The organism is Polynucleobacter sp. AP-Sanab-80-C2, assembly GCF_035012965.1.
Taxonomy (GTDB): Bacteria; Pseudomonadota; Gammaproteobacteria; order Burkholderiales; family Burkholderiaceae; genus Polynucleobacter.
On sequence record NZ_JAYGQS010000003.1, the window covers coordinates 228505 to 313495 of the forward strand.

Annotated in this window: 105 protein-coding genes and 1 tRNA gene (1 of these 106 cut by a window edge); 29 read left to right on the forward strand and 77 right to left on the reverse strand. The window is 43.3% G+C overall.

Annotated elements, in window-relative coordinates; translation table 11 throughout:
• On the reverse strand, positions 1–668 hold the 5' portion of the coding sequence (locus tag VC178_RS06580) for a mandelate racemase/muconate lactonizing enzyme family protein (RefSeq protein ID WP_215295536.1). Its footprint begins 466 nt before the window's first position; the window shows 668 of its 1134 coding nt (coding positions 1–668); its start codon is at positions 666–668; its stop codon lies beyond the left edge, outside the window.
• 353 nt (positions 669–1021) lie between these two features.
• On the opposite strand from VC178_RS06580, the gene VC178_RS06585 reads away from it, so the two are divergent.
• A complete protein-coding gene (locus tag VC178_RS06585; protein WP_251369969.1) occupies positions 1022–2251 on the forward strand; it encodes a M23 family metallopeptidase in 1230 nt (409 codons plus the stop codon).
• Positions 2252–2315: 64 nt separating this feature from the next.
• On the opposite strand, the gene VC178_RS06590 is transcribed toward VC178_RS06585, so the two are convergent.
• A complete protein-coding gene (locus VC178_RS06590; RefSeq protein WP_215295537.1) occupies positions 2316–2756 on the reverse strand; it encodes a universal stress protein in 441 nt (146 codons plus the stop codon).
• 86 nt (positions 2757–2842) lie between these two features.
• Between VC178_RS06590 and VC178_RS06595 the strand changes: the two genes are divergently transcribed.
• Complete coding sequence (locus VC178_RS06595) at positions 2843–3244, forward strand: DUF2177 family protein (protein WP_215295539.1); 402 nt, start codon at positions 2843–2845, stop codon at positions 3242–3244.
• A gap of 58 nt (positions 3245–3302) precedes the next feature.
• Here the strand turns inward: VC178_RS06595 and VC178_RS06600 are convergent, their stop codons facing one another.
• Positions 3303–4505: an MFS transporter gene (locus VC178_RS06600; RefSeq protein ID WP_323481974.1), complete on the reverse strand. Its 1203-nt coding sequence runs from the start codon at positions 4503–4505 to the stop codon at positions 3303–3305.
• A gap of 118 nt (positions 4506–4623) precedes the next feature.
• Here VC178_RS06600 and VC178_RS06605 point away from each other — a divergent pair, with 118 nt between their 5' ends.
• Entirely contained in the window at positions 4624–5595 is a 972-nt protein-coding gene (locus VC178_RS06605) for a tripartite tricarboxylate transporter substrate binding protein (protein ID WP_323481975.1), read from the forward strand.
• 1 nt (position 5596) lies between these two features.
• Here VC178_RS06605 and VC178_RS06610 read toward each other — a convergent pair whose 3' ends face one another.
• The 17 genes from VC178_RS06610 to VC178_RS06690 all read right to left on the reverse strand — a co-directional run bounded on the left by VC178_RS06610 (position 5597) and on the right by VC178_RS06690 (position 19938).
• Positions 5597–6352: a 2OG-Fe dioxygenase family protein gene (locus tag VC178_RS06610; protein WP_323481976.1), complete on the reverse strand. Its 756-nt coding sequence runs from the start codon at positions 6350–6352 to the stop codon at positions 5597–5599.
• A gap of 32 nt (positions 6353–6384) precedes the next feature.
• Entirely contained in the window at positions 6385–7353 is a 969-nt protein-coding gene (locus VC178_RS06615) for a tripartite tricarboxylate transporter substrate binding protein (RefSeq protein WP_323481977.1), read from the reverse strand.
• Between the two features lie 10 nt (positions 7354–7363).
• On the reverse strand, positions 7364–8668 hold the full coding sequence (locus VC178_RS06620; RefSeq protein ID WP_323481978.1) for a TAXI family TRAP transporter solute-binding subunit: 1305 nt from the start codon (positions 8666–8668) through the stop codon (positions 7364–7366).
• 47 nt (positions 8669–8715) lie between these two features.
• A complete protein-coding gene (ccmI, locus tag VC178_RS06625) occupies positions 8716–9906 on the reverse strand; it encodes a c-type cytochrome biogenesis protein CcmI (protein WP_323481979.1) in 1191 nt (396 codons plus the stop codon).
• Complete coding sequence (locus tag VC178_RS06630) at positions 9899–10384, reverse strand: cytochrome c-type biogenesis protein (protein WP_323481980.1); 486 nt, start codon at positions 10382–10384, stop codon at positions 9899–9901. Before VC178_RS06630 ends, ccmI begins: the two co-directional genes overlap by 8 nt.
• A complete protein-coding gene (locus VC178_RS06635) occupies positions 10381–10911 on the reverse strand; it encodes a DsbE family thiol:disulfide interchange protein (protein WP_323481981.1) in 531 nt (176 codons plus the stop codon). Before VC178_RS06635 ends, VC178_RS06630 begins: the two co-directional genes overlap by 4 nt.
• Positions 10908–12827 (reverse strand): heme lyase CcmF/NrfE family subunit, encoded by a 1920-nt coding sequence (locus tag VC178_RS06640; protein ID WP_323481982.1) that lies wholly within the window; start codon positions 12825–12827, stop codon positions 10908–10910. Before VC178_RS06640 ends, VC178_RS06635 begins: the two co-directional genes overlap by 4 nt.
• Complete coding sequence (gene ccmE / locus VC178_RS06645) at positions 12824–13258, reverse strand: cytochrome c maturation protein CcmE (protein ID WP_323481983.1); 435 nt, start codon at positions 13256–13258, stop codon at positions 12824–12826. The genes VC178_RS06640 and ccmE overlap by 4 nt, the downstream gene beginning before the upstream one ends.
• Positions 13255–13443 (reverse strand): heme exporter protein CcmD, encoded by a 189-nt coding sequence (gene ccmD / locus VC178_RS06650; RefSeq protein WP_215295554.1) that lies wholly within the window; start codon positions 13441–13443, stop codon positions 13255–13257. Before ccmD ends, ccmE begins: the two co-directional genes overlap by 4 nt.
• A complete protein-coding gene (gene ccmC / locus VC178_RS06655; protein WP_215295555.1) occupies positions 13443–14213 on the reverse strand; it encodes a heme ABC transporter permease CcmC in 771 nt (256 codons plus the stop codon). The genes ccmD and ccmC overlap by 1 nt, the downstream gene beginning before the upstream one ends.
• Complete coding sequence (gene ccmB / locus VC178_RS06660) at positions 14210–14875, reverse strand: heme exporter protein CcmB (protein ID WP_215318641.1); 666 nt, start codon at positions 14873–14875, stop codon at positions 14210–14212. The genes ccmC and ccmB overlap by 4 nt, the downstream gene beginning before the upstream one ends.
• Complete coding sequence (gene ccmA, locus VC178_RS06665; protein ID WP_323481984.1) at positions 14872–15561, reverse strand: cytochrome c biogenesis heme-transporting ATPase CcmA; 690 nt, start codon at positions 15559–15561, stop codon at positions 14872–14874. The genes ccmB and ccmA overlap by 4 nt, the downstream gene beginning before the upstream one ends.
• A gap of 118 nt (positions 15562–15679) precedes the next feature.
• Positions 15680–16651, reverse strand: a complete 972-nt coding sequence (locus VC178_RS06670; RefSeq protein WP_323481985.1) for a tripartite tricarboxylate transporter substrate binding protein — start codon at positions 16649–16651, stop codon at positions 15680–15682.
• A gap of 10 nt (positions 16652–16661) precedes the next feature.
• Complete coding sequence (locus VC178_RS06675) at positions 16662–17405, reverse strand: transporter substrate-binding domain-containing protein (protein WP_323481986.1); 744 nt, start codon at positions 17403–17405, stop codon at positions 16662–16664.
• 27 nt (positions 17406–17432) lie between these two features.
• Entirely contained in the window at positions 17433–18290 is an 858-nt protein-coding gene (locus VC178_RS06680; protein ID WP_323481987.1) for a metal-dependent hydrolase, read from the reverse strand.
• Positions 18291–18487: 197 nt separating this feature from the next.
• Positions 18488–19468 (reverse strand): quinone oxidoreductase family protein, encoded by a 981-nt coding sequence (locus VC178_RS06685; RefSeq protein WP_215318646.1) that lies wholly within the window; start codon positions 19466–19468, stop codon positions 18488–18490.
• 35 nt (positions 19469–19503) lie between these two features.
• A complete protein-coding gene (locus VC178_RS06690; protein WP_323481988.1) occupies positions 19504–19938 on the reverse strand; it encodes a DUF2452 domain-containing protein in 435 nt (144 codons plus the stop codon).
• 149 nt (positions 19939–20087) lie between these two features.
• On the opposite strand from VC178_RS06690, the gene VC178_RS06695 reads away from it, so the two are divergent.
• Together VC178_RS06695 and VC178_RS06700 are read left to right on the forward strand one after the other, a co-directional pair.
• A complete protein-coding gene (locus VC178_RS06695) occupies positions 20088–20462 on the forward strand; it encodes a DUF2237 domain-containing protein (protein WP_323481989.1) in 375 nt (124 codons plus the stop codon).
• Between the two features lie 20 nt (positions 20463–20482).
• Complete coding sequence (locus VC178_RS06700; protein WP_323481990.1) at positions 20483–21382, forward strand: histone deacetylase; 900 nt, start codon at positions 20483–20485, stop codon at positions 21380–21382.
• Positions 21383–21408: 26 nt separating this feature from the next.
• On the opposite strand, the gene VC178_RS06705 is transcribed toward VC178_RS06700, so the two are convergent.
• Entirely contained in the window at positions 21409–21933 is a 525-nt protein-coding gene (locus VC178_RS06705) for a phasin family protein (RefSeq protein WP_323481991.1), read from the reverse strand.
• Between the two features lie 110 nt (positions 21934–22043).
• A complete protein-coding gene (locus VC178_RS06710; RefSeq protein ID WP_323481992.1) occupies positions 22044–22694 on the reverse strand; it encodes a hypothetical protein in 651 nt (216 codons plus the stop codon).
• A gap of 219 nt (positions 22695–22913) precedes the next feature.
• Here VC178_RS06710 and ahpC point away from each other — a divergent pair, with 219 nt between their 5' ends.
• Both ahpC and ahpF read left to right on the forward strand, forming a co-directional pair.
• Positions 22914–23477 (forward strand): alkyl hydroperoxide reductase subunit C, encoded by a 564-nt coding sequence (gene ahpC, locus VC178_RS06715; protein WP_215295565.1) that lies wholly within the window; start codon positions 22914–22916, stop codon positions 23475–23477.
• Positions 23478–23580: 103 nt separating this feature from the next.
• Positions 23581–25161, forward strand: a complete 1581-nt coding sequence (ahpF, locus tag VC178_RS06720; protein ID WP_323481993.1) for an alkyl hydroperoxide reductase subunit F — start codon at positions 23581–23583, stop codon at positions 25159–25161.
• A gap of 90 nt (positions 25162–25251) precedes the next feature.
• On the opposite strand, the gene VC178_RS06725 is transcribed toward ahpF, so the two are convergent.
• The 4 genes from VC178_RS06725 to VC178_RS06740 form a co-directional block, all read right to left on the reverse strand.
• On the reverse strand, positions 25252–25740 hold the full coding sequence (locus VC178_RS06725; RefSeq protein ID WP_215318659.1) for a cupin domain-containing protein: 489 nt from the start codon (positions 25738–25740) through the stop codon (positions 25252–25254).
• Positions 25741–25827: 87 nt separating this feature from the next.
• The gene (locus VC178_RS06730; RefSeq protein ID WP_323481994.1) at positions 25828–26376 is read right to left on the reverse strand and encodes a DUF3833 domain-containing protein; all 549 of its coding nucleotides are present in this window, start codon (positions 26374–26376) and stop codon (positions 25828–25830) included.
• Positions 26376–26930, reverse strand: coding sequence for a chalcone isomerase family protein (locus tag VC178_RS06735; RefSeq protein ID WP_323481995.1), 555 nt, complete (start codon positions 26928–26930; stop codon positions 26376–26378). Before VC178_RS06735 ends, VC178_RS06730 begins: the two co-directional genes overlap by 1 nt.
• A complete protein-coding gene (locus VC178_RS06740; RefSeq protein WP_323481996.1) occupies positions 26927–27352 on the reverse strand; it encodes a DUF393 domain-containing protein in 426 nt (141 codons plus the stop codon). Before VC178_RS06740 ends, VC178_RS06735 begins: the two co-directional genes overlap by 4 nt.
• A gap of 19 nt (positions 27353–27371) precedes the next feature.
• On the opposite strand from VC178_RS06740, the gene VC178_RS06745 reads away from it, so the two are divergent.
• Positions 27372–28109, forward strand: coding sequence for an SDR family NAD(P)-dependent oxidoreductase (locus VC178_RS06745; RefSeq protein WP_416350542.1), 738 nt, complete (start codon positions 27372–27374; stop codon positions 28107–28109).
• A gap of 62 nt (positions 28110–28171) precedes the next feature.
• Here the strand turns inward: VC178_RS06745 and VC178_RS06750 are convergent, their stop codons facing one another.
• From VC178_RS06750 to VC178_RS06760, 3 genes are read right to left on the reverse strand one after another with little or no spacing between them, the layout of a single operon-like run.
• Complete coding sequence (locus VC178_RS06750) at positions 28172–28333, reverse strand: DUF2256 domain-containing protein (protein WP_323481997.1); 162 nt, start codon at positions 28331–28333, stop codon at positions 28172–28174.
• 8 nt (positions 28334–28341) lie between these two features.
• Complete coding sequence (locus VC178_RS06755) at positions 28342–29877, reverse strand: cryptochrome/photolyase family protein (RefSeq protein WP_323481998.1); 1536 nt, start codon at positions 29875–29877, stop codon at positions 28342–28344.
• The gene (locus tag VC178_RS06760) at positions 29874–30143 is read right to left on the reverse strand and encodes a TIGR03643 family protein (protein WP_216177067.1); all 270 of its coding nucleotides are present in this window, start codon (positions 30141–30143) and stop codon (positions 29874–29876) included. The genes VC178_RS06755 and VC178_RS06760 overlap by 4 nt, the downstream gene beginning before the upstream one ends.
• Before the next feature lie 58 nt (positions 30144–30201).
• Between VC178_RS06760 and VC178_RS06765 the strand changes: the two genes are divergently transcribed.
• The gene (locus tag VC178_RS06765) at positions 30202–30549 is read left to right on the forward strand and encodes an HNH endonuclease signature motif containing protein (RefSeq protein ID WP_323481999.1); all 348 of its coding nucleotides are present in this window, start codon (positions 30202–30204) and stop codon (positions 30547–30549) included.
• 17 nt (positions 30550–30566) lie between these two features.
• On the opposite strand, the gene VC178_RS06770 is transcribed toward VC178_RS06765, so the two are convergent.
• Genes VC178_RS06770 through VC178_RS06780 form a run of 3 tightly spaced genes read right to left on the reverse strand, consistent with a single transcriptional unit; the run spans position 30567 to position 33936 of the window.
• Complete coding sequence (locus tag VC178_RS06770; protein WP_323482000.1) at positions 30567–31844, reverse strand: alpha-hydroxy acid oxidase; 1278 nt, start codon at positions 31842–31844, stop codon at positions 30567–30569.
• 52 nt (positions 31845–31896) lie between these two features.
• Complete coding sequence (locus tag VC178_RS06775; protein ID WP_216124794.1) at positions 31897–32967, reverse strand: isocitrate/isopropylmalate dehydrogenase family protein; 1071 nt, start codon at positions 32965–32967, stop codon at positions 31897–31899.
• Between the two features lie 3 nt (positions 32968–32970).
• Positions 32971–33936, reverse strand: coding sequence for a Bug family tripartite tricarboxylate transporter substrate binding protein (locus VC178_RS06780; RefSeq protein WP_216177075.1), 966 nt, complete (start codon positions 33934–33936; stop codon positions 32971–32973).
• 85 nt (positions 33937–34021) lie between these two features.
• Here VC178_RS06780 and VC178_RS06785 point away from each other — a divergent pair, with 85 nt between their 5' ends.
• Complete coding sequence (locus VC178_RS06785; protein ID WP_323482001.1) at positions 34022–35026, forward strand: 2-hydroxyacid dehydrogenase; 1005 nt, start codon at positions 34022–34024, stop codon at positions 35024–35026.
• Between the two features lie 27 nt (positions 35027–35053).
• On the opposite strand, the gene VC178_RS06790 is transcribed toward VC178_RS06785, so the two are convergent.
• The 11 genes from VC178_RS06790 to VC178_RS06840 form a co-directional block, all read right to left on the reverse strand.
• The gene (locus tag VC178_RS06790; protein ID WP_323482002.1) at positions 35054–35812 is read right to left on the reverse strand and encodes a class II aldolase/adducin family protein; all 759 of its coding nucleotides are present in this window, start codon (positions 35810–35812) and stop codon (positions 35054–35056) included.
• Between the two features lie 4 nt (positions 35813–35816).
• On the reverse strand, positions 35817–36797 hold the full coding sequence (locus VC178_RS06795; protein ID WP_323482003.1) for a tripartite tricarboxylate transporter substrate binding protein: 981 nt from the start codon (positions 36795–36797) through the stop codon (positions 35817–35819).
• 30 nt (positions 36798–36827) lie between these two features.
• Complete coding sequence (locus VC178_RS06800; protein WP_216124780.1) at positions 36828–37871, reverse strand: alpha/beta hydrolase; 1044 nt, start codon at positions 37869–37871, stop codon at positions 36828–36830.
• Positions 37872–38141: 270 nt separating this feature from the next.
• Positions 38142–39101: a tripartite tricarboxylate transporter substrate binding protein gene (locus tag VC178_RS06805; protein WP_323482004.1), complete on the reverse strand. Its 960-nt coding sequence runs from the start codon at positions 39099–39101 to the stop codon at positions 38142–38144.
• 14 nt (positions 39102–39115) lie between these two features.
• Positions 39116–40006 (reverse strand): TauD/TfdA dioxygenase family protein, encoded by an 891-nt coding sequence (locus VC178_RS06810; protein ID WP_215295588.1) that lies wholly within the window; start codon positions 40004–40006, stop codon positions 39116–39118.
• A 59-nt stretch (positions 40007–40065) separates the two neighbouring features.
• A complete protein-coding gene (locus VC178_RS06815) occupies positions 40066–41223 on the reverse strand; it encodes a mandelate racemase/muconate lactonizing enzyme family protein (protein ID WP_255535712.1) in 1158 nt (385 codons plus the stop codon).
• Positions 41220–42191: an NAD(P)-dependent oxidoreductase gene (locus VC178_RS06820; RefSeq protein WP_323482005.1), complete on the reverse strand. Its 972-nt coding sequence runs from the start codon at positions 42189–42191 to the stop codon at positions 41220–41222. The genes VC178_RS06815 and VC178_RS06820 overlap by 4 nt, the downstream gene beginning before the upstream one ends.
• On the reverse strand, positions 42184–43095 hold the full coding sequence (locus VC178_RS06825; RefSeq protein ID WP_255534207.1) for a fumarylacetoacetate hydrolase family protein: 912 nt from the start codon (positions 43093–43095) through the stop codon (positions 42184–42186). The genes VC178_RS06820 and VC178_RS06825 overlap by 8 nt, the downstream gene beginning before the upstream one ends.
• A gap of 9 nt (positions 43096–43104) precedes the next feature.
• On the reverse strand, positions 43105–44247 hold the full coding sequence (locus VC178_RS06830; protein ID WP_216177083.1) for a mandelate racemase/muconate lactonizing enzyme family protein: 1143 nt from the start codon (positions 44245–44247) through the stop codon (positions 43105–43107).
• Between the two features lie 24 nt (positions 44248–44271).
• Positions 44272–45252 (reverse strand): tripartite tricarboxylate transporter substrate binding protein, encoded by a 981-nt coding sequence (locus VC178_RS06835; RefSeq protein ID WP_323482006.1) that lies wholly within the window; start codon positions 45250–45252, stop codon positions 44272–44274.
• Positions 45253–45343: 91 nt separating this feature from the next.
• The gene (locus VC178_RS06840) at positions 45344–46024 is read right to left on the reverse strand and encodes a GntR family transcriptional regulator (RefSeq protein ID WP_323482007.1); all 681 of its coding nucleotides are present in this window, start codon (positions 46022–46024) and stop codon (positions 45344–45346) included.
• Between the two features lie 188 nt (positions 46025–46212).
• Between VC178_RS06840 and VC178_RS06845 the strand changes: the two genes are divergently transcribed.
• Positions 46213–47367, forward strand: a complete 1155-nt coding sequence (locus tag VC178_RS06845; RefSeq protein WP_323482008.1) for a lactonase family protein — start codon at positions 46213–46215, stop codon at positions 47365–47367.
• Positions 47368–47511: 144 nt separating this feature from the next.
• Complete coding sequence (locus VC178_RS06850) at positions 47512–48477, forward strand: TRAP transporter substrate-binding protein (protein WP_323482009.1); 966 nt, start codon at positions 47512–47514, stop codon at positions 48475–48477.
• A gap of 51 nt (positions 48478–48528) precedes the next feature.
• On the opposite strand, the gene VC178_RS06855 is transcribed toward VC178_RS06850, so the two are convergent.
• From VC178_RS06855 to VC178_RS06885, 7 genes are all read right to left on the reverse strand, one after another.
• Entirely contained in the window at positions 48529–50769 is a 2241-nt protein-coding gene (locus VC178_RS06855; protein ID WP_323482010.1) for a xanthine dehydrogenase family protein molybdopterin-binding subunit, read from the reverse strand.
• 31 nt (positions 50770–50800) lie between these two features.
• Complete coding sequence (locus VC178_RS06860) at positions 50801–51259, reverse strand: (2Fe-2S)-binding protein (protein WP_323482011.1); 459 nt, start codon at positions 51257–51259, stop codon at positions 50801–50803.
• Positions 51260–51533: 274 nt separating this feature from the next.
• A complete protein-coding gene (locus VC178_RS06865; protein ID WP_323482012.1) occupies positions 51534–51959 on the reverse strand; it encodes a PAS domain S-box protein in 426 nt (141 codons plus the stop codon).
• Positions 51960–52047: 88 nt separating this feature from the next.
• On the reverse strand, positions 52048–52491 hold the full coding sequence (gene cynS / locus VC178_RS06870) for a cyanase (protein ID WP_215295609.1): 444 nt from the start codon (positions 52489–52491) through the stop codon (positions 52048–52050).
• A gap of 28 nt (positions 52492–52519) precedes the next feature.
• Positions 52520–53386, reverse strand: a complete 867-nt coding sequence (locus VC178_RS06875; protein WP_323482013.1) for an ABC transporter ATP-binding protein — start codon at positions 53384–53386, stop codon at positions 52520–52522.
• A complete protein-coding gene (gene ntrB, locus VC178_RS06880) occupies positions 53376–54236 on the reverse strand; it encodes a nitrate ABC transporter permease (RefSeq protein ID WP_215295613.1) in 861 nt (286 codons plus the stop codon). The genes VC178_RS06875 and ntrB overlap by 11 nt, the downstream gene beginning before the upstream one ends.
• Before the next feature lie 13 nt (positions 54237–54249).
• Positions 54250–55611, reverse strand: a complete 1362-nt coding sequence (locus tag VC178_RS06885; RefSeq protein WP_323482014.1) for a CmpA/NrtA family ABC transporter substrate-binding protein — start codon at positions 55609–55611, stop codon at positions 54250–54252.
• 463 nt (positions 55612–56074) lie between these two features.
• On the opposite strand from VC178_RS06885, the gene VC178_RS06890 reads away from it, so the two are divergent.
• Complete coding sequence (locus tag VC178_RS06890; RefSeq protein ID WP_323482043.1) at positions 56075–56731, forward strand: DsbA family oxidoreductase; 657 nt, start codon at positions 56075–56077, stop codon at positions 56729–56731.
• A 46-nt stretch (positions 56732–56777) separates the two neighbouring features.
• Here VC178_RS06890 and VC178_RS06895 read toward each other — a convergent pair whose 3' ends face one another.
• The 3 genes from VC178_RS06895 to VC178_RS06905 form a co-directional block, all read right to left on the reverse strand.
• Positions 56778–57176: a BLUF domain-containing protein gene (locus VC178_RS06895; protein WP_215295617.1), complete on the reverse strand. Its 399-nt coding sequence runs from the start codon at positions 57174–57176 to the stop codon at positions 56778–56780.
• Between the two features lie 83 nt (positions 57177–57259).
• Positions 57260–58636: a 3'-5' exonuclease family protein gene (locus VC178_RS06900; protein WP_323482015.1), complete on the reverse strand. Its 1377-nt coding sequence runs from the start codon at positions 58634–58636 to the stop codon at positions 57260–57262.
• Positions 58637–58670: 34 nt separating this feature from the next.
• Positions 58671–59258, reverse strand: a complete 588-nt coding sequence (locus VC178_RS06905; protein ID WP_216176205.1) for an RrF2 family transcriptional regulator — start codon at positions 59256–59258, stop codon at positions 58671–58673.
• A gap of 35 nt (positions 59259–59293) precedes the next feature.
• Here VC178_RS06905 and VC178_RS06910 point away from each other — a divergent pair, with 35 nt between their 5' ends.
• Positions 59294–59845: a hypothetical protein gene (locus tag VC178_RS06910; protein WP_323482016.1), complete on the forward strand. Its 552-nt coding sequence runs from the start codon at positions 59294–59296 to the stop codon at positions 59843–59845.
• A gap of 12 nt (positions 59846–59857) precedes the next feature.
• Here the strand turns inward: VC178_RS06910 and VC178_RS06915 are convergent, their stop codons facing one another.
• A complete protein-coding gene (locus VC178_RS06915) occupies positions 59858–60007 on the reverse strand; it encodes a hypothetical protein (protein WP_216127614.1) in 150 nt (49 codons plus the stop codon).
• Between the two features lie 133 nt (positions 60008–60140).
• Here VC178_RS06915 and VC178_RS06920 point away from each other — a divergent pair, with 133 nt between their 5' ends.
• Genes VC178_RS06920 through VC178_RS06930 form a run of 3 tightly spaced genes read left to right on the forward strand, consistent with a single transcriptional unit; the run spans position 60141 to position 62049 of the window.
• Positions 60141–60785, forward strand: coding sequence for an LON peptidase substrate-binding domain-containing protein (locus VC178_RS06920; protein ID WP_323482017.1), 645 nt, complete (start codon positions 60141–60143; stop codon positions 60783–60785).
• Between the two features lie 4 nt (positions 60786–60789).
• A complete protein-coding gene (locus VC178_RS06925; RefSeq protein ID WP_323482018.1) occupies positions 60790–61653 on the forward strand; it encodes an oxygenase MpaB family protein in 864 nt (287 codons plus the stop codon).
• A gap of 18 nt (positions 61654–61671) precedes the next feature.
• Positions 61672–62049, forward strand: coding sequence for a DUF4149 domain-containing protein (locus VC178_RS06930; protein WP_216176213.1), 378 nt, complete (start codon positions 61672–61674; stop codon positions 62047–62049).
• Between the two features lie 27 nt (positions 62050–62076).
• On the opposite strand, the gene VC178_RS06935 is transcribed toward VC178_RS06930, so the two are convergent.
• Both VC178_RS06935 and VC178_RS06940 read right to left on the reverse strand, forming a co-directional pair.
• Positions 62077–62253, reverse strand: a complete 177-nt coding sequence (locus VC178_RS06935; protein WP_216127623.1) for a hypothetical protein — start codon at positions 62251–62253, stop codon at positions 62077–62079.
• A gap of 2 nt (positions 62254–62255) precedes the next feature.
• Positions 62256–62654: an MAPEG family protein gene (locus VC178_RS06940; protein ID WP_216127626.1), complete on the reverse strand. Its 399-nt coding sequence runs from the start codon at positions 62652–62654 to the stop codon at positions 62256–62258.
• A gap of 80 nt (positions 62655–62734) precedes the next feature.
• Between VC178_RS06940 and VC178_RS06945 the strand changes: the two genes are divergently transcribed.
• The 3 genes from VC178_RS06945 to VC178_RS06955 are packed head-to-tail and all read left to right on the forward strand — an operon-like array spanning position 62735 to position 64777.
• A complete protein-coding gene (locus VC178_RS06945; protein WP_216127627.1) occupies positions 62735–63364 on the forward strand; it encodes an alpha-ketoglutarate-dependent dioxygenase AlkB family protein in 630 nt (209 codons plus the stop codon).
• A complete protein-coding gene (locus VC178_RS06950; protein WP_323482019.1) occupies positions 63357–64376 on the forward strand; it encodes an NAD(P)/FAD-dependent oxidoreductase in 1020 nt (339 codons plus the stop codon). Before VC178_RS06945 ends, VC178_RS06950 begins: the two co-directional genes overlap by 8 nt.
• Before the next feature lie 2 nt (positions 64377–64378).
• Positions 64379–64777 (forward strand): dihydroneopterin aldolase, encoded by a 399-nt coding sequence (locus VC178_RS06955; protein ID WP_323482020.1) that lies wholly within the window; start codon positions 64379–64381, stop codon positions 64775–64777.
• Between the two features lie 364 nt (positions 64778–65141).
• Here VC178_RS06955 and VC178_RS06960 read toward each other — a convergent pair whose 3' ends face one another.
• The 3 genes from VC178_RS06960 to VC178_RS06970 form a co-directional block, all read right to left on the reverse strand.
• Positions 65142–65741 carry a DsbA family oxidoreductase gene (locus tag VC178_RS06960; protein ID WP_323482021.1) on the reverse strand — a complete coding sequence of 200 codons (600 nt, stop codon included), beginning with the start codon at positions 65739–65741 and terminating at the stop codon, positions 65142–65144.
• 43 nt (positions 65742–65784) lie between these two features.
• Positions 65785–66339: a demethoxyubiquinone hydroxylase family protein gene (locus tag VC178_RS06965; protein WP_216176223.1), complete on the reverse strand. Its 555-nt coding sequence runs from the start codon at positions 66337–66339 to the stop codon at positions 65785–65787.
• 72 nt (positions 66340–66411) lie between these two features.
• Positions 66412–66972, reverse strand: a complete 561-nt coding sequence (locus VC178_RS06970; protein WP_323482022.1) for an RrF2 family transcriptional regulator — start codon at positions 66970–66972, stop codon at positions 66412–66414.
• Between the two features lie 229 nt (positions 66973–67201).
• On the opposite strand from VC178_RS06970, the gene VC178_RS06975 reads away from it, so the two are divergent.
• Together VC178_RS06975 and VC178_RS06980 are read left to right on the forward strand one after the other, a co-directional pair.
• Positions 67202–67363, forward strand: a complete 162-nt coding sequence (locus VC178_RS06975) for a hypothetical protein (protein ID WP_216176227.1) — start codon at positions 67202–67204, stop codon at positions 67361–67363.
• 203 nt (positions 67364–67566) lie between these two features.
• On the forward strand, positions 67567–67893 hold the full coding sequence (locus VC178_RS06980) for a hypothetical protein (protein ID WP_323482023.1): 327 nt from the start codon (positions 67567–67569) through the stop codon (positions 67891–67893).
• An 18-nt stretch (positions 67894–67911) separates the two neighbouring features.
• On the opposite strand, the gene VC178_RS06985 is transcribed toward VC178_RS06980, so the two are convergent.
• Positions 67912–68580: a glycosyltransferase family A protein gene (locus VC178_RS06985; protein ID WP_323482024.1), complete on the reverse strand. Its 669-nt coding sequence runs from the start codon at positions 68578–68580 to the stop codon at positions 67912–67914.
• Positions 68581–68738: 158 nt separating this feature from the next.
• On the opposite strand from VC178_RS06985, the gene VC178_RS06990 reads away from it, so the two are divergent.
• On the forward strand, positions 68739–69104 hold the full coding sequence (locus VC178_RS06990; protein WP_216127655.1) for a c-type cytochrome: 366 nt from the start codon (positions 68739–68741) through the stop codon (positions 69102–69104).
• A 148-nt stretch (positions 69105–69252) separates the two neighbouring features.
• Here the strand turns inward: VC178_RS06990 and VC178_RS06995 are convergent, their stop codons facing one another.
• The 13 genes from VC178_RS06995 to VC178_RS07055 all read right to left on the reverse strand — a co-directional run bounded on the left by VC178_RS06995 (position 69253) and on the right by VC178_RS07055 (position 79985).
• The gene (locus tag VC178_RS06995; RefSeq protein ID WP_323482025.1) at positions 69253–69438 is read right to left on the reverse strand and encodes a hypothetical protein; all 186 of its coding nucleotides are present in this window, start codon (positions 69436–69438) and stop codon (positions 69253–69255) included.
• A 342-nt stretch (positions 69439–69780) separates the two neighbouring features.
• Entirely contained in the window at positions 69781–70722 is a 942-nt protein-coding gene (locus VC178_RS07000) for a nucleotidyl transferase AbiEii/AbiGii toxin family protein (RefSeq protein ID WP_323482026.1), read from the reverse strand.
• Positions 70722–71366: a DUF6088 family protein gene (locus VC178_RS07005; RefSeq protein WP_323482027.1), complete on the reverse strand. Its 645-nt coding sequence runs from the start codon at positions 71364–71366 to the stop codon at positions 70722–70724. Before VC178_RS07005 ends, VC178_RS07000 begins: the two co-directional genes overlap by 1 nt.
• A 145-nt stretch (positions 71367–71511) precedes the next feature.
• Entirely contained in the window at positions 71512–72342 is an 831-nt protein-coding gene (gene phnX / locus VC178_RS07010; protein WP_323482028.1) for a phosphonoacetaldehyde hydrolase, read from the reverse strand.
• On the reverse strand, positions 72330–73478 hold the full coding sequence (locus tag VC178_RS07015; protein WP_323482029.1) for a TIGR03364 family FAD-dependent oxidoreductase: 1149 nt from the start codon (positions 73476–73478) through the stop codon (positions 72330–72332). Before VC178_RS07015 ends, phnX begins: the two co-directional genes overlap by 13 nt.
• Complete coding sequence (locus VC178_RS07020; RefSeq protein ID WP_323482030.1) at positions 73468–74541, reverse strand: iron-containing alcohol dehydrogenase; 1074 nt, start codon at positions 74539–74541, stop codon at positions 73468–73470. Before VC178_RS07020 ends, VC178_RS07015 begins: the two co-directional genes overlap by 11 nt.
• Positions 74542–74544: 3 nt before the next feature.
• Positions 74545–75357, reverse strand: a complete 813-nt coding sequence (gene phnE / locus VC178_RS07025) for a phosphonate ABC transporter, permease protein PhnE (protein WP_323482031.1) — start codon at positions 75355–75357, stop codon at positions 74545–74547.
• Positions 75354–76268, reverse strand: a complete 915-nt coding sequence (gene phnD, locus VC178_RS07030) for a phosphonate ABC transporter substrate-binding protein (protein WP_323482032.1) — start codon at positions 76266–76268, stop codon at positions 75354–75356. The genes phnE and phnD overlap by 4 nt, the downstream gene beginning before the upstream one ends.
• Positions 76269–76325: 57 nt before the next feature.
• The gene (locus VC178_RS07035) at positions 76326–77174 is read right to left on the reverse strand and encodes a phosphonate ABC transporter ATP-binding protein (protein WP_323482033.1); all 849 of its coding nucleotides are present in this window, start codon (positions 77172–77174) and stop codon (positions 76326–76328) included.
• Positions 77171–77725: a phosphohydrolase gene (locus VC178_RS07040; protein ID WP_323482034.1), complete on the reverse strand. Its 555-nt coding sequence runs from the start codon at positions 77723–77725 to the stop codon at positions 77171–77173. The genes VC178_RS07035 and VC178_RS07040 overlap by 4 nt, the downstream gene beginning before the upstream one ends.
• Positions 77726–77873: 148 nt before the next feature.
• Positions 77874–78320: a CBS domain-containing protein gene (locus VC178_RS07045; protein ID WP_216176237.1), complete on the reverse strand. Its 447-nt coding sequence runs from the start codon at positions 78318–78320 to the stop codon at positions 77874–77876.
• Between the two features lie 168 nt (positions 78321–78488).
• Positions 78489–79595 (reverse strand): glycerophosphodiester phosphodiesterase family protein, encoded by a 1107-nt coding sequence (locus VC178_RS07050; protein WP_323482035.1) that lies wholly within the window; start codon positions 79593–79595, stop codon positions 78489–78491.
• A 174-nt stretch (positions 79596–79769) separates the two neighbouring features.
• Positions 79770–79985 carry a hypothetical protein gene (locus tag VC178_RS07055; protein ID WP_323482036.1) on the reverse strand — a complete coding sequence of 72 codons (216 nt, stop codon included), beginning with the start codon at positions 79983–79985 and terminating at the stop codon, positions 79770–79772.
• A gap of 246 nt (positions 79986–80231) precedes the next feature.
• Here VC178_RS07055 and VC178_RS07060 point away from each other — a divergent pair, with 246 nt between their 5' ends.
• Complete coding sequence (locus VC178_RS07060) at positions 80232–80417, forward strand: hypothetical protein (RefSeq protein ID WP_215294227.1); 186 nt, start codon at positions 80232–80234, stop codon at positions 80415–80417.
• A 147-nt stretch (positions 80418–80564) separates the two neighbouring features.
• Positions 80565–80639, forward strand: a tRNA-Cys gene (locus VC178_RS07065).
• 8 nt (positions 80640–80647) lie between these two features.
• On the opposite strand, the gene VC178_RS07070 is transcribed toward VC178_RS07065, so the two are convergent.
• Positions 80648–80824: a hypothetical protein gene (locus VC178_RS07070; RefSeq protein WP_215320584.1), complete on the reverse strand. Its 177-nt coding sequence runs from the start codon at positions 80822–80824 to the stop codon at positions 80648–80650.
• 253 nt (positions 80825–81077) lie between these two features.
• Between VC178_RS07070 and VC178_RS07075 the strand changes: the two genes are divergently transcribed.
• Together VC178_RS07075 and VC178_RS07080 are read left to right on the forward strand one after the other, a co-directional pair.
• Positions 81078–81275, forward strand: a complete 198-nt coding sequence (locus VC178_RS07075) for a hypothetical protein (RefSeq protein WP_216178290.1) — start codon at positions 81078–81080, stop codon at positions 81273–81275.
• 4 nt (positions 81276–81279) lie between these two features.
• Complete coding sequence (locus tag VC178_RS07080) at positions 81280–81819, forward strand: GNAT family N-acetyltransferase (RefSeq protein WP_323482037.1); 540 nt, start codon at positions 81280–81282, stop codon at positions 81817–81819.
• A gap of 151 nt (positions 81820–81970) precedes the next feature.
• Here VC178_RS07080 and VC178_RS07085 read toward each other — a convergent pair whose 3' ends face one another.
• Positions 81971–82207 (reverse strand): hypothetical protein, encoded by a 237-nt coding sequence (locus VC178_RS07085; protein WP_096674812.1) that lies wholly within the window; start codon positions 82205–82207, stop codon positions 81971–81973.
• A 304-nt stretch (positions 82208–82511) separates the two neighbouring features.
• Here VC178_RS07085 and VC178_RS07090 point away from each other — a divergent pair, with 304 nt between their 5' ends.
• Both VC178_RS07090 and VC178_RS07095 read left to right on the forward strand, forming a co-directional pair.
• The gene (locus VC178_RS07090; RefSeq protein WP_215320586.1) at positions 82512–82691 is read left to right on the forward strand and encodes a hypothetical protein; all 180 of its coding nucleotides are present in this window, start codon (positions 82512–82514) and stop codon (positions 82689–82691) included.
• Positions 82692–82751: 60 nt separating this feature from the next.
• Positions 82752–82946, forward strand: a complete 195-nt coding sequence (locus VC178_RS07095) for a hypothetical protein (RefSeq protein ID WP_216178292.1) — start codon at positions 82752–82754, stop codon at positions 82944–82946.
• Positions 82947–82989: 43 nt separating this feature from the next.
• Here VC178_RS07095 and VC178_RS07100 read toward each other — a convergent pair whose 3' ends face one another.
• Together VC178_RS07100 and phaZ are read right to left on the reverse strand one after the other, a co-directional pair.
• Positions 82990–83376, reverse strand: coding sequence for a hypothetical protein (locus tag VC178_RS07100; RefSeq protein ID WP_323482038.1), 387 nt, complete (start codon positions 83374–83376; stop codon positions 82990–82992).
• Positions 83373–84650, reverse strand: a complete 1278-nt coding sequence (gene phaZ / locus VC178_RS07105; protein ID WP_323482039.1) for a polyhydroxyalkanoate depolymerase — start codon at positions 84648–84650, stop codon at positions 83373–83375. The genes VC178_RS07100 and phaZ overlap by 4 nt, the downstream gene beginning before the upstream one ends.
• Positions 84651–84991 lie beyond the last annotated feature (341 nt).

Genomic DNA, 84991 nt, shown 5'->3' on the forward strand with positions numbered 1-84991 from the left:
TAAGGGTTGTAAGCCTCAAAGCGTCTGACATACTCCAACGCAGTAGGCAGATCACGCCAAGCATTATTCGCATCCAAAGTCAGCAGAATGTCGTCTCCAATTGCTTTGCGTGCAGCCTTGACGCGCGCCTCTTCTTCAGCAGGAGAGAGGCGCCCTACTTTCATTTTGACTGCTTTAAAGCCCTGCTTAACGTAGGATTCCATTTCCTTACCAAGCTTGGCAGGGGTCTTACCTTCTAAGTAATAACCGCCGCTGGCATAAGCGGGTACGCGATCATCTACTACTGAGCCAAGATAATGATGCAAAGGCAAACCGGCAGCTCGAGCATTGAGATCCCAAAGTGCCGTATCTAAAATAGAGATCCCGCGCATCACAGCACCAGTGCGTCCCTGCAAAATGGATTCGTTATACATATCCATCCACAGGCCTTCGCTCCGATGACTATTTTGACCAATCAACTTGGGCGCAAGTAATTGCTCAACAGCAATCTTCGCAATATCACCGCCAGCGCTACCAACATAGCAAAAACCAATTCCCTCATTACCATCCTTACCGCGAACTTTAACTAAGCAATAGTGACGCTCAGAGACGGTCCGGGTTGAAAATGAGGTGACTTTATCCAAAGGTACAGCCACTGAGGTGACTTGCACAGACTCGATGATCGGCATCCGAACTCCTTCATAAAAAAAAATATTGTAGCCAGTATTGAAATACTGGGTTTACGTCATTTGTGGGGTTAATTTATTGCAGCACAACAAAATTATCAGGGTGGCGGTCCACATTATTAGATAATTGCATAGTGAATAGAAAAGTAACCGCTCATTACCGCCTCGTCAAAGGGATAGCGCTCCTACTGGGAAATAGCTTACTCAGCCTCTCTATTGGATTGAGCCCCATAGTACATGCGCAGACTAGTCAGACCCAAAAATCAAATCAAAGCCGTACCAAAGTGTATGTTCAAAACACGAAGCAAGTAGGATTTAAAGATAAATCCGCAGGGTCTAGCTCAAAGATCAATAGCATGAGCTTGAATCCATCGGTCATCCAAAGAAAAGATCCTAGTGAACTCATGCTCGATAGCGATGCCAACTTGGATTATCGAGTCATGCAGGGATGTCTACGGCGCAGCTTTAATGATGCTAATTTGCCATCAAGCATCGGTATTGATAATCGCCAATTTTCTGAGTTCTTTAAAAATCAGACTAAAGGATTTTTTGACAAGATGCGGGGCGATTGCATTCCGTATGCAGTGGCATTTACAACGCGCAATCGTTTTGATTCATTAAGTATTATGAATGGTCCTGTACAAGATGATAAAACGGAAGTTTGGACATTTACACCATCTGCTTTTGGTGGATTCTTAGTACAACAAGATCTTCTCAGAAATGAATCTAAAAACCTGACAGAAATTCGGGTGCCTTTAAGAGAAGTTTTATATGACCCACGCAAACTAGGCGATAAGTTACCAGTGGAATTAGTCTGGGAACTGAACTCCATCATCAAGCAGATTTACCCAGAGGACAATAATTCGCTTGAAAATACTAATAGCGTTGTACGACTCATTATCGACTTTGGTGACCGCGAAAGATGGGCACAGATTTGGGCTGTTGAGATTATCGATCCGAATAATAAAGAAGTATTTGCTAGCGCCTTTTGGGTCGAACGGAGTGATATACCTGGCGGCTTCTTTACCAGTGGCGGTGAATCCCTTGAGCGCTCCTTCTGGACTAACCCACTAAGCTATCGACGCATCTCCCGCGGGGTGGGTATGGTCCGCGCCGGCAAAGCGAAACGCCCCAAGAGTAATACTGCCGTTGTCCAACCAGCACCAGCTAAGCAGCGCTATCGCACCCATATGGGAATTGATTACGCAGCGCCGATTGGCACACCAATCTTCAGTGTAGCCAACGGTAAAGTAGCGCATCTTGGCTATAACGGCGCATTTGGCAATCTGATTGTTTTAGAGCATCCGGGTGGCTATCGCACTTTCTATGCGCACTTAAGTAATTACAATCCAGAACTTGAGTTGGGAAATGAAGTGCGTCGTGGCCTTGAAATTGGCTACGTTGGATCTACCGGGCGATCAACTGGACCCCATCTCCATTTTGAACTGAGAAAAGATGGTGTTTACATCGACCCCTATTCAAGCAAAACACAACTCGATCTATGGTCAATGCGGGATAGCGAAAGTGGACAACTCACAAGAGAGGTTTTACTACTAGGCAGCCCACTTGCTTATCAAGCCAAGTAATCCTTAGCTCCGCAAACAAATAGGGTCCAATGGGACCCTATTCTTTTAACAACATTCTGAGTTCTTAACCAAGCACGAGCACAGGCAACTTAGAGTGCACAATGACTTCATGGGTTTCGCTACCCAATAAAACACCTTTGATACCGGTGCGTTTATGAGAAGCCATCACAATCACATCTGCTTTTGCTTTTTTGGCGCCATCTAAAATACCTTCAGCAAGATTTGTATTGGAGATATGCAAGGACTTAGCCTTGATACTTGCGCCAAGGCTGGTAGCTGCCTTTTTGAAAACATCTTTTGCATAGGCTTCACAAACTTTTTGATGCTCTTTTGCAGAGACTCCGTAGCCCATCGAGCTGTCGGAATACACCAAAGGAGGTAATGGATCAGATACGTATACCAAGGTTACGGCAGCGCCATCTGCCTTAGCAAGTTCTGCAACCTTTTTTAAAGACTTTTTGCTGACCTCTGAACCGTCAACCGGTACTAATAAATGCTTAAACATATCTACCCCCTTAAATTGAACTAATAACGTTCTCTTTCTATGATAATACTTATTATTAATCTATAAAAGATCAAAGGGGAACTTAATTGCTCAAGTATCTAGGAATCTACTTCACTTTTTTAATCACCCTCCTTGCGGTGGATTTAACGTGGCTTTTAGGAATCGCAAAGAACCTCTATCGCGAGGAAATGGGCGATCTCATGGCTAGCGAACCCAAGCTCATTGCCGGCTTAGCGTTTTACCTTCTCTATGCTTTAGGCGTCTGTATTTTTGTTATTGCGCCTGCACTCTCAAAACAGTCTCTGATCTATGCACTGCAATATGGTGCCCTCTTTGGATTTTTTTGCTACATGACCTACGACCTGACCAATCTAGCGGTCATTCGAGACTTCCCTACCAAATTAGCATTCGTTGATATTGCCTGGGGATCTGTAGTAACAGGTCTCTCTGCAGGATTGGCGTATTGGGTAGGCGATCGACTGTCTTAAAACGAAGATGTTTTTCAACCTAGAGTCCTAAACTTTTCTTAAGCCTATTCGTCATTACTCATGAACTTGGTTTATCTATCCAGCCATTGCGACGCTCATAAATTACAAAAAGAACTCCCCACATCACAACGGCAACATAAGCCCATACCCAAGCAATTTGAGAAGAACGCGAACCAGAAATATCCAACACAAAACCAAAAATGGCGGGGCCCATTAAGCCACCACCAAATCCCATGAGCGAATGCAATCCCATGGCAGCACCCTTAATATTTTCTTGAGCGCTAATGACTAAGCCGGCGGTTAAGGTAGCAGAGTCCGCCATGATAAAAATGGCATGCCCAATTGCTAAAGCCACAATTAACCACCAGGAGTGGCCTGTGGAGGAAGCAAGCGCAATACCCAGCACTGCACTTGTCAGCATCACAATACAAACCCACTTTTGACGCCCCACTCGCAGAGCAATCTCATTACCCAAAATCGAGGAAGGTACCCCAAAGAAATTGATGACTCCAGCTAGGGTGGTGGCAGCTAGAAAAAAGGATTCCCCAGATGCCGCTGTACAAAATGCAAAGAAAGCCACAAGCCAACTTCGAGAGGCAAATAATTCAAGGGAGTGAGCGGTGTAACCAAAGATAAATCCAGAGGCCTTTTTGTTTTGCAGCACTAACTTCCACTTATCCACTGGAAAGATGTCGCGCAAACGGATTTGGATAGGTCCTTTCCATTGCTCATGCGCAAGTGGCGGTATGAATATCAAGACAATCAGAAATGCAGTAAACGGTCCTAGAGCAATGATGCCAAATACATAGTGCCACCCTAGTGCACTCAATATCCAGCCAGAACATAAATAAGAAAAGCCAGTACCAATTCCAAAGAAGGCCGTATAGAAAGCAATGTGACGTGTCAACTCACCAGACTGAATTCGGTCAGACAAAATTTTAAGGCCTGGCATATAGGTCCCCGCAAGACCTGCACCATTGATTGCCATAAAGAACATCGCTGTCCAAAAATTACTGGCAAAGAGACTCATTCCCAATAAACCAGAGGTCGCAGAAAGACCGCCAACCAGATATACCTTACGAGCATCTATGCGATCGGTTAATGCTGTAGCCAGAGGTACGGCAAGCATATAACCAAAGAAGAAAGCACTAGCAATCAAGCCTGATTGAAGATTACTTAAATGCCATTCCTCTTGCAAAGGGGTGAGGACAACGGCATAACAGGCGAAACCCAGTAAAGCACAGGTTTGCGCCATAAGCATAAGAGGGGTATAGCCAGCCGATCGAAAGCGCATAAAATATCAGTAAAAACGTGAACCTATTCTACTCGCCCAAGCCCTCCAAGACCCGCTACACTAATGAAAAGAAGATGGAGACAAGATGAAAAAAATACGGATTCTGAGCTGCTACATTGGTCTTATCCTTGGCTTTACCAGCACTTTAGTATTGGCTGATAACTACCCCTCAAAACCCATTAAGGCTATTGTTCCATTTGCACCCGGTAGTGCTACCGATCAAATTGGACGAGCATTCGCAGCCAAAATGGCCGAGTCTCTCGGTCAAGCTGTTGTCATCGAAAATCGCCCTGGCGCAAACGGCATGATTGGGGCAGACGTAGTGGCCAAATCTCCTGCCGATGGATATACCCTTTTATTTGGCACGAATAGTACTAATGCAGCGCTCAAAAGTTTGGTCAAAAATTTACCGTATAACCAAGACACTGCATTTACGCCAATTGGTTACTTTGGTTCAGTGCCACTCATCGTCGCAGTCAATAATGATCTTCCGGTGAAATCTCTGAATGGTTTTGTCTCCCTAGCAAAAGCGGATCCTGGAAAAATGACCTTTGCTTATGCCAGTACATCACAACGGGTTTCATCAGAAATGTTAGCCAATGCTACTGGCATCAAAATGACTGGCGTATCTTATAAGGGTGGCCCCAATGCCATGACCGATTTAATTGGTGGTCAAGTCAATATGTTTACTGCTGACTTTGCAGTAACCTTGCCTCAAGTGCAAGCAGGAAAAATTCGTGGTCTAGCAGTGACCTCACTCAAGCGCTCGCCTGCTATTCCAGAGTTACCTACCGTGAACGAAGCATTAGGAATCAAGAACTATGAATTGATTGCTTTCTTTGCAGCCTTTGGTCCTGCCGGCATGCCCAAAGATGCGGTGATGAAGCTCAATAAGGCTATCAATGATGCTGCTAAATCTAAAGATTTAACTGAGCGATTTGCTTCGATAGGTTTTGAATCTCAACCTGGAACGCCTGAGGCACTTGGTCAAAAAATCAAGTTTGAAACTACCAAATGGGCGCAAGCTATTAAAGCAGCTGGCATGGAAGCAGAGTAATTTACTGCTGACTACGATGCGGTGAGTCTTGAAAACCGTTTGACCTATAAGTGAGGACTAAGGTATCGCGATAGCCATAGTCTGCCAGTGGCTGAATTGGCGTGGATTCATGGATCATGCGCTCATCATTCATGAGGAGCAATGACCAGGGTTGCGTCAAAGTAAAGCGTAAACCAGCAGAGCCTTTAGCATCGAATATCCTGGTCTCACCACCTTTGATACCAACCCGATCTAGTAAAAATACAGCGACAAAATCTACGCCATCACGGTGCGCCCCCTCTGGCGTTGGGCGCCCAATTCCATCGGTGGTATCAATCCGAAATTGATGGGCTTCCACAAACCAAGTAGTGACGGGCTTTATGCTACTGAATACATTTGCCAAGCCAAGTAGTACAGCCTGCCATGCTGAATCATCAAGGACATTTGCCTGAATAGGTTCAAACCAACGCTCAAGGCCGCCATGTAATGCGTTGTAGTCAAGCGACTGCCAATGCGCACGATGAGGCACTAAAGTCAGTGCATTATTTTTAATCTCGTAACTGGCGTGACGACGAAAACGATAACGACCGCCATCCTTGAGATAAGGGTCACGTGGTAAGCCTTCCCAATACTGAGTGAGATTCTGTAAATTAACTAAAGAGGCTTTACTAAGCTCTGCAACTGTATCAGCAGATACTACTGCAAAGCCATCATTCTGCAGAGCCTGCGGGATGTCTTTAGCTGGAGTTAATGCAGGAGATAAATGGGCTGAAGTCATCGTTTCATTTTAGGGCAATCAGCTACCAGAGATTAATCCAGCTGCGCACCTGATGCCTTCACGATTTTTGCCCATTTAGCCAACTCCTCCTTGAGCAGGCTACTGAGCTTTGCTGGTGGTACGGGACTTAAATCCAAACCTTGCGCAATCAATTTCTCGCGCACATCTGGCTTAGCCATCATCTTATCCATTGCCACCTGAATCTTCTTCACCGCGTCTGCTGGCGCACCAATCGGTGCAAATAAAGCGACCCACACTTCGCCTACGCAATCAGGATAGGTTTCTGCAATGGTTGGAATTTCTGGGGCAGCACTAGAACGTTTGGCTGAACTAATTGCAATAGCTTGCAGCTTGCCCGCCTTAATGTAATTTAAGGCAGATGGCAGACTAGCAAATGCCAGTGGCACCTGACCTCCCAAGACGTCATTAATTGCCGGTGCTACACCTTTATAAGGAATGTGCTGCATATCTACACCTGCACTGGTATTGAGCATCGCGCCCAAGAGATGGCTGATAGTTCCATTGCCAGCAGATGCATATGAAAGTTCACCGGGTTTCTTCTTAGCAGCAGAAATCACATCAGCGAGTGTTTTGTAAGGAGAGCCAGGTGGTGATACTAAAACGTAAGGCGTAGCCCCAATATAGTAGAGAGGAACAAAATCATTGATCGGATCAAAGCCAGGGTTTTTGTAGAGGGCAGGATTAATCGCTTGTGCACTATTAATCGTGAGCAACAAGGTATAACCGTCTTTTGCTCCACGCGCCACACTTTGCGTACCAATATTACCGCCAGCACCAGGTCTATTTTCAACGACTACTGAAGAGCCAATAGCGTCTCCAAAGGCCGGTGCAATTAAGCGAGCAACAATATCATTCGTGCCGCCAGCCGCCTGTGGCACAACCAATGAGATTGGCTTATTAGGGTAAGGCTGAGCAATCGCCAATGAAGATAGTAAGAGCCCGATGAGTAGGCCTGCTAAAGCAGTGTATTTTTTATACATATTGTCTCCGTTAAGCATATAGCTGTTTTAAGCGAGCTCTGACATCTCCAACATGTCCCTTGAGGTCATACAGCTCTTTTGAATCCATCATAGATACTTTGATGTTACCCACCCGCCTTTCAATTGCCTCAAGATCTTTCATATTTTTATCTTTGAGATCTGGGTTAAAGGCGTTTTTCTCAAGCTCTCGTAGCTCTGCGTAGACTTGCGCGAGCTTCAGTCGTAGTAAAAAGTTTTTAGCTGACGGAATATAAGTAAATAAGGGAATAAAAATCACCAGTAGCGGGATCACAATCTTGACGAAGCGCCCGACCCATACTGCTGTCCAAAATGGAAGATGGCGATGCAAGAAAGATGGTCCATCTTTTAAGTAAATTTCGGCATCTACATGCAGTGGAAAGTCCATGCCAATACTAGAAGGAAACTCTCCTGGCTTTTGTAAACGTGAATAAGACTTCAAAATATCGTAAGAGGCACTGAGCAATAGGGAGATCATTGCGGGACTCACATTGTCATGCGCCACTAAAGTGGCTGTCGGCGTAATCACCTGAATCTCCTGGCGAGGGAGATCGTATTCAATACTAAGCAGACCGCGTGGAACACTGACTTTAGACAAATAAGTTAAGTTACGAGTGTATGCATCTGCCTGATCAAAGCTCATTAAACGAATACCTGGGATTTTGTAAAACTTTTCCAAAATCGGAGCTTCAGCAGCAGCCACAATAAATGCTGCGTCTAGTTCCCCACTATTGAGTTTTGCTAAGGCCTCATCCGGCTTTAATTTTTGCGCAGAAAATTCATTTTCAGAAATGCCGCTAATTTTTAAGAGGGCTGTACTAAGCGCCAGTGTTCCACTACCCTCATTACCGATGGCAACACGCTTACCCTTTAACTGCCCCAAAACCTGCAGTCTTCCGCCATCATTTTTAAATCCTGGCTCCCGGTACCAAACCCAAACAGGTTCATAGAACATTCCTGCGACAGAAACTAAATTGGGATATTTACTAACATCTGCAACACCACCTTGAACCATCGCAAAGTTTACGCCAGACTTGGGGTCACTGAGTAAGGCTAAATTATCGATCGTTCCACCAGTAGTTTTGACTTCCAAATTGACACCGTCGGCTGCAAGCTCCTTCTTTAAGCGCTCACCAAACTGGTAATACAAACCCGTTGGAAAACCGGTAGCCATTTCAATTGCTTTGGGTGGCGGCGGCACCAGAATCCACAAGACAGCAAAAATAGAAATCAGCAATACGCAAAAGCCAATGGCAATTGCTACAGGATTGTAAATTTTTTGTTTTAGAGAATTCATAAGGCCTCTATGGTGTATTGCTTGCGGCTAACTGCCACCCTATCAATTTATTGGCGAACTTGATCGACTAATAGCTTAACTTGATTTGATCCGACTTTAACGGTTTGAACTGCAGAGATCAAATCTCCTGCCTCAGCCCTAGCCATACCCGTTTTAGAAATTCTCACTTCAATAGAAACTTCGGATAGCTTTGAGATAGGCGTGCTTGGATTCATGGCCAAGGCATCGGTTAAAGCAAAACTCATTGGAAATTCAGTCACAGGCGCTTTGAGAACGGCAACTGGCATCCGTTCGCCTAATGGGCGTGCGATTACCAGCACTATATCGCCAGGATTCACTTTAGATTTAAGGCCAGCAACGATCTCAATCTTTCCACTAACGCCCTTACTACTAACAACCGCAGTATTGGTGCCCACTAAACCACCTTTAGAGCGTGCCTCGCTAATAGAACTCTCAATCGCCCGCGCCTCTTCAGAGCCTGGCGGCAATTGTTGAGCCAGCTTTTCCCAAGTTTGCACTGCCACCTTGTAATTGCCACTAGCAAAGGAGGCTGTTCCCGAAAGCCAAAGTGCTAATAAATTCTTGGGGTCGAGTTTTAAGGCCTGATTGATCAGTTGCAATGGCTTTCCTGAGAAGTTGCCGTTTGCATTGGCTACTAAGGTATCTGCATACTCTGCCAGAAGCTCTGGATCATTATTGATAAAGCTGCCTGCGCGACCATATGCCTTTGCAGCATCCTCATTGCGCCCCAAGATTCGATAGGAACGCCCTAACATTGCCCAACCCTGCAGGTTATCTGGATCTTTTTCCATCTTGAGGGCAAAATCAGCAACCATTTTTTCAACGCCAACCTGGCTCATGGGTTTTTGATCGCCCTGTTGAGCAATACGAACAACATCGCCCAAGGAAAAATACAAGCCAGAAGATAGCAGCACAATAAAGGCGCAAACACCGATGACTACTTTTTTAGTAGAGCCCATGACTGCCTTGTCATCTTCTTCATTGGTATCTTGAAAAAGACGCTGACGCATTTCTGCATGGCTCATCTCGTACTCTTGCGCATTAATCGTTCCAGCTGCTTGCTCAGCCGCTAATTTATCAAGCTCTTCACGATAAATCGCAGCATTCATCTGGCGGCGAGAGGTGCCCTCATTTTTTCCTGAGAAGATAAATGGTCGCAGCAATAAAAACAATACCAGTGCAAGCAATAAAAAGGCAGGGATGAAGAAACTAGCCATGGATTCCATCCCGATCATTTTTGCCAAGTGTATTTAGTAAGGCATCGATTTTTTGATTGTCTGCTTCAGATAGCACCTTAGTCGAAGCCATCGCATTTCGACGGCGCAAGTAAGACATTAAGAAAGCGATGCTAATAGCCAAGATCACAAATGGTCCAATCCACAGCAGCCAAGTAATGGGCTTTACCGGTGGGCGATACAAAACAAAATCGCCATAGCGCTCAACCATAAAAGCACGAATTTGCTCATCGCTCTTACCCTCTTTAATGAGGGTGCGGATTTCTCTACGAAGATCATTTGCCAAATCCGAACGAGAGCCAGCTAAAGATTCATTTTGACAAACCAGACAACGCATTTCTTCAGAGATACTGATAAGACGTTGTTCTGTTACCGGATCATCAGCCAATGGTGCGGCATCATTTGCATAAGCGGCATGCAAATACAACACTGACGCGAGCACTAAAAAAATAGATTTCATGTTTTTTTCAGCTCGGCCAATAAAGGGTAAATCTTTTGGTTCAAAATAAGCGGGGTTAGCGGACCAATATGCTTAAAGCGAATTACGCCCGCTTGATCAATCACGTAAGTTTCAGGAACACCATACACACCATAATCAATGCCCACTCGGCCGTTGGCATCGAATGCAGAAAGCATATACGGATTGCCCTGTCTTTCTAACATCACTAGAGCGTCTTCACGTTTATCTTTGTAATTAAGACCAATCAAGGGTGCCTGTCCAGACTTTGCTAGTTCCACCAAGACAGGATGTTCTTCTCTACAGGCTACACACCAAGAAGCCCAAACATTCAAGATCCAAACTTGACCCTTCATGCTTGCTGGTGAAAATGTTTTATTCGCTTGTGCTAACTGAGCAATTTCAAAAGCGGGCGCAGGCTTATTAATCAAAGGGGAAGGAACTTCATGCGGATCACGATTAAGACCAATAGCCAAAAAGATCACGAGCACCACAAACAGCAATAAAGGTATTAAAAATTTAGCCTTCATGGTGTCGCTCTTCTTAAGCTCATTCGATAGCGCTTATCGGAGATGGCGAGAATGCCGCCTAAGGCCATGAACAAGCAACCACCCCAGATCCAATCTACGAACGGCTTGTAATAGACCCGCACAGCCCAAGCTTGATCGTCTATAGCCTCACCCAAGGAAACATAAATATCTCTGGTTAAACCCACATCAATAGCAGCCTCGGTCATCGGCATCGTAGAGGAAAAATAGCTCCGCTTTTCTGGATAGAGGGTTGCTTCAGTGCTACCGTTCTTAGTTAATAAGAATGTGCCACGCATGGCTTGATAATTCGGGCCGGGCGCCTTATTAACACCAACGAGCTGAATCTGATAACCGCCCACACTGACAGTATCGCCAGCCAACATGCGCACATCTTTTTCTTCCTGATAGGCACCAACCATCGTGACCCCAATAACAAAGATCGCGATACCCAAGTGAGCAACTTGCATTCCAATAAATGAACGGGTTGGTTTACCCAGCTTTGCTTGTCGAGCGATTTGCATGCACCCAGAAGCAATCACCCAAAAAGCCAACAAGAAACCAAGTCCAGCGAGCCAAGTAAATTCACCCATCATCAAAGGAATACCTACACCAGCTAGAACTGCAACCAAGCCAGCGAGCCATAAACGCTTGATCACTGTCAGAAGATCAGTATTTTTCCAATGGGTCCACGGGCCAATACCCATGAGTACTAATAGTGGAATCATGATCGGCACAAATACGCTATTGAAATAAGGAGGGCCTACTGAAATCTTTCCCAAGTGGAGAGCATCAATTAATAAAGGATAGAGAGTACCCAACAATACTGATCCTGCTGAAACCACCAAGAACACATTGCCTAATAAAATAAAGGTTTCTCGAGAACTCAAACTAAATTTGCCGCCCAAGGTATTTTTAGGAGCGCGCCATGCATACAAAGCCAACGAAGAGCCGACGACAAGTGATAAGAAAATCAAAATAAAGATACCGCGCCTTGGATCAGTCGCAAATGCATGAACTGAAGTCAACACGCCTGAGCGCACCAAGAATGTTCCCAACAAGGAGAGTGAGAAAGCAGTAATAGCGAGCAGCACTGTCCAACTCTTAAAGCCACCGCGCTTTTCGGTTACCGCCAAAGAATGCAATAAAGCAGTGCCAACCAGCCATGGAATAAATGAAGCATTTTCCACAGGATCCCAGAACCACCAACCGCCCCAACCTAATTCGTAATAAGCCCACCAGGAACCCAATGCAATACCAAGCGTCAGAAATACCCATGCAGCAGTTGTCCAAGGGCGTGACCACCGTGCCCATGCGGCATCTAATCTACCGGACAGCAAAGAGGCTATGGCAAAGGCAAAGGCTACCGAGAAACCAACATAACCCATATACAACATCGGTGGATGAAACACCAAGCCCGGATCTTGTAATAAAGGATTGAGCGAGCGACCGTCTTGAGCTGCAGGCAATAAGCGCTCAAATGGATTAGAGGTAGTTAATACGAACAATAACAATCCACTGGTTACTAAACCCAATACGCCAATCACTCTAGCAACCATGAACTCGTCTAAGGCTTTAGAGAGTTGAGCTACTAAAATAGTCCAGGTACTCAATAAGAAGATCCAGAGCAATAAAGAGCCTTCATGACCACCCCATACCGCACCCAAGCGATAGATGACCGGCATTTGCGAATTGGAATGCTCAGCAACATACAGTACTGAAAAGTCATTCGCATAAAAGCTCCATGCCAAAATGACGAAGGCAGTTGCCAAGAGCATGAAGACTGTTTGGGCAGCAGGTCTAGCGAGAACTAAGAATTCTCGGCGACCATAATGAGCGCCTACAAGCGGCAAGACCCCTTGAATGAGGGCGATACATAAAGCCAAAATGAGCGCGTAATGCCCAAACTCAGGAATCATTTATTGCTTCCATTTTTTTGCGCTTGCTCTAGGGCATGCTTTGCTTCGGGAGGCATATAGTTTTCATCATGCTTTGCTAGCACTTCACTAGCAACAAATTCACCATTGGAATTAAGACGACCTTGGATAACTGCGCCCTTACCCTCTTTAAATAAATCTGGCAGGATTCCGGTATATGACACGGGAATATCTTTCACAAGATCAGTAATCACAAAGTGAACTGTCAAGCCATCGCGCTTTACAGAGCCATCCTTAACCATGCCACCAATGCGAAAGGCTTGGCCTTGTGGCGCCTTACCAGCAGCCACTTCGCTTGGGGTGACATAAAGTGCAATATTGCTATTGAGCGCATTCAAAATCAACATTGCAGCGATGCCAATAACCACTAAGGCAGCAACAATCATGAGTGCACGTTTATATCTAGGCTTCACTGACTACTTTCTTGATCAAACTGTTCTGCTAAACGCTCTTGCTGAAGTCTGCGAATAATTGCTTTTTTGCAGACCCGAATACTCATAGGCTCCCACAATAAAACCGCTGCACAAACACCAAAACTACTCCATACATAGAGTGCGTAGCCACCCATTGCAAAAAACTCTGCTGGACTATTCCACATTAGCTTTTCACCTCTTCTAATTGTCTCACCCAATCCGTATGGGCTTCACGCTCCAGGATAATGGTGCGGACGCGCATTAAGCCTACTGCAATGGAGTACATCCAGAAGCACAGAGTCATTAATAACATTCCTAGCAACATGGTCTGTGCCATGGCTGGAGCCTTAGTCAAAGACACTGAGGCGCCTTGATGGAGGGTATTCCACCATTTCACTGAAAAATAAATAATGGGCACATTGACCACACCGACCAAAGCCAAAATCGCGCCCGCTTTATCTGCTCTGCGCGGATTATCGATTGAAGCCTGTAAGGCAATGAAACCTAAATAGAGGAATAACAAAATCAGCTCTGAAGTGAGGCGTGCATCCCATACCCACCAAGCACCCCACATGGGCTTACCCCAGAATGCACCTGTCCACAAGGATAGAAAAGCCATCCAAGCACCAATGGGTGCTAGCGCTTGTGCCATCATGGCTGATAGGCGAGTATTAAAAATCAGTCCCAAACCTGCCCATGCTGCCATCACTACGTAGATGAACATCGACATCCAAGAAACTGGCACATGAACAAAGATAATGCGATAGCCCTGGCCTTGAACAGCATCCACTGGTGCCACAAAGAAACTGACCCAAAGACCGGCTACCCCAAAGATAGCAGTCAATACCCAAAAGAGTGGAATCAGCTTTCCCGCTAACGGATAAAAGGTACTGGGGCTTGATAACTTAAACCAGTTCATAAGGCGGTTATTAGAAAAATTATTTGTATCAGTCATTCAATCGCAATCTTTACAGCGGTAGCACTAACCCAAGGGACAAATGCTAAAGCCAAAATCAATAAAGCGCCCAACAAGGAAAAATGTCCAGAAGTCTCTAGTCCCACACTACTGGCATATACTGCCCCAGCGCCAAAAATCAGCACGGGAATATAGAGGGGCAGGATCAACAAGCTCATCAATACGCTCCCACCCCGGACACCCAGAGTTAAGGCTGCGCCAATAGAGCCCAATAGCGAGAGTACCGGGGTGCCCAGTAACAAAGTTCCCATTAATACATAAAGGGAGCTTGGATCAAGATCAAACTGAATCCCAATCACTGGCGCCAAAATGACCAATGGCAAGCCACAAACAAGCCAGTGCGCAATGATTTTCCCAGCAATCAATAAAACCATCGGCTGCGGTGAGAGAACGATTTGCTCTAAAGCCCCATCAGCGTAATCGGCCGCAAACATCCGATGCAAGCCCAGTAAGGTGGCCAACAAAGCAGCAACCCAGATTACGCCTGGAGCGATTTTGCGAAGGAGCGCGGCATCCGCACCAATGCCCAAAGGAAACAAACTTGTCACCACGACAAAGAAAAATAATGCCGTCAGCACCTCACTCTTGCGACGCATTACCAAGAGCAAATCTCGTTGAATCATGGCAAATAAGGCGCTCATAAGTCCAGCACCTTCACATGAGGGAGGTTTATAGCCTGGTGGCTCGTCAGCACTAGCAAACCACCAGTAGCAAGATGCTCAGCAATCAAGTTTTCTAGTTCAGCAACGGCATTGCTATCTAAGGCATTAAATGGCTCATCCAAAATCCATAGACGCGCTTGACGCGTCAACATCCGCGCCATGACGACTCTGCGCTTTTGTCCTGCTGATAAATAATGCACTGGTAAATTTTCACGGCCACGCAAACCAAAACGCCACAAAGCAGCCAATGCCTGATCAAGAGAAAGCTTGACATCATCGAGTGCTGCATACATTTGCAAATTTTCGAGAGCGCTTAACTCTTCTTTGAGCGCATCACGATGACCTAAAAATAATAATTCGCGATGATAGTGAGCTGACTCAGAAAAGATGGATTGTGTATTCCACAACACTTCACCAGACTCAGGCTTAGATAAGCCAGTCAAGAGACGCAATAGACTCGTTTTACCAACCCCGTTTTCACCACGAACATGCAGGCAGTCACCAGCAACAAGCCGAAAACTCAGACCAGAAAATAAGCTTCTGTCGCCACGCACACAGGCCAAAGCGCGTGCTTCAAGCGCTTGACTAGATTGACTGGAAGTTGGGGAAAGATGGGCTGTCATGAGTGTTTTGGCATGAATCAAACCGCCAAACGCATTGTCCAAGAGCCCCTACAGGCTGTCAAACGTACAGAAAGGGATTTTTGAGAATAATCTCTTTTAATTCAATTGCTTACGAGATTATAAGCGGAGTTTAACGGCAAGTCTCTAAATGCCTAAAACGCTATTCTGGCTTGATACCCGCGCTTTTAATAATTTTCCCCCAGCGGGCTGACTCTTTCTTTTGGAAGACCCCAAATGCCTCAGGTGTCATAGCGTAATACTTGGCACCCTCAGACTCCAATTTTTTTTGCACAGCTGGCTGCTGCATAATTTTGCTCACATCATCGTGCAGTTTTTTGACGATAGCGGGTGGCGTTCCTACTGGCGCAAATAGACCAATCCAATTTTTAACATCAAAACCGGGTAGGGTTTCACTAATGCTCGGTAAATCGGGCATCGATGGATCTCTAGTGGCACCAGTCACTGCCAAGCCCCGCAACTTATCACTCTTCACATATGGAAGAATGGTGGGCATAGTTGCAAACATGACTTGAGTTTGCCCACCGATTAAATCGGTAATCGCCAAGGCATTTCCTTTATACGGAATATGCGTCATGTCTACCTTAGCAGTCATTACAAAAAGCTCTCCTGCTAAATGACTAGCAGTTCCAATACCCCCTGAACCATAAGATACTTTTCCTGGGTTCGCTTTTAAATAGGCAATCAGCTCACTCACATTTTTCACCGGAAGACTTGGGTTAACAGCCAACAAACCTTCAGCATCGAGAACAAAAACTACTGGAACAAAATCTTTCAGCGGGTCGTACGGCATATTTTTTACGAGGTAAGGATTGACTGCATGCGTACCGATACTGCCCATAATTAAGGTGTAGCCGTCAGCTGGAGACTTGGCAACAAAGTCAGCGCCAATATTGCCACCGCCACCCGTCTTGTTCTCAACAATTACTGGTTGACCATAAGACTCGCTTAATGCTTGCGCAATGATGCGTGAGAAACCATCAGCGATTCCGCCAGTAGCAAACGGTGAAATAATTTTAATTTGACGATTGGGGTAATTTGCTCCTTGCGCACAAGCAAGTTGAGCACTCAAAAACGTTAATCCCAGAACACAGACTAGTGCAATTTTTTTCACGTTCAATTTCTTAAGAAGATTTATTCAGGGGTGCGGGTGCCAAGCCCTGTACTTGATATTTCTGAATCAAATTAGCGACCAAACCCGTACTAATAAATTCCTCTACACAGGCAGTTAAAAATTGAACTGCCTCATGATTGGCATTCTGGGTTGCAATCGCTTGTTGGATTCCAGTAAATTGGCCATCGAGAACCCGTGATCCAGGAATTTTCTGAGCGGCAGTTATGAGGCCTGTTTTCAAGCCTGCTAATGCATCGAGCTTTTCATTCACAAATAAATCATTGCTTGCTTGAATGCTGTCAGCATGAACCAAGGTGGCATGTTGCAGATTGCGCTGCAGCCAAAGATCGTAGGCACTCTTAAAAAAAGAGGCGATGCGGATCCCTGGCCGGTCTACTTGTGACACATCGTGAAGGGGCGAATTATCCAAGACCAGGTACGTTGCCTCTAACTCAACGTAGGCAGGCGTGAAGGTCACTTTTTCAGCGCGCGCAGGATCTGAGCCCAACAATACCATTCCGCACTTTCCATTGGCGGCAGATTCAACCACCTCATCCTGAGTTTCATAGCCAACGAGTTTGAGCTCAACATCTAAGCGTTTGGCGATCTCACGACAGATATCAGGGGCGATGCCAGTGGGCTCACCCGACGGTGAGCGCCCAGTCACTAGCAAAAAGTTTCCAAGATAGACTGCAGCCGAGAGAACGCCGTGAGGAGCAAGCTGGCTCCTCACTTCAGGTGAGATGAAATTCAAGAAAATCCTATCTGCTATGAATGCGATTTAAAACTGGACTGTTTCACCTTCTGTCATCGGAACAATCTTGATATTGCTTCCCTTCATCGCCGCCTGGAATTCAGCAAGCGTGCCTTTTGTCATCGGATTGGAGTTGTAGTGCATTGGAATCACCATCTTAGGTTTGATCCAAGTTTTTAATGCATAAGCCGCATCGTCTGGCGCCATAGTGAAGTTGCCACCAATCGGAATCAACACTAAATCTGGTTTGTAGTGTTCGCTGATGAACTTCATATCGCTAAATAAACCGGTATCGCCCATATGCCAAATCTTGAAACCATTTTCAAGTTCAATGATGTAGCCCATTGCTTCGCCTGCGGGATGTGATTCCATCTTTTCAGTAGCCGGATTTTTCCAAACCAGTAAAGAAGAGTGCTCAGCCTGAACTGCAGTTACCTTTACACCTGGCAATGGAGTTACACGACCAGTTTTATTAAAACGCCAGCCGAGATCAGCGGGCAAGATCCCCAATGTAATTAATGGTGTCACCATATCAGCAGGGCCGTACAACTTTGTGTTATTTGCTTTAGCTACTGCGGGTGCATCACCAATATGGTCTACGTGCGCATGAGTTACCAATACCAAATCAATTGGGCCAATTGTAGCTAAATCATTTTTGTACTGTGGGGGAGTTTTTGGTCCGCCGGTGATCCACGGATCAATCAAAATCATCTTGCCTTGAGGAGACTTAATCCGAAATCCGGCCTGACCGAACCATAAAAGCTCTGTCTTACCTTGTGCGCCTGCGCTTGTAGCAGTTTGAGCCAAAGCAAAGCTGCTGCCAGCCAAAAATATTGGCAGCAATAAAGTATTTGCAATCGTTTTCTTAAATGAAGCGCTTCCCATGGTTTTGTCTCCTAAGATCTTTTATGTGAATAAGAAAACTATATCCGAAATTGGGTATCAGGGCTGAGCAAGCCTCTTATACGGCACTGCACCAATTCTTAGGGCCAAATACTTTGTATTTTTGTGACAAGCGTGCTTTGATACAAATGAAAAGCCCCGTAAGAACGGGGCTTGTGCTAATCAACTTCTACTTCCACTTAAGGAATCATCACAATGGCGCCAGATACTTTTCTGCCTTCAGCGGCACGATGTGCATCAGCCGCCTGCTCTAGTGGAAACTTCGCACCGATCTGCACTTTGACATAACCCTTAGCAATGGCATCGAATACCGCTTTAGCGTTCTCTTGCAACAACGCATGAGTCGCGTTATGAGGAAACACTGATGGTCTTGTTAAGAATAGGCAACCTTTTTTATTAAGAATCTCTGGCTGAATTTCAGGGGCAGGACCGGAAGCGGCACCAAAGAGTGCAAGCGTACCAAAAGGGGCTACGCAATCTAAAGAACCTAAGAAGGTATCTTTAGCCACAGAGTCATAAACCACATTGGCTTTTTTGCCACCCGTCGCCTTCAATACTTCCTCCACCCAATTGGCATTGGAGTAATCGACAACAGCATCACATCCCGCTGCCTTAGCTGCAGCAACTTTTGCTTGAGAACCAACTGTGCCGACCACAAAAGCACCCAAACCTTTTGCCCAGCCAGCCAAAATTTGGCCAACACCACCAGCAGCAGCATGTACCAATACGATGTCACCGGCTTTCACTTTGTAAGTCTTTTGCACAAGGTATTGAGCAGTCATGGCTTTAAAGAAGACTGCAGCAGCAACTTCATCTGAAACATTGTCGGGCACTGGGACTAATTTATCAGCAGCGACATTGCGTGCACTAGCGTATGCACCAATACCTGCATTCATATACATGACACGGTCGCCTACTTTTAAACCAGTGACACCCTCACCCAAAGACTCAACCACACCAACAGCCTCATGACCAAGACCCGTAGGTAATTCAAGCGGGTAAAAACCAGAGCGCTGATAAATGTCGATGAAATTAAATCCAATCGCTGTCTGACGAATCTGCACTTCGCCCTTTGCTGGTGGAGGTAATTCTTTATCAATCACTTGAATGACGTCTGCGCCACCCAGTTTATCCAGACTCACTACTCTTGCTTTTGTCACATGTCACCTATTTGTATTTGTTATGAGAAAAAATATCATACAACAAGGGCGCTTTCTTCTATCACCGCCCAAGTACTGTCTCCCAGCTTCTTTACTGCCATGGCATATGTCCAACCATCCGGAATGCCGCAGCTCCACTCTTTAGGTCCATTCTGTATCAAAACGTTCGTTGAATTTCTGTTGTCGTAATACAGGTGGTAAATTTTTCCATGAATGGGATTGAAGCTAAATTTTGCACTGTGCACCATCTCTGTTGCATCGAGCCTTGCCTGCAAGGCCCTCGCCTGCTTCATCAACACCTCAGCCTGCTCCATGATGCGCTCGTACTCTTGCTTGGCATTTTGACGTGCCACATTTACCGCTTTATCTTTTTCTTCGACTACTTTGATAGGGGCGAAAACAGGGGCGCCAACCTCCATTGGGTATTCGATACCCGCGTGTCTTGCTGGGTCGGTGTCTTCGATTCTCATTGCTTGCCCGTGAAATCTGGTTTTACTGCAAAATTGGTTTTAGTCAGCGATATTGACCGAGAAAGTGTGACACAAAAAGGGAAATTTTGCCGAGAGGTAAAGCAAGTTATTGAATACAGCAGCTACAAACACTAATAAGGAAAGAATTAATGAGTAATGATGTCGCCCTTAACGTTTTAGGGCAGCCCTTGGTTCCCTGTTCTTTTGATCCTCTAACCGGATTCTTTAGGGATGGATGTTGCAAAACCAATGCAGAGGATGTGGGTAGTCATCTAGTCTGCGCAATTGTGAATGATGACTTTTTGCAATTTAGCCTCAGCCGTGGCAACGATCTCATTACACCCATGCCTGCATATCGCTTTCCTGGTCTTGTTGCAGGAGACCAATGGTGTCTATGCATCAACCGCTGGCTCGAAGCAGTAGAGGCTCATTGCGCACCGTTAATTAAATTAGAGAGCACCAACATCAAAGCCTTAGAAAAAGTATCCCTAGATTTTCTAGAGCAATATTCCAGCGATATTTAGAGACTTCTCAGAAAGCGTCTTTGAAAGCTTATTACTCAGACCATTTTGTATTACCACTGCCATCGGGACATCGCTTTCCAATGGAGAAGTATTCCCGCTTGCGGGATTTAGTCGGCTCGCTTGCTAAGCTGGAGTTACTTGAAGCACCTGCCGCAAGCGATACACAACTTCTCTATGCACATGACCCGAGCTATCTTCTGAAAGTCATCGAGGGCAAACTGAGTCCTGAAGAGCAAAGAGAGATTGGCTTTCCTTGGAGCGAAAAAATGGTGGAACGCTCACGACGTTCCGCTGGGGCCACTATCGCCGCAGCTAAGACTGCTATAGGTGAAGGCATATCTGGGAATCTTGCTGGAGGCACACACCACGCCTACCGAAATCTTGGCAGCGGATTTTGCGTATTTAATGATTCCGCAGTTGCCGCTCGCACACTCCAAAAAGAAATCAGCCCGCACCTCAAGATCGCCATTATTGATTTAGATGTTCATCAGGGTAATGGCACAGCATCCATTCTTCAGCACGATGCCTCTATTTTTACTCTCTCGATGCATGGTGAAAATAATTTTCCCTTTAAAAAGGAAAGTAGCGATCTTGATCTGGGTCTTGCCGATGGATGCGATGATCAAACCTATCTTGAATCCCTCAATCAATGCCTTGACAAATTAGACTCTCGCTTTAAAGCAGACTTTGTCATTTACCTTGCAGGAGCTGATCCTCATGAAGGAGATCGCTTGGGCAGACTCAAGCTCAGCAAAATAGGTATGCGTCTCAGAGATGAAACGATCTTTCAATACGCCCTAGATAAACAAATACCCCTGGCATTCTCGATGGCTGGTGGTTATGGCAAGGAAATCGAATCTACCGTCGAGATTCATTTTCAAACCATCCAAACCGCCCTTCACTTCCAACAGCAATACTAGCGTCAGGGCTGTTTTAAACACCGCTTCTAAGACTTCTTCTTGGAAGCACCTTGAGCAGTCGTCAAACTAGTCATACTCTCGACGCTTTTTTCAAAATGACTAAATGAATCTGCCATAGCAGCACGGACTAATTCGAAGTTTTGCAGAGCGTTATTAAACGAGGTTTTAAATACCGAAACATACGCTTCACTACCAGCGGGTGCATTGTTAGTAGCATCATTCACAAAATGAATGAGGTCCGTCTTGGAATCCTGAATCATCACTTCCGCGATATCTGCCATTTCTTTATTACCACTTCTCAATACATCAAGTAGCTGTTGGTGATAATGAGCCACCTCTTTAGCAGCATCTTGCAACACTTCAGCATGAATAAAGTCAAAAGCTGTTTTAGGATCCTGAGCTTTCATTAACTCAGCAACCCGTTTCTGAATAAGCTCTGCAAACTCTTCAGTAGCCTTTTGATTGATTTGTGCAATCGCTTGCGCACTCTCCATGGCTACGCGACCGACAACCCTAGTTGCATCAATAGCCTTTTGTGGACTTTTGCTCATAACAACCCCTTTCAGTGAGAGAGACGCGATGGATATTGACACCAATCTACTCTCGTTTTGGGGTCTTACTATAGAGAAATACCAGTAGATCCCAGCATAGGCTTTCGTGCTTATTTTGCTGCGGGGACCTTACTCGTCAGGCTCTTGAGCGTAGCGGCGTCATTCAACTGCTGATCCACTAGATATAAGGTGCCGCCATAGTTAGCCTGCAAGTCATAGCCGGAGAGACCGACTGTATAAAAGGTGATATCTGGGTTGAAAGAGCGAATCGTTCCACCAGAGCCTGCTGAAAAATTAGCATCCACATCGATACCGCCTTTTTGCCCGTCAATCGATGTTAATAAAAATTGGTCAATTGCTGCAGTCGTTTTAAAAACCACAATTTGATATTGATCTTGATAGCCTGCACCCAATCCTTCACCTGTTTTTAAAGCCTGCATAAATACTGGCTCTTTGCGACGTTTGTCATACAAGACGCCCTCACCCCGCGCCACTACGATCAAGACAACATTCACATTGGTAGTGCTAAAGACGGCATAGCCCGGTGCCTTTTCAATATCTTCTTTTACTTTAGGGTTTTGCTTGATCAAAGCATCCAGACCCGTTTTAGCCATCTGGAGCGTTGCCTGTCGTTTCTGAAGAATTTCAGCTTGAGTCAGCGGCTTGCCATCCTTACCGGTCGATTGGCAGCCTGTTAGCAACAATAAGCCACAGGCAATTGCTGAAATAAACCGGATGAAAGCTGTAAGTTGAATTGACATATCGAGAAAGATCTTTCAAAAGGCGTTGAAATAGGCATTTAGGCGCTTAGGATGCCATTATCTGCGGATTGCATTATGGCGATGTTTTATTATCAATAAAATCGATTATTTCTATCTAAATTATTCATTATACAAATATACAGATAGCCCCTAGAATGGACTCCGTTGTCAAAACATTAGCAGTTTGATTAACCCAATTTATTCAACAAGAGGAGCACTATGTCTATTATCAACACCACCGTAGCACCATTTAAAACCGAAGCTTTCCACAACGGTAAGTTTGTCACTATTACTGATGAATCTCTCAAAGGTAAGTGGTCAGTTTTGATTTTCATGCCAGCAGCATTCACATTCAACTGCCCAACAGAAATTGAAGATGCGGCTAATAACTATGCTGAATTCCAAAAATTAGGCGCTGAAGTGTATATCGTTACAACAGATACTCATTTCTCACACAAAGTTTGGCACGAAACTTCTCCCGCAGTTGGTAAAGCCAAGTTCCCCTTGGTTGGTGACCCAACTCACACATTGACCAATGCATTTGGCGTACACATTCCTGAAGCAGGCTTGGCATTGCGCGGCACATTCGTTATCAACCCAGAAGGCGTGATCAAGACTGCTGAAATTCATTCCAATGAAATCGCACGTGATGTCTCTGAAACATTGCGCAAGCTAAAAGCTGCTCAATACACAGCAGCTCACCCAGGCGAAGTTTGCCCAGCGAAATGGAAAGAAGGTGCAGCGACTTTGACTCCATCTTTGGACCTCGTAGGCAAGATCTAAATAGATCTCACTCTATAACCAATCAGACTCTCTCCGGAGAGTCTATTGGAGAGGATCAGATCCTGCCCAATAGACTCACTGAAATTGAAATAAAGGATGCACCATGTTAGATGACAATATCAAAACCCAATTAAAAGCATACTTCGAAAAAATCGTTGCTCCAATTACGCTCACAGCCAGCTTAGATGAAAGCCCTGCGGCCGTCCAGATGCTAGAACTTTTAAATGAAGTGGCTGAGCAATCAGACAAAATTACTGTCAAGACGGATGGTGAAGCGGCAAACGTGCCTAGCTTTACTGTCAGTAAGACTGGTGAAGATGCACGCATTACTTTTGCGGGCATCCCAATGGGTCATGAAATGACCTCGTTTATCTTGGCAATTTTGCAAGCCAGTGGCTACCCACCTAAAGTCGAAGAGGACATCATTGCGCGTGTACGCAAGCTAGATGGAAAGTTCCGCTTCCAGACTTTTATTTCTTTGTCATGCCATAACTGCCCTGACGTGGTTCAGGCCTTGAACTTAATGTCAGCCCTCAATCCTCATGTTGAGCATGAAATGATTGATGGCGCCATCTATCAGAATTTGGTAGATCAATACCAAATCATGGCTGTCCCCACTGTTATCCTCAATGGCGAAGTATTTGGTCAAGGACGTATGGGTGTAGAAGAGATTATTGCCAAACTCGATACTGGTAGTGCCGAAGAGGATGCAGCCAAACTCAATGCTAAGGATAATTTTGATGTACTAGTCATCGGTGGCGGCCCAGCTGGTGCTGCTGCTGCAATCTATGCGGCGCGTAAGGGCATCCGCACTGGCATTCTTGCCGAACGATTTGGCGGTCAAGTCATGGATACCTTGGGTATTGAGAACTTTATCTCTGTATCTCATACCGAGGGACCAAAGCTCGTGCAAGCATTAGAGCAGCACGTGAAAGACTATGAAGTGGACATCATGAACTTACAACGTGCTAGCGCTTTGCGTAAGACAGGCGATGGCATTGAAGTAGAGATCGCTAATGGCGCGGTATTGAAAAGTAAATCTGTCATCATCAGCACCGGTGCACGTTGGAGAGAAATGAATGTTCCAGGCGAACAAGAATATCGCAACAAAGGTGTCGCCTACTGCCCACATTGTGATGGCCCTCTATTTAAAGGCAAGCGTGTAGCAGTGATTGGCGGTGGTAACTCGGGTGTTGAAGCCGCGATTGACTTAGCTGGTGTTGTGAGTCACGTTACCCTGATTGAGTTTGATAACCAATTGCGGGCTGATGCCGTGTTGCAAAAGAAATTATTTAGCCTGCCTAACGTCTCCGTCATTAAAAGTGCTTTGACAAAAGAAGTGTTGGGTGATGGCAGCAAGGTGAATGGCCTGCGTTATCAGGATCGCATTAGCAATGCTGAGCAAACTCTTGCGCTGGAAGGCATCTTTGTTCAAATCGGCTTGTTGCCAAATAGTGAATGGCTCAAAGGTACAGTCGATCTTTCGCCTCGTGGTGAGATCATCGTGGATGCAAAAGGAGAAACATCAGTGCCTGGCGTATTTGCTGCGGGAGATTGCACTACCGTTCCTTATAAGCAAATCATTATCGCCATGGGTGAAGGTGCCAAAGCGTCACTGGGAGCCTTTGACTATCTGATTCGGCACTCCGTTAGTGAAGAAGTACCCAGCAAAATTGCTGCCTAGGTAAATGTAAGGTTCTGAGTCGACACGAGCTCAGCAAATAAAAACCCCAGAGCAATTTCTGGGGTTTTGTCTTTCCGTGTGATGAAAAACTTAATTCAACTTACGAGGCATTCCAAAACGGGGTGCATCTTTATATACAGGGGTTGTGCTCACTGGGCCCATACCCATGATTTGGATCTCTGTAGCCCCCTTCATAGCACCATCAAAATGCACTACACCTGCAGGATGAAACATCATACTGCCTGCTGGCAAGCCAACCGTAGTCGCTGGATCCCAACTAGCATCAGTACCTGCATACCAAGTTCCCTTGATGACTGTAACAAAACGATCTTCAGAATGAGAATGCGGTGAACTCATAATGCCTTCGGGAAAGATATTACGAACAACATACATTCCAGGCTTACTAGGATCACCGAATAACACTGCAGTCTTTACGCCTGCAGGCAGATCGCCCCACATCACTTGATCGGGTTTGACAATCACAAAATTCTTAGCAGCGGCTTGTGCGGAGACATGCAGAGATGCAAAGCTCAGAACCGCCATAGCGAAGATTTGTATTGCTAAAGAAAGTCTTTTCATCTATATCTCCAAAATAATTTTTATGTGATGTGAATTACGAGGATTAATCTAGCATGGGCTTATATAGAACGCTCTAAGGGATTACGCCTAACGCTTATAAAAACTCAGCGTGACTTCGCCTAGATTGATACCAAACTTGCTCATTTGGGCTTTATTGATCATGACTTTTGGTGTTACGAGATACATCCAGTCATCAAACTGAACATGGTAAATGGTGCCATCAACTGGCAAAGCTAAGGTGTATGCCCAGTTGAGAGCATTCCCAGCAGATGAGCCATTGGCCTCACCTACTACGTCATCTGCCTTACCAGTATATTTTCCAGGAGCAACTTCGGTTAGCTTCCAAATGCGTTTCTGCTTTGTGCCATCAGAGTATTCAAAGCTTTCATCTAGAGTACCTACTTTCTTACCATCAATGACCTGCCAGTTGGCTTGAATCAAGACCGTAAAACGTTTGACCACTACTCCACTGCGATCGGTGAAGATGCCATACGCATCAATCGTGCCTGAGAAATACTCACTCAAATCCAATACGGGCTTTTCACTACCATATTGAGATACTTTTGGGCCAGCACAACCCAGCAAGAAGCTGGCACAAAGGATAGATACACTGAATTTGCTAAAGAATGATTTCATTATGGACAAGCCTCTTGGAAAAGGGGTGGTGGGCAATTCTGCCCAAGTAGTTGCTCACGTAGTTTAGGAGCACTCGTTTTAGGATCTAACCAAATACCAAAAAAAGCTTTAGAAAAATCTGCTCCCGGAATCTGCGCAAGGGGTTTTCCTTCGAAATAAAAAGTAGTTCCCTGGTTGGGTGCATAAATTGCAGTGAGATTTTGACCTGACTCCACGTTTGGCATAAAGGTGGCCAATTGTTTTTCCCAAGCCTGTGCCTGTGTATCTGATACACCAAGCTTTTTCATCTCATCTGCTGAGCTCTTAGCGATTGCCACACCAGTGAAAGATTTTTGATACCGCAAGTCCAGTGCAAATGCTGAAGCATTAGTACTTGCACCTCGATAAAAATTGGCATCATAAATATGAAAGCCCCACCAAGTTAATTTGCCGCTGCCCTGAAGTTTGGCAGGATTCAAGGCTTCATTAATATAGGTCAACTCTCGGGCATTACTATTGGCACTGAATAAACAGGCAAGAGCACAAAGTTGGATGAATAGGGTTTGGACTTTCATAAGGTGCCTGATACATTCTTACTTTTAGATGTGGCATTGACTAGTCGCAATGCACCTGGACCTAATATTCGTGAAATCGCATGGCGATGCTTAGCAAAAAATTGATAACCTAGGCGCAAGGGTGGCTGCACGATCTTTCTGGAAAACAACCAGGCCAGAAAAGGAAGATTAGCTCTGCGATATGCCTCTGGAAAAACAACTGCGCCACTAATTAATGAGCCATCAGCATATTGACCATACATAGCAGCTAGTGCTTGTTCACATGACACGCCAAGGGCTGATGAGTCATAGCGATCTGAATTGATGTCGACAAAGTCAAGTAAACCAGCTTGGTTACGCCCATTAAGAAACAATATCTCCGCCTGGCATAAAGGGCACGCGCCATCATAAAACAGAGTGAGTTTTTGTAAATCATGAGCCATGAAGCAAGTGTAAGACTTATTGACTAAACTAGCTTACAGCACAGTCGTCATTAAAACCCCTTTGAAAATACTCCCTAATCCCTTTCGCGCTCTGGTCATTGGCTCATCTGGCACGATTGGGTCAGCCTTTGTAGAGCTCCTCAAAAATAACCCCTCATGTTCAGGGGTTGTGGGTATTCACCGTCATTCAGAGCATCCGCTTGATTATCAAAATCCGGCATCTATCGAAGCTTCCGCTAATGCGCTAGCAGCAGCAGGACCCTTTCAACTGATCATTAATACCATTGGTGTATTGCACAGCAAAGACTGGATGCCGGAGAAAAAAATAGATGACCTCAATGCCGAACAATTCATTGAGCTCTTCAAAATCAATACGATTGGTCCCGCCTTAAGCATTCGGTATTTCTCCAAACTATTGGATCCAAAAAATTCTATTCTGATTACCTTATCTGCCAAGGTTGGTAGCATTGAAGATAACCGTCTCGGTGGCTGGTATAGCTATCGAGCCTCTAAAGCAGCCTTGAATATGCTGATTAAAACGGCGTCCATTGAGCTTGCTCGCACCAAACCCAATGCTGCACTCATTGCTATGCATCCAGGCACTGTCAATTCCAGCCTTTCAAAGCCTTTTCGGGGCGAGCAAATTGGGAGACCCGCAGCAGATGCGGTGTCCGATATGTTTACAGTGATGCAAAATCTTAAAAAAGAGGATTCTGGCAGTTTTATTTCTTATTCAGGTGAAAAGCTGCCTTGGTAAAAGTCAAAGGTGATCAGGCTCGACTACATCTGACTACTACGCCTGAGTACTGCACCTGACTACTACACCTGACTTTTAGCTCCCTTTTTTCTACAGGTATCAGAGCAGTATTTCACTGACTCCCAATTTTTTGCCCATGACTTTCTCCAGGTCATTTCCTTTTTGCAAACAACACAGATCTTGCTCGGCAAATAGCTCTTATTTCCTTTAAAGGAAGTGCTCATATCAAACCCTAGAGATCGTTCAAGTGATTTAATAACTGCTTTGCGTGCTTTGTAATCGAGCTTTGATCTTCATCGCTGATTCTTTTCAGATTTGCCGTCATCAAACGCGTTCGTGGGCTTGCCTCAAACTGAGCGCGATGCTTGATTAAGAAATTCCAGTACAGGGTCGTGACTGGGCAAGCATTGTCTCCAAAGCGAACATCTGGCTTGTATTGACAGGAGCCACAGTAATTACTCATACGCTTGATGTAGGCTCCACTAGCAATATAAGGCTTACTCGTAAAGCGTCCACCGTTAGCAAACAAGGCCATACCAGCAGTGTTCGGTAACTCTACCCATTCTATAGCATCAACATAAATTGCCAAATACCAGTCACAGACTTCTGAGGGCAGGATCTCAGCCAACAGAGCAAAGTTGCCGGTCACCATCAGGCGCTGAATATGATGAGCATATCCATACCTCAAGGTCTGACCAATGGCATCTTTCATACAAGCCATATTGGTTTGGCCGGACCAATACCACTTAGGCAAAGACCTCTGATGCTGGTAATAATTATCCTGAGCCATCTTTGGCATATCCAAGTAATACATCCCTCGAACAAATTCTCGCCACCCCAAAATTTGGCGAATAAAGCCTTCGACTGTAGATAAATCTAGGGAGTACTTTTTCCAAGCATTAATAACAGCAGAAATGACCTCGCGGGGATTAAGGAGCTTGAGATTCAGGGAGCTCGAGAGCATAGAATGCCAACCATATGGCGTATCAGTCCACATAGCATCCTGGTAGACACCAAAGTTTCGCAAACGGTAATCTGCAAAATAATTCAGCGCTTCTAAAGCTTGCTCTCGAGTTACCGGCCAACGAAATGCCTCAAGTGAGCCAGGATGCTTCGGATAGGTTTTCTTGACGAATGCAATCACCTCTTGAGTGATGGCGTCTGGCTCAAACAGAATGGGTTCCTCAATGATGCCGGGCCCTTTTTTGGGATAGGGCTTACGATTGTCTTGATCAAAGTTCCATTGACCGCCTTCTGGATTACCATCAGCATCCACCAGAATTTGATGGGTCTTACGCATCAAGCGATAAAAGTACTCGAGCCTCAATTCTTTTTTACCAGCTGCCCAATCATTAAACTCTTGATGGGAGCAGAAGAAATGCTCATCCTCACGCATCTCCAATTGCAATCCAAGCTCATTGGCTAATGCTTCAATCTCCTGCTTTAAGCGCCATTCGCCTGGCTCGACGCAAATGAGATGGGTAATTTTCTCTTGCTGTATTTTCTCTTTTAAGGCATCAACAATAGATAAAGGGGTGCTTTTGATGTAGCTGATTGGGTAATGCAAGCTTTTCAAAGTCTGGGCAAAGTGCCGCATAGCCGATAGAAATAAAGCAATTTTGGCCTGATGCGACCAAACATATTGAGCCTCATGCATAGACTCCACCATGAATACCTCATCGGTTTCATGATGAAAGTTTTGAAGTGCTGCACTCTTTAAATCCAACTGATCTCCCAGAATCAAGACCAGCCTTTTAGGGGGTGTCATTTATTTTTATATTGGGTTGGGCAATAGGCACGGTCCACTAGCTTGCTTCGCAGAGCGACATGTTTCGTAGATCGACCTGTCACGCGCTTACGCCATAGCTCAAATGAAGCTCTCTTGAGCTCGTGTCGCATTAATTGAATCACTTGAGATTCAGAGAGGCCAAATGACTGCTCAATCGCATCAAACGGAGTACGGTCCTCCCAAGCCATCTCAATGAGACGGGAGATATCAGGAGCAGAGAGTGTTTTTGGAGAGAATCTTGCCACCGTGCAAGTTTAAGACTTATTTAATAAACTGGCATAACCTCACTAAACCCGAATACTCATGCTTGGAAAAATTCGTCAGAAACTCATTTCTTTAGAGCCCAAGCCACTCCAAAAGGTACTGGAAACTGTCTGCCCTATTTGTGACCGCCCTATCCCGGAATCACAAAAAGATGCTCATCATCTAGTACCCAAATCGAAGGGCGGCAAGACTACGGAATATCTGCATCGCATTTGTCATCGGCAGATTCATGCTTTATTTACTGAAACTGAGCTAGCCATGCAATTCAATACTGCTAGTAATCTACAAGAGCATCCTGAAATGCAGCGATTTATTCGTTGGGTCAAATCCAAGCCCAACCACTTTTATGAGAAAACTCGCAAAAGTACGCGTATTAAAAACTCATAAGAAAGGCTTCAACTAAATTAGCTTTCTTTCATCACCATAGATGATTGAATAGCGGCAATATTAGCGGCACCCATCTGCTGCATGGTTGATTTAAATTCAGTTTGCAAAATTTCCATGACGCGCTCTACGCCGGGTTGTCCAAAAGCACCCAAACCCCAGAGATAAGGACGACCCACACAAACTGCATTCGCTCCTAATGCCATTGCTTTAAATACATCGCTACCTCGACGTACACCACTATCAAATAGAATGGGTACCTTACCTTTTGCCACTTTGACAACTTCAGGCAAACACTCAATCGAACCGCGCCCACCATCTTCACTTCTGCCGCCATGGTTTGATACATGAATTCCATCAACGCCATATTTGAGGCAAAGTTGCGCATCCTCTTCAGTCAAAATTCCCTTGATGATGATTTTCATTTTGGTGGTGTCGCGCACCTGCTTAATAAATTCCCAAGTCATATTAGAAGAGGTCATCCTGACGCCAGTCATATCAATGCCATCATAGTTTGGTCTTTCTTGCGCACTGCCAAAGCCATGCACATGGCAGCCTGCACAATTTCGCGGATCCAATTTCTTAAGACGGGCAAAAGTTTCTTGATTTCTTCCGCCATTACGATCAACAGTAATTTCTAAAACAGGTGCCCCAGCTTTTTCAACCCGTCGAATAACTTGCTTAGCGACTGCAGGGCTAGAAGTTGCATATAACTGAAACCAAACTTCACCTTGACGAGCAGCGATGACGTCTTCAATTGTGGAGGCTCCAGCATTTGACAGGATATTTAAGAAACCACCCGCTCTCGCTGCTCTCGCAACGGCTATCTCTCCCTCTGGGTCATATGCCTTATTGCCACCAGTTGGGGCAATAATGATGGGAGAGTTCCACTTAGTTCCAAAAAGCGTAATAGAGGTGTCAATTTGACTCACATCGCGTAAACGACGAGGACGTAATTGGTACTTTAGAAATGAAGTGCGATTTGCTCTTAATGTCACCTCATCATCAATGCCTGATGCCATGTAAGCAAAGTGTGCTGGAGGTACTTTCGTAAATGCTACTGGCTCAAAATCAAAAACATTGATTGCTTCCTTTGGATTGGATATCAGATCCAAGGGAGTATTTGGCGCCCAAATCATGGGGTCTGGTCGCTTCGTGAAATTTCTGATTAACTCTCTCAGATCTTTTGCTTCTTGAGCAAACAAATCTTGATTAGCGCTAAGGGCAAACAAGGGGCTGGCTGCAAGCCATGTTAAGAGCTGTCTACGTTGTTCATTTCGGTCCTTGCGATTGCTCATGTCTCCTCCATCCTATTTTTTGAGCTACAGGTATTTCAACCACTGTATTACATTACCTCAAAGCCTCTAATACTGCTTTTGCCATAGATGCAGTATTTCCTTTGCCATTGATATCCCCGGTTCTAGCATTTGGATTAGCAAGCGCTACTGAAGTTGCCTCTGACATCGATCTTGCCATCGCCACAGCCTCTGGGATATTCCGGCTATAGCCAAGCCAATCAAACATCATACGAGTTGATTCAATCATGGAGTATGGATTGGCAATGCCTTTGCCTGCGATATCCGGAGCTGATCCATGAGTGGCCTGTGCCATCACCACATCACCATCACCGATACATAAACCTGGCGCCATTCCCAAACCGCCAACCAGACCTGCAGCTTCGTCTGACAAAATATCGCCAAACATATTCGTAGTCACAATCACATCAAAGTTTTGGGGGTCACGCACTAAGCGCATTGCCATAGTGTCAACGATCACATCATCAACGAGGACATCTGGATATTCTGGTGCTAGTTTTTTACACTCCTCAACAAACATACCGCAACCTAGTTTAAAGACTGTATCTTTATGGACGTAGGTCAAATGCTTCTTGCGTTGACGCGCTAATTCATAAGCTGCTTGGGCAACGCGACGGCTACCAGTTCTGGTAATCACGCGCATAGACAGAGTCATTTCATCGCTTGGACGAAACTCTGCATTACCTACCAACATATTCCGATCTGGCTGAAAGCCCTCGTTGTTTTCACGAACAATAATTAAATCAATATCATCACGAAGACACCCAATATCTGGGTAAGAACGTGTTGGTCTCACGTTTGCAAACAAATTAAATTGCTTACGCAAAATTGGGTGGGGATTGATGGCGTTAGCCTGCTTTGGATAAGCACGATGACCAATCGGACCCAAGATCCATCCATCCAGAGTATGGAGAGTTTCTAAAGTTTCAGGTGGCAGAGTATGGCCATGAGTATCGAGCGCGCGACGCCCAATGGGTAAAGGTACCCACTCGATATTCACTTGATGCAGTTTTGCAGCTGCTTTGGCAACCTCTACTGCAATCGGCACAATCTCATGACCAATGTCATCGCCTTCTAAAATTCCAACTCTTAATTTCTTCGACATGACCTACTCTTCCAATTGAATATTGCGAGCTTTTGCCAAGGCAGTCCATCGCTTAGTTTCATTTTTAATAAATTGACCGAATTGTTCAGGAGACATCGGCATAGGCTCAACTGCTTCAATCAATAACTTCTCCCGCATCTCCGGTAACTTCAGTGTAGCAATTTGCGTTTCATTTAAACGCTTCACAATATCCGATGGAATTCCAGCAGGGCCTACCGTGCCATACCATTGCATTGCGTCAAAACCCTTAAAACTGAGCTCTTCCATAGTGGGGACGTCTTTTAAGACTGAGCTGCGTTTTGATCCCGTAACCGCTAATGCACGGACCCTGCCTGTTTGTATATATTGCAAAGCCGCAGCTAGGCCTGGGAACATAGTCTGCGTTTGACCGCCTAATAGATCGTTAATCGCTGGGGCAATGCCACGATATGGGATATGCAGAATGTAAAGACCAGTTTCCTGCTTAAATAATTCCATGGTCATATGTGTCAAAGATCCCTGACCAGCAGTACCGTAACTTAACTTCCCTGGGTTCTTGCGCGCATAGTCGATAAATTCTTTCATGTTCTTGACTGGAACCTGACTATTCACAATCAAGACGTTTGGGGTCGCACCAATCATCCCAATCGGCGTGAAATCCTTAATAGGGTCATAAGGAACTTTTCTTGTCGCAGGATTTGTACCATGAGTGGCCACATAACCCTGCATCAAGGTATATCCATCAGGCGGCGCTCTCATGGTGGCCTGAGAGGCAATGACTCCACCCCCACCACTTTGATTCTCCACTACAAAAGTTTGTCCCAAAACTCGCCCCCAGCGCTCAGTAACGACCCGTGCAATCATATCGTTACCACCACCTGCCGCAACAGGAACGATATAACGAATGGGTTTTGAGGGGTATGCCTGTGCCCTCACAGAAAATGGCAGAGACAGAGCTAGCGAAAAACCTAAAAAATTGCGGCGCTTCATATGTGCACTCGTATCTTGATAGAAAATTAGGATAACTGAATTTAGGGCTTGCTGTATATTTAAGTCATCCATTAAGTAAAAAAATATGAGCAAAAATATTCTGGTTGTTGGAGAGTACGGCAAGATCTTCCTTGATCCACTTAGTGCAGTACTTGAAGATCAGTGGGCAATACAACATTGGACTATTGAACAGCCCAAAGCTGAGCTATTTGACTTAGCATCTAAAGCCAGCATTCTGGTAGTAACAGCAGAGCTGACCTATTCAAAAGATAAACAACTGATTGAAGATCTCATTAGGGCTGGCAAGCAATTACAGTTAATTCAGGTACCATTTTCTGGAATGGAATGGCTTCATCCAGATTGGCTACCAGCGGGCTGCAAGGTCTGCAACACCAACCAACACTCTGAGCCAATCGCTGAATATGTCATGCTCGGCATCTTAGAGTTTGCTGTCAATATGCGCTTAATGGATCGCGAGCTACGTCAAGGTCGCTGGACTTACGGCGGATCAATTGTGCGAGGTAAGAAGCATAGTGAAATTCAGCATAAAACCATTGGTTTTATAGGCTACGGCCACATCGCAAAGCGTGTTACTGAATTAGCCACTCCTTTTGGCATGAAGTTTCTGGCCATTAGTCGTAACCCTAAGCAAGACTCAAGACTGGCATGGTGGAAAGACAGTTCGCATCTTGATGAATTACTTTCTGAGAGCGACTATATCCTCATCACCTCTCCTCTCAGTGACAGTACGAGAGACCTGATTAATGAACGTACGCTAAAAAAGATGAAGCCAACAGGTGTCATCATTAATGTGGCTAGAGGTCCTATTATTAATGAAGAGGCTATTTATCAAGCCCTGAAGCATCGTCAGATTGGTGGTGCTCTTCTTGATGTTTGGTATCAATATGCCAGCACTGAAAACTTAGAGATGCAGCCATCGGTCTTTCCGTTTCATGAACTCGACAATGTCATCATGACGCCACACACTGCCAGCTGGACGGATGATCTCGATGCGAGACGTATCGAATCGGTCACGCAGAATATCCAAAACTTCATCAATCAAAAACCACTAGTAGAAGTTGTGTACTAGCGGTTTTAAGCTTACTGAGGTGCTGGATTAATTTTTGTAGCCAGGATCTAGTTTTTCAATAATACGCAACATGGCAGGCCATTCCATTTCACCAAAAGGCCTTCTGACGTTGGGCTGATAGAGATGATGCGTCTTCTCTATCACCTCTTTTGAGGGCATGGTGAGCTTCACTCCTGAAGAGAGTGCATCCACCTGAGCTTTGCAGGCCATCTCCAACCAATATAAGGTATTAAATGCTTGCGCTACGCTAGGCCCTACTGCTAGCAAACCATGATTCCGCAAGATCATGGCGGTTTGATCGCCCAAGTCCGCCACCAAACGGGTTTGCTCACCAAGATCTATCGCAACACTACCGTAGTCGTGATAACTAATGCCATGAAAGCGCATGGATGTTTGCGTAATTGGTAAAAGGCCACACTCCATAGCAGAGACTGCCATACCAGCACGTGTATGCGTGTGAATGACACAGCTGACATTTTCTCTTGCACGGTGCACCGCACTATGAATTACATATCCTGCTTGATTAATACCAAAATCAGGATTGGGGTTATAAATTACTTCGCCATCTAAGTTAATCGTGACTAAATTAGAGGCGGTGACTTCGTTGTACATTAATCCATAAGGATTAATCAAAATATGATCGTCTTTACTGTCTGGAATTCTGGCAGTGATGTGGTTATAAATCAGATCACTCATTCCAAAATGGGCAACCAGTCTGTAACAAGCGGCTAAATCAACGCGTGCCTGGCGTTCTGCAGCTGAGACAACATAATTACTCTTAGTCATTACTTCATTGCTCCATTGGTTTGATATTGAAATCACGGATCAGCTTACCGGTATTTTCATTATCATTTTTTATGAATAGAGCAAACTCACCCGAGTTAGCTGACATCCGCACCTCAGCGCCACTTTTAGCTAACTTGGCACGGGTTTCAGGTTCCTGCAAGATTGCGTTGATTTCATTGAGCAAGGTTTTTTGAATCGCAGGCGGTAAGCCTAGTGGACCAAAGAGGCCGAGCCAAGCACCAATTTCAAAACCCGGAAAGCCCTGCTCTACTACTGTCGGTATTTCCGGGGCAAGCTCTGTCCTCTTCAGAGTCGCTACAGCGAGAGGCTTTAACTTGCCAGCCCTCACCATTGCAATGCTAGAAGAAAGCGTATCAAAGGTCACAGGTAATTGGCCACCAATCACATCTGCTTGCGCTTGGCTACTTCCTTTATAAGGAATCTGAGTCATTTCAACGCCAGCTCGTTTAGCTAAAACTGACATTACCAAGTTACTGGTTGCACCATTACCAGTAGAGCCATAGCTCACTGGAGTTGAACTCTTTTGTGCATTCGCCAAAAATTGCTGCAAGGTATTAGCAGGATCATTCGGGTTGACCACCATGAGATACGGCAACCATACCAACATGCCAATCGGTGTGAAATCAGTCAGCGGGTTATAAGTCAGATTCTTATAGATATGCGGATTAATTGACATGGGTGCAGATGCACTCACCAACAGGGTGTAGCCGTCTGGTTTCGCTTTCGCTGCAATGCCCGCACCAATACTGCCAGCAACACCTACTTTGTTATCTACTAAAAACTGCTGACCCATACGCTGAGAGAGTCGATCAGCCATGATGCGAGTCACAGTGTCTGTCCCTGTGCCCGGCGGAAAGCCAATGATGATCGTGACGGGTCTATCAGGATAGGCAGCTAAGGCTACTATGGCATTGCTAGCTAAAAAGACAAGTCCAAAAAACTTTATTAAGCAATTCAATTTCACGATGCCCCCAAATAGTTTCTATATTGATATTTATTTTTCTGGCTTAAATGTACTATCCAAAAACTCCTGGACACCAGTAAACATCAACATGCGATTCTTTTCCATAATGATGGTGTGAGTACCTTCGCTGATTTGCAACATGATTTTGTATGGTGCATTTTCTAGCTTAGTAAAGTACTCATACATCATGTAGCTTGGTAGGTCTGCATCCCACTCTGCGTGAACCAGCATGACTGGCACACGAATATCTTTAGGCTCATAAACCGGTATACCTGCTGTCCAGAACTCACGTGCATCCTGAACGGTACCATTGGGTGCACGCAGTTTTTTAGGACTCTGTGTTTTTCCCCAAGGATCGGTTTCAAAGGTGGCTGCAGCCCACTTCTCAAACCAGCCATCTGGAATCAATGTGGCTTTGGCACTCTCTGGCACACCAGTCAACCAACGATTCTTGGCATCGGCAACCGAAGCGACACGATATGCGCCTAAAGGACCGCCTTTGTCTGTTAATGGCGCACCGCCTTGACGTAACCATTGCGGTGCATACAGCACTAACTTGTTAACCTTTTGATTATTTTCAGCTGTGTACTTACCCATGATGGTGGTACCCCATGACCATCCAAGTAAATTCAACTTATTAATGTTGCGCTTCTTCAAGATGTAATCTACGGCACTGGATACATCACTTACGGCAACATTGGTACGGACTATCGGTGGATTTTGCTCAGCAGGTTGATCCATCTCTGGTGGACGGGTCGATTTGCCATAGCCACGCAAATCAACTAGCCAAACGTCATACCCCCTAGCAGCGATGTATTCCATCCATGATATGCCACCTAAAGATAAGTCAAACGCTGTCTCTGCGGGATAAGTTGAGCCATGTACATAAAGCAATGTTTTTTCAGGGGAAAACTTTTTCATTCCCGCTAAATGCTTATTGCGGACATACAGAGAAATACCGGGAGTATCACTCTGAATCATGTATTCATTCATCTCGATTTTGCCAGCAGCAAAAGCCTGAGAAAAACCCAAAAAAGCGAGCAGACCAAGGAATAACTGTTTACTTGATTTCATTACGTCTCCTGATACTTTTTATTGATATGTTTTATACGATGCCATGACCCTCGGCTTCTGACAAGCAGGGCTTTCACCATATTTTGACTATACCTTAGCTCAGGATAGTGGACTCAGAGTCCATGAGCACCACCTATACCGACAAGTGAGTGCAACGTAGTAGATATTTGGTGGAGTAGATTGGCAATAAAAAACCCGCTGAAGCGGGTTCTTGCTTAGGGAAACATCGTAATTAGTTAACTTACCTGTTACTCAGCAAGGATGATTTGATTATTCAGCGCTTATTTTCGCCGAACGTACAACTACACCCCATTTTTTAATTTCTGATTTTAGAAACCGGTCGGCATCGTCTGGTGAATTGCCAATCACCTCCGATCCGCCATCGATCAAGCGCTGACGAACCTCCGGCGTATTTAAGATTTTTACAATCTCAACATTTAATTTATTAATAATATCTTTGGGCGTCCCTGGTGGAGCAACAATCCCAAACCACGCAACAGCCTCAAACCCTTTTACCCCAGCCTCAGACAGGGTTGGAACATCTGGTAACTGTGGGTGGCGCTTGGATGTAGTAACGGCAATAGGAATCAATTTTCCACTTTTAAAATGGGGCATCAGTGCTACTAAATTATCAAACATAGCCTGAATTTGTCCACCCATAAGATCTAGATGCGCTGGTCCAGAGCCCTTGTAGGGCACGTGAACCATATTAATGCCGGCATCTAACTTCAACTTCTCAGCAGTGACGTGATGAGAGGTGCCCATACCTAGTGACCCAAAGTTTATTTTTCCTGGATTAGCTTTTGCATACTCAATAAACTCTCGGGCATTTTTTGCAGGAAAGTCTGGGTTTACTGCCAGGGCTAGAGCGGAGTTTGTAAAAACGGTAATTGAAGTAAAAGCTGCCGTGTCATATTTCAAATTAGGATATGCACTAGCGCCAATTGGTAATGCTGCTGTAGAGATCAGGAGGGTATAACCATCGGGAGCGGCCTTAGCTACATAATCATTAGCGATAGTACTTCCAGCCCCAGCACGATTTTCAACTAGGAATGGCTGCCCCATAGCAAGCGTTAATTTATCAGCAACACTTCGAGCTACCGTATCCGAAGCGGATCCAGGAGCAAATGGAACAATCATCTTTACGGGTCTGGATGGATATACATCCGCAAAAGATGAATGTGAATAAATGAAAGTAATTACAAGAAGTGTCTTCAATATAGTTGACATAGAGATCGGACTTTTCATGATTCAGCAGTCGCAGTCATTAATTCTCGCTCCAGAGTTGTCGTTCTTCTTAAATCTCTTCGAATGGATAAATCATAGCGAGTACCGCGGTGAAGAGTAGCCCTGTTATCCCAAATTACATAATCTCCAGGACGCCAGTCATGCGCATAGACATACTTCGCTTGAGTTGCATGCTCAATCAATTCCGCTACCAATAATCTACCTTCAGGAACAGACATACCACTCACCTCGGATATATGAACACTAGGAAAGAGAACTTTTCTACCAGAACCAGGATGAGTACAAACCAAGGGGCGCTCAACTGGTGGAAATTTAGAAAGTTGCTCTGGTGTGTAATCCTTATCACCCAAGAGAATTCGTGAATGAAAAGCAGAATGCCATCCCGTTCTTTTTTCTACATGTCGTTTGGTTGATTCGGGCAAATCATCCCAAGCAGCCCTGAGGTCTGCCCACTGCGTTTGCCCTCCCTCATCAGGAACGACTACGGCTGATAGCATTGAATATTTCACTGGCAGGTCTTGAAATGAACTATCGCTATGCCATAGCTGGTTTGCAAGAACGCCAATGAGTTTTTTATTATCTTTATCAGCAACAGAACCATCCATTGCAACATTGCCGATATCAATGAGCTGATCATACTTAAAGCGCGTTGGCGCTCCAGTAGCCTTGCGCAGTCCTGAGTCAAGAGGCCCAAACTGGATCGAGAAATCAATCTGCTCATCTTGTGTTAGCGGTTGATCTCTAAAAACCAATACTGCATATTGATTCATACCATCATCAATAGCTTTGATAGTTTGCTCATCCAAAGGGCGTCTCAAATCTATTCCACTGACCACACCAACAAAATTTGGATTTGTAGGATTTTGGGGATTTATCACCAGGCTCATTTTGTCTCCATTTTTACCGCTTCACGAGTAAAGAATAGTTAATTATTAACTTCTCAAGATCAAATGTAGCAAGGCCCATCAATTAATGGGTGATCTTTTACAAAATCTAGGTTTATCTTCATCCCGATTCCTATGCCCTCATATGGTTTCACATATCCCTCTGAATCAAGCTCATAGGCAGCTTTATCCATCATCTCATCTCTAAAGGGGTTTAGTGAAGTGACGTCTCCCTCAAAATATCCAGGATTATCAATAGCGGATAGAAAATGAATGGTCGTCCCCATATTGATTGCGGTAGCAGAAGTATGGGGATTAATGGTTAATTTGTTAGCACTCGCCATAGCGGCAATTCTCATGGACTCAGTCACACCGCCCGTTTTTGATAAATCCGGTTGAATAAACTGCACGTCGCCATCGTCCAATAGCGTTGAGAAATCGTAGCGGGTGTAGTGATTTTCTCCAGCCGCAAATGGGACTCGACCTAAACTACGCGCCATGCGATAGGCTTTTCTGTCCTGCGGCGGAAATGGCTCCTCCAACCAACTCACTCCAGCCTCATCAAATGCAGGCATCACTCTGCGTACATCTGCCAATGTGTAATTAGTATTAGCATCAACCAGTAAATCAATATCACTGCCTACCGCTTTACGAACAGCCATGACTCTTGCAATATCTTTCTCTGCGGTATCTCCCACTCGCAACTTCAATGCGCGGTATCCTGTCGCCACATGCTCTTGCGCCTCCTTAGCCAAGGATGCTGGCTCTTGCCAACCCAATGCAATGCCACCTGCATAGGCTTTAATCTTTTTAGAGGCGCCGCCTAACATCCGATACAAAGGTTGTTGCATGATTTGAGCGCGTATATCCCAGAGTGCAATATCAATACCACTCAAAGCCAATACCGCAGCTGCGCCCATCCCATGGCTAGAGATTTGCATTTTATAAACTCGGGCCCAGATGCCATTAATATCCATCGCATCACTATTGAGAACCAACTCCCGCATCGTTGTATCAATCAGCTTTGCAATTGCACCTGGAGCACGTCCATGATGCGCCTCACCCCAGCCAATATGACCATCTTCAGTTTCGATGCGAACAATTACTGAGTCACGTTTTACACATTTACCAATACCGAGTCGTACAGACTTATTTTCGGGGACAGGAAAAGAAATAGGTACAGCCTCTAACTTAACAATACGCATTGGATTACTTGTCATAATTTTCTCAATGAAGGAAATACTTCTGGGTTAACAACATTATCGGGACGATGTCCATTCAGAATAGCAAGAATTGTCTTAACAGAGCCCTCGCTCATGCCGCGCATGCTACTAGCAGTAATTGAAGCTATATGGGGAGTGAGCAATAAATTTGGACAATCAAAGACAGCCTCCTCTCCAGACAGGGGCTGCTGATCATGTACATCCATCGCCGCACCCGCAATTGCATTCGTTCTGAGTGCATTGATGATCGCCTGCGTATCCACCACTGGACCTCGGGCAATGTTAATGAGGATAGCATTAGACTTCATCATAGAAATTGAAGTTTGATCCACCAGTCCACGCGTTTCTTCATTTAAGGGGCAGCAGACTACTATCACGTCCGATTGAGAAAATAGCTCCGCTTTTGTAGCTGAGCGAACTTCACTTGGTAGCGCCTCTGGTCGTCTAGTAAGTGCAATGGTTTTCATTTGTAAACTAGTTGCTGCATTTGCTAATTTGCTACCTATAGCCCCAAAGCCAATAATTCCTAAGGTTGTATTAGCTATCTCGGTTGAAGGATCTGCTAGCGGACGCGCTTTTGCCCATCCCTGACTACGTAACTGGGAATCAATGAAATCTAGGCGACGACGGAAATGAAAAATGACGGCCAGGCAATACTCAACAACCGCATTTGTATTGGAACCTGGCAAGTTGGCAACCAGTATCCCTTTCTTAGTGGCGGCATCAACTGGAATGAAATCTAATCCTACGCCATGGCGCACTACCACTTTTAGTTGCTGCGCATGATCAAAAATATCTTGAGACAACTGACAACGAACAATTAAGCCATCACAATCCGATATCAGTCTTTTTAATGTCTCGGGCTTTGCGTCTGGAGCCACGACCACATCACATTCTTGGATGAGCGACTGATGGCACTCAGGATGTATTGGGTTGGTTAAAAGAACCTTAAATCTTTTACTCAAGAAATGGCACTCCCTTTTTAATTGGATTATTTAGTGCTCCTAAGCCCTCAAGCTCTATATGGACAGTTTGCCCAGGTTCAAGCCATGCAGTTGGCTGATGCACCATCGCCAGTCCTGCTGGAGTTCCTGTTGCGATGATATCTCCAGGCTCAAGTGGCATTTGCTTAGAAATATAAGAAATTAATTCTGCGATTTTGAAAAGCATCGTGCCGGTTGTTCCATTCTGTAACAACCTACCATCCACATCCAATTTAATTTGAATACCATAAGGATTTGTTACCTCATCAGCCGTAACTAGAAAGGGTCCAAAAGGAGCAGAAGCGGGCATATTCTTACCCCTAACAAAGTTACCGTTATCTTGCTTGATCATGCCACTACCGCTGATATCGTTATGTACTGTATAACCCACCACACAAGCCATCGCATCTTTTGGCTCTATGAACAAAGCCCGTTTACCAATAATGACGGCCAACTCCGCTTCGTAACCTACGTTACCAACATCCGGCGGAATCAAGATGGGATCATTGGGTCCTATAACGGTATTTCCAGAGCGAATGAAAATAACAGGCTCAGTTGGATAAGGCATTGAACGCTCATCTAATGCATCGGTAAAGTTATATGCGGCACCAACAATCTTTCCTGGGTTAGGAATTGGAGAGCATATCGAAATGGAATCCATATTCACCACGGCATCCTGGTCATACCGACCACTCTCAATTTTGTTGGTGATTTTCTTGGTGATCGATGGCAAGCCTGCCTTGACCATCTCGAGCAAACTAAGGCTGACTCCCCCCACAATGTCACTGCAACTTGCATGTGAAAGATCAAGAACACGCAAAGAGTCCTTCAGCAGAACACCTACTTTGGGTGCTTGACCATTTGCTATAAATGTTAAGTAACGCATAACAGGGGCCTAGGCTACTCGATATTGATCAAGAATATGACGATTGATTTCAATACCAAGACCCGGGCCCTTAGGTACGCTTACCTTGCCATTGTGCTGAACAATAGGATCAACTGATAATAGATCACGGAATGGATTTTCACATTGCTCAAACTCGAATAATGGCGGGTTGCCTTTAAAGCTAGGGGGCTGATCTGGAAGCGCTGCCAAGAAATGTAAAGTGGCAGCCACCCCAATCACCGATCCCCAGGCATGCGGAACGCACTCCACTCCATGCGCACTCGCAAGGGTTGCAATCTTGCGACACTCACTGATACCGCCGGCAGCACAAACATCTGGCTGCACAATATCCATCGCCTTGCGTACAACAATATCTCTAAATCCCCAACGGGTAAATTCATTTTCACCCCCCGCTACAGCCATATCAAGGGCACGAGTAACTTCGACATAACCATCTAAATCCTCAGGAGAGATGGGCTCCTCAAACCATTCAATATCTAACTTCTCAAGCTCTCGACCAATCTTGATGGCTTGGGGTACGGTAAAACAGTGATTAGCGTCAACCATGAGTCGCATATCATCTCCTACTGCTTTTCGAACCGCCTCTACTCGTCTGATATCTAGCTTTAAGTCACCTAAACCAATTTTCATCTTGATAGCAGTAAAGCCATTGTGCTTAAATTCAATCGCCTCTTCCACTGCCTCTTCGATCAAGCGATCCATATCAATAAAATATAGACCTGTAGCATAAGGTGTTACCTCATCACGATAAGAGCCGCCAATTAACTTATGAATTGGCTTTCCGCAAGACTTGCCAATAATGTCCCATAGGGCAATATCAATTCCGCTAATAGCCGAAATTGCCATACCGGTAGTGCCGTAATCTTTAATGCGGTTATAGAGATCTTCCCAGATCACTTCGACGTCAAAAGGATCTCTGCCGATAATGCGAGGACCAAACTGAGTATCAATAAATGCTTTTGATACAGCAGACGGCCCATAACACTCTCCCCAGCCCACTATGCCATCGCTTGTTTCAATCTCAACAATGCACGATCCCCTGGTTTTATAAATCCAACCTCTAGAGGAGGTAAAAGGCTTTTCTACTGGAGCGGAAACAACATGACAGCTTACTTTTTTAATTTGACTCATCAAGCTTCTTTCAATTTCAGATCATTATTTTTTTTCAGAAAATACTTTTTTTCCAACTTCAGCCAAAGTATTTGTCACGGCAGTAATTTCAGCGCCCAAAGCTTTCCCAGTAAGGCTGTCGACTCGCGCACCACCATCTTCAGATGCCGCCTTAAAACGGGGATCCTGAATCGCCTTATTAAAAATAGCAATTAATTTTTCTTGAATTTCTGGTGGAGTCTTTGCGGGAGCTACAAGATATGCCATTTGCACTAATGGTCCATATGGAAAAACGTTATAACCCTTCTCCTTAAAGGTAGGAACATTGGGCATTGATTTAATTCGCTCATTTGCAAATACACCTAAAGGCATCACCATATTGGAGTCAATCTGCGCTTTACTTTCAGACGGTTTTAATACTGCTGCATCCAGTTGTTTACCAGCTAAATCAATAATGACTTTAGCGCCACCGGTATAGGGAACGGTAATAATTTCTGAGTTGACAACATTTCCCGTCATCACTGCAAATATATGATTTAAATTATTACTACCAGGTGTGCCAATCGATATCTTCCCCGGTTTCTTTTTAACCATTGCCTCAAAACTATTCAAGTCTTTAGTTGGGCTATCTTTAGGAACAAGCAGTAGCAATTGATCTGTGGTCACTCGCGCTATTGGTGAAAATTGCTCGTTTTTCAGCGGCGTTAAGCCCTGCGCAATCATTGCCATCGTAGAGCTAGTGCCCATGCCGATGGTGTAGCCATCAGGTTCTGCATTGGCAACTTTAGTCATGCCGATAGTGCCAGTTGCACCGGCAACGTTGTCCACGACTACTGTGATTCCCTCATCAGCCATAATTTTTGAAATCAGTCGGGCAGAAATATCGTTTGACCCCCCAACATTCCAGGGCACTACTAACTTTATCTCCCTAGCCGGGAAATCAGCAGCCATGGCAGATCCAAAAGCTGCAAAAACACCCAAAGTAGATGCCACCATTGCACTGAAAACGGTTTTAAATGCCTTCATATTCACTCCTTTCGCTTCGCAATATGTCAATGTTATAACAAATAACATTCATGAGGGGAAAACACTATTAACCCTTATTTAAACAACGGAACTAATCTAGCAAATTACAGATATCCAGTCGAGCACTATCAATATCAGCACGAATAGCTTGGGCAACCCCAACACCATCACCCTTTTTTAGCGCATTTAGAGCAGCCAAATGATGTTTGTGTCTTTTTTGACCGGGCTTATACTCCGGTAGCGCAAGATTTAAGGTAGGCCCACAGCGCAGCCAAGCGCCTTCGATTGCCTGCAAAAGGATAGATTGCTTGGCTAACTTATAAATCCCAAAATGAAACTTGTAGTGAGCATCCAAATAAGAGGCTAGATTTCCGGTTTCAGCCAAATCTCTCATCTGAGTCAACAGTTTTGCAATTTCAGCGATTTCAGCTTTGCTTGCATTTTTTGCAGCCGCTTCAGCTGCCAAGGGCTCCAAGCTACTGCGTATCGACATCAGTTGATCAAACTCATTAGCATTCAAGAGGGGTACTGATGCACCCCCACCTTGGCCAACCCCACCTCTTTCAAGTACATTTTCAGCAGCCAAGCGATTCACAGCATCACGAACAGGCGTAAGACTAATGCCGAGATCCTGAGCCACCTTTCTTAAAATGATACGCTCTCCAGGAACAAACTTACCAGCTAACAATGCACTTCGTAAAGACAAATAAGCCTTATCCCAAAGAGTATCTTTGTTGATTAATTTAAGGCCGCCCTTTGAGTCACTTGGCATGAGGAGTTTTTTCGAAGAAATAGAGGTAAGGGTTAATATAAATCAAAATCTCAACGTTATTTAAAGTAATCCACTAAAAACATCCAAAAGGGTTAGCATAAACCCAGAACTAAAACAGGGAAGATACCAATACAAAATACTGCTACAACATCTAATATCAAATAGCTAAAAAATAAATGGGAGACAACATGAATAAAAAAACAATCTTCAGAAATCTGGCGCTTGCAACAACAAGTTTAGTAGTGACAACCAGCGCTTATTGCGCAACTTATGTTTACATTTCCAATATTGAGGATGCTGACATCACAGCATATGAACTCACGGCTGGGGTAAGTCCCCACTTAACTTCAGTCGGTCGTTTCCCCGCTGGAAAATTTGTGATGCCCATGGCGGTGACACCAGATAATAAAAATTTGTATGCCTCTGTGCGCTCCAAGCCCTTTTCTTTATACATGTATCAAATTGATCAAGCCAATGGACAGCTGAAATGGACTGGTGCAATCCCATTGCCCGACAGCATGGTTAGCGTCTCGACTGATAAAACCGGCAAATGGTTATTGGCTACCTCTTTTGGAGGCCACAACAATAGCGTTAACCAAATTCAAGCAAATGGTTACGTCAATCCCGTTCCAGCTGAGGCCTTCCCAAGTGGTGGAAAGAATCCGCATGCGATCGTATTTGATCAGTCCAATAAGTTTGTTTATGTTCCACAACTAGGTACCGATGAGATCAAAATTCATAGCTTTAATGCCTCTCAAGCAAAGCCCTTATCAGAGACAGCCAGCTCAGTAGCACTTCAAAAACAACAGGGGCCAAGACATATCGTCATTTCGGCGGATAATAAATTCGCTTATGTCATTACTGAGATGACTGGTGAAGTAATTGTTTTCTCTAGAGATATCAAGACAGGAGCCTTAACTCAAATTCAGGCTGTATCCAGTCTGCCAAGTGATAGCAAGTTAGTGCCAGGTAGACCAAGACCTCCTACCGGATCCCCAGAAGCCACTGCTTTTGATGATTCCAATATGATCTTCTGTGCCGAAATTAAACTGACACCTAACGGCAAATTTCTCTATACATCAGAGAGAACAAAAAGCACTTTAAGCGGCTTTGAAGTGGACACCCAAACTGGCAAAGTAAAGTATCTATTTACCACCCCGACAGAGGAAATGCCTAGAGGATTTAATGTTGATCCGAGCGGACAATTTTTGGTTGCTACAGGCCAGAAATCTGACAAGGTTTCCCTTTACTCTATCAACCAATCCTCAGGCGAGCTCGCTCTGATTGAGAGAGTTCCTGGAGGCAAAGGGGCGAACTGGGTCACTTTTGTAAAAACGAAATAAGCTTCAGAATTCTTTTCTTGATTAAGACTAAATACCGCCTGCGGGCGGTATTTTCATCAGACTAAAGGTGACATCATGAAAGTGATAAACAATAGAAAACGTCAATTTTTACAATATGGGGCTAGCCTGATAGGTGCCTCGGCTGTGAGTAGTATCAGCCAACCCGCTTACTCTCAAGGGGCAAAATGGGTAGGCTCGCAGTACCATAATCAACCTGCAATCAGCCACCAACATTCTTTTTTGGTGGATATGTGGTCTGCTGTCGCTCGTGAAACCAATGGGCAATTACAAATTACGGTTTATGCCCAGAACAATCAAATTCCAGGATCAGACCCGCAGGCCTTAGATATGCTGCAGCGTGGAGATCTGGAGTTCTTTACCCTCATGGGCGGAATCTTAGGAAAAGTAGTGCCCATTGCAGAGATCCAAGGCATCCCCTTCGCTTTCCAAAATAATGCTCAGGTCTATGCTGCTAATGACGGATCCCTAGGTGAATACATCGCAAAAGAATGCGCAGCCAAAGGAATCTATCGATTTCAATACGGACTACTAGAAAATGGATTTAGGCAAATTGGAATGATTGATAAGGCAATCTATACTCCAGCCGATTTATCTGGAATGCGCATTAGAGTTCCCGATGGTGAAATGTTTCGCGATCTATTTAGCTCTCTTGGGGCAACACCTGTCACCGTAAATATTCGAGAACTCTATGAATCAATGAAGACTCGTAAGGTTGATGGACAGGAAAATCCTCTCGTCATCACTGAAGTCAATAAGCTGTATGAGGTCAGCAACAATCAATCTATTACAAATCACATGTGGTCTGGATTTAATCTCTTGGCTAATCAGAAATTCTGGAAATCGCTGCCAGGTGACGTTCAAGAAGTAGTTCTCAGGAATGTCAAAAAATATGTTTCCCTACAAAGAACCTATACCAATAATTTAAACAAGCAACTTGAGGTCACTCTTACAGAGCGTGGTCAAAAATTCAATCGAGCCAATATCCAAAGCTTTAAAGATAGGCTAGGTGATGGCTTCTACGGAAGATGGCGCGAGCATTTTGGAAAAACGGGTTGGAACCTATTAGAACAATCTGTTGGAAAGTTATGAATAGGCTCTAAACTCTAAAATAGTTTGTTAGCAGCTTTCAGTTGAATGACTTCATGCTTTAGCTGATGACTGCTCCTTCATTGCGGTCTTGACCGACTCCGGCGTAAATGGAATTGTCCTCAGTCTCACACCTACCGCATCAAATACTGCATTAGCAATGGCTGCAGGAACGGTTGTTGGGGTTTGCTCTCCCGCGCCCCATGAAGGTGTACCAGGTTGGTCAATCAACACGGTATGGACTTTAGGAACTTCATTGAAGCGAATAATTGGGTAAGAGGCCCAGTCAACACTCTCAATATCGCTGCCCTTCCACTTCACTTCCTCCATTAATACACGGCTGACCGTTTGTATTGCACCACCCTGAATTTGATTTTGCACACCATCAGGATTAATGATTTGACCGCAATCATGTGCAACATACAAATTCTTAACCAAAATCTTGCCAGTCTCTCGATTAACCTCTACATCAGCAACTGTAGCAACATAGGTAATGGCGTTGTTATATCTCACATAAGCAATGCCACGACCCTTAGCGATATTGCTGCCTTGATTAGACTTATATGCTGGATCCCGACTTTGCCAGCCCGAAGACTTCATCGCCGCACGGATCACTGCAATAGCTCTAGGATCCGTTAAATTCTTGATGCGATACTCCGCAGGATCAGCATTACTAGAGATAGCAAGCTCATCAATAAAAGATTCATTTCCAAAGCTATTCTCAATTCTTCCGGGGCTTCTGAGATGGGAGGATCTTAAGAAAGTTTGCGCAATATGTTTGGTATTGACTGAAATATTAGGCACTGCATAGGGTGCCCCAGTATTTTGAAAGAGGAAGCCTACCCAATTTCCAGGCCGAGGAACTCCCGTATCGGTAGCAGCAAGCAATGGAAAATCTAAAGGCTTCATAAATGCAATGTGATTCAGGGCGATATAAAAATCACTCTTCCAGCCAATAATATTTCCTTTGCTATCCAAACTGGCTTCGAAGTCCATCGTTCTTGGTGGACTCTTTGGTGCGAGTGCAGTTTCATCATGACGCATCCACTGCATGCGCACTGGCTTACCTAGCGCAATAGCAGCTAAGGCAGCATCGGCAGTAGCATCTTCATGCCCATTACGACCGTAACAACCAGAACCATCTAAATAGATCAGGCGAATTGAATCCTTTGGTAAACCAGTAATGACTGCTAACTCATGCTGCATTGAATGGGTTGCCTGAGAAGCGCTCCATACCGTCAGTTTTCCATTCTGATAATCAGCTACCGCACAAGATGGGCCAATTGAGGCGTGTGTCTGCACAGGAAAATTGTAGGTAGCTTTGATATTTTTAGCGCCTGAACCAATCACGCTATTAACATCTCCCACCTTCTGAGTTACCTCTTCCTTTGCAAGCGGCATTTGTCGCCACTCTTGAAAGATAGTTTCTTTCTTTGGCAAATCGGGTCCCTTTTTCCAAGATACCTTGAGATCGCGAGCCGCCTTGACAGCACCCCACTCTGTGGTCGATATCACAGCGAGGTAATCGCCTTTGCGGACTGTTTGGACATAGCCTTTAATGTTCTTCAAGGATGCGTCGTCATAGCTTTCTAATTTAGCGCCAATCGAGTCTGGACGAATAACGCGAGCATGCAGCATGCCAGGCAACCTGAAATCATGCATATAGACATATTCGCCGGTGACCTTGCTCGGAATATCAACGCGTGGAATAGATTTACCCACAACTCGGTATTCAGTATATTTTTTCAAGGGAACTTTAGTGTCAACCTTAATCTTGAATCCCTCACCAATCAGACTACCGTAAGTCGCCTTTTGACCTGGATTGCTGATGGGGAAAATAACGCCATCTCTCACCATTAATTCTGAAACGGGTATTTGCCATTTAGCAGCAGCTCTCTCTAACAGAGCTTGTCTCGCATTAGCAGCAGCTTGACGCAATTCAGTGCCACCCTGAGAAATAGAAATCGCACCGCCCGTAATCCATTGATCTGGAGTGGTGGCTGTATCACCCATCACCATCTCAATACTGCCAAATGGAACATAGAGCTCATCCGCCGCCATTTGCGCCAGAGCGGTCTTCACACCAGTCCCTAAATCTACTTTGCCAGAAAAAATAGTGATCTTGCCGTTTTGATCAATGCTCAACCAAGAGTCAACGGCCTCTCTACTAACTTCTTTAGGATCTCTTAAACCATACTGATTCGTCGGAGCAGCTTCTACTCTCAAGGAGAAGCTGACCATCAATACACCAGCACTGCTGGTCTTTAAAAATTCACGGCGTGTAAATGTATTCATATAAATACCTGATCTCAAGGAATTGAGGAAATTAAGCTGCTAAATAGCGCTTCACGGCTGCAACAATGCGCTGATGGGTACCACATCGACATAAATTACCGGACATCGCTTCGGTAATCTGCGCATCGCTGGGGTTTTTATTTTTGGCCAAAAAGGCTGAGGCCGTCATAATCATGCCATTCAGACAGTAGCCGCACTGTGCTGCCTGCTCATCAATAAAAGCCTGCTGAAGTTTGCTGGGTTTTTGAGTGCTACCTAAGCCCTCAAGCGTAGTAATTTTTTTACCACTCACGCTCTTAGCAGGCGTGACACAGGACCTCACCGCCTGCCCATCTATCTGCACCGTACAAGCTCCGCACTGACCTAAGCCACAACCAAATTTGGGGCCCTTCATACCAAGGTCGTCACGTAATGCATATAACAATGGAATGTCATCATCTACATTAATAGATTTACTCTTTCCATTCACTAGTAAAGTAATTTGTGTCATGTGCTTCATTTCCCATGATGAAATTTTAAAAAACAGAATGCCTCACGTCTTCCTAGGTCGCTCAGAATCAAGTCTAGGTTTTTTATTATTAGCACCAATTTATACAACAAAGATGATGGGGCATAACTAGTAAATACCCGCACCTATTGACAATGCCTAAATCAATGCTTTGAGGCCTGAAATATAGCTTTCGTATTAAACGATCTTGATTTAACTCGCTAGCGCTAAGACCAAAAGCAGTCTTATAAGCGCCAATTAAAGTAGCGCTGGTGTTTTACTGATGCTTTTCGTAGGCTGCTAACTTTTCTTTGAGCTTACGCTCTTCTTGGAATCGTTCTGTTTCATCGCGAATAATGGCTGCAATCGCCATAGGCTGATACTGATCATCAAAAATCATCGTGACTGAAAAGGCAATTGAAATAGATCTACCATCTTTATGCACTGCTGGAACCCGCAGCAAAGTATTGCCATACTTCGTTTTGCCCGTTTCCATGGTATGAAAGTAGCCTTTAGAATGGCGCTCCCTAAAGCGCTCAGGTGTAATGATGCTGAGTGTTTTTCCTAAGACTTCATCATGGCTATAGCCAAAAATTCGCTCAGCGGAAGCATTCCAGAACAAGATATTTTCATCTCGATCCGAAATAATCACAGCCTCGCCAATATGGCTCACCAGTGCTTTGAAATCAATCCCATCTGACATGCGTAATCTCTATTGTTAAGTCATTTCTTACTAAGAATACTCCAATAAAAAAGCCACCCGAAGGTGGCTTACTAAGAGACTATTTTGATTAGTAAGTCTTATAAGAAAGGTACTTACCTGATAGCACTACCTGCACACGATCACCTTTTGGATCTGGTTCGCGTTGGATATCCATTGAGAAATCAATCGCACTCATAATCCCATCGCCAAATTCTTCATGGATCAACTCTTTGATCGTGGTGCCATATACGCTCACAATTTCATACCAACGATAGATCAGTGGATCGGTTGGCACTGCAGTTGGTAAAGAGCCTTTATAAGGAACAATTTGCAACCAAGCCATTTCTTCATCGGTCAAGTCAAATAACTTACCAGCAGCTTCAGCCTGTGCTTTAGTAAAGGTCATTTGGCCCAAGCAGCCTGCAGTAACCCATTCCTTTGACTCGCCAATAGCTTTGGCAATATCACTCCACTTCATGCCTTTGCGAACTTTGGCTTCGATAATTTTCTGTGTCACTACTGAACGATCCATCTTTTTCTCCTAAGTTTTAAGTTTGAATTTATTGAGTCACTGGGGTTTGTAGACCTGGGCATACCAAGATTGGCTGGTAGCCGTCTAAACCTCCAGCAGATCCTTTAGCCTGCAAATCCTTAGAACGATTGACTAAAAAATCAACCAAGTGATTTCGCATGGGGTAATACATCGGATCATGGTGCAAGCTTGCCCTCTTTCGATCCTTAGGCAATGTATTGATGACGATTTCGGCAATCCGTGCATTCGGCCCATTACTCATCAACATAATTTTGTCGGAGAGCAAAATCGCTTCGTCCACATCATGCGTAATCATGAAGACTGTTTGCTTAGTTTCGCTACAAATTTTGAGCAACTCATCCTGAATCACCCCACGCGTCAGGGCATCCAATGCACCAAAGGGCTCATCTAACAAAAGCATTTTTGGTTCAATTGCAAAAGCCCTGGCGATACCAACCCTTTGTTTCATGCCGCCAGATAACTCAGAAGGCTTCTTATTTTCAGCATTAACGAGCCCAACCATTGCCAAGTACTTTTTAGAGTGCTCTGAAATCTGCTGCTTTGACCAATCTGGGTACTTAGACTTCACCGCAAAGGCAACATTTTGCAAGACCGTCATCCAAGGCATTAATGCGTGCCCCTGAAATACAACGCCACGATCAAGGCTTGGGCCATTAATTTCTCGGCCCAGCATATAAGCGTAACCACTGCTAGCATCTTCAAGACCAGCCAGCACGTTCAAAATCGTTGTCTTGCCACAGCCCGAATGGCCAATGATGCATACAAACTCTCCGCGCTCAATTTCAAAATTGATACCCTCGAATACTGGTGGCGCATCCGTCTTGTATGACTTACTTAGACTCTCAACTTTTAAAAATGATTTTTCATTCTGCATAAGAAACTGCCTTCTGTAATCTTGCAAATGCCATATCTAAAATCATCCCAACTAGTCCAATCATCACAATGGCAAAAATTACGCTGGAGATAGATAGGTTGTTCCATTCATTCCATAAGAAATAGCCAATTCCGGTGCCCCCAACAAGCATCTCTGCGGCAACAATCACCAGCCATGCAATGCCCATTGAGATTCGCATTCCAGTCAAAATCGTTGGTGCAGCTGCTGGCAAGATCACTAAAAAAGCTTTTCGGAAAGGAGAAACTTCCAGAGTCTTAGTGACGTTTAATAATTCTTTGCGAACATTAGCCACACCAAATGCTGTATTGAGCAGCATGGGCCATACTGAACAAATAAAGATCACAAAGATGCCGGAGATGGATGAATCTTTAATCGTATACAGCGCTATTGGCATCCACGCTAAGGGAGAAATAGGCTTGAGGATTTGGATGAACGGATTAAATGCCTCATATGCCAATGGCGACATCCCAATTAAGAAGCCGAAAGGAATAGCTACTAACATTGCAAGCAAAAAGCCAAGCCCAACTCGAGCTAAGGAATATGCAAGCTGAATACCAATCCCCTTGTCGTTAGGACCATTGTCATAAAAAGGGCTTGAAAGTTGCTTATAAAAGGTTTCTCCCATTTGGGTTAGCGTTGGAAATCCAGACTTCTCCACAGAAACCCCGCCACCCTGCCCCATCAGGGCTTGATACTCACTGGTGCCTGTACTGACTACTGGAGTAGAAACTACTTTTGGGGCAGTTGCGATATGCCAAAGCAATAATGCAAAAACCAAAATGGCAACCGAAAGTATGGCTCCACGAACTTTGATAGAAAGCTTATTCATGTTTATCTCTGACTCACTGGAAAGATTTCAAATAAGCAGCAGGCTGACTTGGATCAAACTCTTTGCCCATGATCTTGTCTTTTTTATAACCTGCTTTTGCCAGAGCTGGAACAGCAATGCCAGTCTCCCCCATATACTTTTTAGCATCGGTCAGCAGGAATACTTTTTCAGAGATGTCCTTGTAATTGACATCTCCCTTGACATAACCCCAGCGCTGCATTTGGGTCAGCATCCAAGTCGCCATTGAGTACCAGGGAATTGGGTTGAAATCAATTCGGTCAGGAACGTTTTGAACATTGCCAAGACCATCAGCAAATTTTCCGGTTAACACTTGCATCACAACTGTTTCTGGTTGATTTAAGTAGTTGGCTGGCGAAATCACTTTTGCAATGAGCGGTCTGTTAGCGGGATCGCGCGCCATGGTTGAGGCATTCAATACAGCACGATAGAGCGCTGCAAAGGTATTTGGATTTTTCTTAATGAAATCTTCAGATGTTCCAAATGCACAGCAAGGGTGTCCATCCCAGATTTCTTTGGTCAAGATGTGGATGAAGCCAACCTCGTCATAAACAGCACGTTGATTAAATGGATCAGGTCCCAAGAATCCATCAATATTGCCAGCACGTAAGTTGGCAACCATTTCTGGAGGTGGGGTAACGCGAATCTGGATATCTTTATCAGGATCTAATCCAGCTTGAGATACGTAGTACCGCAACAAGAAGTTGTGCATCGAATATTCAAATGGAACAGCAAATTTCATACCCTTCCATTTTTTTGGATCACGATTATCTTTGTGCTTATTCGCCAAAGTAATAGCCTGGCCATTCACGTTCTGAATAGTCGCCACCCGCATTTGAGTGGGATCAGAACCTAATCCCATAGACATTGCAATGGGCATTGGTGATAAAAAGTGAGAGGCATCATGCTCTTTGTTCAGCATCTTGTCTCGAATTAACGCCCAGCCAGCAGTTTTATTCAGTGTGACATTGAGACCCTGCTTCTTATAAAAACCTAGGGGATCGGCCATGATAAGAGGGGTGGCACAGGTGATCGCAATAAAACCAATTTTGAGATCAGGCTTTTCTAATGGGGCTTTTTCTTGAGCCATCGCCTGCAAGGCACCTATAGGCAAGAATCCAGATAAGGCACTCATTGCACCGCCAGCACCAACCGCTTTTAGAAATGCACGGCGGCGACTCTCTTGAGGGAACAATGCCTTGACAAGACTTGCCTCCACAAAATCAGCACTCATTTTCTCTTCGTCGACTCTCGCAGACAAATCAAGGGCATGCTCAGCATCGGATGCATGACGACCACAACTACAACGACTACTAAATAACGGCCTATCAGGATCAAAGGGGCGATATGAATTCATTTGAATCTCCTAGAGGTTTTAGTCATTAAAAATAAGCAAAAAAGTTAATAGGTCATTTTTAACCAGCCAAAATCACACGGAGATACAGCAACGCACCAAACCACTTCCCATGAAAATGATTCGCACCAAAATGGTGATTATTGAATTGGGATCAGGATTTTAAGGAATGGGACTCAAAACATGCAGCAATGCATATTGAGTCCCAGGAAGGCATTTAACTCATGCCCCAAAATTGTGCAGAAGATGAAATTTATTCAAATACTCAAAGAATTTTGGGCATGCTGGCTACACTACTTCAACTTAAAAATATGGGAAAAAGAGTGGCTAGTTATTGGCGGCATGTCATTAACTATGCAGCGAAATTTCACATCTTTTAAGAAATGCTTTCTCACTCTTTAGTTCTGCTTTAGGCAACACTGACTTACCAAGCACTTCACTACCAATAGGCTTGTAGAATCAAATGATGAAACCAACCATCAAAATTGATTATGTATCTGATATCGCCTGCCCATGGTGCGCAGTCGGTCTAGGCAATCTAAATCAAGCGATTGATCAGCTCAGTGATCAGGCAAATTTTGAGGTGCATTTTCGCCCCTTCGAACTCAACCCTAATATGCCTAAAGGCGGCCAAGATGCTATCGAACATCTCACTGAAAAATATGGTTTAAATGCAGAGCAGGTCAAAACCAATCAGGCCAATATTCGAGCCAAAGCTTTAGAGGCAGGATTTGAATTTCATCCAGAAGGTCGCAAAAGGGTTTACAACACCTTTGACGCTCATCGTCTTCTGCATTGGGCAGGTCAAGAGTTTGGGCTGGAGAAGCAAGCAATCCTCAAGAAAGAATTGCTCAATACTTACTTTTGCTTAGCAGTGAATTTAGATGATCAACATAATCTGATAGATGCAGTGACTCGTTCTGGCCTAGATCAAGATAGAGCTCTAAAGGTTCTCAAGAATAATGAATTTGCCAAAGAAGTTCGTACTGAAGAGGCTACTTATACAAATGCGGGAATTAACTCTGTTCCTGCGATCATTCTGAACGATCAGTATCTTATGCAAGGAGCTCAACCTCCTGAGTCATTCGTAAATGCATTCGCGCAACTGATTGAGCAAAGTTAAAGAAAAACTGTATACCCCATCGGAACTTGAATAGATCAAGTGGGTGCTAGCCAGCATTCCTCAAAGCAATTAACAACGGATGGCCCGCTGGAAAATCAATATCCTCAATAGCGGCACTCACTTCTGGCAGAGTTTTAGCAATCTCTTCGCTACCTTGAAATACCATCGTCCATTTGCTAAAGCTACGCTCACTGATGGGCTTAGATTCTATTAGGCGGACATTTTTATGCCGGCCGTCTTTTTGAATCTTTTGCCATAAGGCTTCAATATCTTTTTCAGGCCCTTCAATCACTTGGCCGAATTTATTGTCCTCATAGATGAGCGCCCCAGTAATGCCCAATGCTTGATTATTTGAATAGGAGTGATACAAGAGTCTCATCAAGCCCAAAAAAGACATACTTTGAGCCGGCTCACTCACATAAGTTAGTTCGATTAGCTTAGACATATACCCATACTAGATAGCCCGAAAAATAATTACTCTAGGCGTTTACCCCAGCATCACCCAAAGCAATGCTTAAGTGAAAAACATTACAGCTGAATCACTTGATTTTTATAGTGTCCAGCCAAAGCCTTTTTCACTATCTTATAAATATCAAGATCAAATTCAGCCTCTCCCGATTCTGCTAGTTCACAAAGCTCATCTTGATTAATAGCAGTACCGAGATAGCACCACTTATCTAGAACGATCATTTCTCCGCCGTCATTGATGGCAATTGGGCCTACATAGGGCCAGACTTGTACCTTATATAGATTCATCGCAGTCTTCAGCTGAAGATTGTGCATTTCAGCAGACATGATTCCAATACAAGCACCACCACATTGTTTTACTTGATATCCAAAACAGGACTTCCCATCTTCGCCCTTTTCTATTCCTAGCAGTACTTCGCATAAACGATACTTTTTAGCTACTGCTTTTAAATAAGAGTGAGCCTCTCTTTTGCTGTAGAACAATCCATAAAGGTTATCTTGAAGGCCTGGCAGCAAATCCTTTTGATTGACAAGCACTGGCTTAAGCTTCCCAGCAGAATCTATCTCCAAGCTCCAGGCACAAAGATCTTTAGAGCGACGAAGTTTGATATTCATACTCGGCATACGTTCTTTGATCAGCTGAGACTCTAAAATTAAGGCGCCTAACTCACCACTAGTCTCTATCCAATCAATGTCTCGGATTTGTAAAGAGAGCTTCATTTCTTTGCGCTGCGTCAAGGCTCCCTGAAAGTGACCCATCACTCTACTGCGCAAAGAAATACTCTTACCGATATATAAGGGAACCTTATTTTCCCCATAAAAGATATAGCAGCCTGGAGCATCAGGAATAGAGTCTATTAAATCTTTATCTATATTTGGCGGCAGACTAGGATTGCCAACCAGCTGATTGATCACCTCATTCAATTTTTCTTTACCAAACTTCGCTTCACATATTTGCCAAAACTGGAGCAATAAATCTGCATCGCCTAGCGCACGATGACGGGCGCTCACCTTCAGATGGTGAGCGTTAATGATGGTATCTAGATTATGGCGAGACTGCTCTGGAAAGAGTAATCTTGAAAGCTTTACCGTACATAAAACTTTAGGCTTGAAGTCTATGCCGATTCTTTTAAAAGATGCTTTGATAAAACCGTAATCAAATCGAGCATTGTGGGCAATGAATATTTTCCCCTCAAGCTCTTGCTTTAACTCTTTTGCCACCTCCTCAAAGCTTGGCTTATCTTCAACCATCCGGGGTGATATGCCAGTCAGTCTTTGGATATTTTGCGGAATAAAGGTTTGGGGATTGATTAATTGCTCCCATACCTGAATTTGATTGCTGGCTAGAGTTTTGATACCAATCTCGGTAATGCGATCGCGATCAAAATGAGAACCAGTGGTTTCAATATCTACAAAAGCTAAATCAGGGTATGACACCTGCTGAATATCCACGCCAAATGAATTGATAACTTTAGTTTGCTGGTGAGTTTTTATTAAGGTAGTCTGCAAAACTAAAAATGGAGTTGGGCCCGCGTGGGATTTCTTCAACTTTTTTAAATGAAGTCTTTAGAACTTTTTGAGTCTCTCCTTTGGGGCTTTTTTCTTGCTTAGCCTTTACTTCAGACTCTGTGGGGAAATAGGGTTTTCTTTCAGGCGCAGTTTGCACCTCACTAAAACGTGGAATGTAATCCTTAATAGCAGAAGCCAAAGTAACATTAGAAATGCAATTCATCATGTAAGTCTCGAGCGACTGATAGAGATCTTTTGCAATATCTGATACTTCTACTTTTCTTTTTTTAATGAGATTCATCGCTAAAACAATGTCTTTGATCGTAATCATGCGAGGGTCTTTTAGAAGTTGATAACCCCCAGTTCGTCCCTTAATCCCGATGACAAGTCCAGATTCCCGCAGAGGTCTCAGCAATAGCTCAATGCGACTAACCGACATGCGCAGTCTTTTGGCTATTTCCGGAACAGTGACTAATTGACCGTTACTAGAGTGGCTTGCAATATCGACCAAAGTATTCAGGGCTACCTTGACTGCTTGAGTGACTTCCATGGTGTTTTTGGTATAAAAGTTAGATTACGGCTAGTATGAAACTGATTCAAACTTTGTGCTGCAGCGCATTAATTAACCCTTTTTATCCCATGGTTGAAGTTCCTAGTACCCCCACCCAATACTCCCCTCCACTACGCTTATTGCTCTTACTTGCTGGTTTAATGGCCGGCGGGATCATTGCTCAAGTACTTAGCTGTCTAATTGTCTATCTTTTAATAGAGGATTCTCAGGCAGCGGGCATGATGGCGCATCTCTTGATGCAGCATCTCGCGTATTACTTCTTGGGGTGCACATTTATTATCTTAAGCCTCTCCAACGCCTTAATTAAGCGAGACTTATGCAATCTGAAGGCAGTTCGCCTGCCCTCACTAATATTGATCCTTTCTGTTGCAGGAGCAAGCTTTTTACTAATACCTCGGATGGATTACTTGAGAGAAACTGCGCTACAAGATGGAATGCCAGTAATGCTCTCGCCTTTTGCAAACTACTTTGCGATCTTAAATAGCATCACATACTTATTGCTGTGCACTCAGATTTTTACTAGCATCCTAATAGCCTGGCGTCTTTGTGACACCCGATCATCCTAGGCAAGCCTATATTTATTGAATCTTGTTACGCTCTTGAGCTTTAGCTAACTGGTCAGCACTTCGTTGCTGAAAATCGACCATATTGTGATAACCCATTTGATAGCATGGGCAATGCTTTCCTAGAATCCAGCGAGCGAGCTTGATACGAAACTGTTGAATCATTTATATCTCCTAGTATTGAGCTCTAAATGTAAACGCAAACGATATTTGATGCTGATCACCAGAAAAAACAGTGGGGGCATTTTGTCCTTATTGAGCGCCAGCAAAGATGAGATAAATCCATTAAATTGAACCAATGAACAATTCCATCTCCTCTTTTCGAAAAATCCCTTTATTTCCACTAGGTACCGTACTTTTCCCGGATGGTGTGATTGCTTTGAAGATTTTTGAGGCTCGCTATCTCGACATGATCAAACAATGCTTACGAGAGAAGACAGAATTTGGTGTGGTGAGCATCATCAAAAACTCTGATGCTAACGAAGAAGATGTTTCTCTGTCCTTCTCAAAGATTGGCACACTGGCTCAAATTGAGGATTTTGACCCTGTCCAGCCTGCTCTTTATATGACGAGGTCATTTGGCACGAAGCGCTTCAAGCTAATCAAGAGCAAACAAGAGACCAATGGACTTTGGATGGGCGAAGTAGAGCTTTTAGATAAAGATCCACTCATGCCAATTCCCCAGGAACATCATGGAGTAGCACAACTATTAGATCAAATTATTTCAGTGATTCAAAGTGAAGACCTATTAGGTGATGCCCCCTTTAAAAAACCTTTTAAGACTGATGACTGTGGCTGGGTCTCAAACCGTCTTGCTGAGCTATTGCCCATCTCTCTTGCACAGAAAAATCATTTATTAGCGCAAACCAATCCCCGCATCAGACTAGATCTCATTACGGAAATCATTGAAGATGACGATTTAAGAAATCTCATGATGCATTAAAGCAATGCTCAATGAACTAATTCGTAAAACGATTCGAGAAATGGTAGGTGGTGGTAGCGGACCGCCTGTGGCATTCCTTACCCCTCAGGGAGATCGTGGTCTCTTTGGCCCAGAGTCTATTGCCTGGAGAGTACATGCAGACTTTATCTCCATGATGATTGGGGGTATTAGCTCCTTAGTACTACAAGCACTACACCCTCAAGCTTTAGCAGGAGTCTGGGATCATTCAAGCTTTAGAAAAGATCTCAAAGGGAGATTAGGTAGAACCGCCTACTTTATCGCCGCAACCACTTATGGCTCCCATCAAATGGCTCATGAGATTATTGAGAAGGTCAATCGAATTCATCAACATATCCATGGTAGCGATGAGTTTGGAAAGCCGTATATTGCAACTGATCCCCGTCTATTGGCCTGGGTTCATCTGACGGAAACCCTCAGTTTTCTGGAGGCCTACCAAAACTATCGATACCCAAAGCTCACTAGACAGGAGCAGGATCAATACTTCAAAGAGATGAAGGCTTTGGGTGAAATGCTTGGCGCTCAAAATCTACCGGATACTCTTAAAGGAACGCAGGAAGCGATTGAGTCTTATCTTCCAGAGCTTCACTATGGCGAACGTGCCCAGAGCATCATTCAACTTTTAGATGACTTCCCCAGCAATATACAGTCGAAGCCCTTTGTAAAACTAATTAATAAGGCTGGCTTTATCAACCTCCCCAGTTGGGCTCATACCAAACTGAAAAAGCCTGTTCCATCCAAGCTGGAAAAGATTTTGGTAAATAAGGGCATAGATTTAATAGCAATCCCAATTAGAGATGCACTCAAAGACGGGGTAGCAGCCCACTCACTCCGTAGGGTTTACGGATAATTTTTTAGAAAAGTCACCATGATTACAAGTTATCTTTTATCTAGCATGGTTGGCATCATGCTCTTTTTCACCGTTATTGTGGCGCCGACTGTTTTTAAAGTGCTACCAGTTGAATGGTCCAGCAAATACGTCAGAAACTTTTTTCCAAAATACTACGCAACTTTGGGATTCATCACACTGGTCTGTGTATTTACAGAGACAGACTCAAGCAACAAGGCATTACTAGCAGTTTGTGTAGTATTTTTTGCATTTACGCTTTTTTACCTGACTGGGAAAATCAATAACGCTAAAGATAATGGTCGCAACCGTCAGTTCCATTTTCTACATGGAGCCAGCGTAGTCATTAATCTTTTTCAGCTAGCTACTTTTATATACTTACTAGTCAAGGCATCCTGAAAACAAAGGCGCTCTAGCGTAGCCCTATTAGTCAGACTCAGGTTTATTAGAATCTAGTTCTACGTTCTTTGGAGCGCTTGGCTTTAAGTTTAAAGTGGGTGCTGCCATTTTTTCACCATCCCAGACTTGCCCACACCAACACTCGCCAGCATCGTTAATGATGCAAACACCTGAACCGCAACAGCGCTTATCTGGAGCTTTCATACTTAAACTTTAATCAGCTGGTGAAATATTCCATAGGCAGCGCCTGTCCATAGACCTGCCACCACAAGAATAGAAATTAAGAAACCTAGTCCGCGCTTAGCGGGATTAAGTTGATAGGCAATCGCATACCAAACTCTAGCAATTAACCAAATTACACCCGAATCACCCGCCCCTTTATCTCCGATGAATATGGCATAGAGCCACAAAGCAGGCAAAAACATGAGAACGTTTTCAATCGTATTTAGCTGGATTCGATAGGCACGCTCAAAAAGCTCATGCCCAGATACTGCAGGCGCTTTCACTTGATATTTACCCCTTGCTCTACCAACATTAAAAGTCAACCCAAACATCAATAGAACGGTCAATAGTGTAATAAACGAGGTATAGAGATACTGATTCATCGGTGAGAGCCCATCAAGAAACAAGAATTAAGGCTATTCTAGGGTTTTTATTGACTTGGCGCTGACGTCCAATTCTTTTCATGAATCAAGACTCTCTATTTCTTGCTGACCTCACTCAGAGCAAGTTAAATCTATTACCTAAGGATGGTTGCATTCACTACCATCCAGGCTTTATAAGCACGGCCAATAGCGCCAAGCTCATGGATCAGTTACAACAGTCACTTCAATGGGATGCGGATCAGCTCATGATGTTTGGAAAGTTGGTAATTACTCGTCGCAAAGTAGCCTGGGTTGGAGACCCCAATTGTGCTTACACCTACTCTGGGGTAAAAAAACAACCTCAAGCCTGGACTCCAATACTGTTGGCAATAAAAAGCCAAATAGAAGAGCTTGCCAAAGCAGACTTTAATTCTTGCTTACTCAATTTCTACCATGATGGGACAGATGCTATGGGCTGGCATAGTGATGATGAAAAAGAACTGAACGCGCAGTCTCCCATTGCTTCGCTAAGCCTAGGTGCCCCTCGTAAATTTGCTTTTAAACACAAACAAGATAAATCGACTACTTCCTTATTTCTAGAAAATGGTAGCGCTCTCATCATGCATGCACCTACTCAACAATTTTGGCAGCACGCACTACTCAAAACCAAAACTATTCATACTCCTCGTATTAATATAACCTTTAGAAAAATTACCGTCCACAATGATTGAGCATCAGTCAATAAAGACCTCTGTTGCAATCATTGGTGCCGGTATAGCTGGTCTTAGTTGTGCAACCCAATTAAATGCACTCGGCTTTCAAGTTCAACTCTATGAAAAGAGTCGTGGGGTCAGCGGTCGCATGAGTACTCGTAATACAGATGAATGGTCAGCAGACCACGGGGCGCAGTATTTCACCGCCAGAGATCCCGTGTTCATTCAGGAGCTTAATAAATGGATGGATGCTGATGTAGCTGCTATCTGGAATCCACGCATAAAGGTATATAGGGCCAATCAATGGCATGAGCACAGCTCTTCTGAAAAACGTTATGTCGGCATTCCTGCTATGAATTCACCAGGAAGATATTTGGCCAAAAGTTTACCCATTCAATTCAATCAAACTATTGATCGCATTGCTTATGAGAATGGTAAGTGGTTACTGCATAGTCAAGAGACTGGAGATATTGAGCAACAATTTGATTGGCTTGTTGTTGCCATGCCTGCGCCACAAGCCCAGATCCTTGCTGAACCAATAGATAAATCAATTGAGGAAATTGCCAATCATGTAGATATGCAAGGTTGCTGGACTGTGATGGCAAGATTTACAGGAAAACCTAATGCTCCATTTGATGCAGCTTTTGTAAATGATGAAATTATTAGCTGGATATCTCGAAATAACTCCAAACCCAACCGAACAGGTCCAGAGACCTGGACGATTCATGCCAATCCACAGTGGAGTCAAGAATCGATTGAGTTAGAAAAAGATGAAGCATCTAAGCTGATTCTTGATTGCGCTAAGAAACTTGGTTTTGATTGTGATGAGGCTAATATTGCGATTCATCGTTGGCGTTATGCAAGCGGATATATCAATCCAATTCTAGGCTTTAAACTCCGAGAGGATTTAAATCTGGGGTTTTGTGGCGATTGGCTCAATGGCGGCAGAGTTGAAGGCGCTTGGCTCAGCGGTTTTAAATTAGCGAACGAAATTAGCATTAAGCAACCTCATTTAATTAATAAGGGATAGAAATGTCTTTAGCATCCATTGAATTGCGAGACCTTAAACTCCAAACTCAAATTGGTACCTATGGGCCAGGTGCGATCATTCCCGAGCAACACCTTTTAGATTTAACGCTTTGGATTGATGCAAAACTGGTTCTGATTTCAAAAGATATGATGCAGAATGTTTTTGATTATGACCCCCTGATTATCGAGATCAATAGGCTTGCAGAAGATTGTCATTACGAAACGCAGGAGAGGCTCATGACCCGCATTACCGAAGCATGTGCAAAATATTCTGAAATTAAAGCAATGGATATTGGCCTTAGAAAATTACCTGTATACGCTGGATCGGGATCACTTGGAGTAAGACTCTCAGTGGATTCATTGACTTTGAATAATCTTAGATCCTCTAGCCCTTCAGAGTAAACATCAAGAGACTGTTGCTTTAGCCTCCTAAAGCAGTCTAAACCCCATTAACATCGTTGAGCTTACAGTGATAACAATAGAACATCATTCGAAAACGTATGAATTTAAGACGCTTGATGAAGCTATGGAATGGGCTAAGAAGCTTGGTGAGTTCGTTACGATTAAATTTAATAATCTAGAAATTGCAGGTAAGTTCGGAGTAGACGGCATCACTAGCGGTAAGTTCTCAAATGGGGAACCTTATACATGGAAAAAACGTAGAAGACATTAAAAAAAACTGATTGATTTTTAGTATCTGTCAGATCAGGCAGCTACTCTGTTAGTCGCAAAAGCGATTAGTCGTGAGCGTTAATTCTACTAAGCGCTATCTAGGCAAGATCTTAAGTAATTCTTCAACAGTTTTATACCCAGTTATGGGCATGAAGCTTCTAGGTGAAAAATCTTTCTCACCAATTAGCATAGCTGGCAAACCTTGGAAGCCATAGGTCTTAAATTCTTGCTCATCAGCCATTACATGTTTGGTCAACTCGCCATTTTCAAGTGCATTTTTTAATCGTTGGGCATCAATTCCGATTTGGGAAGCAATCTGCATCACTACCTCTTCATTGCTGATATCTAGCCCTTGCAAAAAGAATGCATCAAACAGTGCCCTAGCAAGCTTTAGCGATAAACCCTGCGAATTAGCAAAGTAAACACTTTCTTGCGCAAGCCATGTGTAACTTAGAGTCTTTGGGGTTAAAAGCTCAAGATTCTCCTGCACAACAATGGGCTCAGACTTGGAAGCCTCAAGATTATCGATATAGGATTGTGTAGGCAAAATATTTCCCTCAACCGGAGTTAGCTCAAATGCTCTCCACACTATTTCTAACCTCTCTTGGTATCTTGCTTGTAACTTTTCAAGAACGATCGTTTGAAAATAGCTGTATGGACATTCAAAGTCAGCCCATACCTGAATCTGTATCATTAAATTTTTACCTTTAGCTGTTTAATCATATTCATAATATTCCTTAAAACTGCCTAGCCAGCAACACAGCTACTGCTGATCCGCTACTCACTAAAGCGCACCAGATTTTTAAAATGAATGGCATGGGAAAAAAGACCTTTGAGCTTGCTTCATTTTTATGATTGATTTCATCAGCTTGGCAACGTATCAGTAGCCTAAGTAATTCATCATATCCACCATTTTTTTGGAGGTAGTCAATCTGTTGCTGGTAATGCTGCTCTACAAAAGTCTCAACAGAGGCAATCGTTGCGTATACAGAATTTCTACCAAATAGGGCTGGTATCGCACCAGTCAACCATCCTGCCAAGCGCCAAGGCCCGAGCAATCGACTTCGATACTTTGGTTCTAATATCGACTCTATTAATTGCAAATGCTCTGCCTCAGTCACCCCATGATGCTTGGCGAAACTAATGAGCTCCTGATCTTTGCGTAATTTTGCAACTGCAATAATTCCTTTGTAGATATAGACGGCACCTGTTTCGCCCGCATGATCAGAGCGTAACTCACGTTCTATATGAACTGAATATTCGGGTTGACTACGTTCGATCACAGATCTCATCTCAGATGTACCCTTATGTGACTCAAGATTTCATCATAAAACTGTCTCATCTTTTTTAAAAATCTCATTTTTTTAAAGGTAATTACTAAAATCAAATATGGAGTTGGGCCCTAGCTTTTCTGTTTTTTGTAATTCAGCTTTTGTAATCAGAACGCTTTGTGTATCCCATTTACCCTGTTTAGGGATCTCTTTCAATTGATACTTCTGCGAATCCCACGCCGGGATAGACTCTATTTGAAAAGGCCTTGTTCTGGGATCTTTTGCTGACGATGCTACTGTAATTTTAGATAAGCAATCGCGCATGTATGACTCAAAAGACTCAATGATCTCTTTAGCAAAGTCTGTAATGATGACTTTTCTAGATCTAAATTGATTTACCGCTGAAAACACATCTTTGATTGTCATACTTTGCGGATCTTTAGCTAAGTAATATCCACCCCTACGTCCCTTAGCGGCTCGAATTAAATACGCAGACTTAAGCGCTGAGAGCAAAATTTCCATGCGACTTAACGAAAGATGCTGACGCTTAGCTATATCAATTGCTCTTACTGGAACACCAAAGCGTGAATAGACGGTGATATCAATTAAGGTATTGATAGTTTGTTCGAGCGACCTATTGATGTACTTCAGCATAACAATTCCTCTTGTTTAGTAACACGACAAAAATGACTTAAAAAGAAGTCGCCTGTAGGCGACTTAAGGACCTTATTGAAGGGTCGAGAGACAAATTGATTTTGTACCTATTAGGGTTTTTACGTATAAGACTACTTATAAAGGGGTTTTTGCTGTCCTGCAGCATAGAGAAATTAAGCGCATACTGAATTCGTATAAACCCTAATACATTTTGTTAAAGGAGTCTTAAATGACACGATTATTAAGCCTCTTAAACCAGATTTTTGCTTATCACAGCATTAATCATGATTTAGAGCAGTTCATCATTAGCCAGAGTCCCAGCAGCCATCAACAGTTAGAGCGACTGCTCTTCGGCTGCCAGCACCAATACGCTGTCATCAGGAGGATTTAAATCATGAAAAAAATGACGAAGTGTTTAAACAACGTGGCAACAGCTTTAATCGAGGCACGCAAAGCCTACTTTAATCGCCATTTAAACCACCTTTTAGGCTCATGATCTTAAGTTAGCCCAGAGAAAGATGAATTTAACCGTCTTTCGCTACAGTTATGGAAAAAATATCTACCACTTAGGTTGAATAAAAAAGGAGAAATACTGTGCCCTCATACCGCGCCAGTTTATTGTTTAGTTTTTTATTGGTCATGAACAACGCTTCATCTACTCAGCCAATTTCTAAAGATTATCAAAAGATGTGTGTTCGCGAACAAGTGTCGGAACATCAAGGCATTAAAGGAAAAGTTCTTACCGAAGAGGACTTTGCAGCCTACTGCACTTGCCAAGCTGACTTCATTAATAAAAATGCGACCAATCGACAAGTTAATGAGTTGGTGATGGATCCCAAAGTTAAACCAGAATGGCTAAAGGTTATAGAGTTAAAAGCAATGAAGACCTGCATCACAATTGACCCAAAGATGGGTACGTAGGAAATTATATCTTCCTACCTATTCCTCAAGAACGCAATGAAAGTCAGCTTGCTCTGGCTGTAAAGATTGATGAGGATATTTCAAAAAATTTTCTCGATGCCTTCTGTAGAACAAAAGTCCTTCTTTGAGACTGCTTACTGTAGCACCTTGTTCAAGCATCTCATCCCATAAATTCCAATCCTCTTGGGGATGCATTCCATCTTCATATCTTTTTTTATAACCAATTTTTTGCCCAAAAGCAGTGCGGTACAACATGGATCCGTGATGCTGATATTGGCGATTCCAATAAAGGTCTCCTTGATAGGGCACAGTTTCACCAGGCACCCTATTTAAGATCTCTTCTTTTAATTCACCTGTAACGACAATATCGTAAGTGAGAATATCGGTGCTTGCATTGGATAACAAATCAATTGCATCTGATCGCAACCAATTATCAGCGCCTATGAAAAGTACATATTCTGTGTTGATCTGAGATAGGATGTCTTGAAAGTTATCTACAACACCTAAATTATCTTTCCTTAATATATATTCAATGTCTGGGTATATGCTTGGCAAATGATCGCAATCCAAGCCACCATCATCTACAAATAAAATCCTTGCAGGTGGAGTAGTTTGAGAAAGTAGCGACTCGATACAATGCGCTGCAAGGTGTCCGTACCTGTAGGAGGCAATAACGACAGTAATCATATTGAGTCGGATTAGAGCACATAACCGTGTCGCTGATGACAATTGAGTCTTTGCCAGGCCAAAAGACAATAATCTAGAAATCAACTATCCTAAGATCTTTACTAATTTAGATAAATTTCTTATTAATTTCACATTAACCAACTTTATGAGTCTTAAAAATGAAATATTTTCTATTTCTCAGCTTATCTTTTTTTAGCCTACTGAGCCTAGCCAGCGGTGAAGATACCTATAAAGCTGTTTGCTCGAGCTGTCATGCCTCTGGTCTAAATAAGGCTCCTATGGTGGGCAATAAAAAGCAATGGGGTAAGTTAATTAAAGAGGGTCAAGCACACATTACTTCTGATGGTTATCACGGCGTCAGAGCGATGCCGGCAAAAGGCGGAAAACCAGACCTATCCGTTCCAGAATTCGCTTCTGCGGTTGTCTATATGGCAAATCAAGTGGGTGCCAATTGGAGCGAGCCTGATGAAGCAATGCTGAAAGAGATCAATAAGCGGATTGCTAAAAAGTCCTCAAAATCATGAGTTTTGTTTTACGCTTTTACAAGCCCTAACACCTAGTAAATAATCTATCGGCTCATTATGCAGCCAATGGTCTCAGAAAGTTTTAACTAAAAGTGCGCAAAAAAAATACCAACCTTAGAGTTGGTATAGCGATGAATAATTAAGTGAATTATTTATTCATTAGCTTGCAAATGCTATCCGAAATAGCAACCATGAAATATAGCACCATGCCGCTCACAAAAACTAAATACTCACCGCTACTGAAATATTGCAGCAAGCCAATTAATACTATGCCAAAGGCAAGAACGCTAAGTGTGGTTTTAGCAAACATCGTAATTCTCCAAAAAAATTTCATGATTGCTTGATATCTTAAGGCAAAAAGAAACTTCATGCTGAGAAGTCTTGAATAATTAAATCGAAGATTCAATTCAGTATCGGCACCATTTCTGTTGAGGGTTTTGCTTTTCTGGCGGGACCACCAGGACTTGAGCCTGGGACCAAAAGAATATGAGAGCAGACGTCCAAAGAAAAGTACTAGGATTTCTAGAGGTTAAGTCGCCTATTTATCAGTATGTGAGCTTTTTGCATGGCTAATTTAACGTGGCCGCCATCTAATACTACATCACTCTTTGGTTTTCAAAATCAAAGGATTTTTGGAGCAACCGTCTAACACTTCGTTGCTCCAAAATGGATATACCTACAAAACCTTTAAATGCTGACTAATCCGATTTAATAGATCAGGAAAATTTGGCTGGCCTTTGTAATATAGGCTAGTTACTTTTTGATATTCTGATTCAAACAACTTTCGGTCTTCCGAATCACTCAGAAGAAAAGCTGGGTTTTGAGAAATGATTAAGTTATCGGACTTGGGAAAACGCTCTACCTTCCTAGTCTGATACCTATCAGTCTTAATAAATTCCAACACTGATGGATAATCTAATAAGCAATATACGTCGTAGTAATGCCTTAGGAAGTTCTTAGGAAATCCTTTGCCATCTTTGTATTGGCGATATTTCGTAGAGATGGTTTGCAGTTTTTCTACAAAAGTATATTCAGGCAAGTAACACGAGACATTTTTGGCCCTATTGTCATCAATGTTTTTGACATACTTAATCGCATGATCGTATGCCCACGATGAAATATCTACCGGCTCATTGGGTGCCGTATCGTCAAAGCCTAACTCTAATAAAACACCATCCTTTAAACCACCTAACGATGGCATTATTGATTGGTAATTTAAGCGGACCCCACCACTGCGCATTTTTTCTGAGTCATCAAATGCATGATCTCGCACAACATCTTGTATACCAAGAATCTTCAGTTCACTGGCAACCCAATCGTAATAATCAGATCGAGATTTTATGTGCGCTTCTTTATCTTGATTTTTGCCCGTCTTAACATCCATGCCTGCTGGCGGCTCAATACGGATATCAATATCTTCGGAAAAGCGATGGATTAATCCAAACCCCTTGGATAATGAAGTTCCGCCCTTCAATTCAAATGTAAATCCTTGTTGCTGCAATCCCCAAAGGCAATGCATGATCCAATAATCCTTTTCAACCAATGTGGGATCAATACCCATATTGTCTGATACAGTAGCAATCAGATCTTTGAAATCCTTATGTTCATGCAAAAGCACTAAGTACTCGCTCTCTGCGTATCACGCAACCAAGATGAAACCCGCTTCTTCGTTCTCCCTGCCCCATAAGCACTAACTGTTTTTTGCAATTTAGCAGTTTCAAACTTATTTAACTGCTTCTCTGCCTTAGCCAATACATCATCTTTATTCTCGGCAAGCGAATCTAGGTTATTCAATAGATCCACCAATAAGAATTCTTTATCCAGCTTTTTTGGAAAGCGCGGTTTTACCCGAAATTCAAAACTTCTATTACCTAATTTAAAGACGCCATGGCGTTTATGGTTATACACCACAGTCTTGTTATAGAGCTGAGTTGTTCCCAAGCCCAGTGAGTTATAGCTATTAGGCGAGAGCAGCAAAAAGTCTTGGTCTTTTAGAAAAGCCTCTACTAAATCTTCGTCTTTTGGAGGCACTCTGCCAAAAGCGGAGGACTTAGGTGCGTAATACAGCCCTTGCGCCAGCTTTTCTAAATCACCCGCATCAACCAATTGTTTTAAATGACGGTCAACTGCATTGGAGTCACCTAAAAGATCCTCTCTTCTATAGACATGACCCCCCTTAAGGTGCGAGCGAAGTCTCCCCAATGCGCTATTGCGCACTTCAGGCGATGTACTTAAGGATGGTTTTACTGGCTCTTTTTGCATGATTTTTTATTGAAATTTCATGCATATTAGCATAGGTAAGCGATCTTAACAAGCGTTACTTTAAGTAACGCTTAAGGAACTCGAATCTTGCCCAATCAATAATACAAAGCCACTCTTGAGTTACTTTTTTTCTTCTTCTAATTATCTAGAGGGAGATTGGCTTTTCACCCAAATCTAAGCGTCTATTAATTTTATCAACCAAAGGCAATAAATCTGCAACGGAATCAATCACATAATCAGGCTGCATTTCTTTCATTTTTCCTCTTGCCGAATCCTTGAGATACTCAGATTCTTCTCTTGGTAGCGCATTCAACTCCTCAAGAGATAAACCAAGTACATTACCGCTAACCGCTACTCCCACCGTCCAACAACCAAAGGCTTTGCCCTCCTCAATTCCTGGCAGTGTGTCATCCACCTTAATAAATGAAAGTGGGTTGTCCAAGCCTAGTTGCAGGGCACATTTATGCATCATTTGAGCTGATGGTCTGCCTAATGGAGTATCTCCTGAGTAGGAAAGAACATCAGCCTCGTATCCTTGCTCCTTAGCGATTGGTACCAATATATCCAAGAGTTCTTTTGTATATCCAGTTGTTGAGCCAATTTTAATATGGCGTTCACGGAGTGTTTTAGTTAGCTCAGATATTCCAGGGATCAATTGACCACATTCTCGAATACTCACCTTATTCATTGGCACAAAAACTTCCAAAAGTCGGTCAACATCAGCACTGATATGAGGTCTTCCATGTATCCGTATCCATTGCGATTTAATTTCTGGAAGGTTTAAGAGTGCATTGATATGGTCCCACTTATTAATTCCCATCGGTATACGAGCTTGTGAGATTGTCATCTCCACGCCCTCCGACTGAAATAATTTTACAAAGGCCCCCATGGGGGCTCTGCTCCCAAAGTCTACTGTTGTACCAGCCCAATCAAAAATAATTGCCTCAACCGAAGTTTTAATCATCAACCCAACCATTCGTCAAAATTATCTTTTGCAAGTCCAAAAGCTGTACTTGCCCCAGTTCCACTGCTCACTATTGCAACTCTCATTGTTGAAGATACTTTTTCAATCAATGCATCATATGCATTTGTGGATGGATATACCCCCGTCCAACGTTCTACTACTGCATGCTCTGTGATGTTTAAAACCCGATACATTAATTCGATTATCAATTTCTCAATTCTTTCGCTTGCAAATACATCTTCAGAAGATCCATAGTGATGAGAATCGCCTACCACTAAGCTACCATCTGCACTTTGCACAACAATGAGATGAATTCCTTCTTTGATATATTCAGGCATTTCTTTTGCGATGCGATCCTGAAGCACTTTTGCTTCAGGCAACTCTGACCATCCCAGGTATCTTGCCAAGCTGTTATCTGTCATGACGCTACCCGGCAAGACGAAGCCATCCTGAACTTTGACTCTGAGCATTTGAAGGGTGCATAGCTTTAAATCGTGCTTCTCAATATATGGTTTCGCTATACCAGTCAATTGAGCGCCAGGACACATCACAATTTTTTCTGCATTCAAGCGATTATTCGAAGTATGAACAGATGTTCCCTCGATTGATAAGACCTCAGTCTTCCAATAAAAATCGACGCCCATTTCATTTTGTAAATAACTTGCTAACTGAGGAATCGCCTCTTTAGATTCAACTCTAAATTCATGGGGGCTATATAAAAGACCTAATGAATTTTCCAAATGAAGACTACCAGTATTAGTAAATCCTAAAGATTCTAAATTTAAATAACTTGCCTGTGGATAGTATTTGCAGTCAGCACCCATGGGGGTTCTAAGAAATGCTTGAGCAACCTCAACTGCCTCAGGGCGTTGACATAAAATCCAAGTCCCCTGATGTAATATTTTGATGCCAGCCAAAGCTGCCAACTCTCGCCATACTTGCGCTGAGTACACTGCCCTTCGCCATGTATCCCGACTACTTTGTCCAGAGACCGTGACAAAACCAAAATTGCGGATAGAGGCGCCAGTGCAGCTTGCATTTTGCTCAACAATCGCCACTGATAACCCTCTTTTTTTAGCCTCATAGGCATGAGCTAAGCCCACAATGCCAGAGCCCACTACAAGTAGGTCATAATTTTTATTCGTCATTAAAGCTAAATCCCGCAAAGTTTTTTCCTCGAGCAGAAAACCTAACCATGTTGACTCGTTCTTCTACAGTTTTATCACGCTCTAGCGGTGGGTGTACTAAAAATCCCAAATCAAGTAGCCATTCATACATCTGTGTCGGTGTTGCAAAGCTCTTACCAATGGCTTGATCTATGAAGGCTAAAACGTCAGAACCGCAATTACTTTGGATTAATAATTGCCATACATAAGGGAGCCAATAAGCACAAGATTGCCCATGACTTTTTTGACTTGTCAGTGTTTCAGAATATGACAATGCATGTGCTAGCGCCGTTTGCGTTTTAGCCATAGCTAAACCAGCTGATAAGGCGGCTTCTGAGAGCTGCTCACGAAACTCTAGATTATCCAGCTCATCCCGAAGAAGGGGTAAATAATGACAGATTTTCTTTGCTGCAAAAATAGCAAGATTGGTGGTTTCTTCAGTCCTATTTCTATTCCAAATCGCCTCTAATGCGTGCGAAAGAGCATCAATTGCAGCATCACGCGAAATAATCCAGGGAGCCCCAACACAAAGCTGTGGATCAGCAATTGCCACATTAGCTAAAACTTGGGGGCCAAAAAAGGAATGCTTACGCTGCTCTACAAAATCCCAGATAGTTGCAGTGGGAGTAACTTCACTGCCCGTACCTGAAGTTGTTGAAGCCAGCAATAAAGGCATTTTTGTAAAGGTCGGATCTTCTATAGATACATCTAGATGCCTACTTAACCAATCATGACCATCAGGCTTGAACCGCAGTACTTTAGCCGTGTCCATCAAACTACCGCCACCAATTCCAAGTAGCACAGAATTTTCGTAATTTACTTGGCTCCAAAAATCATAATGAAGTTCTTGAACACTCTGAATATCTGGCATGCCTTTTTGATAGATGATTTCAGAAACGATTCTACCTTTCAAGGAAGATCGGATCTTTTTCATATCTACATTGGAAATTTCTGGAATGCGCAAAATATGAAACTCACGATCAGGATAAAGATCGCCTAACTCCAGAATAGATCCGGCACCAAAATAAATACTGGGCTTAGACATTAGTTAAATAACAAGCTTCCTTAAATAGGAAGAAATCAAATCAATAATTGTTACCGTACCAATCAGGATAATCAAAACTGCGCAAGTTTGGGAGTACTGAAACCCGCGTATCACTTCGTACAAAATGACTCCAATACCCCCTGCGCCAACCATACCAACGACGGACGCAGAGCGCACGTTAGACTCAAAACGATATAGGGAATAGGAAACCCATAAAGGCATTACTTGAGGCAATATCCCATACACAATTTCAGCCATAGGGTGGGCACCAGTTGCCCTAATCCCTTCAATAGGTCTAGGATCCACAGCTTCAACAGCTTCTGAAAATAATTTAGCCAATGTTCCAGTGGTGTGCACAAATAATGCAAGCACACCCGCAAAGGGGCCTAAGCCCACTGCCACAATAAACAACATAGCAAATACCATTTCATTGATAGCACGTAGAGCATCCATGAGACGACGAACAGGTTGATATACCCATGGGCCCACTACATTTGATGCACTTAGTAAGCCCAGAGGGATCGCAGCCAAGATTGCGAGCAAAGTTCCCCAAATTGCAATCTGTACCGTAACTAGCATTTCCGCTACATAGAGCTTCCAATCCTTGAAATTTGGCGGGAAAAAATCTGCGGCATATTTACTCATATTTCCAGAATCTTTAACGAGATCCAAGGGGCGCATTTCTGCACCCTGCCAGGCCCAAGCTAATACTAAAAAGAACAGGGCCCACCCTATGTAATAGGATAGGCCATGCCTCTCTTCGAAAGCTCGGGCTTTAGCTCGATCTAATGAAAGCTCTGAAACTAATTCGCTCATTTGATCTTAGCCAAAGCCTCATTGATTTCAGTAACTTTTTTGGCTTTTTCAGCATCGCTAATCGTGGTGTCTGACTCAACCTTACGTAAGTCTTTAAACAACTCCAACTGACGAATCGGATTCAACTGTGCATTTGTAGAGGGTCTAAATCCGCCATAGTTATAGATATTCTTAAGCACAGCCTTTTCATCTGGATTTGTCTTAGCATAGTTATAGACAAACTTTTTCAATTTCTCTTTTGTGTCTTTATCTAAATCTGTGCGCCATACAAATGGGTCGCTAGGAATTAATGGACTCTTCCAAATGATCTTGACCTCTTGCACTGCCTCAGGTTTAGTTGCTGCTAAGCGATCAATTTCTTCGGAATTGTTAGTTGCAACATCAAGCTGTTTGGCAAGAATTGCCTGAAGATTAGCCCCATGGCTGGCATTTCGAACAGTCTTGAAGGTATCTCTTGCTTCAATGTTTCGCTTAGAAAAGATGTAATAGGTCGGAACTAAGAATCCAGAAGTTGAATTCGGATCTCCAATGCCAAAATTAATACTCTTACCATTTTTAATTACATCGTCCACATTGTTGTATGGAGAATCTTTTTGAGTAATTAAATAGGATGTATACCCTACTGCACCATCAGCAAAAACTACTTGCGCAAATACTTCACCACTAGCGCGATCAACAGCCTCCATTGCAGCTTTATTTCCAAACCAAGCTACCTGGACTTTATTAAAGCGCATCGCCTCAATTACTCCTGCGTAATCTGGCGCATAAAATGATTTAATTGTTAGTCCAGTCTGCTTTTCCATATCTCTGAAAAATGGTTCCCAACGATCCCTTTGTGCAGACGCAGAATCTGTTGAGATCACCCCAAAACTGATTTCTTTAGCTTGCACCAAGCTTACGAATAAAGCCATTAATCCTACTAAAAGTATTTTGCTTAACTTCATTTCAATCTCCCAATAAAAAAATACCTATTGAACTACTGTAAGTTTTGGCCCCAGAATGACAACATCTTTGCTGAAAGAAAAATCATCATCCATTTCTAGATCCTCCAAATCAGATCCATATAAATTTGCTAGCATGGCCGCAGTCAACTCTTTAGTTGGACCGTCGAAAACCACAGCGCCTTTATTTAAGGCAATAGCTCTTTCACAATATTTCTTAGCCACAGGAATCTGATGCAAGCTTGTTATCAAAGTCAGCCCTAATTTTTGAGATAAATTGACTATTGTTTCCATTACCTTTCTGGAAGACTCGGGGTCAAGTGACGCTACTGGCTCGTCTGCTAATAAAATACTTGCGCCCTTTATCAATGCCCTAGCGATAGCTACTCTTTGCTGCTGGCCACCAGACAAAGTTGACGACCTCTGATAAGCAAAATCAGCTAAACCAACCTTATCAAGTGCATCCAATGCTTTTGCTTTTTCTTCTAGTGAAAAGTGTCTACATACAATCTCGAAAATATTTTTTTGCGGACAAATACCAATGAGGACATTAGTAATCACATCTAATTGATTAACTAAATTGAACTGCTGAAAGATAACGCCAATTTCATTTCTAATATGCCGAACATTTTTAGACAAATGACCATTGCATTGCAGTTCACGGCCATTAATGATTAATTCGCCACTACCTTTATCTAGAACCTCCAAGCCACAAATAGCCCGAATAAGGGTAGATTTTCCAGAGCCAGATGCCCCTAACAAAGCAACTCTTTCACCAGCAGCAACATCAATAGCGACATTACACAATGCTTGAGTCTTCTTCCCATTGGAGAAGAAGGTCTTGTTTGCTACTTTTAGCGTCATTACGCTACTCATCGACACTCCTCAGCCAGTTGTAATAATTCATTTATCACATCTGCTTTAGCAGGCATCTTCATATCAGATTTTTTCCCGGACTCATCCCACATGCGTAATGAAATTGCATTATTTGAAAAAGGGAGGGCCATAAATTCAATGCACTCTTCTTGTGTCATTGCACCACCCTGAAGGACTAGACTTCTAACTGAATCGGGAGACAGGGATTTGCGATACTCAGGATAAGTAGTTACTAGGTATCGCTTAGCTAAAACATGCATCAGCACTGGGCGACTGACTTCTTCAGAAAAAAGTCTAGCTAGATAATTTCCACCAATTTGCTCATGCTGATCATCGAATCCATAGCTAGTAGGGGTACCTTCTTTTTTAGATAAAAGATGTCCAATGTCATGCAACCAAGCTGCTAATTGCAATTGAGGGCCTGCACCTTCGTCTTTTGCAAGTTGACCGCACTGCCAAGCATGAGCCAATTGAGAAACACCCTCACCATCGTAGTGAAGATCACCCTTGATTTGATATAGCTCTGCAACTGCGAGGATAGAGGATTCCATCTTATTAATATGGCAATGAATTATGACGAATCCGTGTCACTTAAAAATGTCTGGTAAATGCGATCTAGAGGCCTATTTATATGACTCTAAAGAATAAGCCTACTATTTCTGATGAGGGCTTTTCAGTTCAGTCAGCATAAAATGTAATTTATTTAGGACTGTTATCCCACTCTTTGATATAACGCGATAAGAAGTTAATAGTACCCACTTTGTGCTTTAGAGTCTCTTTCACTATATCGCCAATGGAAACCACGCCGATCAATTCATTATCTTCAATTACTGGTAGATGGCGGATGCTGTTGGCAGTCATTAATTCCATGCACTGCTCTAATGTGTCCTCTAAAGTGACCTTTAAAAGATTGGTACTCATAAAATCTTTTACCAAGACTTTTTGTGGATCATGGCCACCTAAACAAACTTTGATAGCACCATCTTGCTGAGTGAGAATTCCCACCAACTTTGTTTGCTCGATGACGAAGATAGCTCGAACATGATGATCTCGCATCTTTTCCAAAGCCCTAGCTACATGTTCAGTAGGCGCAACTGTGTACAAAACATTGGTTTTAGTTGCAAGACAATCTTTCACTGAAGGCATTTACTACCCCTTCTACCCCACAGGGAATCTAATTAATAACAAGATTCTTCAGCTTGACCAAGGAATATGTAAATAGCGTGACAAATCAGGAATTGAACGAAATTAGGGCATTTAAAATTGAATATTCAGGATGTCAGAGTTTTGCAAATTGATGCTATTGCCCCATCCTTAATCAATTCCCATACAGTTAGCATAGTAAGTAACTGTTGCAGGCCAATCTGAAAATACCCCCTTGACACCAACTTGCCTGGCAAGCACATCTAAAACCTCATAGATTTGCCCATCGCCATAAATTGCCGCTTTAATAGACTGGTGATACCAAGCTCCACCTTTATTCATTGGTCCATCACGCTCTAATGACCAAGTAATGATATTTAAACCCGCATCTTTTGCCGCTTTAGCGTAAGCCGATGGAATAATTTCTCCATTGCTGCTAGTTGTCAACAAAACCCATATAGGGGGAGCGATGTAACGCACTCCTTTAGCATAGAGCTCTTGCATGCTTGGTTTCAACATTTCAGGCTGAGCCGCATTGAACCCTTTCTGCTCATATCTGCCGTCCAAATAAATTGCCTGCTTTCCAAACTCTGGTTCATTCTGAACCCAGTAAAACACATCATTCAAATTAAATGACTGTGGAAAAACATCTTTAGGAGAAACACCAGCCTGCTTATATTCATTAATCAGCGCTTGTGCATATTGCTCTTGGGTAAAACCTATATAGGGCATTGGCACAACCGCCTCTTTTAATTCAGGAGTAAATTTACCGCCAAATTGTTTAAATAAAGCAATAGACTCCTGATGCGTTAATAAAGTGCCGCCTGCCTCGGAGTACAATTCGGTCCTCCAAGATGGTGTACCTGCCATGTAGGATTGAATATTCTGGGCGTTTTTATTAAATCCGTCCATCTTGCCACGCAGAGTTTTAAATTCTTCTAGAGTGATATCAGTCGTTCGACACTCAGCTAGCGCAGGCTCGGTGCCATTTGCCGGAGTAAAAGGCTTCGTACACTTCTCTCGTAAGTTGGTTAATAAAATATTAGTTGTTCCTTGCAAATCATTTTGTGCGTGACGGCAAACCAACTGCTTATCTTTAGTAAAAGTGACATCACATTCAAAAATACAAGCCCCCATCAATGCGGCTGCTTTATTAGACTGCACTGTATGCTCGGGAAACTCTAAAGGAGCGCCACGGTGAGCAATTGAAAATGAAGATCGATGGGGAGTAATCCCAGTACAGCTTTTTAACTGACTTTTTAAGGGCCCATCTTTCATAGCATCGATTAGATAATAGGGCCTGACCCCGAACTGAATTTCTTGCGCAAATCCTAGCGGGCTACTTAAAAGCAATAACGCTACAAACCAAGGGCTTAGTTTTATAGGAAATCGTTTTTCTATATTTGTCATAAATCATCAACCTATTGCTTCAAAGTGGCTCTATTTATGATCTTACTCATTGATAACCACTGCTATATGGGATTTAATGACTTGTTCAAGCTGCTCGCTTGTTAGGTAGCAGATAGTTGCCTTCGATTTAGTAACCTCAAACTGCTCATCTTCTATAGCCTTAATTAGGTACATTCCCGCCTTCAAGGGCGTCAGACCAATCACATCATCATCAAGAACTGTTTTGGCTAAAAAACTGTCAAACACTTTTAATTGCATATTGCGATTTTACAAAAAGAATATGACAACTCTTTTAGACAAAATAATTATGAAGACTTCAGAATTTCTACATGGTGAATTATTGCTCACCTCCGCACCCAATAAAGACCTCTAGCACTACAAAAAATATCTCGTTTTTTGTCATAAAAGTGCCATTGAAAATTCATGTGATAGCTGTTAAATGATTTCCCAAGGAGATTTTCTTGGGAATGTAGCACTTTAAATCATTCACAAAGGAGATTAGCCATGCAAGAGCAGGAAGGCAATACTGAACCATCTGAACTTACTCGCATTAGCAGAAAACTAGAACCCGAAGATCGTTTAAAAGATCGCATGATCATTAGACATCTCAGACAAAGTCAAAATAATTTCTTATTTAATTTTGATGAGCCTGTAAATATTAAAAAACAAGTTGGGGTGAGCCATGAATAAAGATATTCTGTTTCATACTCCAGGACTAGGCACCTATTTGACCTTATCTGGTATTGCCATAACTGCTACTGTGCTAATAATGTGCTTGACAACCTAACAACGCAGTTCATGTTGAAAAGCCATCCGAGAGATGGCTTTTTTGCTTATGGCGGAATGGCAGAGTGGCAATGCTTGAGATTGCAAATCTCAATACCCTAGTTCGATTCTAGGTTTCCGCCTCCACGTACTCTTTAATGCTCTTTATGTTTCTTGCCTAATTTCTCAGGCTTGCCGTTTCCATATAGACACCAGTATTGGATTTCTTCTGAAAGAGCTTCTAGCTCTTTTAATTTAAGAGTCTTTAAGTCAGACAAACTAACCGCTCCAGTTTTCTGCAATTTCTCGATAGTCTCTTTTAGTGCACTCATTTGATGCCTCTTTTTGTTTTAACGGAACAATTCATCTTAATGTGAAGCGTTTCATTATCTCCGATTGGTGCAGCTTTGATCCTTTTTGGGGCATTTTTAGCTTTTATGATGACTTGACTACAAATGATGAAAATAGGTACACATTTAAAACCTTTTAATTACCAAAAAGTACTTTGCTGTCATGCAACATACTTGCAAAGGTGTTAATCTAACTAAGTATTAACCCTAATACATTTTAGATAAGGAGCTTTAAATGACACAATTATTGAGCCTCTTTAATCAAGTTTTTGGTAACCAATCCATCAGCAGCGATTTAGAGAAATATATCCCTTCCAAGGGTTTGCAAGCGTTAAAAGTAGTTCAGCAAGCATTTTTGAATCTTTATGATGCTTGGATTGAGGCTAGATTAGAGCAAGCCAAGTATTACAGCAAGCATAGTCACATTGAGTAACAACATGCTGACGACTGAATTTCTTAGCGGGAATCAGTTTGAAGAATACGGATCTTGGTTAAAAGCCCAAGATCCAGAGACTATTAACGAATATTTTGGCTGCGCCTTAGGCCCAGAAGCAATTGATAACTTGGTGGAGAAATTTTCTCAAAATGATCAACAGAATCATTTTTTGATAGCCAAAATAAAACATCAATGGGTTGGCACGATCCATATAGCAACCCATACTAAAGCTGTTGAATTTGGCGTGATCGTTGCAATGCTTCATCGTAGGCAAGGAATCGCAAATACGATGATGGATCAAGCCATCACATGGGCTCGCAATCGTTTTTATACCGACCTATATATGCATTGTATTGAACGCAATAGTGCCATAAAACGCCTTTGCCAAAAGCATGATCTCAAAGTTAGAAATATGATGGGCGATTCACAAGCCGATCTTATCTTGCTTCCACCTACCCCATTCACTTACCTTAAAGAGCAAATGACGGCTCAGCATAACTTGTTAGCCAAGCTCTTTCCCTACCAATATAGCTACCAATAATTAGTCGGGTAAATCGACAAACGGGTGTCAATACCGCCCAACTCCAAGCCTCGCCATCTGAAGCCACGAAACCCGCTCCCTATATCGCACCTGAATCTAGGTAGGTTTAGGTTAATGTTTTAAATACTGTTTAACACAATTCTGACGTCGTTTATTCCTCTAGCTCTAACTCAAGATGCAAAGAAGTTTCGGCATCCGCTAACTCTGCATACTCCATCGCCGCCATCTGATCCTCAAATGACAACTGTGCAAAACGCTCTGATGCTTCAAAGTTCTTCTCTCTGTAGTTATCTAAGGCTAACAATTGATTCCATGCCGCCTTTTGATAATACTCAGCTGACATTCTTCTTAAGTCGATAACTTTGTCGCCTAGGTTTTTATCTAGCATTTTCTATCTCCTTCAATTTGTAATTGAACTTGACTGAGATGCTCTACCTTTCATATGACATCTTTATGAACTTTCTAACTGTCTTTGTCACATTTGAATCCTATAAATCAAGCCCAAATATGACAATTTCACCTCTTAAAATTTATCCGTAAATATTTTTTCTAGCGATAGATTTGTCATATTCACAAATCCAAAATGAGATCTACTTATGGGAGATGAAGAGCAATTCTGCTCCTTTCCGGTCTCCTCAGCTTGCTCTAACAGCCCATAGGTAACCATATCTGATTAATTTAGGGAGAGCTTAATGACTACCTTTACTACCGAAGATCGCAAACTTGTTGAAAAAGAGCCTATTCCCTTTTATGGCTACTGCGATTTAACTGACCCATCTACTAAGGATGCAAATGCACTTTTGCATCCGGTGCTAAAAAAAATTAAAGTGGAATATAGAGTTGATGACAGCAGCGAGGATTTGGAAGATTAGGCTTTAATGTTCTTTGTGTTTCTTGCCTAATTTCTCAGGCTTAATTTAGGACTACATCAAATGAAATTAACTGTCTTTCGCTACAAAGTCTGGGACCATCAAGATGATGATCATGTTCATGTTGCACCCTACTATGCCATTCGAGAATATATCGAGCATTTAGAGGGCGCAACAGTGATTCAAGATGATTGGCTAGAAGTTGATGAGTCTGATCTTGATACTCACGGACGGATCGCTGTTAGAGACGAAGTTTAGGTTATCTTGCACTCTCTAAAAACTACAACCACTCTGACAACTTTTATATCTGGCTGGCATCTTTATAAATCTGCTGATGCCCTTTATCAATCATTTGCAAAAAGCTCTCCACGAACTGATGATGTTGCTCAGCCATTGCGTTATAAATGGTTAGGTTCGTTTGTCCAAACGCTTGACAGGCAATAGTCATGGCGGCCATCAATTCATTGGGCTTACTATGATCAACCGCTTCAACTACTCTGTCAGTAACCCGCTCGTTGGCTTCTTGCATTAACTCAATTAATTCTTCGTGTAATTTTTTTTGATTTTCAAAAGAATTGCTCGTTACAGCCCAAATAGGCATCATCAAACTATAAAAACCCTCCATAGTTTTCATGTGGTTCATTTGCCCTGATGTCTGTCCTGATCCACCAAAATGGTTTAAGGTCATGATTGGTCTCCTGTTGTAGTTACTTGGGAAGGTGAAACTGTTACTTCATGGTGCTGGTCAGCATCTTGAATAAATTGGGTAATCATTGGTGCAATAGAGCGCCGGAAGACTCCGCCATTAAAAGTACCGTAATGCCCTACTCCTTGAATCAACTCGTAGCGTTTATGTCTTTCAGGTAAATTTGGCGTGATATCAAACGCCGCCTTCGTTTGACCAACCCCACAAATATCGTCCTCTTCACCTTCTATGACCATCAAATAGCTTTTACGAATATGTTTGGTATCCACCTGGTGCCAACGGCTCATCATCTTTCCTTGAGGCAAAGAGTGGTCTTGAAAGACTTCTTTAATGGTTTGAAGATAAAACTCCTCAGTTAAATCCATCACCGAGAGATATTCATCATAAAAAGCCTTACGACGGTGAGCCTCTTCTTCATTACCTCGAACCAATGCCTCATGCATCGCATCAATAGACATGGCATGACGATCAGAATTCATGGCCATAAAACTGTTTAGCTGTAAAAAACCTGGATAAACCCTTCTGCCCATGCCTAAAAATGGTGGTGGCACAGGTTGAATCAAATTTTTCTCAAACCACTCTAGATCGTGAGATTTTGCAAACTCATTAACCTTGGTTGGATTTACTCGAGTATCAATCGGTCCAGCGATCAGCGTTAATGAGCATGGCTGACAGCGATCACCCCAATCTGACATGATGGCAGTAGTTGCAAGGGCGGCTACGGTAGGCTGACACACAGCTAAAACATGGGTCTTAGGGCCTAAGAAATGCAAGAAATCAATTAAGTAGTCTATAAAATCATTGAGATTAAAGCGATCTTGATTGGTGGGAATGTTCTTGCAATCTAACCAATCAGTAATGTAAACATCATGCTCCGGTAGCATTGCCTCAACGGTACCTCGCAAAAGGGTCGCGAAATGCCCTGAATAGGGAGCAACAATGAGTAGTTTTGGTTGATGTAATTTTGTGGCTACTTTTTTGAAATGCACTAATTGGCAATAAGTTCGCTTGAGTACAATTTCATCTATAACCTCAACCTGCTCTTCATTCACAACTGTTTCATGGATATCCCACTCTGGCTTTAGATGGGCGCCAGATAGTTGCTCAATAACATCTAACCAAGCTAGATTGGATTTATGGAGTTCAGTATTAATAAATGGATTAGCCGCACTATTTAAAGTGGCCCGAACAATCCTGAGAGATTGACGCATTGGTCGAATACTGGAAGCAATTGTGTTTTGCAAAAGGTATAGCATTCCCATCCCTTAACTAAGAGTTTGACCTCTTATAGTTATCCTGAGATATGACAACTTCATTACAAGTTGTTTAATGTCGTTTTAAACGACATGCCAAGCATTAATCCTTGATGAGCCTTGATTAAATTGATGTATTAGCTAACAGGCTTAGATACTTTCTAACCGTTACTTAAAGTAACACTCAAAAAAAATACCAACCCGAAGGTTGGTATTTTGTCCTACCCGAGACATAGTTTACGTTTTATACCGGACACATACTTTACAGTTTTTGGCATAGGAGGGACCACTCTATGCCGTGGAATGAAAGTACGAAGATGGATGAAAAGCTCAAATTTGTGTCG

Bases quoted from the DNA above. Each gene is read 5' to 3' on its own strand.
- VC178_RS06585 (WP_251369969.1), top strand. From the start codon at position 1,022: ATGAGCTTGAATCCATCGGTCATCCAAAGAAAAGATCCTAGTGAACTC.
- VC178_RS06590 (WP_215295537.1), bottom strand. From the start codon at position 2,756: ATGTTTAAGCATTTATTAGTACCGGTTGACGGTTCAGAGGTCAGCAAA.
- VC178_RS06600 (WP_323481974.1), bottom strand. From the start codon at position 4,505: ATGCTTATGGCGCAAACCTGTGCTTTACTGGGTTTCGCCTGTTATGCC.
- VC178_RS06605 (WP_323481975.1), top strand. From the start codon at position 4,624: ATGAAAAAAATACGGATTCTGAGCTGCTACATTGGTCTTATCCTTGGC.
- VC178_RS06610 (WP_323481976.1), bottom strand. From the start codon at position 6,352: ATGACTTCAGCCCATTTATCTCCTGCATTAACTCCAGCTAAAGACATC.
- VC178_RS06615 (WP_323481977.1), bottom strand. From the start codon at position 7,353: ATGTATAAAAAATACACTGCTTTAGCAGGCCTACTCATCGGGCTCTTA.
- VC178_RS06620 (WP_323481978.1), bottom strand. From the start codon at position 8,668: ATGAATTCTCTAAAACAAAAAATTTACAATCCTGTAGCAATTGCCATT.
- ccmI (WP_323481979.1), bottom strand. From the start codon at position 9,906: ATGGCTAGTTTCTTCATCCCTGCCTTTTTATTGCTTGCACTGGTATTG.
- VC178_RS06630 (WP_323481980.1), bottom strand. From the start codon at position 10,384: ATGAAATCTATTTTTTTAGTGCTCGCGTCAGTGTTGTATTTGCATGCC.
- VC178_RS06635 (WP_323481981.1), bottom strand. From the start codon at position 10,911: ATGAAGGCTAAATTTTTAATACCTTTATTGCTGTTTGTGGTGCTCGTG.
- VC178_RS06640 (WP_323481982.1), bottom strand. From the start codon at position 12,827: ATGATTCCTGAGTTTGGGCATTACGCGCTCATTTTGGCTTTATGTATC.
- ccmD (WP_215295554.1), bottom strand. From the start codon at position 13,443: ATGTGGAATAGTCCAGCAGAGTTTTTTGCAATGGGTGGCTACGCACTC.
- ccmC (WP_215295555.1), bottom strand. From the start codon at position 14,213: ATGACTGATACAAATAATTTTTCTAATAACCGCCTTATGAACTGGTTT.
- ccmB (WP_215318641.1), bottom strand. From the start codon at position 14,875: ATGAGCGCCTTATTTGCCATGATTCAACGAGATTTGCTCTTGGTAATG.
- VC178_RS06680 (WP_323481987.1), bottom strand. From the start codon at position 18,290: ATGGGAAGCGCTTCATTTAAGAAAACGATTGCAAATACTTTATTGCTG.
- VC178_RS06690 (WP_323481988.1), bottom strand. From the start codon at position 19,938: ATGAGAATCGAAGACACCGACCCAGCAAGACACGCGGGTATCGAATAC.
- VC178_RS06695 (WP_323481989.1), top strand. From the start codon at position 20,088: ATGAGTAATGATGTCGCCCTTAACGTTTTAGGGCAGCCCTTGGTTCCC.
- VC178_RS06705 (WP_323481991.1), bottom strand. From the start codon at position 21,933: ATGAGCAAAAGTCCACAAAAGGCTATTGATGCAACTAGGGTTGTCGGT.
- VC178_RS06710 (WP_323481992.1), bottom strand. From the start codon at position 22,694: ATGTCAATTCAACTTACAGCTTTCATCCGGTTTATTTCAGCAATTGCC.
- ahpC (WP_215295565.1), top strand. From the start codon at position 22,914: ATGTCTATTATCAACACCACCGTAGCACCATTTAAAACCGAAGCTTTC.
- ahpF (WP_323481993.1), top strand. From the start codon at position 23,581: ATGTTAGATGACAATATCAAAACCCAATTAAAAGCATACTTCGAAAAA.
- VC178_RS06725 (WP_215318659.1), bottom strand. From the start codon at position 25,740: ATGAAAAGACTTTCTTTAGCAATACAAATCTTCGCTATGGCGGTTCTG.
- VC178_RS06730 (WP_323481994.1), bottom strand. From the start codon at position 26,376: ATGAAATCATTCTTTAGCAAATTCAGTGTATCTATCCTTTGTGCCAGC.
- VC178_RS06735 (WP_323481995.1), bottom strand. From the start codon at position 26,930: ATGAAAGTCCAAACCCTATTCATCCAACTTTGTGCTCTTGCCTGTTTA.
- VC178_RS06740 (WP_323481996.1), bottom strand. From the start codon at position 27,352: ATGGCTCATGATTTACAAAAACTCACTCTGTTTTATGATGGCGCGTGC.
- VC178_RS06750 (WP_323481997.1), bottom strand. From the start codon at position 28,333: ATGAGCACTTCCTTTAAAGGAAATAAGAGCTATTTGCCGAGCAAGATC.
- VC178_RS06755 (WP_323481998.1), bottom strand. From the start codon at position 29,877: ATGACACCCCCTAAAAGGCTGGTCTTGATTCTGGGAGATCAGTTGGAT.
- VC178_RS06765 (WP_323481999.1), top strand. From the start codon at position 30,202: ATGCTTGGAAAAATTCGTCAGAAACTCATTTCTTTAGAGCCCAAGCCA.
- VC178_RS06770 (WP_323482000.1), bottom strand. From the start codon at position 31,844: ATGAGCAATCGCAAGGACCGAAATGAACAACGTAGACAGCTCTTAACA.
- VC178_RS06775 (WP_216124794.1), bottom strand. From the start codon at position 32,967: ATGTCGAAGAAATTAAGAGTTGGAATTTTAGAAGGCGATGACATTGGT.
- VC178_RS06780 (WP_216177075.1), bottom strand. From the start codon at position 33,936: ATGAAGCGCCGCAATTTTTTAGGTTTTTCGCTAGCTCTGTCTCTGCCA.
- VC178_RS06785 (WP_323482001.1), top strand. From the start codon at position 34,022: ATGAGCAAAAATATTCTGGTTGTTGGAGAGTACGGCAAGATCTTCCTT.
- VC178_RS06790 (WP_323482002.1), bottom strand. From the start codon at position 35,812: ATGACTAAGAGTAATTATGTTGTCTCAGCTGCAGAACGCCAGGCACGC.
- VC178_RS06800 (WP_216124780.1), bottom strand. From the start codon at position 37,871: ATGAAATCAAGTAAACAGTTATTCCTTGGTCTGCTCGCTTTTTTGGGT.
- VC178_RS06805 (WP_323482004.1), bottom strand. From the start codon at position 39,101: ATGTCAACTATATTGAAGACACTTCTTGTAATTACTTTCATTTATTCA.
- VC178_RS06810 (WP_215295588.1), bottom strand. From the start codon at position 40,006: ATGAGCCTGGTGATAAATCCCCAAAATCCTACAAATCCAAATTTTGTT.
- VC178_RS06815 (WP_255535712.1), bottom strand. From the start codon at position 41,223: ATGACAAGTAATCCAATGCGTATTGTTAAGTTAGAGGCTGTACCTATT.
- VC178_RS06825 (WP_255534207.1), bottom strand. From the start codon at position 43,095: ATGCGTTACTTAACATTTATAGCAAATGGTCAAGCACCCAAAGTAGGT.
- VC178_RS06830 (WP_216177083.1), bottom strand. From the start codon at position 44,247: ATGAGTCAAATTAAAAAAGTAAGCTGTCATGTTGTTTCCGCTCCAGTA.
- VC178_RS06835 (WP_323482006.1), bottom strand. From the start codon at position 45,252: ATGAAGGCATTTAAAACCGTTTTCAGTGCAATGGTGGCATCTACTTTG.
- VC178_RS06840 (WP_323482007.1), bottom strand. From the start codon at position 46,024: ATGCCAAGTGACTCAAAGGGCGGCCTTAAATTAATCAACAAAGATACT.
- VC178_RS06845 (WP_323482008.1), top strand. From the start codon at position 46,213: ATGAATAAAAAAACAATCTTCAGAAATCTGGCGCTTGCAACAACAAGT.
- VC178_RS06855 (WP_323482010.1), bottom strand. From the start codon at position 50,769: ATGAATACATTTACACGCCGTGAATTTTTAAAGACCAGCAGTGCTGGT.
- VC178_RS06860 (WP_323482011.1), bottom strand. From the start codon at position 51,259: ATGACACAAATTACTTTACTAGTGAATGGAAAGAGTAAATCTATTAAT.
- VC178_RS06865 (WP_323482012.1), bottom strand. From the start codon at position 51,959: ATGTCAGATGGGATTGATTTCAAAGCACTGGTGAGCCATATTGGCGAG.
- cynS (WP_215295609.1), bottom strand. From the start codon at position 52,491: ATGGATCGTTCAGTAGTGACACAGAAAATTATCGAAGCCAAAGTTCGC.
- VC178_RS06875 (WP_323482013.1), bottom strand. From the start codon at position 53,386: ATGCAGAATGAAAAATCATTTTTAAAAGTTGAGAGTCTAAGTAAGTCA.
- ntrB (WP_215295613.1), bottom strand. From the start codon at position 54,236: ATGAATAAGCTTTCTATCAAAGTTCGTGGAGCCATACTTTCGGTTGCC.
- VC178_RS06885 (WP_323482014.1), bottom strand. From the start codon at position 55,611: ATGAATTCATATCGCCCCTTTGATCCTGATAGGCCGTTATTTAGTAGT.
- VC178_RS06890 (WP_323482043.1), top strand. From the start codon at position 56,075: ATGAAACCAACCATCAAAATTGATTATGTATCTGATATCGCCTGCCCA.
- VC178_RS06895 (WP_215295617.1), bottom strand. From the start codon at position 57,176: ATGTCTAAGCTAATCGAACTAACTTATGTGAGTGAGCCGGCTCAAAGT.
- VC178_RS06905 (WP_216176205.1), bottom strand. From the start codon at position 59,258: ATGGAAGTCACTCAAGCAGTCAAGGTAGCCCTGAATACTTTGGTCGAT.
- VC178_RS06910 (WP_323482016.1), top strand. From the start codon at position 59,294: ATGAAACTGATTCAAACTTTGTGCTGCAGCGCATTAATTAACCCTTTT.
- VC178_RS06915 (WP_216127614.1), bottom strand. From the start codon at position 60,007: ATGATTCAACAGTTTCGTATCAAGCTCGCTCGCTGGATTCTAGGAAAG.
- VC178_RS06920 (WP_323482017.1), top strand. From the start codon at position 60,141: ATGAACAATTCCATCTCCTCTTTTCGAAAAATCCCTTTATTTCCACTA.
- VC178_RS06925 (WP_323482018.1), top strand. From the start codon at position 60,790: ATGCTCAATGAACTAATTCGTAAAACGATTCGAGAAATGGTAGGTGGT.
- VC178_RS06930 (WP_216176213.1), top strand. From the start codon at position 61,672: ATGATTACAAGTTATCTTTTATCTAGCATGGTTGGCATCATGCTCTTT.
- VC178_RS06935 (WP_216127623.1), bottom strand. From the start codon at position 62,253: ATGAAAGCTCCAGATAAGCGCTGTTGCGGTTCAGGTGTTTGCATCATT.
- VC178_RS06940 (WP_216127626.1), bottom strand. From the start codon at position 62,654: ATGAATCAGTATCTCTATACCTCGTTTATTACACTATTGACCGTTCTA.
- VC178_RS06945 (WP_216127627.1), top strand. From the start codon at position 62,735: ATGAATCAAGACTCTCTATTTCTTGCTGACCTCACTCAGAGCAAGTTA.
- VC178_RS06950 (WP_323482019.1), top strand. From the start codon at position 63,357: ATGATTGAGCATCAGTCAATAAAGACCTCTGTTGCAATCATTGGTGCC.
- VC178_RS06955 (WP_323482020.1), top strand. From the start codon at position 64,379: ATGTCTTTAGCATCCATTGAATTGCGAGACCTTAAACTCCAAACTCAA.
- VC178_RS06960 (WP_323482021.1), bottom strand. From the start codon at position 65,741: ATGATACAGATTCAGGTATGGGCTGACTTTGAATGTCCATACAGCTAT.
- VC178_RS06965 (WP_216176223.1), bottom strand. From the start codon at position 66,339: ATGAGATCTGTGATCGAACGTAGTCAACCCGAATATTCAGTTCATATA.
- VC178_RS06970 (WP_323482022.1), bottom strand. From the start codon at position 66,972: ATGCTGAAGTACATCAATAGGTCGCTCGAACAAACTATCAATACCTTA.
- VC178_RS06975 (WP_216176227.1), top strand. From the start codon at position 67,202: ATGACACGATTATTAAGCCTCTTAAACCAGATTTTTGCTTATCACAGC.
- VC178_RS06985 (WP_323482024.1), bottom strand. From the start codon at position 68,580: ATGATTACTGTCGTTATTGCCTCCTACAGGTACGGACACCTTGCAGCG.
- VC178_RS06990 (WP_216127655.1), top strand. From the start codon at position 68,739: ATGAAATATTTTCTATTTCTCAGCTTATCTTTTTTTAGCCTACTGAGC.
- VC178_RS06995 (WP_323482025.1), bottom strand. From the start codon at position 69,438: ATGAAATTTTTTTGGAGAATTACGATGTTTGCTAAAACCACACTTAGC.
- VC178_RS07005 (WP_323482027.1), bottom strand. From the start codon at position 71,366: ATGCAAAAAGAGCCAGTAAAACCATCCTTAAGTACATCGCCTGAAGTG.
- phnX (WP_323482028.1), bottom strand. From the start codon at position 72,342: ATGGTTGGGTTGATGATTAAAACTTCGGTTGAGGCAATTATTTTTGAT.
- VC178_RS07015 (WP_323482029.1), bottom strand. From the start codon at position 73,478: ATGACGAATAAAAATTATGACCTACTTGTAGTGGGCTCTGGCATTGTG.
- VC178_RS07020 (WP_323482030.1), bottom strand. From the start codon at position 74,541: ATGTCTAAGCCCAGTATTTATTTTGGTGCCGGATCTATTCTGGAGTTA.
- phnE (WP_323482031.1), bottom strand. From the start codon at position 75,357: ATGAGCGAATTAGTTTCAGAGCTTTCATTAGATCGAGCTAAAGCCCGA.
- phnD (WP_323482032.1), bottom strand. From the start codon at position 76,268: ATGGCTTTATTCGTAAGCTTGGTGCAAGCTAAAGAAATCAGTTTTGGG.
- VC178_RS07035 (WP_323482033.1), bottom strand. From the start codon at position 77,174: ATGAGTAGCGTAATGACGCTAAAAGTAGCAAACAAGACCTTCTTCTCC.
- VC178_RS07040 (WP_323482034.1), bottom strand. From the start codon at position 77,725: ATGGAATCCTCTATCCTCGCAGTTGCAGAGCTATATCAAATCAAGGGT.
- VC178_RS07045 (WP_216176237.1), bottom strand. From the start codon at position 78,320: ATGCCTTCAGTGAAAGATTGTCTTGCAACTAAAACCAATGTTTTGTAC.
- VC178_RS07050 (WP_323482035.1), bottom strand. From the start codon at position 79,595: ATGAAAGATGGGCCCTTAAAAAGTCAGTTAAAAAGCTGTACTGGGATT.
- VC178_RS07055 (WP_323482036.1), bottom strand. From the start codon at position 79,985: ATGCAATTAAAAGTGTTTGACAGTTTTTTAGCCAAAACAGTTCTTGAT.
- VC178_RS07060 (WP_215294227.1), top strand. From the start codon at position 80,232: ATGCAAGAGCAGGAAGGCAATACTGAACCATCTGAACTTACTCGCATT.
- VC178_RS07070 (WP_215320584.1), bottom strand. From the start codon at position 80,824: ATGAGTGCACTAAAAGAGACTATCGAGAAATTGCAGAAAACTGGAGCG.
- VC178_RS07075 (WP_216178290.1), top strand. From the start codon at position 81,078: ATGACACAATTATTGAGCCTCTTTAATCAAGTTTTTGGTAACCAATCC.
- VC178_RS07080 (WP_323482037.1), top strand. From the start codon at position 81,280: ATGCTGACGACTGAATTTCTTAGCGGGAATCAGTTTGAAGAATACGGA.
- VC178_RS07085 (WP_096674812.1), bottom strand. From the start codon at position 82,207: ATGCTAGATAAAAACCTAGGCGACAAAGTTATCGACTTAAGAAGAATG.
- VC178_RS07090 (WP_215320586.1), top strand. From the start codon at position 82,512: ATGACTACCTTTACTACCGAAGATCGCAAACTTGTTGAAAAAGAGCCT.
- VC178_RS07095 (WP_216178292.1), top strand. From the start codon at position 82,752: ATGAAATTAACTGTCTTTCGCTACAAAGTCTGGGACCATCAAGATGAT.
- VC178_RS07100 (WP_323482038.1), bottom strand. From the start codon at position 83,376: ATGACCTTAAACCATTTTGGTGGATCAGGACAGACATCAGGGCAAATG.
- phaZ (WP_323482039.1), bottom strand. From the start codon at position 84,650: ATGCTATACCTTTTGCAAAACACAATTGCTTCCAGTATTCGACCAATG.